Raw genomic sequence first — 115,343 nt, forward strand, 5'->3', positions numbered from 1 at the left:
ACTGGCGTTCGCCTTTCACACCACGCTATTGCAGCGGTTGATAGCTTTTTCACGGGCTAGCGGCATGCTTTGCATCGTTAAACCCCCTTTACTGATTGTCCGTCCGCCCGCTATCGACCCCTTTCCGGTTACGTGTGCTCTCCCGCATTGAACCACAGGTTGAGGACGTACATCGCCCATCCTGGGGAACGCGTCCGGCAGTACCGCTGACGATGCCGAAGCGGCGACGAATACCGTTCATGGCATGTCTGCCATCTGCACGCCACCGGCTTGTCACGCAGCAAGGACTATAAAGTACCTGACACAAGGTCCTTGTCGTGCCCGGTCGCAGGACCGTTTTTTGCGGCTCCTTTTCACATTGCCGGCGGCGTCGCGTGCTGTTCCCACCGAAGCATCAGCACCGGGCCCATAGTTCGAACGAAGTGGAGTTGCTCGTGTTGTCTGCGTTGTTTGCATGCTCAGGAACCGGTGCGTTGATGTCGTGCATCGCCGGTCTGTTTGGATCGGCGGCGCAGCGATCGGCCGGCTCGGCGTGGCTGCTGTTCGCCGGATGCGGCGTGCTGCAGGTCGCCCTCAGCTATCTGTTCTGTACCCCGCTCGAACGGTTCTGGCCACTGTTGCGCTGGCCGGTCCGGCAACCGATGGCGACCGACATCGTCTACACGTTCATCGTCCGGATCGTACTTTTTCCGCTCGCCGCTTACTTCGAGTACGGACTCGTGAAAGCGCTGGTCGAGCGCTGGCTGCTCGCGCATCAGTGGCCGGTGCCGTCTTTGCTCACACGCATCGCGGACGTCGCGGGGACGCCGCTCGCCGGCTTCCTGATCGGGTTCGTGATACTCGACTGTGCCGATTACTGGCGGCACCGGATCTCGCATCGTCTGGGCTGGTGGTATGGGCTGCATACGCTACATCATGCCGAGCTGCAGATGACGTTCTGGTCTGACGACCGCTCGCACCTGCTCGAGGACATCATCACGTACGTGTGGCTTTTCGTCGTCGCGATCGCGATCGGGATGCCGGCGCTGCAGTTTCCGTTCGTGATTCTCGGGTTTCGTTTCGTTGGCAGCTTTGCGCACGCGAATACGCGCGCCCGCTACGGATGGCTAGGCGAGAGACTGCTGATCTCGCCGCAATTCCACCGCGCGCATCACTGCCCTGAGATTGCGAGGCGCAAGAGCTGTAATTTCGGCACCGTGTTGCCGTGGTGGGACATGCTGTTCGGCACCGCGAATTTTACCCACGACGCGCGCGAGACCGGAGACCCGACCGCAGATCAGATCATCGCAACGGGCAACTGGTGGCAGCAGCATGTGGGCGGCGTGCGCCGGATGATCCAGCTCGCGCGCAGGCGACGCCCGGCCCATTGAGCGGGAGACCCCGCGGTGCGATGGGTCCGGCGGTCACCGACGACGCACGCAACGCGAGCGTGCACTCTTGCGACAACCCTGATTTCGTCCGGAGCATGCCAATGGCGATTTCCCCCGAAGCCGAGAAGTCGAAAGTGATATCCACCCCCTGGACCGCCCGGATCCTGAACGTCGAAGCGTCGAATTCCGCCGATCTGCCCGCGGGCTGGCGCGATGCGTATCGCAGCTACCGCGAAACGCTCGACCGGCCGGATTATCCGTGCTTCTTCGGCCAGGCGGCCGAGCGCCGTGGCGAGATGTTCTACGCATTCGACGGCGAGCGTCCCGACGTTGCACGTATGACAATGCGGCGCTTCGTCGAGCTCGGGCGCGATGCGGCGCTCGCGCGCCATAGTCTCGCCATGTTCTGCACGCCGGACCCTGCGCTCGTGTCGCACGCCGAATTCTTGCGGCGCTTCTGGTACATACTGCGGCAACTGCACGAGGCCGACGACATGCCGATGCGGCCCGCCGATCCGGACGACCCGTTGTGGGAGTTCTCGTTCGGCGGTCGCAAGATGTTCGTGGTCGGCACCGGTCCGACCTATCGCCGGCGGCGCAGCCGTGTGGTCGGCAACGGGATCGTGTTGCTGTTCCAGCCGCGCGAGCTGTTCACCGACCCGACGACCGGCAAGCCAATCAGCGCCGAAGTGCGCCGCCAGATACATGCCAGGATGCTGGCGTACGACGCGATGCCGGTGCATCCGGACATTGGCTTTTACGGCGATCCGCGCAATCGGGAATGGAAGCAGTATTGTTTGCCCGACGACAATACGCCGGTTACCGGGCGTTGCCCGTTCGCCAGCCGCTGATTGCGTGCCGCAAGATTGCCTTTTCCTGGCAAAACGGACGTTCGAATGTTCGCGGGAGGGGGAAGGCAAAGGCAGCTTTTGCACCGATAGCCGCCGGGGTAGCTTTTGGCAGCCATGGAATCGGGATCAGCCAGAAATTTCTGGCCTGTTTTCCGTACGAAAAGCATCCAGGTCCGAGATGGCCGCTACCTGATCGAAATAGCCGGATTTCGTCCACCGTGCCGACCTGAAGACGAATGCCATGCCCGCCCGGATGTGCTTGCCAGGCTCCCTGTTCCCGCCTGCTCGCAGGCGGAACGGTGGGTCGTATCGGTGGGCCAATGAATATGGAAATTGCCACGACATCCGATTTTCTTATGCGCCGGATTTATTTTTCTGCCTCGACTTGATACGACCATCGCTTCGAAAATTCAACCCGGACGATATGTCGGCCGATCACACCAGGCAAGCCAACGGTCGGCCACGGAACTTACCGGGGATTCAGGCATGGAAGCGAGACAGAACACAAACCACCGCGAGCAGGTCACTAGCGATAAACGCTGGCAATTCTGGGTGGATCGCGGCGGCACATTTACAGACATAGTCGCGCGCAAGCCGGACGGCCAGCTCGTCACACATAAACTGCTGTCGGAGAACCCGGGGCGCTATAAGGACGCCGTTGTGCAGGGTATCCGCGATCTGCTCGGCCTCGGCGACGATGAAGCGCTGCCCCAGGAGCGCATTGAAGTCGTGAAAATGGGCACCACGGTTGCGACCAACGCGCTGCTCGAGCGCAAGGGCGCACGCACGCTGCTCGCCATTACACGTGGCTTTGCCGATCAGTTACGCATCGGCTATCAGGACCGCCCTGACATCTTCGCGCGCCACATCGAATTGCCGACGCAGATGTACGAGCGCGTCGTAGAACTCGACGAACGCATCGATGCTCACGGCGACGTGCTAACGCCGCTCGACGAAGCGGCTGCGGGTGCCGCGCTGCAGGAGGCGTGCAAGGCGGGCGTCACGTCGATTGCAATCGTCCTGATGCACGGCTACCGTTACCCGCAGCATGAGTTACGCGTGGCTGAACTCGCACGCGAAGCGGGCTTCACGCAAATTTCGGTTAGCCATCAGGTCAGCCCGTTGATGAAGCTTGTCGGGCGCGGGGATACCACCGTGGTCGACGCCTACCTGTCGCCGGTGCTGCGGGACTATGTGGATCGTGTGTCGCAGCACACCGGTAACGTCCCGCTGATGTTCATGCAGTCGAGCGGCGGTCTGGCCGAGGCCGCGCGTTTTCGCGGCAAGGACGCGATCCTGTCCGGTCCGGCGGGAGGCATCGTCGGCGCAGTAAAGACCTGTGAGGCGGTCGGTGAACGCAAGGTGATCGGCTTCGACATGGGCGGCACGTCAACCGATGTCGCGCATTACGACGGCGCGTATGAGCGCATCTTTGAAACGCAGGTGGCGGGCGTGCGCGTTCGCGCGCCGATGATGGACATCCACACGGTGGCGGCGGGCGGTGGCTCGATCTGCAGTTTCGAGAACGGCCGCTTCAAGGTAGGGCCCGAATCGGCTGGCGCGTATCCGGGACCGGCGTGCTATCGCAACGGCGGCCCCTTGACGGTAACCGACTGCAACGTGATGCTCGGTCGCGTGCAGGCGGAGCATTTCCCCTACGTGTTCGGTCCGAACGGCGACCAGCCGCTCGATGCGGACGTGGTGTGCCGCAAGTTCACTGAACTCGCTCTGCAGGTGCGGCGTGAAACCGGCCGCGAGATGAGCGCGGAAGCGGTGGCAGAAGGCTTCTTGACAGTCGCCGTCGACAACATGGCGCAGGCGATCAAAACGATTTCTGTGGAGCGCGGCCACGACGTCTCGGGCTACGCGATCTGCGCATTCGGCGGCGCGGGGGGGCAGCATGCGTGCGCAGTGGCGGAGGCACTCGGGATGCGGCGCATTCTGCTGCATCCGTTCGCCGGCGTGCTCTCCGCTTTCGGCATGGGCCTCGCGGATTTGCGCGTGCTGCGCGAGCGCGCAGTCGAAGCGCCGCTCGACGCCGTATCCGTTGCGTCACTCGCGCAACCTTACGATGCGCTCGAACAGGACGCGCTCGGCGAAATTCTCGCGCAGCGTATTCCGCGCGAACGGGCTCATGTGACACGCGCCGCCCGCCTGAAGTATCAGAACACCGATTCGACGCTCGAGGTGCCGTTTGGCGATGCTTGCGTGATGCGCGACGCGTTCGAAACGCTGCATCGCAAGCGCTATGGCTTTGTGATGGCTAACAAGTCGCTGATCGTCGAATCGATCGTGGTCGAAGCGGTGGGTCTGACCGAATCGCCGACATTGCAACGCGCGGCACCGCGCGTCGCGAATACGGCGCCGGCGGATGCGCAAGTGACGATGTTCGTCGGCGGTCGCGCAAAACGCGTGCCGCTGCAGGTTCGTCGGGAGCTGGCGATGGGCTCGCGGATCGACGGCCCGGCACTGATTACCGAGGAGATTTCGACCATCGTGCTGCAACCGGGCTGGTCCGCCACCGTGCTGGAAGACGGCACGCTGCGTCTGGACCGTCTCGCGGATACGGCCACGGACGCTGCCCAACGGGCCGCACAAGCGATCACGACAGCGCGTCATCCCGTGCATCTGGAGATCTTCAACAACGTCTTCATGTCGATCGCGCAACAGATGGGCGTGACACTCGAAAAGACCTCGTACTCCGTCAACATGAAGGAGCGCCTCGACTTTTCATGCGCGATTTTCGATCCCGCGGGCGGCCTGATCGCGAATGCGCCGCACATTCCCGTACACCTCGGCTCGATGAGCGACAGCGTGCTGAGCGTGATCCGCGAGCACGGCGCGACGATGCAGCGCGGCGATGTGTACATGCTGAACGTGCCGTACAACGGCGGTACGCATTTGCCCGACATCACCGTCGTCATGCCGGTTTATGGCGACGACGGCGCGCTGTTGTTCTACGTCGCGGCGCGCGGCCATCATGGTGACGTCGGCGGTATCACACCCGGTTCCATGCCGCCGAACAGCACGAGTATCGAAGAAGAGGGGGTGCTGCTCGACAACGTCAAAATCGTCGAAGCCGGTACGTTTCTCGAGATGCCGGTACGGGCATTGTTTTCGGCCGGTGAATATCCGAGCCGCAACGTCGATCAGAACATTGCGGACCTGACCGCGCAGATTGCAGCGTGCGAATGCGGCGCGACTGAATTGCTGCGTACGGTATCGCGCTATGGGGCCGATGTGGTGCTCGCTTACATGGGCCATGTGCAGGACAACGCAGAAGAAGCGGTGCGCGCCGCGATCGCCGCACTCGGCGACGGCGAGTTCGCTTACGAAATGGACGACGGCGCGGTGATTCGCGTCAAGGTATCGATCGATCACGCGCGCCGTCAGGCCCGCGTGGACTTCACGGGCACGAGCGAACAGCGGGTGACCAACTTCAATGCGCCCCGCTCCGTCTGCAAGGCCGCAGTCCTGTATGTGTTCCGCACGCTGCTCACCGACGGCATTCCGATGAACGAGGGTGTGTTGCGCCCCATCGACATCGTCATACCGCACGGCTCGATGCTGAACCCGGTTTATCCGGCAGCGGTCGTCGCGGGCAACGTCGAGGTATCGCAGTCGATCACCGACGCGCTATACGGCGCGCTGAAGGTGATGGCCGGTTCGCAGGGCACGATGAACAACTTCACGTTTGGCGACGAAGCGCAGCAGTACTACGAGACCATCGCCGGCGGATCCGGTGCGGGGCGCACCCATCCGGGCACGTCGGCGGTGCAGACGCATATGACCAACTCGCGGATGACCGACCCTGAGGTGATCGAATGGCGTTTCCCGGTGATCGTCGAAGAGCACGCGATCCGCGCCGGGAGCGGTGGATCGGGCCGTCAGCCGGGCGGCGACGGCGCGGTGCGGCGCATCCGCTTTCGCCAGACGATGACCGCGAACATTCTGGCGAATCGCCGTCGCGTGGCGCCTTTCGGTCTTGCCGGCGGCGAGAACGGTCAGGTTGGGCGCAACTGGATCGTACGGGCGAACGGCAACGTCGAACTGTTCGGCGCGACGCATACGACCACCGTTCAACCCGGCGACGTGTTCGTCATCGAAACCCCCGGTGGAGGCGGATACGGTCGCGTGGAGTAAAAGCCTCGACGCACCATGCTGGCCGTCCCGCCACCTGCAGCGGGACGTTTTTCACCGCTCTCTGGAGATCTGTCCATGCAATCCGCAGTGAATCTATACCCGCTGTTCGGCGTCGTGGTGATTGTCGCCGGTTTTCTGCTGCGCTTTAATCCCATGCTGATCGTGACCGTCGCGGCTATCATTACCGGCCTCGCCGCGCACTTTCCGGTTGACCGGATCCTCATCGCCATCGGTAGCGGTTTCGTGAAGACACGCGTGATCCCGCTGATTATCCTGTTTCCGCTTGCCGTGATCGGGTTGCTTGAACGGCACGGGCTGCGTGAACGGGCCCAGACATGGATCGGCGGCATCCGTGCCGCGACCCCGGGACGTCTGCTAATTGCGTATCTTTTCGTTCGCGAGATCACGGCGGCGCTCGGCTTGACCGGGCTCGGCGGTCATCCGCAGATGGTCCGGCCGCTCGTTGCGCCTATGGCCGAGGGTGCGGCGCTGGCACGCTTCGGAAAGTTACGCGACCCCGCTCGTTTCCGGCTGCGAGCGTTCGCTGCCGCCACGGATAACGTCGGCCTGTTTTTCGGCGAGGACATTTTCGTCGCATTCGGCGCTATCGTGCTGATGGTGACGTTCCTGAAGGAAACAGGCATTGTCGTCGAGCCGATGCGCGTCGCGCTGTGGGGCATGCCGACCGCACTCGCCGCGTTCCTTGTGCACAGTTTCCGGCTGTACCGGCTCGACGGCTGGCTAGGTCGCCACGCGGCGGCAGATGAAGACGCGGCCAGCGCAAATGAGCCTTCGGTGGATGCGCCCGGCAACCCGCGCCGCGACGGCGTGGTCGGCGCGGGACAAGGAGAACAGGCATGATTCTCTCGCTCAACGTGCTTTTCTGGCTGCTCGGTATTCTGCTGGTTGTGATCGGCGGCCTGATTGTCGGCGATCGCGCGCATCCGAAGCGTTTCTTCGCCGGCGGCTTCTGGATTGTCTACGGGCTGATCTTTCTCGTGGGTGACAGGCTGCCGGCCGATGTGGTTGGCGTGCTCGTCGTCGCAATGGCGCTGGTGGCCGGTTTTGGCGGCGTCGTCGGCGCCAGACCCAGGCTGCGCTCCGACGACGAACGTCGTGCGAGCGCGCAGCGTCTCGGTAACCAGCTGTTCCTGCCGGCCCTGACCATTCCGTTCGTCACGGTGATCGGCACGCTCCTCACGCCGCATCTGGTATTTGGCGGCATTGCGTTGATCGATCCGAAGAACGCGACGCTGGTCTCCTTTGGCGTGGGCTGTGTTGTTGCATTGGTACTGGCTTGCCGGCTGACGCGCGACACGCTCGGCCAGGCGGTCAAGGAAGCGCGGCGCCTGGTCGATTCGTTGTCTTGGGCGGTCGTGCTGCCGCAAATGCTCGGCATGCTCGGGCTGGTGTTCGCCGATGCAGGTGTCGGCAAGGCGGTCGCGCATCTGACCACCTCCTATATCGATCTCGATTATCGCTTCGTCGCGGTGGTGGTTTACTGCGCCGGCATGGCACTTTTCACGATCATCATGGGTAACGGCTTTGCGGCCTTTCCGGTCATGACGGGCGGCGTCGGCGTGCCGGTGCTGATCGGCGTGTTTCATGGCAATCCGGCGCCGATGGTGGCAATCGGGATGTTTTCCGGCTACTGCGGCACCCTTCTCACGCCCATGGCCGCGAACTACAACATTGTGCCCGCGGCGCTGCTCGAACTGCCCGACAAGTATGGCGTGATCCGCGCGCAGGTGCCTACCGCGCTTGTCCTGCTGGTCATCAACATTTTTTTGTTGAACACTCTGATGTACATATAGATATAACGTGAGGCGCGACGGTGCAGCACGCGCAGGCCGGCTTGCGAGATGCAATGTCGGCCTTTTGGCCTTTTCGATTGACGACGGGGTGTAATGTGAATCTGAAATTCCTTGAGACCTTCATCTGGGTAGCGAAGCTGCGCAGTTTCAGCCTTGCAGCCGACAAGCTGCATTCGACCCAGGCGGCCATTTCGAGCCGCATTTCAGTGCTGGAGCAGGAACTCGGCGCCAAGCTGTTCACGCGCGAGCCAAAGGGCGTCGCGCTTACGCGTGCAGGCGAGCGTGTGCTGCAGCATGCGGAACAGGTCAACGAATCCATGACCCGGCTCTACGCATCGCTGCAGGACGAGAAATTCGCGTTTGGCACCATCCGTATCGGTGCCATGGACAGCGCGATTCACTCGTGGTTCGTCAATTTTGTGTCTGACGTGATGCACTATTACCCGAACCTCGACATCGAAGTGACGTCGGAAACGGCGCTGAATCTGAACGAGCAGCTCCGCCGCGGAATGCTCGACATGGTGATCCAGACAGACATGCTGCGCGACGAGACGATCCGCAGCATTGAGGTGCTCGAACTGTCTATGGGATGGGTAGCGGCGGCGAATTCTCCAATCGTTTCTCAGGAGGCGTACGACACGCCCACCGCTGCGTTGCGGGGCCTTGGCCGCGAACGCCTGATTACCTATTCACGCCATTCGCGTCCCCATCAGGACTTGCTGCGGTTGATGCAGTCGTACGGCATCGGCGAATCGCGCGTGAGCTGCGTGAACTCGGTGGCGGCGATGATCCAGTTGACGCAGGCGGGCTTCGGCGTTGCCGCGATGCCGCCCGCCCTGGTTCCCGAATTGCTGAACAGCGGCGTGCTACGTCAGCTCGAGGGACTCGAAGCGCCGCCGCCCTTGCCATTCGTCATTGCATGGCGTTCGGGCACAAACTGGACCGAACGGCTCGTCGAGGTGGCCGTCGAGACAGTGAGCAAATACGCCGCTCGACTGGGTCAAGACGCAGCCCGGCTGGTGGTCTGAGCCAGAACTGCGACGCCTTCAAGTCGTGCACCTCAGCGTATCAATTTTCGTTATACGGCCAATTTAATTTTCTTGTTCGACCTGCGAAACGCAGTGCATAAGAATCGCTCTTGCTCGGGGACATGACACACACGTCAGTGAGGCCATGGAGCACAGGGTGCGGTTCGGGTAGCGGGAGCCACCCACGCTGCAAAGAGGTAGCCGCGCGTTCGGTCTGTGATTGCGGCTCAGACAGTCCAATAAGGAATCCATATGAAAAAGCTCATATTCGGGGCGAGCGTCGCATTGATGTGCTCAGGTGCGTACGCGCAATCGAGTGTCACCTTGTATGGTTTGATCGACGAAGCCATACGTTTTCAGACCTCTGGCTCGGGCAATACGCTCGGCATGAACGAAGGAGCGATCAACGGCAACCGTTTCGGCCTGAAAGGCAAGGAAGATCTGGGTGGCGGCTCGTATGCGATCTTCCAGCTCGAATCCGGGTTTAACGTCGCTAACGGCAAGTTCGACCAGCAATCGCAACTATTCGGCCGCTTTGCGTGGGTGGGATTGCAAAACGACACCTACGGCACGCTGAAGGCTGGCCGCCAGTATGGTGGCATCTATAACTTCTACGCATTCAATTTTGATCCAATCGGCGGCGGCAACATCAACGCTACCGACTGGTCTCTCTTCCTTACCGGAATCCGCTTCGACAATACGGTCGAATACGACAATCGCTTCGGCCCGGTGGCGCTGCAGGTTCAGCACTCGTTCGGCGGACAGGCAGGCAGTGCCTCGAGCGGCAGCACCACGACGGCGTCGCTGATCTACAACTTCAATGGCGGCAAGGTGGGGGTTGACGGCGCCGAATCGAAAGACGGGACGGGTCACAAACTGCTGGTCGGCTCGGCGGGCGGCACGTACGCGTGGGGCCCGGTGGGCCTGTATCTATACGGGATCAATGCACGCCGCGATGCCGGCTTCTCGGTGGCGGCCACCAACAGCGGCCTGCCACTGTCGAATACGAACCTCATCAGCAACGCAACCACGGCGTTCGGTCCGCAAACGAAGGCTCGCGACGACATGTTCGTCCGTGCGGGCGTGACGTATCAGGCTGCCCCGCAATGGAAGTTGACCGCCTCGTATGCGTACGACCATGCGAACAATGTCGCACCAGGGCAGAACGGCACGATCCAGACGGTCTACGGCATCGTCGACTATCTGCTGAGCAAGCGGACTGACGTCTACCTCGAGGTGGACCACAGCCACCTGGCCGGCGCGTCGATCGACGATCCGAACGGTCCGCTGACATTCGGCGGGAAGGCGAACAACTTCGGCGCGGGCTTGAGTCTGCGCACGCTGTTCTAGTCGCCACGTGCTGGCGCTCGTGGGTTACGAGCGCCAGCGTGGGACGTCCCACCCAAGGCTTTGTGCTGACGGGCGCAGCACCCCGTCTTTTCCAATGTGTATATGCCCGTCGGGGCTCCGCAAGGTAGGCCACTGGAGCTAGCGCGACGAGGGAGGATGAATGAGTCAACTTCCTGCCAGTCTGCCGGATTCGATCTCCGGTCTGGCGCCGACGGTCGCTACCGCCCACGCCGCGTCTGCACGCACTCTGCGCACCAGCAACACGGCTAGACTCTGGCTTGCGGTGCGCACGGCACTCGCTCCGTCGACCCGCATGAGCGGGAGACGCATCCGCGGGCTGATCGAGGATTTACGCATGGCCAGCACGCGCATAGGCGTCGAAGCGGCACGGCTGGGTCAATGCATTGCGACGACGAGCGGCCTCGTGCGCGAACAGCGCGAACTGGCGAATGCGGCGGAAACGCGTAGCGTCACCGTGGCGCAAGCAGTTGCGGGCGCACGCAGGCATGTCGACACCGTCTGTCACGAGACGGCCAACAATCTGCTCGTCATTCAGGATGTGCATCGCGATCTGACCGGCGTGTCGACGCTCAACCACACGACCAGCGAACGCCTCGGCGACGTTGTGCAGGGCATCGGCACGCTGCAACGGCGCACCACCAGGATTCGCGACGTGGTGCAGTTGATCGAGGGCGTGTCGGCGCAGACCAAACTGCTTGCAATCAACGCGTCGATCGAAGCGGCGCGCGCGGGCGTAGCGGGGCGCGGCTTCGCAGTGGTTGCCGCCGAGGTCAAGCTGCTAGCCCAGCGCGTGCAGGACGCGAATCGGTCGATCTCCGACATCGCCAAACAGACGATGACGGACATTGATGTGTTGCGCGGCCAGATCGAGCATGTCCATACGGACAGCGGCAATTGCACACAGGTAATCGAGCGAAGCGTGCGGCATTTCGTGGAGGTGGTGAAGGCGCTGGAATCGACCGACCACAACATGGCGCTCGTCGGTCGTGCCTTCGAGGAGATTTATCACGCGAACATTGCGCTGTCCAGCCAGATCCGCGATATCAACTTACGCTCGGCTGGAGTGGTCGATGCGATGACCACCGCACAAACGAGCAGCGGCGTGCTGCGCGACGAGACGGAGAATCTGCACGGCATTGGGTCGACACTCCCGGTGCGTGGCAGCGCGCACGACAGCTTGCTGGCGGATGTCGAAGCGTTTCGCGACAGAGTGCAGCGCTATCTGGATGACGCCGCGCGCAGTGGACTAGACGTCTTCGACCAGTGCTACCGCGAGGTGCCTGGTACTTCGCCGCAGAAGTACACGACGTCTTACGACGAGGCGGTCGAGGCCGAGTTGCAGCGTTTGTTCGACGCGATGCTTGAGGCAAGGCCGGAACTGATCTTCGCCGTCGCGTACGACTCGAACTGTTATATGGCGGCTCATCACCGGCGCTTCTCGGCGCCGTTGACAGGCGATCCGCAAACCGATTTGCGCGCGAGCCGCCATAAACGCATTTTCGCGGACGATACCGGCAAACGGTCGGCGACGTTTCGTGGCCACCATCTGTTGCAAACTTATCTGCGCGATACCGGCGAGGTCGCCTGCGTGTTTTCGATGCCCATCACGATCGGTGGACGTCATTGGGGATGCGTACGGGTCGCGTTCGAGCCGCAGTTGCTGCTAGATGCCTAAGCGCAATCGGCCCGCCCACTTTCCGGCAGCGACGCCATTCTCCCGGCGGCGTCATGGATGATCAACTGCACGCGACCCGCAGCGGCCACCCGGCCAGCTCATCGGAACGGCCAGGCGTCAGCTATCAGCGAACCTTCGACACGTCCCCTCGCGCTCTAGCCATGAACGGAACAGCATGACCCGTTCATCGCCGAACTTCGCATCCGGAACGTAAGTGCAATAGCTGCGCGACGGCAGGCGAGGACCGGCGAACGGCGCGGCGAGCCGGCCAGCGGCGAGATCGGCCGATACCAGCGCAGTCGGCCCCATCGCGATGCCGATTCCGTCGATGGCAGCCTGCAAGGTCAGATAGAAGTGGTCGAAGGTCAACGTGGCAGCCGGCCTCAGGGCAGGAATCTGTGCGCTCGCCAGCCAGTCGGGCCAAAGCCGGGGAAGACTCGAAGTGTGCAGCAACGTGTGTTGCTGCAGGTCGCCTGGCGATCGAAGCGGCACTCGCTGCAAAAGCGCCGGACTACAGACCGGAAGCCTTTCCTCGGACAGGAAAGGCCGCATCGAGTAGCCATAGAACGTGTCCGGACCGCCCCGGATGACGATGTCATAGTCTTCTTTCAGACTTTCCAGCGGCCTGTTCGACGTCTCCACGTTGACGTCCACATCGGGATGGGCAGCGCGAAATTTCGCCAGTCTCGGCACCAGCCAGCGCAACGTGAAGGTCGCGGGCGCGTTCACGGACAGTGTCCGGGAGACCGTTTCGGCCACACCATATCTCGCGGTTGCCTGCGAGAGTCGCTCGAACAAGGGGCCGATTTCCTCCAGATAAACCTTCGCCGCCGGAGTCAGTGTCACGCGCCGGTTGTACCGGTCAAACAACGATGCGCCAAGCCACTCCTCGAGCAGGCGCACGTGCTGGCTCACCGCGCCGTGAGTCACGTGCAGTTCCGCGGCGGCTTCCTTGAAACTGCCGAGCCGGCCCGCAGCCTCGAAGGCCCGCAAGGCATTGAGCGGGGGCAATATCCGTTTCATTTGAAGAGTTTATCTAACGCGATTTGTCAATTTATCTGGTTTGTTCGCGCGCTTCAAGATAGATATCCTTCTTATTGCACCACGAATGAAATCTTCCGATCCCTTTCCGACCCGAACCGCATGCTCAGTTACACCGGCGGCACCGTGCTCTTCGCTGCGTTGCTCCACGCGAGCTGGAACGCGATGCTGCATGGCAACCGCGACCGGTTCCTGTCCATGACGTGGATGAGCATCGCCATCGCGGTGGTCGCCACGCTCGTCGTCCTGTCCACGCCCTGGCCGGCCAGCGCCGCGTGGCCTTGCATCGTCGCATCGGGGCTCGTGCATATCCTCTACAACGTAAGCCTCGTGCGCTCGTATCGCCGCAATAATCTGGCGCAGGCGTATCCGATCGCGCGGGGTTCATCGCCGCTGCTCGTCACGCTCGGCGCCGCCCTCTTCGCGCATGAGGCGATCGGCCCGTTGCACGCTCTCGGGATCGCCATGATCTCGGGCGGCATCATCGCGATCGCGCTGCAGGGGCGGCGCGTGTCGCGCGCGGGCGCGCTCACCGCGCTGACGACCGGCGCGACGATCGCGCTCTATACCGTGATCGACGGCATCGGCGTGAGGTTGTCCAACGGCCAGCCGCTCACCTACACCGCGTGGATGTTCCTGTTCTATTGGCTGATGCCGGTGCTGTTCGTCGCGGTGCGCGGGCTCGCGCCGCTATGGACGCCGGTACGTGCTGAGCCGCTGTCGGTCGGCTCGTCGCTCGTCGGCGGCCTGGTTTCGATCGCGGCGTATGGCATCGTGATCTGGGCGCTGCAGTCGGGCGCGATGGGCGCAGTCTCGGCGTTGCGCGAGACCAGCGTGGTGTTCGCGGTGCTGATCGGGCGGGTGTTTCTGCGGGAGGCGGTCAGTGGCACACGCTGGCTCGCCTGCATGGTCGTCGCGGCCGGAGCGGTCTGTCTGGGGCTTTGACAGATCAGACGCGCGTCGGACCTGGCGGGAAAAGCGGTGGAACGCCGGTCTCAGCCTGAATCATCATCTCACCACCACCTGGAGGTTCGTTAAATGGATACCGTCTCGCAGGCCCCGTTGATTCTGATAACGGGCGGAGGCCGTGGCATAGGCGCGGCGACTGCGCGGCTTGCTGCCGCACAAGGTTACGATGTAGCGATAAGCTTCGTCTCCAACGAGTCTGCCGCCCTTGCGGTGGCGGCCGATGTGGAGGCTGTCGGGCGCCGGGCTTTACCCATGCGCGCGGACAGCGCCGATCCGGAGCAGGTCGCTCAGCTATTCGCCGCGCTCGACCGGCAGTTCGGCCGGCTCGATGTGCTGGTGAATAACGCCGCGATCATTGCACAGCAGTCCCGGCTGGAGGATCTCGGATTCGAGCGGCTGCAGCGTATTTTCGCGGTCAACTCGATCGGCCCTATCCTCTGTGCGCAGCAGGCGGTGAAGCGGATGTCGCGTCGTCACAATGGTCGCGGGGGCGCCGTGATCAACATCTCATCGGCATCGGCCCAGCTCGGCAGTCCAAACGAATATGTCGACTATGCTGCCTCGAAGGGTGCTCTTGAGACATTCACTACCGGTTTTGCCAAAGAAGTCGCGCGGGATGGGATACGCGTCAACTGCATTCGCGCCGGGCACATCTACACCGACATGCATGCCAGTGGCGGCGAGCCGGGACGGGTGGATCGCGTCAAAGACTCGATCCCCATGGGAAGAGGCGGCCAACCTGAAGAGGTCGCGCGGGCGATCCTGTGGCTAGCGGGCGCCGAGGCGTCCTTCATCACCGGCACGTTCCTCGATGTCACTGGCGGCAAGTGAACAACACGGTGCGGCGATGGAGGCGATGCTCCGCGCGAACGGCCTTGGACCGTCGTCTTCCCCCGGCGGCCGAACAGGCGCAGGCCCGAAGTCTGACGATCGTGCTCCCGGCATATTCGGTTGAGCCGCTGGCGGTTCGTATGCTGTTGCGCGCTCAGGCTCCGCGGGCTGGTGCCGTTCGCGACTTCGTCGACCAAGCCGTGCCGCTTCTGCGAGGCCGTTTTGCAGAGGCTCGCGCGCACCGGCGTCCGCGCTTCGCAAAACGGTCGGCTCAACGCCACTGCTCGTTGCAGCGTGATCTTCACGGTGTTATAAAGCCGTGTCGGAAAAGGCAGACTTGGTTTGGTAAGCCCAAGTCCTTTCGGTAACGAAAGCTCTGGTCTTTGGCCTCGTGCATGAGATCCCCACGACGAACCTCGGACGCAAAGGCGTCCAGTCGTTCGTCCGTGCGGCTCTCAACTTGAGAAACGCTCCGTTCGAACCTTGACAATGGAGTCATTCATGCACAGCCATCATCAACATATCTACGACGTCGTCATTGCCGGAGCCGGTCCTGTCGGCCTGTTTCTCGCCTGCGAACTGCGCCTGCTGGACCTCTCGGTCCTGGTGCTGGAGCGAGCCGAAGATCCCCACTCGCCGTTGAAGCGCCTCCCTTTCGGAATGCGCGGCCTTTCGGCGGCCACCCTTGAAGCCTTCTACCGTCGCGGGTTGCTGGTCGAGCTGATCGCGGCGCAGCGTGCGAATGACGGCGCGGGCAAGACCGGCGCGGCCGCGCATTGGATGCATCAGCCGCGCCGGCCAGCCGGCCACTTCGCGGGCATCCAGTTCTATCACGACGACATCGACAGCTCGAAGTGGCCGTATCGCCTGCCCAGCCCGGCCGACACCAGCATGGCTGTCGAATTGGAGACGCTCGAAACCGTGCTCGCCCGCCGAGCCAGCGCGATGGGAGCAGAAATTCGGCGCGGCTTCAGTGTCGACGATTTTCTCGCGTCAGACGCCGACGTGACCGTTCGCGCAGGTGGAGAGACCTTTCGTGGACGCTGGCTTGTCGGGTGCGATGGCGGACGCAGTACGATACGCAACGCAGGTGGCTTCGAATTCTTCGGCACCGATCCTGAGTTCACAGGTTATTCCGCCGAAGTCGAGATGGCCGATCCGCAAGCGCTACGCGCCGGGCGGCACTACACCCCGACAGGCACGTACACCTACACGCGACCGGGCACGATCGCGATGGTCGAATTCGACGGCGGTGCTTTTCACCGGATTCAGCCAATCACGCTGGAACATGTGCAGGCCGTGTTGCGCCGCGTGTCCGGCATAGACCTCACCCTCACAGGGCTTCACCTTGCCACCACCTGGACGGATCGCGCCTGCCAGGCGACGGCGTATCGCAAAGGACGGGTGCTACTCGCGGGCGACGCCGCGCACATCCATTCGCCGCTGGGCGGTCAGGGGCTCAACCTCGGGCTCGGCGACGCGCTGAACCTCGGTTGGAAGCTGGCGTCCACGATCCGTGGCGACGCGCCGGCCGGCCTGCTCGACAGTTACCAGGTAGAGCGGCATCCGGTCGGAGCGCAGGTGCTCGACTGGTCGCGCGCGCAGGTCGCACTCATGCGACCTACCCAAAGCACCCGCGCGCTCGAAGCCATCGTCCGGGATCTCATCCAGACCCGCGATGGCGCGACGTATTTCGCCGGGCGCGTGTGGGGTATCTCGCTCCGCTACGAGCTTGGCGGCAGTCATCCGCTGGCAGGTCGCAGCGTTCCCGACTTCGAATTCGCCGACGGAACGAACTGCGGCAATCTGCTGCGCGAAGGGAAGGGCCTGTTGCTGGATTTCGATACGAACGCATCGCTGCAGTCGCTCGCGAACCACTGGCGAGATCGGGTCACCTATGCCGCGGGCGAGGTCAGGGATCGACTAGGCCTGCGCGCTGTACTGGTGCGTCCCGACGGGTTCGTCGCCTGGGCCAGTGAAGCCACTCCCGACAATGAAGAGGCGGCGCAGATCATATCGCGATGGTTCGGCGAGCCTGAGGACCGGGTTGGCTCCGCCTAGCTGCTCAGGAAGGTCTTTCGGGAAGTAGTTTTCTCCCGCTGCGTAGCCGTCCGGTTCGTCATGCGCGTAGCGGTAGCCCTTCTTGTAGCCGAAATCCTTCATGGGTTGCATGAGGCGCATTGCGCAAATACATGGGCACTGCACGCGTGCGGTCGGTGCGCACGAATGACAGCGCCTGATGCCACGCGACGCTGACCGCATTCGACTTCGGCGCTACCGCCACGTAGACAAGGGTTTGGCCGAGTGCGGCCGGTGGGCGTCGAGCGCGAGCCGGAGCGGTTTGCCCGCGCCACGAAGATGGCTTCGCGATGAGGGCCGGCGCGGGAAAATGGTCTGGGCCGACTGCGCCCGGCATTTCTGCGGTTCCTGAATTCTGCGCGGGAACGGGTAGCCCGCCGCCGACTTTCATCGGTCGGTTCGCGCGGGCGCTTTTCAGGGTTCCGCCGTATGCGGCATAGCGTTCCGTCGACGACTGCACTACTCTCATTGAAGGGTGGTACAGGGTGGCGATCTGCCGACAGGCGGTCGCGCGCAGTACGGCACCAAAGTGGAAAGGGCGGGAGCGAAGACAATGGCGCAAGCTCAGATAGCCGGGACTCTCGTGCAGGTTCTCGCACAAATACCGGACGCGGTCGTGCTCGTGGACGAGGACGGCGCAATCGGCTTCTTCAATCCGGCGGCCGAAGCGCTCTGGGGTTTGACTGCCGCGGCGGTTCTTGGCGCGGATGCCGGCATGCTCCTGCCGCGCGGAATCCAGCCAGCCGGCCACGGAGTGCAAACCGGCAACGTCGACGGCCCCGGCTTGGCTCTGCAGATCGAGCGCAACGATGGCGTGATGCGCCGGGGCCAGATGTCGATACACGGGTTCGAAGTGGCCGGCCGCAGATTTCGCGCGGCTTTCATCCGCGACATAACGGACCAGCACAGACAGTGCGAAGAATGGCAGCAGTTATTGCGCGTGGTGAATGGAAGCGACAACGCGATCATCGTGGCCAGTCTTGATGGGAGCATTTCGTTCATCAACAGCGGCGTCACCAGAATGCTGGGATACGCGGCTGCCGAAGTCCAGGGCCTGCGCCTTGTCGAACCGTTCGCCGGCGTGCACACGAACATGGCGGCGGTCGAACGCATCCAGTCCGCCGCGCGGGAGCCGTCGACGCCAGATCACCCGTTCCGCCAGGATCTGCTCGTGTACACGAAGGGCGGCAGACCGCTCTGGGTCAATGTGGGGATCACCGTCATTACGGACAACGCGGGCGCACCGGTCAACCTTCTCGCGGTGCTGACCGATATCACGCTGACCAGGATGCGCGAGGAGCTTCAGCAAAAGGTGCTAGATGCGATGGCGCGCGAGTTGCCCGCGACCGAGGTTGCCGGAATCTTGTGCCGGGAGGTGGAGCGCATCGCGCCTGAAGTCGTGGCGACGTTTCTGCGCGTGGACGACGGGCGGCTCTTCACGCTGGCCGCGCCACGCTTGCCCGTCACCGTAACCCGGGCGATGGATGGCGAGTCGATCGGGCCGTGCGCCGGCTCATGCGGTACCGCCGCCTGGCGGGGCACGCCGGTCGTGGTGACGGACATCGCCAGCGATCCGTTGTGGACCGGTTACCGCGATCTGGTGCTGCCGCTCGGACTCGCCGCGTGCTGGTCGTATCCGGTCAAGGGCGCCGATGGCTCGGTGCTTGGCACGTTCGCGTTCTATTACCGCGAAAATCACGGCCCGGTTGCATTCCATCAGAGTCTCGTGGACATGGGACTGAGTCTTTGCGCGCTTTTGCTCGAACGCGAGAAAGCACGCATGCGCATTCATCAGCTTGCGTTTCACGACACGCTGACCGGCCTGCCGAACCGCAATATGTTCGAGACCCAGGCGCAGCAGCTTCTGAACGACGCGCGCCGCACGGAACGCGAACTCGCGCTGGTGTTCATCGATCTCGACCATTTCAAGCGGGTCAATGACACCAGGGGGCACGCGACAGGCGACGAGGTGCTCTGCGAGACCGGCCGCCGCTTCAAGTCAGTGCTTCGGGACGGCGATCTGCTAGGCCGTCTCGCCGGCGATGAATTCGTCGCGATTCTGCCGCATTGCGGCGTGCATCAGGCGACGGGCATCGTCGAGCGTCTGCTTGCCGCGACTGCGCCGCCGGTGGTCGTGGCGGGTGCGCCAATCCACGCGAGCGCCAGCATCGGCATCGCGATGTATCCCGCGGACGGCGAGCACGTTCCGACACTGCTGCGCCAGGCCGACATTGCGATGTACCACGCCAAGGCCAGGGGCCGCGGCCACTTCTGTTTCTTTCGCGAGGAGATGAGCCGCAACATCCAGGAGCAGGCAATGCTGGAGGCCGACCTGCGCGTTGCGTTGAAACACGACCTGCTCGATCTTTGGTATCAGCCGCAGTTCGACGCCGCGAACGGCCATGTGCTTAGCGGCGTGGAGGCGCTGCTGCGCTGGAATCACGCGACGCTGGGCAGCGTGCCGCCGGTGCGCTTCGTCGTGCTGGCGGAAGAATGCGGATTGATCGGAGAGCTGGGCAAATGGGTGACGCAGCGGGCGTGCCGTCAACTCGCGGACTGGCGTGCCCGAGGCGTGGAGATTCCGCGGGTGTCGATCAACCTGTCCGCCAGCGACTTTCGCGACAGCACGCTGGCCGAGCGGGTTGCGCGGACCTTGCTCGCGCATGGTTTGCAACCGCACGACCTGACGCTCGAGATGACGGAGAGCGTCATGCTGGGCGACGAGCCGGGAGTTCTGTCGATGATCGACGAGCTGCACCGTCTGGGCATTCAATTGTCGCTGGACGATTTCGGCACGGGCTATTCGAGCCTCGGTTATCTTCACCGCTTGCCGCTCGACGAACTGAAACTCGACAGGAGCTTCGTGCGCGATCTCGATCACAGCGACTCGGCGCGCGCGCTGACCTCGACGGTACTGCGCATCGGCGAGAGCCTGAACATCAAGGTCGTCGCCGAGGGCGTGGAGACCGATACACAGCGACAGTTTCTGGTCGAGCATGGCTGCCCGGTGTTGCAAGGCTATCTGCTTGCGCGCCCGATGGCACCGCATCTGCTCGAAGAATGGCTGCGCGCGGCTCATGCGGGCTCGCGCATTTGACGGCGCGATGGAACCTGACCGCGGCGGCCAGTCTTTGACGTAGCTCACGCAGCACCGATTTAGATCGCCAGGGCGAGCCTGCACTTCGCCCCGCGCAACACCATTCTGCTTGCAACCGGATCCGGCGAAACGGGTGAGTTTATCCATAAAGCATAACTTGCCCGACTTTCCACACACGTCATCAATGACGGGCTCACTATGGACCCGCTGTCCGCTACGGCAGCTAACCCTATGGAGCTAAAAAATGAAAAGCGTCTTTGATCGGACTAAACAGAGGCATAGCCGGCCGGCGTTGCCGGCTTTCGTCACATCGCGCGTCGAGCGGTATTACCGTGAGCGTGTGCAGGAAACATGGGGCGGGGGGCATATCATGCGCGGCCGTATCGCGGGGCCCGATGCGCTGCACCTGTCGAGCAACGACTATCTCGCGATCGCCCGGCACCCGGACATTATCGGCAGCATGGCCGCGACGCTGCTTGAGAACGGCAACGGGTTGTTGATGTCGGGCATTTTCCTGCACGGCGATTGCCCTCAACTCCAGTTCGAAAACCGGCTTGCGACGTTCATGCAGGCGGAGGCGGGCGTGCTGTGCCAGTCGGGCTACGCGGCCAATACCGGGCTGATCCAGTCCATCGCGTCGGAGCAGACGCCGGTCTATATCGACATGATGGCGCACATGTCGTTGTGGGAAGGCGTTCGCAGTGCGGGCGCGGTGCCGGTCGCGTTCCGGCATAACGACGCCGCGCATCTCGAGCAGCAGATCGGACGCTATGGGCAAGGCATCGTGCTGGTGGACTCGGTGTACAGCACGACTGGCAGCGTATGCCGGCTCGTCTCGCTCGCGGACGTATGCGAACGGCACGCGTGCGTGTTCGTCGTCGACGAGTCGCATTCGCTCGGCACGCACGGTCCGCGTGGCGCAGGGCTCGTCGTCGAACTCGGACTGCAGTCCCGTGTCGCGTTTCGCACCGCCAGTCTCGCGAAGGCGTTTGCCGGCAGAGCTGGTTTCATTAGCTGTCCGGTCGATTTCCAGGAGTACTTCAAGTTCGAATCGAATCCGGCCATTTTCAGTTCCACGCTATTGCCGCATGAAATCAGCGGGCTCGATGCGACACTGTCGGTGATCGAATGCGCCGACCGGCGGCGCACGAGACTCGCGTCGAGCGCCGCATGGCTGAGGCAGCGGTTGACGGAACTCGGATACAACCTGAACGGCAGCAGGAGTCAGATCATCGCCCTCGAAGCCGGTACGGAGCAGCGCACGATCGTGTTGCGCGACGCATTGGAGTCGCGCGGCATTTTCGGCTCGGTGTTCTGTGCGCCCGCGACGGCACGAAATCGGGCGCTGATCCGCCTGTCGATCCACGCGGCGCTGAGCGACGCCCAGGTCGAAAAGATTGCCAGCGTCTGCCGTGACATCCGTAGCGAGGTCGAACTCGACAAGTGGCCGTCCACGCGACGTCTCGGCGATGAATTGTCGGCGCGCAGACGCCAACGCGAGACCGCCAGCGAAGAGACCGCTGTGACGGCTTGATACGCGCCCGGCATGGAGTTCGGCTTTCGCGAACTCCATGCCTTTACAGGTCGCGGTCGAGCCGTTCAAGGTAGCGGTCATAGCTGAGCACCTGGCTCAGATCCAGCCCCGGCGGGTTGGGAATGACCGCGTAGACGTAATTCTGCCGGCCGCTGAATTGCGTTGCCGGGTGCATGTAGTTTTCCCATGCCGTGCAATCGGCGGGGTAATGTCCTTCGGTTTGCCAGAAGTACGGCAAGCTCCGCCGACTATCCAGCGCCGCCAGAAACTCTGCCGGCGCTTCCTGTTCGACGGCTATTTCACGCAGGCCGCGCAAGGTTTCGTCGGTGTGGACGATCAGCAGATAGGATTTGCCCGCGCTGTCGAGCATGAGCAGCCCGCCCGGGCAGTACGACAGATAGTGCTCGACAATACCCAGCGAGGCCGCAAGTTCGGCCACCCGCGCAGCGAGCGCCTCGTCGCGCAGAAACGCGTACTCCGAGACCGCGAGGGTATCGAGTATCGACTGGCACACGTCGTCGAAATAGGCGTTCTGCAGGTCGCGCACCGCGCGATTCAGTGCCGGCACCGCCGACGCGTCCTGCTTGCGGATGAAGCGATGAATGATGCCTTCGTTGAAGCTCTGCACCGCGATGTGTTCGTCCGCCTTGCCGGTCAGCATGATCTTGCGCACGGCAGGGTCGGTCATGCGGCGGCAGAACTCGAGACCGTTCATGCCGGGCATGTCGTAATCGACGACCACGACCGACGTCGCCAGAAAACGCTGCGCGTTGTGAACCTGTTTGCGGACCGTGTTGACACTCAGCGCGATGACCTGGTGAGCGAGATCCTCGTCGGTGCGGTCGCGAAACGGCGCGAACAGCGGTTCGTCCGACGGCCCCGGCCGGGGACGGCTGTTCACGAATTCGAGCGCCTCGCCCGGCGAGCTGAAGAGGCGGAAGGCAAGCTGCGGGTCAAGCTGAAGGCACAGATTCGACAGGAAGGCCGCGCTGTCGTCGACGAACGTGACGGTGGTCGGAAAATAGAATGGTTTGATCGTGTGCATCGTTATGGCCGGGGAAAGGTCAGGACAAACTCGGTAAACATCCCTTCGACAGACTTGCAGTCGATGGCGCCGCCCACCCCGCGCATCACATCGCGACAGAAAGCGAGACCGATGCCGGTACCGATCGAGGCGTCGTCGATCCCTGCGGACGACGTATAGAAGCGGGTAAAGATGTGTGGAAGAACATCGGGCGCAATACCGGCGCCGGTATCGCGAAACAGAAGCTGGTTCGTGCGCGGGCCGCTCACGAGCCGGATCGAGATCAACGCGCTGTCGACGCTTGCCATTCCGCGCAACGCGTTTTTCAGCAGATTGAACAGAACGTGGACCATCAGCATCTCCGAGCCGTGGAAGGTAAAGTCCATGGCAAGGTCGGTGAGCACCCGTTCACGCTCGCCCTCGCGAAACGGATAGCGCTCGAGCGCGGTCCTGACCGACTGCGCAATCGAGCAAACGGCCGCACCATGAGTGTAGCCACCTGTGAAGCGCGCGTTCGCGAGCAGCATGTCGATGATCGCGTTCGAATGAATGGCCTCCTGCTCGATGCGGGAGAGCACGCCATCCATTGACTGAAGATGCACGAGGCGGATCTTCGGAACCGGCAAATCGCTCTGTTGCGCAATCGAGTAGGTTTCGAGCAGCGACGGAAGATAGTGGCCAAGACCCGAGGCGCCGGCGCGAATGGCCAGCAGCGGCGTGCGCAGCTCGTGCGCGATGCTGCTGGCGGTGGCGAGCATCGCGCGTTCCTGCTCGATTCTGATGCGGTCCATGTCGTAGTTCGCCACGACGCCGATGGCGACCGCGAACGAGAAAATCGCCAGATGGGCCGCATAGGCCGCATGGAGCACGACCGGGTCTGTTGTCAGCCAATAGGCGAGATACGCGACCCCAATGCCGGTAACGAAATTGAGGAGCAGCATGAACCAGTCCAGCAGCAGCACCATGACGAAGGCCGCAATCAATGCGCTTTCGATCCATACATTGGAGCCGTTATTTTTCAACAGCATGAACGTGAAGAAGAACGGCAACGAATAAAAGATCGTCGCATACCAGTAGTACGGCAGGAACTTCCTTGTGCGCGCCGGCCAGCGGTCCGAAAACAGGATCGGAATAAACAGCGCGGAGCCGACGAGCCGCAGCGGCAGGTTTTCGTATGGCTGTGGAAAGAGCGCGTGCCAGACGTAGAAATAGAGCGGGAAGCCGACGATAGCGACCATCGCGAACGGGCGCATTCTGCGCCGCATGTAGTGCAGGTTGCGCGCGGCGGGAACGAATGCCTGGGCAAGAAGTGGGCGTATCGCCATTAACTTGCGAATGCCCCACGGCGAGATTCCGGTTGTACTCATTTGTATGGGGCCAGAAATTGACCAGAAATTTCCGGAGCGGCTCTTCGACCAACGAACGCTCCCTGTTCGTATGCGCTGTTCGAGGCACTCCGGCATGCGTATGTACCACGCGATTCAGGCACTACGCCGCGACGATGACGGCCGGGTGAATGCGAATTCTGATCCACCGCATCGTCAATGTCACGGCAAATGAACGAATTCCGGATCAGGCAACAATAGACCGTGCGGTGCGACATTGAGTAATGAACGGTAAAGAGAACACTGATTATGCAAACTGGATCGAATGATGCATGCGGGAAATGATGCAAGCTCGCCGTAATAGAATTATGACCCGGGCAATCAATCCCGACAGTCATCTGATTCTAATTGAGTGATTCAGATTCGACATGCGGGAATAAATGAAGATAAACATATGACCGGCGATGCACCGCGCGGCGTCAACATTGGTCGGTGAAGGTCCTTCGCAAGCCTGCTCACCAGGGGCTTTATCTTTTCCACGGCAGTCCTGGGCGAAGTCATGCAACAATGCCATTTGGATACGACCAGCACCGGTCGTCACGCTGTGTGTTTTCCAACACGACAAGAATTCCAATGCGACGATGAAGGTTACCTAGTCCAGCCTGAACAAACCGTGGAGCCTTAAGCGTCGGGGCTTTCCGGCGGAAATCGTGTTGTTGGAATTGCACAGACCTGGCATATTGCTGCGTATAGCCTGCAAATTCTGACGAGGTTTAGATGGGTCCGAAGGCGCCTGTAACGGAGAAGGATTTGTTCCGGCATCCACTGCGCGAACAGATCAATCTCAAGCATCCACTGGTACGGCTGGCCGGGCTGATCAATTGGGAGCGGCTCAGTGCATCGATGAGCGCGAGTTTCGTTTCGGGTAAAGGCAGACCTGCGAGTTCGCCTCGACTGATCGCGGGTCTGCTGTATCTGCAGCACGCCTTCGACCTCTCGGACGAGGACGTTGTGTGGCAATGGGTTGAGAACCCGTACTGGCAGGTTTTTACGGGCGAGACGTACTTGCAGACCGAACCACCGATCGATCCGTCCAGCCTCACGCGATGGCGCAAACGGTTGGGAGAAGCCGGTGTCGAGGAGTTGCTCGCCGAGACGATCGACGCGGCGAAGCGTGCCGGAGTGATCAAGGCGTCAAGCGCGAAACGCGTAATCGTTGATACGACCGTGATGCCCAAGGCGATCGCACATCCGACTGACTCGCGACTGCTGGAGCGCTGTCGTGAACACCTCGTGAAGGCAGCTGCGCGGCACGGCCTGAAACTGCGGCAGAACTACAACCGCGAAGCACCACGCCTGGCCACCCAGATCAGCCGCTACGCGCACGCGAAGCAGTACCGGCGGATGAGGAAGGCAGTGCGCACCCTGCGCTCGCGTGTGGGCCGCGTCATGCGCGATGTCGAACGGCAACTCGATACGGTGGTTGATAACAGGCGAGCTGACCTGCAGGAACTGATTGCCCGCACGAAGCGAATCCTGACGCAGAAGACGAAGGACAAAAACAAGCTGTACGCGCTGCACGCGCCGGAAGTCGAGTGCCTGGCCAAGGGTAAGGCGCGCACGCCATACGAGTTTGGCGTCAAGGTGTCGATCACGACGACACACCGGGAAGGGCTGGTGGTGGGTGCCCGCTCGATGCCGGGCAATCCGTACGATGGACATACGCTGGAAGAAGCGCTGGAGCAGGCAGCGATTCTCAGCGATGTCAAACCTGAAATCGCGATCGTCGACCGTGGTTACCGGGGCGCTGAGCCAGACGGGGTGAAGGTCTACCATCCCGGCCTGCGACGCGGCATCACGCGCACGTTGCGCGCCATGATCCGGCGGCGCAGCGCGATTGAACCAGCGATCGGTCATATGAAGGCCGACGGCAAACTCGACCGGAACTGGCTCAAGGGCGCGCTCGGGGATGCGATCAACGCAGTGCTATGCGGTGCCGGCCACAACCTGCGCATGATCCTCAGAAAGCTGCGGCGTTTTTACGTCCTTGTACTTGCCGCATTGCTCAACCGCTCCGCGGCTTCCGCTTCGACACCGTGAACGGCGTCGTCACCGAAAACGAATTATTCAGACCCGACTACCTACGCGCTTCTCATTGCCGCCGTGGCTTTTGGCGCGAGTTCGAGCCGGGCGTTTGCCCAGGAGCTTGCGCTGTACACGGGGCCGTTGACCGGCGAGCACAGCCATTCATATTCCTGGTCGATCGACTATACAGAGGGATTCGGTCGTTACTTCGCCAGCAGTATCACGTGGCTCAACGAAGGGCATATCCCCGATCATCACCGCGATGGTCCGGTGGTTCAGCTATGGGGCCGGCTGCCGTTGATGGAGCGGCGTTTCGTCGTGGCGCTCGGCGTCGGGCCGTATCGCTACTTCGACACGGAAGCCGCCACGCAGGGGGCGGGCTATTCGAATACGCACGGCTGGGGCGTGGTCTATAGCGCGCGTGCCAGCTGGTATTCGTCGCAGCGCTGGACGGCCAATCTGCAACTCAATCACGTGCAGGTGACGAACGGCGCTTCGACCACCGCGGTGATGTTCGGTGTCGGCTATCAGCTGGACGCGCCCGGCACGCCGGGCGCGCGCGACTTTGCGCTGCCGCGCGCGAGCAAGGTCACGAACAACGAAATCACGCTGATGGCCGGCGCGACGATCCTGAACAGCCTCGAGTCGCAGACCTCGACGGCGCAGGCAATCGAATACCGGCGCGGACTGACGAACTATCTCGACGCGACGCTCGGCTATCTGCACGAAGGCAATGGCCTCTCCGCGCGGCGCGACGGCGCGACCGCCCAGCTCTGGCTGACGCGGGCTTTCCTCAACGATCATCTCGCGCTCGGTGTCGGCGTGGGTGCTTATGCGGCGATCCATCATGGCGATTCGAGCGACAACCGGGACACAGGCGACGGAATTCTGTCGGGACTCGTGTCGATATCGGCTTCGTATCGCATCACGCAGCACTGGTCGGCTCGTTTGACGTGGAATCGCGTGATGACGCGTTATAGCCGCGACACGGATGTGATTCTGGGCGGCGTAGGCTACCGGTTCTAGGAGCCGGCGCTTACGCGATCTTCGGTCCGGCATATCGGATGCGAATGCCGCAGATTGGGAACCGCGCACTCGCTCCAAAAAAAGCGCAGTGTCATGCAGCGGAGAAATATTCGGCGTTTCTCATTGCCGATTTCCGCGGCGTCATGAAGTTTCGGATCTCTCACGTTGAAATCCCCGCAAGACATGCATAAAGGATTGCGATTGCCAATAGCACGTGATCAGGATCTTCCGTTCAGCATGAAATCGCCCCGTATTAAGTGAAATTACCGATGTTTTTCTAGCCAGACTCCATTCCTGAATTACCTGTCTGGTTGCGAGACCTCATTGGCGTAAACCAAGATTCGGTCTACTTTAGATAGAAGGTATTCCTGGTCTGCTGGGGGCTTGTAGAGCGGGTTGGCAAGGCATCCGTTCAGCTTGAGACGTTGGTCGACTTTGTCGATGGGTGAGCTTCCTTTAAGGACTCGCTGTCGTCGTCGATTGTAGGCACGGTTGAAGCTTTTCAACAAGACTTCAAGATCTGCATGGCCGGCAATGTTGATGCCAAGGACTTCGCTTGCGACGCGGCCGTTGAAGCGCTCGACCATGCCATTAGTTTGTGGCGTATAGGGTTTGGTTACGCGACGGGTGACTTTGAGTTTCGCGCAGGCGCGCTCGAAGTCATCAGCGGTGAAACAGGATCCGCGATCCGTCAGCACATGGGTGATGCGGAAGGGAAAGGCCTTTCGCGCTTGTGCCAGGAAGGCGATTGCATTGGTTGTATTTTCGGCGTCGTAAACGGCGAGGTGCACAAAGCGAGAGCAGCGATCGATGGCGACATAGAGGTAGCGCTTGCGCACCTCGCCGTCAGCGGTGCGCAGCTTTGGCAAGTGTTTGACGTCGATATGGACGTAGCCGAGATCGTATTCCTTGAAGCGCCCCTGACCTTTCTCAGGAAGTGACGTCGGCTTTGGAGGGCGCCGGTTGAGGCCTTCAGATTTCAGCACGCGGTAGATGCTGTCGCGATTGAGATGCGGCAGGAAATGGCCCAGCACGAAGCCCAGGTCGTCAAGGGGGAAGCCCGTAGCACGCCGCACCGCACAGATGATGGCGCGTTCCTCCTCACTAGCACGCCATCGCAGGCGTTTGGGTCTGCTCGATCGGTCCTGGCATGCCTGCTCACCGCGCTTACGCCATTTGCGCACTGTCTCAGCGCTGATGCCGTAGCGCCTGGCGACGACGCTCGTTGGTTCCGTGGATCGTGCGATTTCTGCTCGTACCACAGGGGTCGTTCGAGCCTGGGGATGGATTTGCATCATGCCCGCACCTCATCAATCACAGGTTGAAAGCACCACGCGTACTCGGCTACAGCCCATGCTACCTGATCCCAATGACGTTCCGCAACCAGACAATTACCCAGCACGGAGAGTCGCTAATGGCGCCCAGGCGTAGTGTGTTCCGCGCAGAGGCGGGTGATATTCTTGCGGTTTGCTGCATTGATACATGCGGACGCTGTGAGAACGCGCTTTCTTTCAATTGCAGGGCGCCTGACCAGCAATACGTTGTTTCATGAAGCGGCGCGGTGCTGGGGGCTTCGGGCAAAAGGCGAAGACGCGGCAACAGCAACAGAAACGGGATCCAGGGTCATGAACGACAGGCAAGACATAGCGCCAGACAGCACAGCCGCGCGAGTCGCATTGTGGCGTGCTCTGCACGTCGAGCTCGACCCGCCGCCACACGTGATGGAGGACGAAATCGGCCTTCAACTGCTCGCTCCGGGCGAAGATTGGCGCCATCGCGGCGACATGGACCCGCGGTTCACGCGTCCCTTCCGGGCGTCCATCGTGGCGCGCGCGCGCTTCGTTGAAGACCTGGTCGTGGAGCAGGCCGGCCGCGGACTTACGCAGTATGTCATTCTCGGCGCCGGCCTTGACAGCTTCGCACAACGCAGGCCGGAGATCGCATCCCGTCTCCGGGTGTTCGAGATCGACCGTCCGGGTCCGCAGGCATGGAAGCGTCAGCGTCTGGTCGAGCTGGGTTTCGGCATGCCGGACTGGCTGCGTTTCGTGCCGGTCGATTTCGGGGCCGGACAGGGCTGGCGCGGCGGGCTCGCAACCGCTGGCTTCGACGACAGCAAGCCGGCCATCGTCGTTTCCACCGGCCTCAGCATGTATCTCACGCGGGATGCGAACGCGGCCACGCTGCGCGAGGTCGCGGCGCTTGCCCCGGGATCGACGCTTGCCATGACCTTCCTGCTCCCGCTGGAGAGGGCGGACCCCGAACTGCGTCCCGCGCTGGAAATGGCGGAGAAGGGCGCGCGAGCGGGCGGCACACCTTTCCTGAGCTTCTTCACGCCGGCGGAGTTGGTGGCGCTTGCCCACCAATCCGGCTTTGGAGAAGCACGGCACGTGTCGGCTGCCGATCTCACCCGGCGCTACTTCGCGGACAGGACAGATGGTCTGCGTCCGCCGAACAATGCGGAGGAGCTGCTGGTGGCGAAGACCTGACTGCCGGAACAGGCCGTACCTGCCCGAGCGGTCGTTCCCGGGCGGCCCGGTTGCTCATAGCTTGCGGAGATTGTTCTTCATCGGAAAGAATTTGAGGGCGGCAATCACCGGGCCTCGCGCGCCGCCAAAAGCAGCGATGTCACGGGTGCCGTCCCACGCGCGTGTCGCCTGTCCGCCGACCGCCTGCCGATAGCGCCCACCCGCCTGCCGATAGCGCCACCCGCCTGCCGCCGAACGAACGGTGCTCACGGGCAGCCTCATCGTCCGTCGTACTCGTCGTGGCGTCGCCACCAGATGCCCGATTCGTTGCGTCCTTTGGGCGCGCGGTCCAGCCACTGGTACATGCCCCACAGCGCGTCCACCCCGCGCGCGTAGGCGGAATAGGTGTGATAGACGACGCCTTCCTCCAGCGCGAACGCGCTCACGCCCGGCCGCTCGCGCGAGTAGGTGGCCGCATCGGTGCCGGACATGGCCGCGAATTCGACGACGGGCTGCGGTGCCGGTGTCGTGTCCATCGCATGGCCGCCGCGTTCGTAGTTGTATTCGATGTCGCCGTTGCGCTGTTGCTCGTCGGTGAAGGAGACATTGAAGTCGAAGTTGAAGTCGCCGACCGACGACGCCCAGGGAAACGTCCATCCCATCCGCCGCTTGTACGCCAGCAGTTTCGCGAGCGGCGCGCGCGACACCGCCCATAGCATGACGTCGTGGTTCGCCAGGTGGACGGCGAAACCGTCGAAGCCGTCCGCGATCGCCGAACACGACGGGCACCCCGCCTGAAAGTCCGGCCCGAACATGAAGTGATAGATGAGCAGTTGCGAGCGTCCCTTGAAGAGGCCGGCCAGCGACGCGTCGCCTTCATCGGTTTCGAACCGGTAGGTCTGGTCGACCTGAACCCACGGCAACGCCTGACGTTGCCGCGCCAGTTCGTCGCCGCGCCGGGTCCATTCCTTTTCTGCCTTGAGTAACTCGCGCCGCGCAGCCAGCCACTGTTCGCGCGTTCCGGTCAGGTGGGTCGTCATGCGTTCCTCCGTCGGTTGTACTGCGCCGCCCGGCGGTGGCCGAAGCGACGTCGTGTACGGGTTGATGGTCGTGCTAGATTAGTACCGGGCTTCGCACGGACGGGAGTGACAAGCGTGGCGGGATCTGGCTTACCCATGGACTCGCTGATCACGGCCGCGGCGCGTGCGCTCGCGGCGGGTGATCCGCTCGGCGCACTGGATCGCATCGCGCTGCGCGACGACGCGCCCGCGCTCGCGCTTCGCGGTATTGCGATGGCACAGCTCGGGGATCTCGTGCGCGCGAAGGCGCTCGTGCGAAGCGCGGCGCGCGCGTTCGGTGCAGACGGTGCTGTGGCCCGCGCGAGATGTATCGTCGCCGAGGCGGAGATCGCGCTCGCGTCGCGCGAGCTGGGCTGGCCCGCGAAGGCGCTCGACGCCGCGCGGGCGACGCTCGAAGCGCACGGCGACCGCCTGAACGCCGCGCATGCGCGGTATCTGGAGGTTCGGCGCCTCGCGCTGGTCAATCGTCTCCGCGAGGCCGAGCAAACGCTTGCCGGGCTCGCGCCCGCGCTGCTGCCGCCCGCGCTGAGGGCGGTCCATGAACTGGCTGTCGCGGAACTCGCATTGCGCCGCCTGCGGACGAAGGCGGCCCGCACGGCGCTCGCCCGGGCCGCGCGCGCCGCGCGCCGCGCGGGCATCCCGGCGCTGACGGCGGAGGTCGAGCACGCATCGCTCGTGCTGAGTACGCCGGCGGCGCGTCTGATTGCGCACGGCGAGGAAAGGCTCCTGCTGCTCGACGAGGTGGAGGCGTTGCTGGCGTCGAGGGGGCTCGTCGTGGATGCGTGCCGTCATGCCGTGCGTGACGCGGATACGGTGATTTCTCTCGCCAGCCGTCCGGTGCTGTTCGCGCTGGCCCGTGCACTGGGTGAAGCGTGGCCCGACGACGTGCCGCGAGACACCCTCGTCGCGCGGGCTTTCCGGGCCAGGCGCGCCGACGAATCGTATCGCGCGCGCTTGCGGGTCGAAATCGGGCGGCTTCGCGCTGAACTCGGAACGCTAGCGGGCGTAAGCGCGACGAGGCGCGGATTTGCGCTGACGCCGCGCGGGCCAGCCGAGGTTGTCGTGCTGGCGCCTCTCGTGGAAGGGGAGCATGCACAGGTGCTCGCCTTCCTTGCCGACGGCGAGTCGTGGTCGAGTTCCGCGCTCGCGCTGGTGCTCGGCGCGAGCCAGCGCACCGTGCAACGCGCACTCGACTCGCTGGCGACAGCGGGCAAGGTGCAGTCGTTCGGCCGCGGACGAGCGCGTCGTTGGATCACTCCCCCGGTACCGGGATTCGCGACGACCTTGTTACTCCCCACTTTCCTATCCGACGATTAGGATGGCGACATGAATCGATCAGCGGCCACAATCATCCGTGAATATGGACCCTTTCCGGGTGTCGATAAAGTGCATGGGGTCACCTACGACGGTCAGCAAGTCTGGATTGCGGGCGGAGACCGGCTGAACGCAATCGATCCGGCAAGCGGCGAGACGCTGCGTTCAATCGAGCTTGCCGCTGATGCGGGAACGGCCTTCGACGGCAAGCACCTGTTTCAGATCGGCGGCGGCCGCATCCAGAAGATCGATCCAAACACCGGCCGTGTGCTCGCCACGATTCCGGCGCCTGGCGGGGGCGGCGATTCAGGCCTCACATGGGCCGAAGGGACACTCTGGGTGGGGCAATATCCGGCGCGGAAGATCTATCAGATCGACCCGGAAACAGGCGCGATTCTTCGCACTATCGAGTCCAATCGCTTCGTCACCGGAGTGACCTGGGCTGACGGAGAACTATGGCACGGCACCTGGGAAGACGGCGCGAGCGAATTGAGGCGCGTCGATCCTCGAACGGGCGAAGTGCTGGAGAGCATCGGGATGCCGGTGGGAGCAGGCGTGTCGGGGCTCGAGTCCGATGGCGGTGATGGCTTCTTCTGCGGGGGCGGGGATAGCGGCAAGGTGAGAGCTGTCCGGCGGCCAACGGGAGAACATGCGCACAGCAGCGGCTCCGGAATTCCTGTCGATTCGGCGAGCGACTGATCGGCCTTGTCCAACGTCGAGCGTTGCCGTGCCGGCGGCGACGGACCCACCGCGTGCCGGTCATGTCCACGGCCGCCCCGGCCGGTTCGGAAAATCCCGACGGGCCGTTGAAGGGCATGCGTCAGCGCCGTGCAGCGGGATGTTCTTTGCCCGGAACGCGAATCGCGTTGCTGCCGGGAACAGGAAACCGAACGTGTCGTGGAACGGGCAGCCGAAGCCAACTAGCGTCCTATAGCGGCACGGATCGGTCAATAGAGAGCTGTGCCCTGTTGATCAATAGCAACGGCCGTCCGATACTCGGAGCATCGTCCCTTTGCTTACAGGATCATGGCCACGCGGACTATGGGAGCAGACCGATTCGCCGCCACTCTTTCCTGGCTCGAGCGCGGGGCCGTTCGTGGTGTCAGATGGGACCGTCGGATTCCGGCAGATCGCATCTCGCGAAATCCGGTGGCAGAGAAAGCCAAGGTGAGCGTCGCCGCGAACGGAGCGCCTTCCGCTCAGGAGCGCGCGGCAATCGGGCTCGTGCGTGAGCTTGCCGGAAGATACCGCGAAACGGCGGACGCAGCAAGCACGGGACCGAGGTGGCCCTGAAATGGCGCGCACCGATCTGGCCGTACTCGCAGGCGTGGCGATTCTCGCGCTGGCCTGTCTGGTCGTGTGCAGTATGTATGTGTACTGGAGCAGTGACAGATACCGTGACCGACAGCGGCGACTCGAGCCGCAAGCAACCGGTACTCCGACTCGGGCCCGGGCGACCGGGCGGAATGACGCACGGTTTTCGGGAGTTGGGGCGACCATGGGCACGCAACTGAGCCATCGCTGCAAAACCTCGCTGTATCGGGCCGTACTTGGCGGCGCGCGCCACGAAAGCATTGCGTTTCTGATGGCGGACAGCCGCGACGATGCGCGAACGCGCGCGATCAGCGCGGTGGCTGCTATCCATGGCATCGCGCCGCGTGATGTGCCACTCTGCAAACTGGCCTCATTCCGCGAGCTGATCGACATCGGCGTTAGCGAAGACGAGGAATTGCGCATATTTGAAATGGCCTGGAAGGGCATGGATGTCAGTGGATGGGCCGAACATCCGTTGTTCCTGACCGACGATCCTTCGTTGCTGGGCAAGTGGGCCGAACTATATGCGGATCTCGCCCGGCAGCTGGCTACGAGCGCGATCGACCGGGCGCGCGGCTGACAGCCCGCGCAGGGCGTCGGGATACATCACGACGGCGCGGATTCGGTGCGAATTCGGTGCGGCGTTGCGGGCGGAAATGCGTTCAACGGAAGGCGCGGTGACCAGACCGAAAATTAAAAAATGGCAGAGGCTTGGGCACGGGACTCCGTCACCTTCCCGGTGAAGCAATGTAACGAAATTACATGACGTTCCGATGCAATGTCACGCGGGTTTCAGCTCAGACCACACCGAGCAGTTCCTTCAATTGCGCAGTTCTCGAGCGGCTGACCGGTACCTGGGTTTGTTCCGCGTCGTCCATGACGAGATTGACGCTCTCGTCCAGTTTGACCAGTTCGACCGCGTACGGAAGGCTCACGATATGGCTGCGATGAACCCGCAGATAGACGCTGCTATCGAGGCGCAGTTCGAGGTCGGCCAGCGAAAGATTGGAGAGGTAGCGCTCGTCTTTCGTGACGATCGTCGTGTAGTGGCCGTCGCCCTGAAAGCGCACAATGTCCTTCAGATCGATCAGGATCACGCGGCTCTTCCGGTACACGGGGATCTTGAAGAGACGGCGCGGCGCCGGCACGCTGGCGCCTGCCGGCTGGCTGGACGGTTCGGTGGTCAGATCGGTCACGTCGTAAAAGATCATGCAGCTGCCGCAGGTGCCCGCCGCGCCAGTCATTTTCGACACCTTGATCATCAGGATGCGGTCCGGGATGTTGATCATCATCGCCACCGGCGGCGGCGATCTGACAGGGCAGCCACCCGCGTCCCTGGACTGCAGCAGAAAACGCAGCTTGTCGCGGCTTTTCTCCGGATGCAGTTGCACCACGTCGATCCCGAACAGATGATCCTGCGCCACGCCGAGCGATTGCTCGCCGGCCGGCCCGAGAATGTGCAGCGCGACGTCGTTGAATGCGCTTACGTGGCCCTGCGGGTCCAGCCAGACGATCCCCGGGTTGAACTGTTCGAGCTTGTGCTGGAACGTCTCTGCACGGCGCTCGGAAGCCGTCGCGGCGGCGGATTCTGACGATTTCATGCGAGGTCTCCTGGGCTCATGGGGCCGTCCACGCTGTCAGCCGATTTGTCTTTCGCTGCATAGTCTTCCTGTCGATTTTCGCGCAAATTTCCGGGTCATTCACGCAGGTAAACCCGCCATTCGGGAAATTGGCCAAAAGCCGTGGCCGGTCGTGAAATCGCCTTCCGATCCGTCTGACGACGCGCCGCGAGACGGAGTCCTCCGGCGAAGCCCCGCGTTTCATGTACGTTTTCCGCTAGTTGACGCACGTGAACTACCGTTCGGGAAATGGCATTGAATTGCTGCATTGCATTGTGAAATTCTCCGTCTCAGGGCGGCGATGCTGCCGCTCCCAGGCGAATGACGACCGCAACCGTTTTGGGGTCGACCGCTTTGCATGGGACCAGAGTAAGCGCTAAAGCGCTAACTCTGGTCGACACAGGAGGTCAGTGTGATTCCTCGTCCATTCGAATATCACGTTCCCCGCACATTGCCGGAAGCCCTCGCGCTGCTCGGCGAATATGGCGACGAAGCGAAGCTGCTGGCGGGCGGCCACAGTCTGCTGCCCATGATGAAGCTGCGGTTTGCCGAACCCGGTCATCTGATCGATCTGGGCAAGCTGGCGGAACTGAAGGGCATTCGCGAAGCCGATGACGAAATTCGCATTGGCGCGATGACGACCGAGAACGAATTGATCTGGTCAGAACTCCTGCAGACCAGGTGCCCGCTGATCGTCGAAGGCGCGCGGCAGATTTCCGATCCGCAGGTACGCTACCGGGGCACGCTGGGCGGCGACCTCTCGCACGGCGATCCGGGCAACGACCACCCGGCGCTGATGATGGCCCTCGGCGCATCGTTCGTGCTGGCAGGCGAGCAGGGCGAGCGTGTCGTGTCAGCCGCCAGCTTCTTCGTCAGCACCTACACGACGCTGCTCGAACCCGGCGAGATCATGACCGAAATTCGTATTCCGACCCCGCCGGCGGGCACCGGCTATTGCTACGCCAAGCTCAAGCGCAAAACCGGCGACTTCGCGACGGCGGCCGCCGCGGTGACGCTGCGCATCGGCACGGCAGCAGTCGGCGAAGTACGTATCGCTCTGACAAATGTCGCCGAGACGGCGATTCGGGCGACCGCTGCCGAGCAATACCTGCAGGGCAAGCCGCTGGATGAGCCCGCCATCGCCGAAGCCGCCCGGCTGGCGATGGCGGTCTGCGCGCCAGTCGCGGATCTGCGCGGCGACGTCGAATACAAGACGGCGATGGCGGGCGAAATGACCCGCCGCGCCCTGATTACCGCTTACGCGCGGGCGGCTCACTGAACGCGCACCGATCGCGCACCGATCACGATTGCCTGGAGACAGCGACATGAGCAGGAAAATCATGGTGTCTTTCAAACTGAACGGCAAGGAAACAGATGTAGTCGTCGAGCCACGCGAGCTGCTGATCCACACGTTGCGCGAAAAATGCCTGCACACCGGGCCGCATATCGGCTGCGAGACCTCCCATTGCGGGGCCTGCACGGTCGATTTCGATCATATGTCGGTCAAGTCTTGCACGATGCTGACGGTGCAGGCGGAGGGCGCCGAGGTGCTGACAGTGGAAGGTCTCGCGCAAGCCGGCGAACTGCATGCGCTGCAGGAAGGCTTCATGCAGGAGCACGGGCTGCAGTGCGGCTTCTGTACGCCCGGCATGCTGATGCGTGCCTACCGCCTGTTGCAGGAAAATCCCGACCCGGGCGAAGCGGACATCCGTTACTGGATGGCGGGCAATCTGTGCCGCTGCACGGGCTATCAGAATATCGTGAAGGCGGTGCAATACGCGGCGCGCAAGCTGCGGGGTGAAGCGGTTGAAACATCGCATCCGCTGATGACAGCGGACACTCACTGACGACCGGGAGAACGTGATGGGCCATCTCGACACCAATCTCGACCGTCTCGCCGCGCTGGAAGGCATGGGCTGCGCGCGCAAACGCCGTGAGGATCCGCGCTTCATTCAGGGTAAGGGCACCTACGTCGACGACGTGAAGATGCCCGGTATGCTGTTCGGCGTCATGGTGCGCAGTCCGTATGCGCATGCACGCGTGAAGAAGATCGACAAGTCGCGTGCGCTCGCGCATCCGGGCGTGCACGCGGTGCTGAGCGCCGCCGACCTGAAGCCGCTCAAGCTGCACTGGATGCCGACGCTGGCTGGTGACGTGCAAGCCGTGCTGGCCGATGAAAAAGTCTGCTTCCAGAATCAGGAAGTTGCTTTCGTCGTCGCCGACGACCGCTATGTGGCCGCCGATGCGGCCGAGCTGGTGGAAGTGGAATACGAGGAGCTGCCGCCCGTGGTCGATCCGCTAACGGCGCTCGCCGCGGATGCGCCGGTGATCCGCGAGGACATCCAGGACAAGCAGGCCGGTGCTCATGGTGCGCGCAAACACCCGAATCACATCTTCACCTGGCAGGTCGGCGACAAGGACAAGACCGACCGCGTGTTCGACAACGCGGAAGTCACGGTCAAGCAGGCGATGCTGTACCCGCGCGTGCATCCGTGCCCGCTCGAGACCTGCGGCTGCGTCGCGTCCTTCGACAAGGCGCGCGGCGATCTGACGGTCTATATCACCTCGCAGGCGCCGCACGTCGTGCGCACGGTGGTCGGCTTGCTGTCGGCGATTCCCGAGTCCAAAATCCGCATCATTTCGCCGGATATCGGCGGCGGCTTCGGCAACAAGGTCGGCGTGTATCCGGGTTATGTGACCTCGATTGTCGCGTCGATCGTGCTGGGGCGGCCAGTCAAGTGGATCGAATCGCGCGCCGAAAATCTGAGCAGCACGGCGTTCGCACGCGACTATCACATGACCGGCGAACTCGCGGCGGATCGCGGCGGCCGCATCAAGGCGCTGCGCGTGCATGTCACCGCGGATCACGGCGCGTTCGATGCATGCGCCGACCCCACCAGATGGCCCGCCGGCATGTTCCATGTCTGTACGGGGTCTTATGCGATCCCGAATGCGTTCGTGTCGGTCGACGGCGTCTATACCAACAAGTTTCCGGGCGGTGTTGCGTACCGATGCTCGTTCAGAGTGACAGAAGCGGTTTATCTGATCGAGCGGATGGTCGACGTGCTCGCGCAAAAGCTCGGTATCGACAAGGCCGAAATCCGTCTGCGCAATTTCATCCGCAAGGAGCAGTTTCCGTACGCGACGCCGCTCGGACTCGAATACGATTCGGGCGACTACGAACCGGCGCTGAACAAGGTACTCGCCGCCGTCGACTATCCGGCGCTGCGCGCCGAGCAGGCAGCGCGGCGCGCGGATCTCACTGCCGAATGGCTGCTGGGCATCGGCGTCGTGAACTTTACGGAGATCGTCGGCGCCGGGCCGTCGAAGATGTGCGACATCCTCGGCGTCGGCATGTTCGATTCGTGTGAAATTCGCGTGCATCCCGACGGTTCCGCGATCGCAAGAATGGGCACGATCACGCAAGGGCAGGGGCACCAGACCACCTACGCGCAGATCATCGCGTCGGAGGCCGGCATTCCCGCCTCGCTGATCACGGTAGAAGAAGGCGACACGTCCACCGCGCCATACGGGCTCGGCACCTACGGCTCGCGCTCGACCCCGGTGGCGGGCGCGGCGGTCGCGCGCGCGTCGCGCAAGATTCGCGAGAAGGCCCGGCAGATCGCCGCGCATCTGCTCGAAGCCAGTCCCAACGACGTCGAGTTCGACCTCGACCGCTTCGTGCTCAAAGGCTCGCCGGAACAGTTCAAGACCATCAAGGAAGTCGCGTGGGCGGCTTATAACAACGTCCCCGAGGGGCTGGAAATGGGGCTGGAGGCTGTCGATTACTACGACCCGCCCAACTTCACGTTTCCGTTCGGTGCGTACGTGTGCGTGCTGGAGGTGAACCGCTATACCGGCGAAACGCGGGTGCGCCGCTTCTACGCACTCGACGATTGCGGTACACGGATCAATCCGATGATCATCGAAGGGCAGATTCACGGCGGCTTGACCGAGGGTTTCGCGGTGGCGATGGGCCAGGAGCTGCCCTACGACGAGGCCGGCAATCTGCTGGGCGGCACGCTGCTGGATTACTTCGTGCCGACCTCGGCGGAAACACCGCATTGGGAGACCGATTTCACGGTGACACCGTCGCCGCATCATCCGATCGGCGCGAAGGGCGTGGCCGAATCGCCGCACGTGGGCTCGATTCCGTGCTTTACGGCGGCCATAGTCGATGCGTTCGCGCATCTGGGCGTCACGCATATGAACATGCCGCACAACGCGTATCGCGTCTGGCAGCAATGCCGCGTGCTTGGGCTCGCGCGGCAGTGACCGCGGTGACGGTGGCGATGACTATGGCTATGCCAGGGAGTGCGGCGCTCGATGCACGCAAACCGCTGCGCTGCCTGCCGCACATGCAAAGGGTGGTCCGATGAAAGTCGTACTCGAAAAGGTGTTTCCGCTGGCCGCCACGGCGGACAGCGCGTGGCAACTGATGCAGGACATCGAGGCGGTGGCCGGCTGCATGCCGGGCGCGAAGATTACCGAACGCGTCGACGCCACGCATTACAAAGGGACGATCACGGTGCGGCTCGGGCCGGCCACGATGTCGTTCAAGGGCGACATCGAAGTGCTGGATCTCGACAGGGCGTCGCGCAGGCTGCATCTGACCGGCAAGGGTGCAGATGCAAGCGGAACCTCGGCGGCCTCGATGGATCTGGTCGCCGCGGTGCGGGCAACCGGCGAGAGCTGCGAGTTGACCGGCAAGAGCGAAGTGACGATGAGCGGCAAGGCCGCTTCGCTCGGCGGCCGGCTGATGGGGCCGGTATCGGAGCAGATGCTCCGGCAGTTCGTGGCGAACTTCGCGGCACGGCTGCCGGCCGTTCAGGCGCAGCAGACCGCGCTGCCGGGGGGCGCAGCGCAGCCGCAGACGCAGCCGCCTGCAGCGACGCCCGACACCGCCGCGCCGCCTTCCGAACTGAACGGCCTCGCGCTCGCATGGGCCGTGGTGCGCGACTGGTTGCGCGGGATCTTCTCCCGCAAGACAGCTTGAGGACGCGCAGCGATCATGGCGACCGACCGCATGCACGATGTCATCAAGCTGCAGGAGCAGCTTGCGCGGCACGGCTTCATCGCCGGGCGCGGCTTTGCGGCGGCCCTGCTGCTGACGATGGAGATGCGTCGCCCGCTGCTGCTCGAAGGCGAGGCGGGGGTAGGCAAGACGGAAGTCGCCAAGGCGCTCGCGCGGCTGCTGGACACGCGTTTGATCCGGCTGCAATGCTATGAGGGCCTCGACGCGCATTCCGCGCTTTATGAATGGAATTACCAGCATCAACTGCTGGCGATCAAACTGTTCGAGCAGGATGACCGGCCGATTCCGGACAAGGAGCAGGACATCTTCTCCGAGCGCTATCTGCTCAAACGGCCCCTGCTCGAGGCAATCACCACGACACCGGCGCCGGTGTTGCTGATCGACGAAATCGACCGCACCGATGAAGCATTCGAAGCGTATCTGCTGGAACTGCTGTCCGACTTCCAGATGTCGATTCCGGAGCTGGGCGTGATCCGCCCCGCCGAGCGGCCGTTCGTGATTCTGACCTCCAACGGCACGCGCGAAATCTCCGATGCGTTGCGTCGCCGCTGTCTTTACCAGTACGTCGACTATCCGGGCTTCGAGAAGGAACTGCTGATCGTGCGCACGCAGATTCCCGACGTACCGGAGAAACTCGCGCGGCAGATGGTCGAATTCGTGCAGTCGGTCAGGCAAATGGATCTGCGCAAGAAGCCCGGACTTGCCGAAACGCTCGACTGGGTGGCCGCTTTGCTGCGCCTCGGCGTGAGCGCAATCGACGCGGACGGTGTCGAGCGGATCATCGATTCGCTTGCCGCGCTCGTCAAGACACGCGAAGACCAGGCGGGTCTGACGCGGCCGGTCGTCGAAAAACTGGTGGCGTCATGCTGACCGGCATTGACGGCGCCGCCGCGCCACGTCCCCAACCCTCGGGCCTCGAAGAGGCGCTGACGGCTCGCTATGCCGGCTTCGCAGGCTGGCTGCGCGCGAACGATTTTCAGGTGACGGGCAGCGACGTGGCCGCGTCGATGGAGGTGGCGCTGCGCATGGGCCAACTGGACAGCCAGGTGTTGCGCTGGAGCCTGCGCGCGTTGCTGTGTTCGCGCGCGCAGGAGTGGCGGCGCTTCGACGAACTGTTCGATGCGTATTTCTTCGCGCCGAACCGCCGTAAGCAGGTCGAAACGCGCGCTGGCGGCGCGGGCCGGATCGAGCCGGACCCCGCTGCCGGACAGCGCGACGGCAGCGAAGGCGCGCCGCTGTCGCCGGCGTCGGGCGGCGGCGCGGCGCCGCCCGACGGCAGCACGGCCGAGCAGGGCGCCTGCGGGGAAGCGTCGCTGGCGCAGGCGGATTTCCGCCACCTGAACCAGCCCGACGAACTGTTCGCCATCGACACCGCGATCCGGCGCTTCGCGCAACGCCTGCAAGGCATCCAGTTGCGCAGCGAACGGCGCGCGAACGCGGGGAGCGTGATCGACATGGCCTGGACGGTGCGCCGCAGCGTCTCGCGCGGCGGCCTGCCGCTCGAGCTCGGCTGGCGGCGCAAGCGGCGGCTGCGGCCGCGCATCGTCCTGCTGCTCGACGTGAGCCGCTCGATGAGCCTGTACAGCTTTTTCTATCTGCGGCTCGCGCGCGTGCTCAGCGCGCGAGTGTCCGACGTGCATTGCTTCATCTTCCACACGCGGCTGGTCGCCATCGAACAGGCGCTGCGCGACCCGGACCCGTGGCGCTCGCAGGAGCGCCTGCAATTGCTGTCGGCCGGATGGGCGGGCGGCACCCGTATCGGCGACAGTCTCGACGAGTTCAATCGGCAGCAGGCCACGCGGCTGCTCCATTCGCGCACGGCTGTCGTGGTGGTGAGCGATGGCTACGATGCGGGCGAACCCGAACGCCTGCAGCAGGCGCTCGCCACGATGCGGCGCCGGTGCCGGTGTGTCGTGTGGCTCAATCCGCTGGCGAGCCGTGCGGATTTCGCGCCGGCCAGCGCCGGCATGCAGGCAGCGCTTCCCTATATCGATCTGCTGGCCGGCGCGCGCGATCTCGCGAGTCTGGAGCGCGTGCTGCCGCAAGTGCTGTCGGTTCTGCAATGAGCGTCCTGCCATGAACGACGAAACCCTTCTGCAACTCGAACAGCGGCTGATTGAAGAGGCGCGGCCGTTCGCCGTCGTGACCGTGATTCGCGCGGCGCCGCCCACCTCGGCGTGGGTGGGCGCGCAAGCGCTGGTGGAAAGCGACGGCGCGTTGCATGGCTGGATCGGCGGCGGCTGCTCGCGGGCGATCGTGATCGAGGCTGCGCAACAGACCCTCCGCGCAGGCCTGCCGAAGCGTGTACGCATCAGCAACGAGCCTGGCCGGCCGGAAGCGGATGTCGAAGCGCACGCGATGCCCTGTGCGAGCAACGGCACGCTCGAACTATTCATTCAACCGACCTTGCCCGCACCGGCGGTGCTGGTACTGGGCTCGACACCCACTGCGCTGGAAGCCTGCGAGCTGGCGCAGCGCGTCGGCCTGCGTGTCAGCGCGGCGGCGAACGTCACGGCGCCGTTCGCTGCGCTTGGTTTGTCGCGGGTCGTGCAAGGTTTCGACGTGGCCGTGTTCGAGCAGATCAAACCGCGATTGATTCTGGTCGCCACTCAGGGCGACGGCGACGAAGACGCGCTCGAAGCCGCATTGCGCAGCCCGGCTGCGGCGGTGCTGCTGGTTGCGAGCCAGCGCAAGGCGGAGCGGTTGCGCGACGCGATGCGGGTGCGCGGCATCGCACCGGAGCGGCTCGCCGCACTGCATGCCCCTGCCGGTCCGCACATCCACGCGCACACGCCGCAGGAGATCGCACTGGGCGCGGTCGCCGGGCTCGTGACGCTGCGTCGCGAACTGGAGCAGGCGACGGCTGCCGACGCCGATGCGCGGCATCTCGTCAGCGGTGAAGCGGTAGCGGCGTTGCCGCCGTGTGAAGCGCCCAGCGCGCGTTACCTGAACCCCGTGTGCGGGATGGCGGTCGAGATCGCATCGGCAAAACATGTGCTCGACTACGGCGGGCAGCGTATCTATTTCTGCTGTGACTGTTGCAAGCTCGAGTTCGAGCGCAGGCCCGGCAAATATCTGGCGATCGCGCAGCGCAAGGCCCAACTGGAGAACACATGAGCGATACGGATGCATGGAAGGCCGCCGCGCCGCGCGAGGCACCGGTGTTTTCAGCGGTGGTGCTGGCCGCTGGCCTGTCGTCGAGGATGCCGGGCCAGCACAAGCTGCTGCTGCCGCTCGACACCCAGCCGGCGGTCAGGCGCACGGTGAGCGCGCTGGTTGGCGCGGGCCCGGCGGAAATCGTGGTGGTCACCGGCCACCAGGGGCGGGCCGTGATGGAGGCGCTCGACGGGCTGCCGGTTGCATTCCGGAGCAATCCCCGTTACGAGGAAGGACAGATGACTTCCGTCGCCGCCGGCGTGGCCGCGCTCACCGCGCCTTGCAACATGGTGATGGTGTGCCTTGCCGATCAGGTGCTCCTCGACGCCGCCGATTACCGCGAGTTGATCGACGCGTTCGCCGCGATGCCGCGAGGGTCGATCCTGGTGCCGTTCTTCAACGGGCAACGCGGCAACCCGGTGGTGTTTTCCGCGAGCTATGCCGCGGAGGTGGTCAGCGGTCACGTGAATCCGGGATGCCGCAAACTGATTGCGGAACATGCCGACGAAGTGTTTATTCACGAGGCCACGCACGACCGTTTCACGACCGATATGGATACGCCGGACGACTATGCGCGTATCCAGGCCCGGTTGAGCGATGCACGAATGTCAACGCCGCTGATCCCTCACGGCTAGCGCGCGCAGGCACGGCCGGCGATGCTTACGTGTTGGGCAGCGTGGCTTTGCCGCGGTGCTTGCGCGGCTTCGGCTCGACGCCTACGCGCGGGTCGCGCGCGAGCACGAGCGCGGTCATTCTTGCCACGACGACTTCAAAGGCCGGATCGTCTTGCGCCACATACAGCCATTTCCCAAGTACCGGATGCGGGCGCAAAGCGGGCATTTCAGCGATGAGTGCGGCATGGCGCTCTTGCGACGTGCACACCAGCAGCCCGTTCCACGGTTCACCGCGATCGGCGGCGACCAGACATAACAGCCCGTCGATATAGGCGGCATCGCAGCCGAACATCCGCTTGCAAAGGTAGGTCGAATCGCGCTCGAACGCGTCGAAGATCCAGAGGAGCGAATTGCGGACGGCGGAGGGCATCGGCGTAAAGTCCTTGGCTGGGCGAGAATAAGCTTACAGAAGTTCGCGTGGCATGGCAGCCCCCGTCGAAGCCGTGCTGGTGTGTCGCGGCTGTGTCGCGGCTCCGGCGGATTTACAAGGCTTTTGCTGCCACGCGCCGCTCACTCAAACCTGCCGGGAGCGGACTTCGAGCTCATCGAGGCGTTGCCATCGGTAGACGGCCGCCGATACCAGCCAGCTGACCACGAACACGCCGACGATCACATAACCAATCACGCCGAAGTTGTCGTTGAGGCTGCCGATCGCATTCCAGAAACGGCCGCTCAGTTGCAGTGTGTCGACCAGCAGACCCAGTCCTTCGATGCTGCCGACCAGCAACGCCACGACTACCGAAATGGCCGTGATCGTCATGTTGTAGTACAGCTTGCGGATCGGCTTGACGAACGCCCAGCCGTACGCGCCGAGCATCAGAATGCTGTCGGTCGTATCGATCAAGGTCATTGCCGCCATGAACAGCACGGGAAAAACCAGAATCGACCAGATCGGCATGCCTTGCGCGGCGCCTGCCGCCGAGATGCCGAGCACACCGACTTCCGTTGCGGTATCGAAGCCCAGTCCGAACAGAAAGCCCAGAAAGTACATATGCCAGCTTTTCGTAATCAGGCGGAACAGGGGCCGGAAAATCCGCGCGAAAAAGCCGCGATCGGCGAGCAGCATGTCGAGGTCTTCCTCCGCATAGGGTTCGCCGCGCCGGACGCGGCGAAATGCGCGGATCACCGAGCGGAGAATGACCAGGTTCATCAGCGCGATCGCGAACAGGAAGAAGCTCGATACCAGTGTGCCGATCAGGCCGCCGATCTCCCTGAAACCGGCCATTTTCGTCTGCAGCGCCATCGCCGTCGCGGCAATGCCCGCCGATGCCAGCACCACGATCGTCGAGTGACCGAGCGAGAACATCAGACCGACCGTGAAGGGGCGCTTACCGTCGTGCATCAGCTTGCGGGTGACATTGTCGATGGCAGCGATGTGGTCGGCGTCGACGGCGTGCCGCAAGCCGAACGAGTACGCGAGCAGGCTCGTGCCCATCAACAGCGGATAGGGGCGAAACGCCACGAATGCCCACACCCAGGCACCGACATTGAAGGCGATCAGCAGCAGGTAGAGCCCGCCGATTTTCCGACGGAGATGCGCTCGTTCGTCCCCAAACAGTGCCCTGACCGGATTGGCCATCGAAACTCCCAAATAGAGGCGGACATGTTCCAGCAGTAGCACTGCCCGACTTTGTGACGAGTACGGATAATACCTTTGCCAAAAATCATCATACGGAATTTCGATGCGATATCATCGACACGCACACCGTAGGAGCAGCCATGCAACGCATCACCATGACGATCGACGACGACCTTCTTGCCATCGTGGACGCGATGGTCGAGCAGCGAGGATATACGAGCCGCTCCGAGGCTTTCCGCGATCTGGTTCGCGAGAGTCAGGCGCGTGAACCGGCCGGCGCTGCCGGCGAACAATGCGTCGCGACGCTCACTTACGTGTACGACCATGCCACGCGTGATCTCGCGCGCCGCATCACGCAGGCGCATCACGAGCGCCACGATCTGGCGGTCGCGAGCATGCGAGTTCATCTGGATCACGACAGCCTGCTGGAGTCGTCGGTATTGCAAGGGCGTTCGCAAGAGGTGGCGGCCTTCGCGGATAGTATCGCCAGCCAGCGCGGAGTGCGCTTTGCGCGGCTGCATACGATTCCCGTGTCGATCGAACGTGCGCGGCATCATCATGGCGCCGCGTCCGGGCAGCACGATCATCTGCATGTTTGAACCGGACGCATCGCGCGCCCGGCCCTTGGGCCAGCCTTCCCTCATCCGTCCCTGGACCGCGGACAGCGATTCCGTCCCGCGCTACCGCGCATGGCCAACGGAAATCTGAACGGGCGCGTTCGGCGACGAAGAACTCCGACAGCGCTCACTCGCGGATGGCCCCGGCGCTTTTTCCAATGGTAAACTGCCGGGCGCTACCGTCACGTGATCCCATGACCACTCACGCCCGCAAACACCTGATTGCATGGCTTGGCATTCTTGCCATGTGCCTCATCGTGTTCGCGCCGGTCGTGAGTCAGTTGCTGGTTTCGGCGCGTGCGGGCAATCCCGACGCAATCCTGTGCTCCGCGACGCTACCTCCGGCAGACGCAGCCCTCCATGATCACGGCGGCACGCTCGCGGCTTGCGGTTATTGCGATCTGCTAGCCGATCAGCCGGGCGTGCCAACGCTGCCGGCGCCGCAAGCCGTGCTGATCGTGCTGGTGATGCTGCTGGCCTTGCCCGTGCCATGCACCCGCTTCACGCCGATTGGCGCGTTTCCATCCGGCCAGCCGCGCGCCCCACCTGCTTTCCGTCAAATCAGCCTGTAAAGAAACGCGACGCCCTGTCGGGGCGCCTCGCGACGCTGCTGCGTGCTCGCATGACGCGAGCCGTCACGATTTGAGGGGAAGTTTTCGACATGCACACTTTACGTCTGCGCGACGCGGCGTTGCCTGCGTCGACGCGTTATTCAGTCCGTACCCTGCTGCCCATCGTCGTTCTCGGCGCGATCCACGGCGCCGCTGCGGCGGCTGCCGGAGATTCCGCCCAGGCCGTTGCGGCTACCGGCAGCGCTGCGTCGGCGCCGGAGGCCGCTGCGGCGAGCGCCACGGATGCCGCTACCCTGACGCTGCCCGCCGTCCAGGTGAGCGGCCAGACGAGCGGCTCGCGCTCTTACGCGGAAAAGAACCTGCTGCCGCAAACCACCGAAAGCGTCACGGCCAGGCAGATCGCGGAGACGATCAACATGACGGATACCGAGGACGCGCTGAAGTATCTGCCGGACCTTCTCGTGCGCAAGCGCTATATCGGCGATACCCAGGCGCCGATGGCCACGCGCACCACGGGCATCAACGCGAGCGCGCGCAGCCTCGTCTATGCCGACGGGGTGCTGCTGACCCCGCTGATCAACAACAATAACCAGAACGGCTCGCCCCAGTGGTTCATGGTCGCGCCTCAGGAGATCGACCGCATTGACGTGATGTATGGCCCGTTTGCCGCCGGCTTGCCTGGCAACTCATATGGCGCCGTCACGCAGATCACGACGCGGATGCCGAAGCATTTCGAGGCTAGCGTCGATGTCACCGGCGCGATACAGCACTTCAGCCAGTACGGCACTCACACCGGCGAGCCGGCCGCGCAGTACAGCGCGACGCTCGGCGACCGCATCGGCAAGCTGTCATGGTGGTTCAGCGCGAATCATCTGAACAGCTTCTCGCAGCCGCTTACGTTCGGCACCGTCAGCCAGTCGAAGACTCCCGCGGGCGCGGGTCTGCCGGTCATCGGCGGCGGCTTTGCTGATACGAACCGGACCGGTGGCGCGATCCAGGTGATCGGCGCGGGTAACTTCATTCACACGATCCAGGACGACGCGACGCTCAAGCTCGCGTACGACTTTACGCCGACGCTGAGTGCGACGTATACGCTCGGCTACTGGCAAAACCGGTCGAAGGCACAGGCCGAAACATACCTGTACGACGCGAACGGCGCGCCGTACTACGGTGCGGGCAGCGGCCCGGTGAACCTCGGCGGCTTCGCCTATAGCGCCAGCACGCTTGCCGGCCAGTTCTCCAGCAACAACGTCGAGCAGGAGCATCTGATGCAAAGTATCGACGTCGGCACGCACACGCAGGGGCGGTTCGACTGGCAACTGATCGTGAGCAACATGGATTACCTGCAGGATCTGAGCCGCCTGTCGACGGGACTCTATCCGGCGGCGCTCACCGGCGGCGCGGGACGCACCACCGACATGAGCGGCACCGGCTGGAGCACGCTGGACCTGAAGGGAACATGGCGTCCCCAGGGCATGCAAGGCGCCAACATCGTCAGCTTCGGCGCGCACTATGACCAGTTCCGCCTCGAAAGTCCGACCTTCAACACCGCCGACTGGATTTCAGGCGGCAATGGTTCGCTCTACAGCAACTCGCTTGGCCGTACCGAAACCAGTGCGATCTGGGCACAGGACGTATGGCGGGTTGCGCCAGCGCTGACGGCGACGCTCGGCGGACGCTACGAATGGTGGCGCGCGTACGACGGGTTCAACTTCTCGACCGGCAGCAACGGCGCCGGCGTTTCGGTGACGCAGCCTGGCGTCGACAAGTCGGGTTTCTCGCCGAAGGCGTCGCTGAACCTCGCGCTCACCGACACATGGTCGGTCACGGGTTCGATCGGCCGTGCGTTGCGTTTTCCGACGGTCGGCGAGCTTTACCAGACCGTACAGACGGGCGCGACCTTCCTGCAGGCCAATCCGTTCCTGAAGCCCGAGGACGTATGGTCTGGCGAACTCGCGCTCGAACGGGACACGAATAGCGGCCACCTGCGGCTTTCCGTGTTCGACGAATACGTCTACGACGCGCTGATCTCGCAGACGGCGCTGGTCCCCGGTTTTGCGACGCCGGTCTCGTTCACGCAGAACGTGGGTAAAACGCGCGAGACCGGCGTGGAACTCGCCGGCCAGCAGGACGACGTAGTCGTGAAGGGTCTCTCGCTGTCCGGCAATCTGACCTATACGAATTCCGACATCCTTTCCGACGACGGCTTCCGCGCGACAAGTCCGGGCGACACCGCGGTCGGCAAGCGCGTGCCGTACATTCCCAGCTGGCGCGCGACGCTCGCGGCGACGTACCGGCCGGATGCGCATTGGGCGTACACGCTCGCCGCGCGTTACAGTTCGCGCCTCTTCGCCACGGTCGACAACAGCGACGCGAACCCCGCAACGTTCATGGGCTTTCAGCGTTTCTTCGTGATGGATGCGCGCGTGCATTACCAGTACGACCATCACTGGGGCGGCGCGCTCGGCGTGGACAATCTCAACAACCGCAAGTACTTCCTGTATCACCCGTTCCCGCAGCGCACGTTCTACGCGGAGTTGAAGTACGACTTCTGACTGCGTGGCGCCGGGCACGGTCGCGTTCGATGTGCCGGCAGGCGCTCTTCTCACTGAGCGGTCCCGCCGACAACCGGTTGGATAAACATCACGACAACCCGGAGTCGCCCGGTTCGGGCTTACCCCTCTTGCGTTCTCCGTGCCGCCTTCGCCGAGGCGTCGCGGCGGCCAGCGTGACCGACGACAATTCGACGATCTCCGACGTGATTTCGTCCTGTCGCAGGCGGCGGGACTCTCCGATCAATTCGTCGAGGGTGTCGTGAACGTTGGTACGTGCGGCGACCATCGCGCGCATGCGGGCCTCGTTCTCCGCGGCGAACGACAGCATGATCGCCTCGCAAAGCTGCGCGAAGATGTACTCTTCGGCGAGCTTTGCCAGCAGTATTTCCGGCGTCAGTGTGATGAGCGGCGGATTGGCCCGAAGCGCCTGTTTGAAGCGGGTGAAATCGAATGGCCACAAAGCGGTTTTGACCACCTCGATCGTCACCGACGGATTCGGTACCGCATGCAGCAGTGTCACGCGCGTCGCCTGTCCCGCGTTCAACCGCTCGTACAGCGCCGCAGTGATGCGGTCGGCCAGCGCGGGCACTTCATCGGCGTGTGCGACCATCGGCGCGGACCAGCCGATCGTCAGACCATGTTCGGCGGCGACTGCGATGCCGCGCGCACCGATCAGGAAGAATTCGGTCGAACGCGATGCAACGCGGCGCGCCGTGGCTTCGATAACGTGTTCGTTGAAGGTGCCGACGAAACCCTGCTCAGCGCACAGAACAATGACGACCTCGTTACCGGCGGCATGTCCTGGCGGCGCTTGCGGTTCGTCATGCTGTTCGAACATCAGCGCGTCGCCGATGGCGTTGCCGACCGTGCGGGCGCACGCGCGAATGGCTTCGATGCGGCTTTGCGCTTCGCGCGAACGGGCAGCAGCGATGCCGCGCATTGCGCTCACTACCGATTCGAGTTCATGGACACTCGAAATCCGGCCCTGAACTTCGCTGAGTTTATTGCTCATGGCGAGTCCGGCTGGGGCAACTCGGCTGCCGATGCCGCCGGTGGGTCCGGCGGAGCCGTTGCGCTGGCCGTCGCGCAATCCTGGGCGAGGGTCCGGACGGCCGCCACGAGCAGTGCTTGCGCCGTAGCGTCGAGGGTGCCGGTGTCTTCGAGCACGGCGCCGGCATTTCCACCATGCGCATCGAGATGCGCTGCAACGCGCGTTCGTATCGCCGGGAGGAGGTCGACCGGGAGCGCGTCGAATACGCCTTCGGCCAGCGCGCCAAGAAGCGCGACCTCGTCGACGGGACGCAGCGGCGTGAAGCGCGGTTGGGTAATCAGCGCGCGGATACGTTCGCCGCGCACGACCTGCGCCTTCACACGGGCCTCGGTCAGGCCACCGAAGCGCGAGAACATCTCCAGTTCCAGAAACTGAGAATAGTCCAGACGCAAGCGCCCCGACACGTTTCGCAACGCCGGCATCTGCGCCTTGCCGCCGACGCGGCTCACGCTCAAGCCAACATCGATTGCGGGCCGCTGGTTGGCGGCGAACAGGCCGGTATCCAGCACGATCTGCCCATCGGTAATCGAAATCAGGTTGGTCGGGATATACGCGGACAGGTTGCCCGCATCGGTTTCCGCGATCGGCAACGCCGTCAACGAACCGCCGCCGCGCTCCGGCGAGAGCTTCGCCGCGCGTTCAAGAAGGCGCGCATGCAGATAGAAGATATCGCCGGGATAAGCCTCGCGTCCCGGCGGCTCGCGGGTGAGCAACGCCAGTTCGCGATGAGTGGCCGCATGCCTCGTCAGATCGTCGATCACGACGAGCGCGTGCTGGCCACGGTCGCGGAAGTACTCGGCAATCGTCATCGCGCTGAAGGGGGCGATCCACTGGAGCCCCGCGGAGGCGGCCGACGAAGCGAACACGAAGACGCAGCGTTCGGGCGCGCCGTGCTCGCGCACCGCTGCGATCACGCGTTCGACCGCCGATGCGCGCTGGCCGATCGCCACGTAGACGCAGATCACGTCGCTGTTCTTCTGATTGACGATCGCATCGATCGCGATCGCGGTCTTGCCGGTCGCCCGGTCGCCGATAATCAGCTCGCGCTGCCCGCGCCCGATTGCGAACAACGCATCGATCAACAGGATCCCGGTGGCGAGCGGCTCGGCCACCAGATCGCGCTCGATGATGCTCGGAGCGGGCCTTTCGATCGGCATCCGCGCGTCCGCATGCACAGCGCCGCGACCGTCGAGCGGGCGGCCGAGCGGATCGACGACGCGGCCGGTCAGGCCCGGCCCGACGGGCACCTGGACGACCTGCCCGGTGCCGGTGACGATCGAACCGGCGGTAATCGCGTCGGCGTCGTCCAGCAATACCGCGCCGATGGTGTCGGCGTCGAGCGTCAGCGCGAAGCCGAACCGGTCGCCCTCGAAGCGCAGCAACTCGTTCAGGCGCACGTCGGGGAGGCCGGAAACGAGTGCGATGCCGTCGGCGACGTGCTCGACCCGGCCGACGGCTTCGGCGCGCGCGCCCGGCTGTGCTTTTGCAAGCGTTGCGCGGCTGCGTTCGAGCCAGGCATCCTCGCGGGAATCAGGCGTGGTCTGTGTCATGGGCGAGCAGTTCGGACTGGAGATAGGCGAGGTCGGCGCGGAAGCTGTTGCGCACGATCGCATGCGGTGCTTCGAGTTCGAGCCCCACCAGCAGGGCGGGCTCGACGGTGACGGGAAGCGGCAGGTCGCGGCCCAGCACGCGCGCCAGCGCTGCGTGGCATGCGGCCAGCTCATCGTCCTTCAGCGCGCGCGGTGCGAGCAGATGGACCGGTGCGTCAGGACTCAACTCCGCGCGCGTCGCCGCGGGCAGCTTCGCGAGCTCGGCAGCAAGACCCTCGATGAAGCCCGCGATACGCGTTTCCTGCGGCAGCCGGTCGATCAGCTTTGCCGCGATGCCAATGGCGAGCCGCGAAGCCCGGTTGGCGTCGGCCGCGGCAGCCGCTTGCCGCGCGGTTGCGAGGTCGGCCTGGGCCGCGAGGCGCAGGCGGTCCGCGTCCGCGCGAGCGGCGCTTTCAAGCGACGTTTTCAACGCGGCGGCTTCCGCCGATGCCGCTGCGAGCAGATCGCCACGTTGCTGCGCGATCTGCGCTGCCTGGTCCGCCGCCTGGCTTCGTTCGGCGAGCGCCGCCGCCCTGGCGTTCGCGGCATCGGCCATGAGCGCGGTGGCGGCCTGCTGGCGCGCGGCGATTATCTTTGCGACCGGCCGGAACAGATAACGCGCCAGCAGCCAGACGAGCACGAGCACGTTGACCGTTTGCAGTCCGAGCGTCCAGCCGTCGATATGCATGATCGCTCCGGCCTTACTTGACGAACGGGTTCGCGAACAGCACCAGCAGCGCGATCACGAGGCAGTAGATCGCCATGGTTTCAATCATCGCAAGGCCGACGAAGAGCGTGCGCGAGATGGTGCCGGCCGATTCGGGCTGGCGGGCGAGCGCATCCATCGCGGCGGCGACGGCGCGGCCTTCGCCCAGCGCCGGACCGATCGCGCCGAACGAGACGGCGATGGCGGCGGCCAGAATGCTGATCACCTGGATGAGGTTGGTCATGATGTTCCTTCTGCGGTGGGTTTTTTCGGGTTCGGACTATCGGCGAGCGCTGCTCCGATGAAGACCATCGCGAGCACCGTGAAGATATAAGCCTGGACGGCGCCGGTGAGCAGATCGAGCGCCATCAGCGGAATCGGCACCAGCAGCCCCGCGAGCGACAGCACGATGCCTACCACGAACACGCCGCTCATCACGTTGCCGAACAGCCGCACGGTGAGCGAGAAGGTGCGGGTGATCTGCTCGACCACGTTCAGCGGAATCATGATCCAGGTGGGTTCGGCGAAGGTGGCCAGATAGCGGAGCACGCCGCGCGTGCGAACGCCGTAGAAGACCGTCGCGCAGAAGACGACGAGCGCGAGCGCGGCATCCGTTTCCAGATGGGCAGTCGGCGGCTCGACACCGGGAATCAGCGACGAACAGTTGCTGATCAGGATAAACACGAACAGGGTGCCGATCAGTGACCGGTACCTGTGCGGCTCTGCCTGCATGGTGTCGAGAATCTGTGCGTCGATCGTGGTGACGAGCAGTTCGAGCACGGACTGAAACTTCGACGGGCTAAGCGACAGGCGGCGCGTAGCGAGCGCGGCGCCGCTCACGAGGACGGCCATGATCGCCCACGTCGTGACGACCGGCGCGGTGACCGGAACCGGACCAGCATGGAACAGCGGCGTGGTGAGAAGCGGAGAGTGGATCATGATGGTGCCGCCACACGGACCTGGCGCAGTACCACGGACCGCGCGATGCCTACCCCGAGCGCGCCGCATAGCAGTGTCCACGGGCCGAGCTTCGCCAGTACCAGAAGGACCACGAGCAGCAGGCCAAGGCGCGCGATCTGCATCGCCAACGCCTTGGCCGCCGAGCCGTTTGCCAGCAACCGGACGGTGCGGTGCAGCGTCGAGAAATGGACGAAGCCCGCCACGAGGCCGGTGATCAGCCCGGTCGGTATTTGCGCGATGAGTGTCAGGTGTTCAGTCATGATGCTTGCTCCTTGTTTGCCGGTGCATCCATTTCCACGCCGACCACAGGCCAAACGCGGCGCCGATCATCAACAGCGGCGCGGAAAAGAACACGCCTGTGCCGAAGTGCCGGTCGAGCCAGTGGCCAATGGCCAGGCCGAGCAGCGTCGGAATGACGATCGACCAGCCGAGAATGCCGATCTGCCCCAGACGGTTGCCGAGCGATGGCTCGGGTTCGTCGCGAGCCCGCCGCTCGCGTGTACGGGCCTGTCTTGCTGCATGCGCGAGGCGCTCGTTGTCATCGGGTTCGTCGGACCTGCTCACGCGTCACCCCGGCTCGGGCGCAGATAGCGCAATAACTGCCGGACCGCTTGCGCATGCAGCCGGGTCTGTTCGACGCGTGCGTTGCGGGCGGTGTCGAGCGTGCGTGCTCGCGCCGTTTCGATCTGCGCTTCGAGCGCCGCGAGCGAATCGCCGAGCATCCCGCTGCGGCATGCAATGGTGACGCTATGGCCCTCCGACACTCTCAGGACACCTTCTTCCACCGCGCAGAAACGCCTGATATTTTCCGTTCCGCGCCAGCGCAGCACGCACGGCGTCAGTACGGTCAGGAAGTCCGCGTGTCCCGGCAGGATGCCGAAGCTGCCGCTCCCGTCCTCCGCGCGCAGCGCGACGATGGCTTGCGCATTGACGAGCAGGCTCGCGGGCGTGGAGATCGTCAGGCGCAGCGTCGGGCTCATGGTTCTGCATGCTCGCTGACGGGCTTCGCGTTGCGCGTCGCCTGCTCCCGCTCGCGCGCCTCGTCCAGCGTCCCGACCATGTAGAGCGAGCTTTCCTGCCAGTCGTCGCAGTTGCCGTCGAGAATGGCCTTGCAGCCCGCGAGCGTATCGGCAACCGGCACCGAGCGGCCGGGCACGCCGGTAAACGCTTCGGTGACCGCGAATGGCTGGGTCAGGAAACGCTGCAGGCGGCGCGCGCGGCCGACGATGCGCCGGTCGTCCGCGCCCAGTTCTTCAACGCCCAATAGCGAAATCACGTCCTGCAACTCACGGTAGTGCTCGACCGCGCGCCTGACTTCGATGGCGATCCGCGCATGCTCGCCGCCGACGACGAGCGGATCGAGCAGCACGGACGACGACGCGATCGGGTCGATCGCGGGATACATTCCTTCGGCGGCCATCGAGCGGGACAGCACGACCATGCTGTCGACGTGCGCGGCGATCGCGGTCACGGCCGGATCGGTGAAATCGTCCGCTGGCACGTAGACCGCCTCGATGGCCGTCACCGATACGTCGCCCACCGACACGATGCGCTCCTGCAACCCGGCCACCTCGGTGGCGAGCGTCGGCTGATAGCCCACCCGCGACGGCAGCCGGCCGAGCAGGCCCGACACCTCCGCGCCGGCCTGAACGAAGCGGAACACGTTGTCCATCAGCAGCAGGACGTTCTGATGGCGTTCGTCGCGGAAATATTCGGCGACCGTCAGCGCGGTGAGCGGCACCCGCCATCGCGCGCCGGGCGGCTCGTTCATCTGGCCGTACACCAGCACCGTGCGGGGCAGCACGCCGGAGTGGCGCATGTCGGTGAGCATCTCGTGGCCTTCGCGGCAACGCTCGCCGACCCCGGCGAACACCGAAATGCCCTGGTAACGCTCGACCATCGCATGAATCAACTCCATCACCAGCACCGTCTTGCCGACGCCGGCCCCGCCGAACATCGCCGCCTTGCCGCCCTGCGCAAGCGGCGTGAGCAGGTCGATCACCTTGATGCCGGTGGCGAAAATCCGGGTCTCCGCGCCTTGCGACGCGAGCGGCGGAGGCTTGCGGTGAATCGGGCGGCGCGGCGTGCCGGGCGGCAGCGGCGTGCCGTTGTCGCCCGGCACGCCGGACACGTCGATCAGACGGCCCAGCATCGCTTCGCCCACCGGCACTTCGATGGGTCCGCCCGCGGCCCGCACGGGCGCGCCGCGCCGAAGCCCGTTGGTCGAGCGCAACGCGAGCGCCCGCACCGTGCCTTCATCCAGGTGCGCCTGCACTTCGGCGATGATCGGCTGGCCGTCGTCGGTCGTGATGACGAGCGCGTCCTCGATCATGGGCAGCGCGCCCGTGTCGAAGGCGACATCGATAACCGCGCCGCGCACGGCCGTCACGCGGCCCACGGGTTCATCCGCAGCGGCTTGTGCTGGTGGCGCGGTCATGGCGGGTTGCGCGGTGTCCATGCTTCAGGCCACCACGTGAAAGCCGGCGTCGGCGTACAGGGTCGAGCCGGTCAGCGTCATGCCGGCGTCGCTGGCGAGCACAGCCGCGATGCGGCCGATTTCGTCGATCGTGACAAGGTGTCTGGCCGGCGTGCGCGCGCGGACTTCGTCGAGGAGCACATCGAAATGATCGAGCCCGGACGCCGCGCGGGTTTTGACGGCACCGGCGGAAATGGCGTGAACATGAACCCGGCGAGGCGCGAGATCCACCGCCAGATAACGCACGCTCGATTCGAGCGCCGCCTTGACCGGACCCATCAGATTGTAGTGGTCGACCGCCCGCTCGGCACCGTAGAAACTCACGGTCATCAGGCTGCCGCCTTCGGCCATCAGCGGCAACGCGAGTCTCGTCATGCGGATGAACGAATGGCACGACACGTCCATCGCGAGCGCGAAACCCTCGGCGGAACAATCGACGAGGCTCGCGTGCAAATCGACGGCGGGTGCGAAGGCGATCGAGTGGAGCACGAAGTCGAGCTTGCCCCACTCCCGGCTGATGCGCGCGAAGACGGCTTCGAGCTGGCCCGGCACGGTCACGTCGCAGGGCATCACGAGGCTCGCCGGCAGCGTTTCGGCGACGGCGCGCACATAAGGCTCGGCTTTGTCGTTCAGATAGGTGACGGCGATCTCGGCGCCGATGGCGCGGAACATGCGCGCGCAACCGGCGGCGATGCTGTGCTCGTTGGCGATGCCGACGACCAGTCCGCGCTTGCCGGATAAATCGATGATGCCGTTCATGCCGTTGCTCCCTGGCTGTGAAGAATCGAGACGGTCTCATCCGCGATGACCTGCTCCTCGTCGGTCGCGATAACCAGTACGGCGACGCGGCTGGCCGACGAGCTGATGACAGCCGCATTGCGCGCGTTCGCTGCGTCATCGAGCTCCACGCCGAGCCACGCGAGTGCCTTGCATACCGCTGCCCGGATCGGCGGCTGGTGTTCGCCGATGCCGGCGGTGAATACGAGGCAGTCCAGCCCGCCGAGCGTGGTGGCGAGCCGCGCGGCTTCGCCCGCGATCCGCAAGACAAAGAGGTCGAGCGCCTCTTGTGCCTGCGGCTGCGTGCTTGCCGCAAGCTCGCGGCTGTCCGCGCTGATTCCCGAAACGCCGAGCAAGCCGGACTGTTCGTAGAGGATTTTTTCGAGCGCGTCCGGCGTCATGCCCGGCTGCCCGAGCAGGTGCAGGACCACGCCCGCGTCGAGCGCGCCACAGCGCGTGGCCATCGGAATGCCGTCGAGGGTCGAAAAGCCCATGCTGGTATCGCGGCTTGCGCCCGCGCTCATCGCGCACAGGCTGGCGCCGCTGCCCAGGTGCGCGGCAATCACCTTGCTGTGCGCAAGCAGCGGGAACCGGCGCGTGAGCGCGCCGGCAATGAACCGGTATGAGAGGCCGTGAAAGCCGTATCGCTTGACACCGCTGTCGAAGAAATGGCGCGGCAGCGCGAAGCGGCGCACAAGCTCCGTTTGCGTGCGATGAAAGGCCGTGTCGAACGATGCCGACTGCGCGAGATTGGGCCGCAGGTGGCGGATGGCGCGGATCAGCCGCACGCTCTGCGGTTGATGCAGCGGCGCCAGCGGTACAAGCTCGACGATGCTCGCGAGCGTGGCATCGGTGATCTCGGCGGGTCCGGCGAACCGGTCGCCGCCATGCACCACGCGATGCCCGACCGAGACCAGATCGGTAAGCGAAAAATGCGTCGCGAACCAGTTCAGCGTTTCGTCCAGCACCTCATGCAGGTGTTCGGTGACGACCGCCTTGAGCGCAATCTCGCGAGTCCCGCCGCCATCGACGAGATGCAGCGATAGCGGGGCGTGCCGGAAGTCGATCGAGCCCTGGCCGATACGTGTCGCGCGCTCGGCTGAGACGCTGAACAGACCGATCTTGACGGTCGACGAACCGGGATTGAAGGTCAGCAGGAGCGGGTCGTTCATGATGTCAGCGCCATGTCGTGAAGGGTGCGCCTCGCGACGATTCTCGCCAGCGCGACCGAGGCCAGCCTGACGCGCAGGCTATCCGCCCGGCTGGTCACGATGATCGGCAGCCGGGCGCCCAGCACGAGGCCAGCGGCGTCGGCGCCGCCGAAGTACATCAGTTGTTTCGCGAGCATGTTGCCCGCTTCGAGGTCCGGTGCCAGCAGGATGTCCGCCTGGCCCGCGACCGGCGAGACGATGCCCTTCGTTCTGGCCGCCGCGAGACTGATGGCGTTATCGAAGGCGAGCGGGCCGTCCACCAGCGCGCCGCGGATCTGGCCGCGTGCCGCCATCACGGTGAGCGCGGCCGCGTCGAGCGTGGTCGGCATGCGCGGATTGACGTTTTCCACCGCGGCGAGCACCGCCACTCGCGGCTGCTCGATGCCGAGCAGATGCAGCAGGTCGATCGTGTTCTGGCAGATATCGCGTTTCTGTTCGAGCGAGGGCGCGACGTTGACGGCGGCATCGGTGATGAACAAAGGTTTGGAATAGGCGGGCACATCCATCGCGTAGACGTGACTGATGCGCCGGCCGGTGCGCAGACCCGACGCCGCGCTCACGACGGCCGAGAGCAATTCTTCCGTCTCCAGGCTGCCTTTCATCAGCGCGCCGACCTTGCCCGCCGCACCCATTTCGACGGCGCGCGCGGCGGCCGCGTGGCTATGTTCGACCGCGACGATCGCCACCCCTTCGAGACTCACCTCCGCGAGTTCGGCCGCGGCCCGGAGCTTCGCTTCCGGTCCGATCAGAACGGGATCGATCATTCCCTTGTTGCGAGCCTCGATCGCAGCCTTGATCGCTTCCGCGGAGCAGGGGTGCACGATTGCCGTGCGCAACGCGGGCAACGTCTGCGCCTCGCGAATAAACGCGTCGTAGCGATCGTGCCGGCGCACCGACACATCCGGGCTTGCCATGCGCGGCCAGACGATGGCTTCTGCCGGCGCGAGCACCGTCGCGACGCCGGTCAATACCACTTCGTCCCGCTGGTTGGTGCAACGCGTATCGAGTATCACGATCCGCTTGTCCGCGCGTTTTTCCTTGACGGTGACAGTCGCGGTCACCACATCGCCCGGTACGACCGGATGCCGGAATTGCAGGTCCTGGTCGAGATAGATCGTGCCCGGTCCCGGCAATCGCGTGCCCAGCAGCGCGGAGACCAGTCCCGCGGTCCACATGCCCTGCACGACGACGTGGCCGAACATGTCGTGCGACGCGAACGCGGCATCGACGTGAGCGGGATTGACGTCGCCGGACATCGCGGCGAACAGCTGGATATCGTCGAGCCCGGCGGTGCGCACGAGCGAAGCCGACTCGCCGAGCACGAGTTCGTCGAAGGTGCGGTTGTGAAGGAGGTTGTCGTCCATGGGTCGCTCTCAATACTGAAGCACATAGGTGCCGGGCGCGTCGACGAGGCTCGCGCGTGGCTGACCCGCCAGCCCGAGGTGGGGCGGCGCGACCAGGTCCGCGGTGGAGCGCTCGGCGAGCCACGCGGTCCAGGCGGGCCACCACGAACCGTCGCGCGGCTCGGCGGCGGCGAGCCATTCGTCGGGACCGACGCGCAGATCCGCGGGCGCGGCGTATTCCATCCTGAACTGCCGGTTCGCATGCCCCGGCTCGCTGACGATGCCCGCGTTGTGGCCGCCGCTCGTCAGCACGAACGTGATTTCCGTGCTGGACAGATAGTGGATCTTGTAGACCGAGCGCCAGGGCGCAATGTGATCGCGATCGGTGCCGACCACGAACATCGGCGCGCGGAGGTTGCGCAACGAAATGGGCCGTCCGTCGACCCGGTAGCGGCTGGAGGCGAGATCGTTGTCGAGGAAGAGCTGGCGCAAATACTCCGAGTGCATCCGGTATGGCATGCGGGTCGAATCGGCGTTCCAGGCCATCAGGTCGAACATGGGCGCGCGATCGCCGAGCATGTAGTCGTGGATCATGTGCGACCAGATCAGATCGTTCGACTCCAGCATCTGGAACGCGCCCGACATCTGGCTGGCCTCGAGATAGCCCTTCGACCACATCATGCTTTCGATGAAGTAGACCTCACTGTCGTCGATGAAGAGCTGCAGCTCGCCGGGCTCGGTGAAATCCGTCTGGGCCGCGAGCAGCGACACCGATGCCAGCCGCTCGTCGCCGACGCCGGCCATCGCCGCCGCGGCGATCGACAGCAGCGTGCCGCCAAGGCAATAGCCGGTCGCGTGAACACGTTGATCCGGCACGATCGCGGCGATGGTATCGAGTGCGGCCATGACGCCGAGGGTCCGGTAGTCCTCCAGACTCAGATCGCGGTCTTCGGCGCCGACGTTGCGCCATGAAATGCAGAACACCGTGTAGCCCTGGCCGACCAGGAAGCGAATCAGTGAATTGTGCGGCGAGAGATCCAGGATGTAGTACTTCATGATCCATGCCGGCACGATCAGGATCGGTTCGGCCACGACCTTGTCGGTGGTGGGGATGTACTGGATGAGTTCGATCAGATGGTTCTGAAACACTACCTTGCCGGGCGTCACCGCGAGGGCGGCGCCGACCTTGAACTGATCGACCCCGGCGGGAGGCTGGCCGCTCGCCTGGCGCTGCACGTCCTCGAGCAGGTTGCGCGCGCCCTCGATAAGATTGCCGCCGAGCGCCGCCTGGGTTCGTTGTATGACCTCGGGATTGGTGAACGGAAAATTGGTCGGCGAAAACATGTCGAGCAACTGGCGCGCGCCGAAACCCACGACGTTTTCGTGGTGTTTCGTCGCGCCCGGTATGTCGCTCGTCGCGGCTTTCCACCATTGTTCGGTGAGCAGGAACGTCTGCTGCCAGAATCGATAAGGCTCGGTCTGCCAGACGGCGGCGCGAAAACGCTGGTCGCCGGGTGCCGGCTGCGCGAGCGGCGCGCTTTCCGCGTGAGCGCTCACGCCGCGAAAGACGTAATCCGCGATCTGGCGCGTGTTCGCAGCGGCCAGCGAGGTCAGCTCCAGCCGTTTTCCCGGCGCCGAAGCCAGGTGAATCAGCCAGTCGGCAACGGCCAGCGATAGCGCGGCGGGGGACAGGCCACCCGTGAAGCGCGCAATCGTGGCCTCCTTCCTGTAGTCGAGCGAGCGAAAGGGGTTGCTCGGAGCACGGTCGGCCGGTTGCTGTGCAAGCGCGGGCTGGCCGGTGGAAACAGTCTTGTAGCGAGCGTCCATGAGGATCCTTCAAGTCGTTCCAGGCGTGCGATGGGGTGGGCTATTCAACGCGAAAGTCTTCGTGGCTCTGCATGACCAGGACGAACTGGCATTCTTGCTGAAGGCTTTCAGCGACAACAGCGACAAGCCGAAGAGTTACAGCGCTTGTCGATTACTCACTAACTGGCTAATGAGAAAACTCTAGCGGACGCGGTTCGATAGCAATTGATCTGCATCAACGCGCCGGCCATCGGCTCTCCTGTACTGAAAGAACCGCTGCTTCACGGCGTGTTGTCCCACGACGCGCAGGCGAATGAACCCAGGCGAATGAACCCCATTGAGATCCCCGGCTGCGCCGTACTGGCGGTGGTTCGTCGTGAACGGTGCCATTTCTTCCGGATGGAACGGACCGGCAACAAGGGGAATGTCCTGCGCAATGAGGCAGTCCGTATCGCGCGGCCGCCGCTGCGCGTCGCTCGAAATGCAGACATACGGGGAATTTTTGTCCGCGAATGCTCTAGGACAATAATTTCCACCCGCTGTTTGGCCGCAATATTGGGGTGGCGCAGACAAATGCGGACCCATAAGCGGACCCCATAACTAGCGGAGGGCAGCGGTGATCGAGCAGTGGCGGGAAACCTTGCGCGCGGTACACGGCGTGGAATCGAAATACAAGCGGCTGGTCAAGGCGATCGCAGGCGACATTGAAAACGCGTCGTTGCCGGCCGGCGCGCGCCTGCCGCCGCAGCGCGACGTCGCCGCGGAACTGGCGATCAGCGTGCAGACGGTCACCAACGCCTACAAGGAACTGGAGCGGCAAGGGCTGATCCGCTGCGAGGTGGGACGCGGCAGCTTCGTGACGGCGCGCGTCACCGAAACCATGTCGAGCTATATGCTCGACACCGCCGAGCGCTCGGTGGTCGACTTTTCGATTGCCCGGATCATTCATACGGCGGAGCACGACGCGATGTGGCGCAAAGTGTGCGCGACGCTTTCCACGATCGACGACCAGCCGTGGATTCGCGCGTTCCGGCCCATCGCGGGCTTCGAGCACCACCGTCAGGCCGGTATCGCGTGGCTCGCGTCATTGGGGATGCCGGCTTCCGCGGATACGCTGCTCGTCACGAATGGCGCCGCGCACGGCATTTTTCTGGCGCTGGCCTCGACAGTGGGGCCGGGCGACACGGTGTTGTGCGAAGGCCTGACCGATCACGGCGTGATCGGCTCGGCCAACGTCCTGGGTTTTACGCTGAAGGGCCTTGAAATCGACGAATACGGCATTCATCCCGAACACTTCGAGGAGATGTGCGATAGCGAGCGCATCACGGCGCTCGTGTGCACGCCGACGCTGAACAATCCGACGGTCGCGCTGATGCCCGACTCGCGGCGCCGCGCGATTGCGAGAATCGCCGAGCGCTACGGCGTGTACGTGATCGAGGACGACGTCTACGGCCCCTTGCCGGCCAAAGCCGCGACGCCGATTTCCAGCCTGATTCCGGATCTGTCGTTCTATTGCACGAGTCTGACCAAGTCGGTCATGACCGGGTTGCGGATCGGCTATCTCGCCACGCCGCGGCGGCTTGCGCTACGCGCCGAAAGCGTGCTGCGGGTGAGCAGCTGGATGGCGACTTCGCCGATGGCCGAAGTCGCCACGCGCTGGATTGCCGATGGAACCGCCGCGCGGCTCGTGGAAATACAGCGCGAACGGCTGGGGCGGCGTCAGGTGCAATTGCAGAAAACGCTTGGCAAGTATGTGCTCGGCGCGCATCCGCAGGCGTTGTCCGCGTGGCTGCGGGTGCCCGATCACTGGCGCACGGACCGTCTGGTGAAGGAACTGCGCAATCGCGATATCGCGGTGACATCGCCCGATCCTTTTCTGGTGCGGGACGCGGACCGGCCGAATGCCGTGCGCGTTTGCGTGGGCGCCGAGGTTGGCGAAGAGACCTATCAGAGCGCGCTGGAAACGATGCTCGACGTATTCGAACAATATCCGCAAGTGCACGATTTCGCGTGACGTGGATCGGCTCTTGCGTGACCTGTCTGAAATGAACTAGGACAATGGAAATCGTTTTTTAGAACATTAGACTGGGCCGGACTGAGAACGATGCGGCCGCCTCTCACGTATCCCCCGGGTGCGTTTGTCGGGCGAACAGGCAGGGGCGGCAGCATCGGAATCGAACCTTTTCGAGCAGAGCCGAGTTCATGTCCGTTCCTTCGCTGGCCGATCTATCGTTAGCCGATGTCTACCGCGCACGCCGCCGTATCGAGGGGCGTGTGCGCCATGCGCCGCTCGTCGAATCGCAGAGCCTGTCGGCGCTCGCGGGCGTGCCGGTGTTTCTCAAACTCGAAACCGTGCAGCCGACTGGCAGCTTCAAGGTGCGCGGCGCGACAAACGCGCTCGGTCATCTCGCCGAACAGGGCTGCCGGAAAGTCGTGACCGCGTCGACGGGCAATCACGGGCGCGCGGTTGCGCATGCGGCCCGCACGCTCGGTATCGACGCGACGGTCTGCATGTCGGCGCTCGTGCCGGCCAATAAGGTCGACGCGGTGCGCGCGCTCGGCGCGCACGTGCGGATTGTCGGCAAAAGCCAGGACGAGGCCGAGCACGATGCGTTGAGACTGGTACGCGAAGAAGGCTTCGCTTATGTTCCGCCGTTCGACGATCCCCATGTGATCGCCGGTCAGGCGACGATCGGTCTGGAAATCGTCGAGGCGTTGCCGGATGTAGCCAACATCGTCGTGCCGCTATCGGGCGGCGGCCTGTTCGCGGGCGTCGCGTTCGCCGCCAGAAGCGCGAATCGCGCGATCGGCCTGACCGGCGTGACGATGGCGCGCGGTGCGGCGATGCATGCCAGTCTGGTGGCCGGCCAGCCGGTGCTGGTCGAAGAAGTGGCAACGCTCGCCGATTCGCTCGGCGGCGGCATCGGGCTGGAAAACCGCTACACGTATGCGCTCACGCGCGATCTGATCGACCAGACCGTGCTGCTCGATGAGGCCTCGATCGCGCGCGGCATCGCGCATGCGTACCGGCATGAACGGCTCGTCGTGGAAGGCGCGGCGGCGGTGGGCATTGCCGCGTTGCTCGATGGCGTGCTGCCCGCCGGACGTATCGGGCGCGGGCCGCTCGTGCTCATCGTGACCGGCGCCAACATCGATATGGACCTGCATCGGCGGATCGTCGATGCGGATTCCATGCAACCCGACTCGACGCAATCCGGTTTACATCCCATCTCATGACTTCCATCACGCTCCTCGGTGAAACCGAACTCCGCGCGCTCGTGCCGCTCGATCTTGCCGCGATCGATCAGGTGGAAGCGGCTTTTCTCGCGCTCGCGACCGAAGCCGTCGCGATGCCGCCGATCCTGCGTCTCGATCTGCCTGAGCACAACGGCGAAATCGACGTCAAGACCGCGTGGCTGCCACGCTTTGACAGCCTCGCGATCAAGGTCAGCCCCGGCTTCTTCGGCAATCCGTCGCTCGGCTTGCCGAGCCTGAACGGCTTGATGCTGGTGTTGTCGGCCAGGACCGGCCTGACCGAAGCAGTGCTGCTCGACAACGGTTATCTGACCGCGGTGCGCACCGCGGCCGCCGGCGCGGTCGCGGCGCGTTGGCTGGCGAAGCCGCACACGCCGCGAGTCGCGGTGCTGGGCGCGGGCGAGCAGGCACGCCTGCAATTGCAGGCGCTGACGCTGGTGCGGCGCATCGAGCACGTGCGCGTGTGGGCGCGCGACGCTGCCAGTGCGCGGCGTTTCGCACAGGAGATGAGTGTCTCTCTCGGCGTGCAATGCGATGCCGCGCGCGACGTCCAGCATGCGCTGGCCGACGCGGATGTCGCGATCACCGCCACGCCAAGCCGTTCGCCGCTGATCGAGGCCGCCGACCTGCATCCCGGTCTGCACATCACGGCGATGGGTTCGGACACGGAGCACAAGAACGAAATCGCGCCGGCGGCATTGGCGGCGGCGCGCTACATATGCGACCGCGCGCAGCAGACGCGCGTGCTGGGCGAACTGCATCACGCGCTGAATGCCGGTGCGGTGCGCGCGGACGCCGCGATAACGGAGCTGGGCCAGGTGATTGCGCGCCAGGCCGTCGGCCGCGCCGACGAAGCCGACGTGACGATCTGCGATCTGACCGGAACCGGTGCGCAGGACACCGCGATTGCGGCGCTCGCATTGCAGCGGGCGCGTGCCGCGGGTGCCGGCACGATTTTCCGCAATGACGTGAAACGCTGAACAGCGAAGCTGGTTGGAGCGACGCGACTGCAGCGGGACGCGAGCGTGCGTCCGGGCCGAAGCGTCATGTAAAACGCCGCGCAAGCGGTTCGTGAAGGAGCAGTGCAGATGCGCGCATCACCTATTCAGCCGACGGTCGATTTCAACGCCGACGGCGAACAACACGGCTTTCTGAAGCTGCCACATTCTCACGACACCTCCGCGTGGGGCGCGGAGATGATTCCGGTCACCGTGCTGCGCAACGGCGAAGGACCCACGGCGCTTCTTACCGGCGGCAATCACGGCGACGAATATGAAGGCCCGATTGCGTTGGCGAAGCTGGCCGGGTCGTTGAAGGCGCAAGACGTGAGAGGGCGCGTGATCATCGTGCCGTTCATGAATTACCCCGCGTTCCGCGCGGGCAGCCGCACCTCGCCGATCGATCGCGGCAATCTGAACCGCAGCTTTCCCGGCAAGCCGGACGGCACGGTCACCGAGAAAATCGCCGATTATTTTCAGCGCTATCTGCTGCCGCTTGCCGATTACGTGCTCGATCTGCACGCCGGCGGCCGCACCCTCGACTTCGTGCCGTTCGCCGCGATTCACCTGTTGCCGGACGCCGGCCAGCAGGCCCGCTGCGAAGCGGCGATGCGCGCCTTCGGCGCGCCGTATTCGATGCGGATGCTCGAACTCGATAGCGTGGGACTGTACGACACGGCGGTCGAGGAAGCGGGCAAGGTGTTCGTGTCGACGGAACTCGGCGGCGGCGGCACGGCGACGGTGCAAAGCGTGGCGGTGGCGGAGCGCGGCGTGCGCGGTTTCCTGCGGCATGCGGGCATCCTCGGCCAGGCCGCCGCTGCGCACGAGGCCGGTCGTGAAAGCGGGCGCGGCGCGCCGCGCACCACGACGCTGCTCGACATGCCCGACGGCACCTGCTTCACGACCAGCGAGCACGATGGTCTGCTGGAGTTGTGCAAGGACCTCGGCGAAATGGTCGAGAGCGGCGAAGTTATCGCGCGAATTTACGACGCTTCGCGCAGCGGCGTCGCGCCCGTCGAATATCGCGCGCGCCGCGGCGGCATGCTCGCGGCGCGGCATTTCCCGGGCCTCGTGCGGATCGGCGATACGGTGGCGGTGGTGGCCGAGGTCGTCGAACGCGGCATACCGGTGACCCTCTGAGACCGCCCGATGAAACTCGACCGCTACGATCTGGCGATCCTGCGCATCCTCGCTCGCGACGGACGCATGACCAAGTCGCGCCTGGCCGAGGAGATCAATCTGTCGATATCGCCGGCGTGGGAGCGCGTCAAGCGCCTCGAAGAGGCCGGCGTGATTCGCGGTTATCGCGCCGATATCGACTGGGTGGGCGCCTTCAAGGGCAGCCGCGTGGTGGTCGAAGTCACGCTGGCGCGTCATACCGCGCATGACATGCGGCGCTTCGAGGAGCGCATTGCCGCCGCCCCGCAGGTCGTGCAATGCCATGCAACCGGCGGCGGGGTCGACTATGTGATGCACGTGATGTCGCGCGACATCGACCACTATCAGCGGTTTATCGATTCGCTGCTGACCGACGAACTGGGGATCGAAAAGTACTTTACCTATGTGGTTACGAAGGTGGTGAAGAGCGGTGCGGAAGGTTTGCCGGACTGGGCGGAGGAACACATCGCCGACGGCGGTTGAAGCATTCGTCGCTCAGGCCGGAAAATTGCCGCGCGTCGCGGCGAATTCCAGAAAAAACCCCTGCTTTGCGACGCGTCAACAAAAAAATCGCAGCGCCGCGGCACGTACAGTGACAGACATACATCGCATACAGGAGGCGGTCATGTTGCTGGGTCATCCGGTTCTCTTCAAATCGTTGTGCTACGTCGATGGACGCTGGGTGCACAGCGCGAGCGCGGCGAGCGTCGCCGTGCACAATCCCGCCGATCAGCAGGTGCTTGGCCATGTGCCGATGCTCGACGCCGCGCAGATCACCGAAGCCGTCGGCGCCGCGCAGCGCGCGTTTTCCACGTGGCGCTGGCTGCCGGTCAGCCAGCGTTCGGCGCTGCTGTTGCGCTGGCACGAGTTGATCCTGCGCCATCAGCATGATCTGGCCGCGATTCTGTCGCTCGAACAGGGCAAGCCGCTCGCCGAAGCGCGCGGCGAGATCGCCTACGGCGCGAGTTTCGTCGAATGGTTCGCGCACGAGGTGCGTCGTTTGAACGGCCGGACGATTCCGACGCATATCGACGGCGCGCATCTCGGCACGATGATCGAGCCGGTTGGCGTCGCGGCGCTGATCACCCCGTGGAATTTTCCTTGCGCGATGATCACGCGCAAAGCGGCCGCCGCGCTCGCCGCCGGTTGCACGGTGGTGGTGAAGCCCGCGCACGAAACGCCGTTTTCCGCGCTCGCGCTCGCGCAACTGGCGGAAGAGGCGGGCTTTCCCGCCGGCGTGTTCAACGTCGTGCTCGGCGAGCCGCAAATGGCGATGGAAAGACTGGTCGGCGACAGCCGGGTGCGTTCGGTGAGCTTCACCGGCTCCACGCGCGTCGGCGCGCTGGTCATGCAGGCGGCGGCGCGCGCCGGTATCAAGAAGACGGCGCTGGAACTCGGCGGCAACGCGCCATTCATCGTGACGGGCGACGCCGACCTCGACCAGGCCGTGCGCGTGGCGGTCGCGGCGAAGTTTCAGACCTCGGGGCAGGATTGTTGCGCGGCGAATCGCATTTTCGTCGCGCGGCCGCTGTACGAAGCGTTCGTCGCCCAATACAGCGACGCCGTCAAGGCGCTGAAAGTCGGCGCTGCGTTCGAAGCGAACGTGGACGTCGGCCCGTTGATGCATCAAGCCGCGTTCGACAGCACGGCGCAACGCGTCGCGGACGCGAAGGCCAGGGGCGCGCGCATTACCGCCGGCGGCGGCGCGCACGAACGCGGCGGCTGGTTCTTCGAGCCGACCGTGGTCGCGGACGCCGCGCCCGGCATGCGCATCTACGACGAGGAAAATTTCGCGCCGATCTCCGCGGTGTCGCCTTTCGATTCGCTCGATGAGGTCGTCGAACGCGCGAACGATACCGAATATGGCCTCGCCGCTTATGTCTGCGCGCGGGACCTCAACACGGTGTTTCAACTGATCCGCCGTCTGGACTTCGCGATGGTGTCGGTGAACGGCGCGAAGTTCACTGGAGCGCCGATTCCATTCGGCGGCATCAAATCGTCGGGCCTCGGCCGCGAAGGCGGGGCCGAGGGCTTCGAGCCGTTTGTCGAAACCCGCTATTTCTGCCTCGGCCAACTCGGATTGCCGGTAACGGAGAGCCTCCCCGCTCACCGCCTGGCTGCTGCAACCGGCGCCGCCGCCACGGCCTGATCCGTACAACTCATTGATCGATCACACGAAGGAGCTTCCCATGACCCAACTCGACCAACTCTTCGACGCCGACCGCGCGCACTTCATGCATCCGTCGACGCACGCTCACGACCATGCGAGCGGCGCGCTGCCCGGACGCATCGTGACCGGCGCGCAAGGCATCCGCATCGAAGACCATCAGGGCAAGTCGTATATCGACGCGTTCGCCGGTCTGTACTGTGTGAATATCGGCTACGGCCGCACCGAGGTCGCCGAAGCGATCTACGAGCAGGCGAAGAAGCTGGCCTACTATCACACGTATGTGGGCCACTCGACGGATACGATTATCGAACTGTCGTCGCGCATCATCGAATGGGCGCCGCAGGGCATGAAGAAGGTGTACTACGGCATGTCCGGTTCGGATGCCAACGAAACGCAGATCAAGCTCGTCTGGTACTACAACAACGTGAAAGGCCGTCCGGACAAGAAGAAGATCATTTCGCGGCAGCGCGGCTATCACGGCTCGGGGATCGTCACCGGCAGTCTGACCGGCCTGGCGAGTTTTCATCAATACTTCGATCTGCCGATCGGGCGCGTCAAGCATACCGTGTGTCCGCATTGGTACCGGCACGCGCCTGCCGGTATGAACGAGGCGCAATTCGTTGCGTACTGCGTCGAGGAACTGGAAAAGCTGATCGCGCAGGAAGGCGCCGATACGATCGCCGCCTTCATCGCCGAACCGGTGATGGGCACCGGCGGCATCCTGCCGCCGCCGGCCGGTTACTGGCCGGCCATCCAGCAGGTGCTGAAGAAGCACGACATCCTGCTGATCTGCGATGAAGTGGTGTGCGGCTTCGGCCGGCTCGGCTCGAAGATGGGTGCGCAGCACTATGGCATCGCGCCGGATCTGATTACCGTGGCGAAAGGTTTGACGAGCGCGTACGCGCCGCTCTCGGGCGTGATCGTCAGCGAGGGTGTGTGGGATGTGATCGACAAGGCGTCGCAGGAATTCGGCGCGATGGGTCACGGCTGGACTTATTCCGGTCACCCGATCTGCGCCGCGGCGGCGCTCGCGAACCTCGATATTCTCGAACGCGAGAATCTGACGCAGAATGCGGCGCAAACCGGTGCGTATCTGCTCGAGCAACTTCACGCGGCATTCGACTCGCATCCGCTGGTCGGCGAAGTGCGTGGCGCGGGCATGCTGGCCGCGCTCGAATTCATGGCGGACAAAGACGGCCGTCAACCGTTCGATGCAGCGTTGAAGGTCGGTCCGCGCGTCTCGGCTGCCGCGTTGCAGCGCGGCTTGATCGCGCGCGCGATGCCGCATGGCGACATTCTCGGCTTCGCGCCACCGTTGATCACGTCGCGCAGCGAGGTCGACGAGATCGTGAAGCTGGCGCGCGAGGCGGTGGACGAAGTTGCTTCCGCGGTATTGTCGCCGGCGGCTTCTGCCTGATGCGCCGATGCGCTGGGGGATGCCGCGACGAGTCGCCGCAAAGTCGCCGCAAGTTGCGGCACCCACCAGCGCGCCGCTCGACCGTATGCGCGGCAATCGCCGGGAGCGCAGCCGGAGCCGCGTATATGCGCCGCTCCGGCTGCGATTCATTCCTGCGCGCCAGTCAGGTCCGGTCCGCCGTTCCGTTATAGTGCCGATCCGGAACCACGACGATATTGCCCACGAAGCGCTTCGCCATGAATTGCGTTTGCGCTTCATGAAACTTCGACAAGGGATAGGTGGCGGCGAGAACCGGCCTGATGGTGCCGGCCTGAATGTAATCCAGCACCCGTTTGAACGCGCCGCGCGTGCCTTGCGACGACCCGTTCAGCTGCAACTGCTTCAGGTACATGGTGCGCAGGTCCAGCTGAACCACCGGTCCGGCAATCGCGCCCGCGGTCGTGTAACGGCCCTCGGGCCGCAACACGTTCAGCAGCTTGCCGAACAGCGCGCCGCCGACGAGATCCGCCACCACATCGACCGGCCGGCCGCCGGTCATCCGTTCGACCGCCGCGGCGAAATCCTCGCTGTCGCGCAGCATCACGCCTTGCGCGCCGAGCTCGCGCACCGCCTCTTCCTTCCCCTTGCTGACCACCGCGTAAGGCACCGCGCCGCGTGCCCGGCACAATTGAACGATGGCCGAGCCGACGCCGCCGGAAGCACCGGTGATCAGCACCGTTTCGCCGCTTTTGACGGCGGCGCGCTCGATCATCTGTTCGCCGGTGTGATATGCGCACCAGAAAGTCGCGAGTTCGGCATCGGAGCAGGCCGAGTCGATCCGATGCGCGCTTTGCGCGGGCACTGCCGTGTATTCGGCGTAACCGCCGTCGCGGCCGTGGCCGATGTAGTCGATATCGGCAAGGCTGTCGTCGTCGCGGTTATAGATCGACGCATCGACGATCACCCGCTCGCCGACGCGCGCGTCGCTGACGCCGTGGCCGACCGCGATCACGCGCCCCACGATGTCCGCGCCCTGGATGCGCGGGAACGACAAGGTCGAGCGGCCGCGCCGCCAGGTGGACACGGCTTGCGGGTCGTCGTCCGTGCCATAGGCGCCCTCGCGGACCCATACGTCGGTATTGTTCAGCCCGCATGCGGTGACGTCGAGCAGCACCTCGCCCGCCCGGCAGACGGGAACTGGCACGTCGTCGCGATAGACGAGTTTATCGAGGCCGCCGTGCGCGGTCAGCACGACGGCCTTCATGGTTTCCGGAAGCATGTTTCTCCTTTTGCGGTCCCCTGGCGGGACGCGCGAGCGCCGCGCCACGGGGATACCCAGAGGTGACGGCCTTATGGCTTGATGAACAGCTTGCGCGGCGTGTTGCAGAACGTCTCGACGCCGTTTTCGGTGATCAGGATGCTTTCGGTGATTTCGAGGCCCCAGTCGTCGAGCCACAGGCCCGGCATGAAGTGGAACGTCATGCCGGGTTCGAGGACGGTTTTGTCGCCCGGGCGCAGGCTCATCGTGCGTTCGCCCCAATCCGGCGGATAGCTCGCGCCGATCGGATAGCCGCAGCGGCTGTTTTTCTCGATGCCGTATTTATGCAGCATTGCAAAAAACGCGTTGGCGATGTCCTCGCACGTGTTGCCCGGCTTCGCCGCGGCCAGACCGGCCTCGATGCCTTCCACCACGGCACGCTCGCCGTCGATGAAATGCTTCGGCGGTTGGCCGAGGTACACGGTGCGCGACTGCGGGCAGTGATAACGCTTGAAGCAGCCGGCGATTTCGAAGAACGTGCCGGCGTCTTTTGCAAACGGCGTGTCGTCCCACGTCAGATGCGGCGCGGCGGCATCGGCGCCGGTCGGCAACAGCGGCACGATCGCCGGGTAATCGCCGCCGTAACCGTCCACGCCGCTAATGCCGGTCGCGTAAATCCCGGCGACCAGATCGTTCTTGCGCATGCCGGGCTCGATCCGCTCGACGATATGCGCATGCATCCGTTCGACGATACGTGCGGCCACGCGCATATATTCGATCTCGCGCGGCGATTTGACGGCGCGCTGCCAGTTCACGAGCGCCGTGGCGTCGTGCCATTTCGCGTTGGGCAATTGAGCGACGAGCGAGCGATAGGCCGCGGCGCTGAAATAGTAGTTATCCATTTCGACGCCGATGCTCAAGCTGCCCCAACCGCGCGCCTCGATCACTTCGCGGGCAAGATAGTCCATCGGGTGACGCACGGCGGACTGCACGTAATGATCCGGATAGCCGACGATGTGATCGTGCTGCATGAACACCGTGCGCTTCGCGCCGTTGGCGTCCTGGCCCCGGCCGAACCACACCGGTTCGCCGTCGAGCGCGAGCAGTACGCACTGGTGCACGTAGAACGACCAGCCGTCGTAACCGGTGAGCCACCCCATGTTGGACGGATCGGACACGATCAGCAGTTCGATTCCTGCAGCCTGCATCGCCTTGCGCGTTTTGGCGATACGCGCGGCGTATTCGGCGCGTTCGAACGGCAGGCGTAACGTCGGCGCCGCGGTGCGCGGCTCCACTTGCGTTGTATCTGACATCTTCCCCTCTCTCTGAGCGTGACGTCGTTGCGGAAAGTGGCGCCTCATGTACGCGATGGGGCGCCTGTGGGCGTTTCTGGCCGCAGTCTAATGCGGCGAAAAAGCGGCTTTTAATGTGCTAGTTCAATCTTCGTTGCGGACCTGAAGCGGGGACGGGAAGCCGCGTGACCGTACGTGGCTGCAGCTCGCGTCACGGCTGCGCGGATAGGTGTTGACCCTGGTCCACAGGCTGGCCTGGTGCGGAAAGGCACCATAGTGCGGCATCGCGCGGCCCGGCTTTGGGCAGGAAAGAAGAATTGTTCTAGAGCAATCGGATCGCAAATATGGCTTTGTATCCTGATTTGCATAAGTGCCCGGCCGATACGGCCACACCGCATTCAATCAAGCCCCAAGTATGGCGAACGGGATCCGAATCGAGATGAAAACCGCGCGAGTCACCGACATGCTGAGCGTTTCAGATATCGCCCCGGCGACCCTGCCGCCGGAGCCGCCAGCGGCGTCGGGTACTACTGCCGGGCCACGCGCCGAGGCCCCGATGATTAAACCGTTGATCAGGATCGACCGCATCACGAAGCGCTACGGCCCGTTGACCGTGCTCGACGAACTCTCGCTCGACGTCATGCCGGGCGAGAAGCTCGCGCTGATCGGTCCCTCGGGGTCGGGCAAGACCACCATCCTGCGCATTCTGATGACGCTCGAATCGATCGATGGCGGTCATGTCGAAATAGATGGCGAGCAGCTGTTTCACATGCAGCAGGGCGGCCGCACGGTGCCCGCCAACGAGCGGCATCTGCAGATGATGCGTGGAAAGGTCGGCATGGTGTTCCAGCACTTCAACCTGTTTCCGCACAAGAGCGTGCTCGACAACGTCACGCTCGCGCCGATCCTGACCAAAGGCGAGAGCCGCGAAACGGCGGAAAAGCGCGCGCTGGAGCTACTCGACATGGTCGGCATGGCCGACAAGGCGAAGAGCCGGCCGGCGCAACTGTCCGGCGGGCAGAAACAGCGTGTCGCGATTGCCCGCGCGCTGGCTCTCGCACCCCGGATCATGCTTTTCGACGAAGTGACGTCGGCGCTCGACCCGGAGCTCGTCGAAGAAGTGCTGAACGTGATGCACCGGCTTGCCAGGGAAACCGATATGACGATGCTGCTCGTCACGCATGAAATGGGCTTCGCCCACGATTTCGCCGACCGCGTGCTGTTTTTCGACCGCGGCAGGATCGTGGAGGAAGGCAAGCCCGAAGACATCTTTAGCCATCCCGAGCATGAGCGCACCCAGGCGTTCCTGCGCAAGATCATCGCCGCAGGTCACCGGCTTTGAACCCTCCACGCCACCCATGCCGTTGCACATCACCACGCTTTAGGAGCCAGAAAATCATGAAATTGAAGGGGATTCTGATCACGGGGACGCTGTCGCTGCTGAGCTTGACCAGCCTTGCGGCCGTCGCGCAGGACAAGCTGGCCCAGCTCAGGGAGCAGGGCTTCGCGCGCATCGCGATTGCCAACGAACCGCCGTTCACGGCGGTCGGCGCCGACGGCAAGGTGACAGGCGCCGCGCCCGACGTCGCGCGGGCGGTCTTCAGGAAGCTCGGCGTCAACGATATCGTGGCGTCGATCTCCGAATATGGCGCGATGATTCCCGGCCTCGCGGTGGGACGGCATGACGCGATCGCCGCGGGCCTCTTCATGACGCCGCAGCGCTGCGCCGCCGTTGCCTATTCCCAGCCGGTGCTGTGCGCGGTGGAGGCCTTTGCCGTCAAGAAGGGCAATACCCGAAGCATCAAGACTTACGAGGAAATCGCGAAAGATCCCAAGGCCGTGATCGGCGTGGAAGGCGGCACCACCGAACAGAAACTCGCGACCGCCGCGCAGATTCCGGCCGAGCGGGTCGTGATCGTGCCGGACGGCCAGAGTGGCTTGAAAATGCTGCAGGACGGCCGCATCGACGCGTTTGCGCTGCCCCTGCTGTCGATCAGCGATCTGCTCGCGAAAGCGAAGGACGCCAATCTGGAATCGATCGCGCCGGTGCAGGGCACGCCCGTGCAATGCGACGGCGTTGCGTTCCGCAAGCAGGACACCGCGCTGCGCGATGCGTTCGACGTCGAGCTGAAGAAGATGAAGGAGTCGGGCGAGTTCGCGAAGATCGTCGAGCCGTACGGATTCTCGGCGAAGGCGGCGATATCCACGAGTCGCGACAAGCTGTGCGCCGCGACGAACTGAATTCAGGCGAGGCTGTTTGACGCGTTGTGCGGTAGCACGTCAAGCAGCCGGCCAGCAGCCCACGAGGTGCGTCTATGAACGACTGGTCCGGTTATCTGCTGCTGATTCTGAAGGGCGCGCAGACAACCGTCGAACTCACGGTGATGGGAGCGGCGCTTGCGCTCGTGATGGCGTTCGTGGCCGGGCTCGGACGGTTGTCCCGGTTCACCGCCGTGCGCGCGCTAGCCACGTCGTATATCGAGTTCTTTCGCGGCACCTCGGTATTCGTCCAGTTGTTCTGGGCGTATTTCGTCTTGCCGATGGTCGGGCTTACGCTCACGCCGTTGCAGGCCGGTGTGCTCGCACTCGGCCTGAACGTCGGCGCGTACGGCGCGGAGGTGGTGCGCGGCGCGGTCGTCGCGGTCGGCCAGGAGCAAAGGAGCGCATGCGTCGCGTTGAATCTGTCCAGTTATCAGCGCATGCGCCACGTGATCCTGCCGCAAGCGTTGCCGCTGATGCTGCCGACCTTCGGCAACAACGCGATCGAGCTGCTCAAGGGAACCGCCGTCGTGTCGCTGATCTCGCTGGGGGACATGACGTTCCAGGCGCAGGTCGTACGTTCGCAAACCGGCAATACGTTGATACCGTTCGCGACGATTCTCGCGCTGTACTTCGCGATGGCTTGCCTGATCGCGCTCGGCGTGCGCAAGCTCGAGCGCCGGATGAGCTTCGGTCTCGACAGGATGAGGAGATAACCGCATGGAATGGGACTGGAGCTTCGCGCGCGAGATTCTGCCGATCTTGCTGCAAGGCCTGAAGATCACCGTGCTTGCAACCTTGCTCGGTGCAATCGTGGCGGCCGTGGTCGGCATGGTGTTCGCGATTTTGCGCCTGTCGCCGAATCGCGCGGTGGCGAGCATCACGACGGCGGTGGTGAGCGTCATTCGGGGTACGCCGTTGCTCGTGCAACTGTATCTGGTGTTCTACGTGCTGCCTGACATCGGCGTGCGCATGCCCGCGCTGGCGGCTGGCGTGCTCGCGCTCGGCGTGCACTACGCGACCTATGCGGCGGAAGTCTACCGGGCCGGTATCGAAAACGTGCCGCGCGGGCAATGGGAAGCCGCCAAGGCGTGCAACCTGAGCCCGGCGCAGAGCTGGCAGCACGTCATCCTGCCCGAAGCGGTTCCGCCGATGCTGCCCGCGCTCGCGAACTATCTGATTTCGATGTTCAAGGAGACGCCGCTATTGTCCGCGATCACCGTGCTCGAACTGATGAACGAGGCAAAAATCGTTGCGAACACGGATTACCGCTACCTCGAACCCATGACGCTGGTCGGCGTGCTGTTTCTGTGTATCAGTCTGATCGCGGTGTTCGGCGTGAGACTGCTGGAAAGACGTTTTCCTCCTCTCGGACATTGAGCGATGCCGACCACCATCCAGCCGTCAGCCCGGCCGCCGCATCTTGACGAACGCGCGTTCGACAAGCGCATCGGCCTCGTGATCCTCGCAACCGATCACACCACCGAACCGGACTTCGCGGCGCTCGTAGCGGGTGAGCGTATCGGCATTTACGTGAATCGCGTGCCGTATGCGAACCCGGTGACGCCGGACAATCTGCGCGCGATGCAGCCTTCGCTGACGGCCGGCGCCGCGCTGATCCTGCCAGGCGAAACGCTCGACGTGGTGATGTATTCCTGCACGTCGGCGTCCGTCATGATCGGCGACGCCGAAATCGAGCAGGCCATTCATGCGGCCAAACCGCAGGCGCGAGTCGTCACGCCGACGGCCGCCGCAGCGGCCGCGCTGAACGCGCTCGGCGCGCGGCGCATCAGCGTGCTCACGCCATACACCGTCGAAACCAGCCAGCCGATGGCGGAGTACTTTGCCGCGCAAGGTTTCATCATCGACCGGTTCACGTGCATCGGCCTGACCGACGATCGCGAGATGGCGCGCATCTCGCACGACGATATCGTCGCGTTCGCGCGCGCCGCGATGGCGGAGGAGTCCGACGCGCTCTTTATTTCGTGCACGGCGGTGCGAGCGGCCGCGGTCGTCGCGCGAATCGAGGCGTCGATCGGCAAGGCCGTGGTCAGCAGCAACCTTGCGACCGCATGGATGTGCTTGCGTCTTTGCGGCGAGAGCGACGCCAGGCCCGCACTGGGACGACTGATGACGCTTGCGTTGCCGCCGGCTGTATGCTGAGCTGCTACGAGCGGCTTACCGGTAATGATTAAATCGATGCGGCTCCGGATAGAGCGCATCGCCCGAATTCAGGAGGAACAATGGACTACGCACAGTCATGGGACGCGGAGGCGATGCAGCGCCAGTCACCGAGCCTGTTGCGGCGCGCGATTGCCGCATCGGCATTGGGCAATGCCACGGAGTGGTTCGACTATGGAATCTATGCATACGGTCTGACCTATATATCGGCTGCGCTTTTTCCGGGCAGCACGGCGCAGGCCACGCTTTTCGCCTTGGCTACCTTTGCCATTTCGTTTCTGGTTCGTCCGCTTGGCGGATTGTTCTGGGGGCCGCTCGGTGACCGCCTGGGTCGCAAGCACGTGCTGGCGCTGACGATCATCCTGATGTCGGTGGCAACGCTGCTGGTCGGACTCGTGCCGAGCTACGCGCGCATCGGGTGGTGGGCGCCTGCGCTGTTGATCGTCTTGCGGATGATTCAGGGTTTTTCGACCGGCGGAGAGTATGGCGGCGCGGCGACCTTCATGGCCGAATACGCACCTGACAAGAAGCGCGGCTTCTGTGGCAGCTTTCTTGAATTCGCGACCCTCGCGGGGTTTTCGCTCGGTGCGTTTCTGATGCTCGGCTGCTCGGTGGTGCTGGGCAACGCCAGCATGCACGCATGGGGATGGCGTCTGCCGTTTCTGATTGCCGCGCCGCTCGGCCTGATCGGCTTCTATTTGCGTTCGAAACTGGAGGACACGCCTGTCTTTATCGAACTGGAACAATCGAGCCATAAGGAACAGCAGGGCCGCGTGTCGCTAAAAGCCTTGCTGACCGGATACTGGAAACCGCTGCTGCTGCTGGGCGGGCTGGTGGTGGCGTTAAACGTCGTCAATTACGTGCTGCTGGCTTACATGCCTACTTTCATGCAGAAGCAACTGGGCATGAGCGACAACATGTCGTTGCTGGTCCCGCTGATCGGCATGTTGACGATGATGGTGTTTCTGCCTTTCGCCGGGACGTTCTCGGACCGGATCGGCCGCAAGAATGTCTGGTGGTTCTCACTGATTGGCCTCTTTGTTGCGGCCATTCCGATGTTCGTTCTGATGAAGCATGGCATGGCCGGCGCGCTGATCGGCTTTTCCGTGCTGGGCTTGCTGTACGTGCCGCAGCTTGCAAGCATCTCGGCGATGTTCCCGGCGATGTTTCCCACCCAGGTGCGTTATGCCGGGATGGCGATTGCCTACAACGTTTCCACGTCGATCTTCGGCGGTACGGCCCCGATGGTGAATGAGTGGTTCATTGCCCGCACGGGTAATGCACTGGTGCCGGCATACTACATGATGGGTGCGTGTGTGATCGGCGCGCTGGCGCTGATCTTCGTCACCGAGACATCGGGCTGCTCGTTGCGCGGGCGGGAGATACCTGGGAAGAAGTAGGATGCCTCCGCGCAGTGGCGGTCGGGGATCTGTCCGGCAATCCGCCGGCAGTGCAGAGACGCGATCGAGTAAGGGCTGTGCCGGAGGTGGCTTCGGCCTGCAGCTGGGCGACGAAGCGCTCATTTGCAAGGAGCAGGGCTCTCCCGTGCAATCGCGTGAGGGTTGCTGATCGGGAAAGCCGGAGGTCTATCAGCGGCGTCCACGGAAATTGCGCTTCGTACCGCGTCTGGTCAATACACCCGATACAGCAACGAGCCGTTCGACATCGCCTCCTGAATCGTCGACAATCCGTTACAAGCGTCGGTGGCATGGACGAACGATGAGCGGACCCATCTTCGAGCGCCGGCTGTTTTTAACGTTCCAAGAACCGCCATGATGGGATACGTACTCGTTCTGCTCGTCGGAGTTGCGGCCGGCATGTTAAGCGGAATCGTCGGCACCGGATCGTCGATGATGCTCATGCCGGTTCTCGTGCTGTTCTTCGGACCGCAGCAAGCCGTGCCAATCATGGCGATCGGCGCGGTCATGGGTAATCTCGGCAAGGTGTTCGCCTGGTGGCGCGAGATCGATTGGAAAGCCTGCGGTGCTTATTGTGCGACCGCGATGCCGGGAGCCGCGTTGGGCGTTCACACCCTGCTGGCGCTTCCCGCGCATTTCGTTGATATCGCGCTCGGCGTATTCTTCGTTGCCATGATCCCGACGCGCCGCTGGCTAGCGCGCCGCGCGGTCAGATTCAACCTGTGGCATCTCGCATTGATAGGCGCTCCGGTGGGATTCCTCACGGCGATCGTCGTCTCCACGGGGCCGATCACGGTGCCGGTCTTTACGTCGTATGGCCTTGAGCGAGGCGCGTTTCTGGCAACCGAAGCGGCTGGATCGCTGGCGGTTTACGCAACCAAGATAGCAGCGTTCAAAGAACTCGGAGCGCTTCCGGCCAATGTCGTTGTCAAAGGTTTAACGGCAGGCGCCGCGTTGATGACCGGATCTTTCTTCGCCAGATCTGTCGTGATCCGGATGAAACCGTCCACGTTCAGACTGCTGGTCGACGGACTGATGCTGTCGTCTGGCGTTTCGTTGTTATGGGCGGCGACCGGGCAGTAGTTCGATCCGGGTACGCAACGCGTCAGGCGAGAGCGGCCGGCAGGAGCCGGTTTATTGAACGTAACGAATGGCCGTGACCTGGCGTGGAGCTTCCCGATAGCGGGATCTGCTGCGGAGCGCCCGGCCACGTGGGCCGTATTCCCAATTATTCGCCAACGTGATTCTCCGGCGTCTCGATGGCCAGATATCGCCCCGGTGTCGTGCCCAGGGAGTCCGGCCGCCCACGCTGCCCGTTGTTCCAGGCGGCGGTTATCCGACGCTGGCTGATGGTGAGCCGCTCCGTTTTGTTCAGAGCGGTGCGACCAGCGGTGCCGATCTCCCGCTGCCGGCCGCCGTGCTGCGCTCGGCGCCGGTCTGCCTGCTGGGCAGCGGTATTGGCAGTATCCCTTTACCGCCCGTCCGGCATGCGATGCAACAGGTGTTCAATGCGAGCGTGCGGGCAGGGCTGCGGATCGCAACAGAGGCGGTTGCGCTCGCGGACGTGGGCACGCATTGGGAACGCGTCGGTAGCCACCGTCGCACGGTTTTCGTTCCGGGTCCGCGGGGCGATGGATGCGTGCGCAATTAGCCGCGCCCCGGCGATCGCTGTCTGACAGTCCTACCCACGCGCGCGCGTCGATTCAAACAATGCCACCCAGTTTGCCGCCGGCCCGGTTCGCCAGTATGTACTGCAATTTCTCGAGCGAAAGCGGTTTCGTGAGGTGATAGTCAAAGCCGGCAGCCAGGGCCCGCGATTTGTCGGACTCCGCGGCGTAGCCCGTCAACGCGACCAGCGTGACGTCATCGAGCCGGCTGTCGGACCGTACCGCGGTGGCGACATCGAAGCCGTCCATGTCAGGCATGCCCACGTCGATGATGGCGACCTCGGGCAATGTCTGCCTGATGAGTTGGACTGCTTCGCGCCCGCTGGCGGACATCGTGACCTGATGGCCTTCGAGTTCAAGCAGCATCCCCAGCGATTGCAATGCGTCGGCATTGTCGTCCACGAGCAGCAGACGCACGGGTCGCAGCTCGCGAGGCTGTGCGGTATCGACGGTTGCCGGCGAGTCGTCGCGCGAGCGCAGTATCGGCAGACGCAGCGTGACCGAAGTGCCCCGGCCACTTCCATCGCTTTGCAGCGAAATCGTCCCGTCGTGAAGTTCCACCATCCGCTTGGCGACGGCGAGGCCGATCCCCAATCCGCCCTCGGCCCGCGCATTGCCGCGCGCGGACTGCGCGAAGAGCTCGAACACGTGCGGCTGGACCGAGCTGTCGATACCGATTCCGTTGTCCTTCACTTCAATGACAACCAGGTCTGGCTGCGCCGGTTCTTCGTCGGCCGCCACTTTCACGGTGAGCTCGATCGTTCCGCCGGTCGGCGTGTACTTCGCGGCATTGGACAGCAGGTTGCCCAGAACCTGGCTTAGCCTGACATGATCGGCCCGAACCGGAACCTGCTCGTCAAGGCCGGTCACCTTGAGCGAATGCCGCCGCGATTCGATGTGATGCCTCACTGCGGTGACGGCGTCGAACGCGATCTCGTTGAGTGAGGTGTTGCTGTGCTTGATGGCAAGCTTGCCGTGTTTGAGCCGCGCGGCGTCGAGGAGATCGTCGACGAGGGTTCGCAGATGCCTCATCTGCCGCTGCGCAATGGTCAGCACTTCAACCGCTTTTTCGTTGTCCGAGCACAGCTGCTTCGCTGCACCGACCGCGCTGTCGATCGGCGCCATCGGATTTCGCAACTCGTGCCCAAGCATCGCTATGAACTCGCTATGCCGGCGCTCGCTTCCCTCGCCGGTGTCCCGCGCATCGACCGTGGTCAGCGCGGCACCGGCGGACACCGCAAGATTTGCCAGCAGGCGCACGTCTTCGCGGTCGAACTGGCGCGCGGGCGTGTGCGACATCACCCATATCGCGCCGACGAAGCCGTTGTCGGTCGGAATAGGAACGACGAGTCCTTCGGTAATGTTCACGCCGGGAAACCGCAGGCTGGCAAAGTGATCTTGAGGCCGGACAAATAATTGCGGCGCCGCCGATTCCAACGCAACCCCGCACGGACAATCGCGCCAGGGTGTCGTCTTGCCCTGCAAGCCGACGCACAAGCCCGCCACCGCCAGCCAGCGAAACTGCTTATGCTGGTCGTCGCCTTCGACGAGACTGATGCCGGAACTGCCTGCATCGCAGAGCAGCAGTGCGGCGTCCGCGATTTCCTGTAAGAGCCGTTCACGCGACCCCAACTGCGCGCGGGCGATCCTCAGCAATACGCCGTTCTCTGCGGCATGGTCTGCCGGCCTGGCAGCACGCATGGCGAGTTCGTCCGTCTGCGCGGGTGGGTAATTGCTTTCCATGGCATCGAGTCAGGCTGAGAAAGGGTCGGGCGAGTTGCTGAAAAGGGCGCGGCCGCATGAAGCCGGCCAGCACGACGCGAACGAAGGGTGCCGCGCCGGCATCTATCCTGCATGAGCCTTGCTGGTTGATCGAAGCATGAAGGATTGTACGAGGCTTTCCGGAAAAACGGGCGTGCGGCCGCCGTCGGGCCGCGGGTTGCCGCCGCAACGGCGGCAAGCGGAAGCCACCGGCGCGTTGGCAAGAAGTGCAAAGCCGGTACCGCTTGCCAATGCGCAATTGCCCCGGATGCGGTCTGTAGCGGGCAACCGGCACCGAAAAAGGCATGCGTTCTCGCAGAATGATTGCAGCGCCATGCGGCACGAAATTTGCAGATGGCACCTGCACGCACTCTCTGGAGCCGGTCATGCCTACCAAACCCGTCGTTCCCGCGCCAACCGACGAACTCGACACCGTTCCGGATACATCAAGCCCCGCTTACGCAACCCATCATCCGCTCACCCGCGCGTTCGACCGGTTTGCAAGTCTCGTCACCCGCTGGGCGGGATCGCCAGCCGCCTTCTGTCTTGCCGTATTGACGGTGCTCGCCTGGGTCGTCACGGGGCCGATTTTTCACTATTCCGAGGGATGGCAACTGGTCATCAACACCGGTACCACCATCATTACCTTTCTGATGGTCTTCCTGATCCAGCAGAGTCAGAACAAGGACAGCGTCGCGCTGCATCTCAAGCTGAATGAACTGCTTTCCTCCCACAGGGCGGCAAGCAACCATCTGATCGGCATCGAGGACGCGTCGGAGGAAGAACTGCGGAGGCTGGCGGCCGCCTATCTGCGTCTATCGACCAAGCCCGATACCGGGACGGCCGCCGGCGGCTCCCTCACTCCTGAGCGGACGGGGCCACCGACGGATAGCTGACATCGACGCTGACGCAACGCCATGAAACACGGGTACATGAGTTGCTGGTCGCGCAATCAAAACCGTGCCCCAAGGGACGTGTCATGAGCTCAAATTCAAAGCAGTCCTCCGACTATCCGGCAGTCGAAGTCCGTAAAGGACAGGTGACAGAAAAGATGCCGCGCGAAGCGTTTCGCGAGCGTTTCATGGCGCGTTTCTACGACCCCGCGTTCCGGGCGGAAGACGACGCGCTCGGCCGCCTCGAGGCGATCGCGTGGGATGCCTATTGCAACGCGCGCAAATCGCCTGTCACCGCGAAAGCCGGGCCTGGATTCGCGGACCCCGACTACGATCTGTCAGTCGAATGGCGCGCGGCGAGTGAGCGGGTCAAGGCCGCCCAGATCCGGCAACAGGAGCGCGCGACGCCTTCGCGCGTGCTGATAGTCAACGCTTCGTCGCGAAACGACTACACGTGCCCTGGCGAAATGTCGAAGAGCTTCCGGCTCGGCAAACTCGCGCAGGAAACGTTGGAGCGCAAAGCCTGCGAGGTCGATTTCCTTGATCTGTCGCTTCTGAACTCCGAGCACGATCTGCATATTCACCCTTGCAAAGGCTGCGTTTCGACGGCGATGCCGCTGTGCCACTGGCCGTGCAGCTGCTATCCGAACCACTCGTTGGGTCTCGTGAACGACTGGATGAACGAGATCTACGAACGTTTTGCGGCGTGTCACGGCGTATTGTTCGTTACCCCGGTCTACTGGTATCAGGTAAGCAGCCCGCTCAAGCTCTTGATGGACCGTCTCGTCTGCGCGGACGGCGGCAATCCCGACCCCACCTCGACGCATGGCAAACAGGCCGATGAAGCGAAGCGGCTCGAACTCGCGGGATGGGATTATCCGAAGCATCTGGCGGGCAGAGCGTATGGCATCGTCGTGCATGGAGATGTGGCCGGTATAGAGGGCTCCCGCCGGGCGCTGACCGACTGGCTCAACTGGATGGGCTTCATCGAAGCCGGTGCGAAGTCGCGTCTGGACCGTTTTATCGGCTATTACGAACCCTATGCGACGAGTCACGCCACGCTCGATCGCGACGCTGACATGCAGAAAGAGGTCGTCAACGTTGCCGAGGCGGTCGCCCTCTGCGTCGCCCAGATCCGCAATGGACGCAAGGAGCCGGACGAGCATCTCGAACCCGCGCGCGCCAAGTGAGCGGCGCGGCGAGGCAACCGGTCGCGCGCGCGTTCAGGCGTGGCCGGCTCGCCATTCATCGGTTCAATCCAGCCAACACATGAAGAGGGCGATGCATGACAGACCAGGCAGATGGACCCCTTGCGCAGCGTCGCCGGTTAGGAGAATGGCTGCCACGTAACGAGGCGCATCTCGCGCGCTACCGGCTGGAACTTGCCGCTCGCGCACGCGAGCGTGGCGCCACCGCACCCCGGACCAGCGCGGTCGATGAACTGGCGCGCCTGATCAACGGCGATCCGGTGCTCCGGATGGATATGACGAGGGCGATCGCGCAGGCTCGGGAAGAAGGCTACGTGCTGGGCTATTCCTCGATTGACGAATTGATGTCGATCATCGACTACCTGATGACCTATGCGCCGCCGTTCAGCGAAACGAGCCTGATTCATTGTCCTTTGAACGCGGTGCTGGACTGGCCGATGTGCATGCCATCGGGTTCTGCGCTGTTTCGCGACCCGGCGCTCAACGCGCAACTCAAGCGCGTGCTGAATTGCTGGTGCGGCTTTCTCAGCGGCCCGCATTCCCGCGAACATCTGAACACGTCGCCGCCCGAAGGGTGGTTTTGTGCGGAAGCCGACCAGCGGATCGGGCTGTCGCAATTCATTTGCGATCCGGATGAACCTTATTGGGGCTTTGCGTCATGGAATGATTTCTTCACGCGCCAGTTTCGCGCTGGCGAGCGTCCGGTCGACGAGCCGGACAACCATAAGGTTGTCGTGAGCGCGTGCGAAGCCGCGCCGTACAACATCCAGCTCGGCGTGAAGCTCAACGACACGTTCTGGATCAAGTCGCAACCGTATTCGTTGCAGGATATCTTCACCTCGGCTCAACCTGAATTGGCGCGAGCTTTTGCGGGAGGGTCGATTTATCAGGCCTTTCTGAGTGCATTCAATTATCACCGCTGGCATGCACCGGTAAGCGGCGTCATTTCCAGCGCCTATGCCGTGGATGGCAGCTACTACTCGGACGCGGACTCGGAAGGAGAAGACCCGGGCGGCCTCAACGACTCGCAAGGCTACATCACGGCGGTGGCGGCGCGAGCAGTGATCGTGATCGAATGTGACGATCGCGCGATCGGTAAGGTCGGCTGTGTGTTCGTCGGCATGGCGGACGTATCGTCCTGCGTGATCGAAGCGCTGCCCGGCCAACGGGTCAACAAGGGCGATGAGCTCGGCTTTTTCCAGTACGGAGGCTCGACATGCTGCCTGGTGTTCGAACCTGATGTGATTCGAGGTTTCGTTCCGCAACCGCCGTTCGACGACAACCAGGAGCCGGTGAAAGTCAACGCGCGAATCGCAACGGCACGGTAGCGCGGCCCGCTGCGCCTCTTGCGTCGCGTGCTTTCGTTGAGGTATCCCCGCACGCCGCCGCACTTGCGGGTGCGGCGGCGGTCTCGGACTCAGGCCGCAGCACTCAGGCGGCGGGCTTGAGAACCACTTTTGTCCAGCCGTCGTCACGTTCGTCGAAGTGCTTGTAGCCGTCCGGCGCTTTATCGAGCGGCAGTTCGTGCGAGATGATCTGCGAGGGCCGCGCCTTGCCGGCTGCGATCAGATCCCGCAGCTTGCGGTTGTATGCCTTGACGTTGGCCTGGCCGGTCGCGATGTGCTGCCCTTTCATCCATAGCTGCCCGAAGTCGAGGGCGAGCTGGCCCTTCTTCGCAAGCTCATCCCCGGCCTTCGGGTCCTCGGCGACGAATACCCCGACCACGCCGATGCCGCCCGTCGGGCGCACCGCCTTGATGAGGTTGTTCATGGTCAGGTTCGGCACTTCATGGCCCTTGCAGCTGCACTGATAGCCGACGCATTCGCAGCCGCGGTCCGCGCCCTCGCCGCCGGTCATTTCGAGGATCCGCTCGGCCGATGAGCCGTCAGTATCGTCCACGGGAATCGCGCCGATTTTTTCCGCCAGCTTGAGCCGGTCCGGATGGCTGTCCACCACCATGATTTTGCTCGCACCCTTGATCGATGCGGACAACGCCGCCATCAGACCGACCGGTCCCGCGCCGTAGATCACCACGCTGTCGCCGGGTTCGACTCCGGCGAGAACCGTCGCGTGATAGCCGGTCGGAAAAATATCGGACAACATGACGTAGTCGTTTTCCTTTTCTTCCGCGTCGGGCGGCAGCACGAGACAATTGAAATCGCCGAACGGCACACGCAGATATTCGGCCTGTCCGCCGCTATAGGGGCCCATGCCGGCGAATCCGTAAGCCGCGCCCGCCATGCCGGGGTTCGTGGTCAGGCAGAAGCCGGTCAAGCCGCGCTCGCAATTCTTGCAAAAACCGCAGCCGATATTGAAAGGCAAACAGACCCGATCGCCGACCTTGATCCGTTCGACGCCTGCGCCGACTTCCACGACTACGCCGAGATTTTCGTGCCCGAGAATCCGGCCTGTTTCCATGTTCGTGCGGCCTTCATACATGTGCAGGTCCGAGCCGCAAATATTGGTGGTGGTGATCTTGACGAGCACGTCCGTGGGGCGCTCGATTTTCGCATCCGGCATTTCCTTCACGGTGACTTTGCGCGGACCTTCATATACCAATGCTTTCATGCTGATCTCCTGAATGCGATCGGGTCGTCGACATGACGGCCGTATGTGAAGTCGAGCAGCGCCCATGCCTGACAAACGCTTAACGACCCACCCGTCTGGCGACGCGCAATGTAATTCGTCGATGGGCGCCGCGCCGAGCCGCCGGTCCTGACACGTCCGCCAACCTGCATCGGCAACGGCGCTCGTTCGCACGGGATGCCTGATTGCCGTCGGCCGTGGGAACGTTGCTTGCTCCTCTCAGCCGATAGCAGTCATTGATGGGCGGCGTCCGCCATCACGTAACCGGACGTCGCGGCGCCGGCGCTTTCACGGAGGCAACCATGAGCACCATGCTCGCTTATCGCATTCACCGGTTCGGCGGCCCCGAGGTATTCAGATCGGAACGGATCGACGTGCCGGAGCCTGGCGCGGGTCAAGTACGCGTGCGCGTGCTGACGGCGAGCGCCAACCCGGTCGATATCAAGACGCGCGCGGGCGACTACCCGTTGATTCGCGAGGACAGCTTGCCCTATACGCTGGGCCGGGACTTTGCCGGTGTGGTTGAGCGCGTTGGGGCCGGTGTCGGAGAATGGAAGCAGGGCGATGAGGTATATGGTTTTGTCGGACAGGGACAGGGCGCCTATGCGGAATTTGTCGTCGTCGATGCGCAGGCGCTCGCGCGCCGCCCCGCAAAGGTGGACATGGCGGCGGCAGGCGCGGTGCCGCTGGCCGCGCTGACCGCATGGCAAGGACTATTCGAACAGGGCGACCTCGCGGGCGGGCAGCGCGTGCTGATTCATGCCGGCTCCGGCGGCGTCGGGCACTTTGCCGTGCAGTTCGCGAAGCATGAAGGCGCAGAGGTGTTCGTCACCGCGTCCGGTGACGGCCTGGCATTTGTCCGCTCGCTGGGTGCCGACCACGTGATCGATTACCGCACGCAGCGATTCGAAGAACTCGCACGCGACATGGACCTCGTTTTCGATCTTGTCGGCGGTGATACGCAAAAGCGTTCATGGGCGGTGGTTGCGCGCGGCGGCGCGCTGATCTCGACACTCGCCGAGCCGTCGCAGACCGAGGCGGCGAGTCATGGCGCACGCGCCGCGCGCTATACCGCGCGGCCTGATGGCTATCAGTTGAGCGAGATCGCCGCGCTGATCGACGACGGCAAGGTGCGTGTGAAAGTTGCCGAAACCTATCCGTTCGATGCCGCCGCGGACGCGCTCGCCAGACTCGAAAAAGGACACGTGCGCGGCAAGATTGTGATCGCGGTGGCGCCCGCCAGTACGAATTCCTGATCGATGCCAGCGCCGTACAACTCGCGGTATCCCGGGCGCGAGGCCCGATTTTTGCTCGCCCGCTGTCGCGTCGACGCGCTCGCGTGCGGCTGACGCGTTATTCACGGCAGCGAATGCAAGGGGGAGCCCAAAGTGTCCGCAGGGGAAACGACCGACATGCGAGGTCTGCGCACCGGAGCCGGTAGCTTCGCCCTGATACTCGCGCTTGCGGCGAGTCCCGTGCATGCCGGCCCGGCGGCCCCCCTCAATTACTTTCTCCACGCCGCCGGTCCGGCGGCCGCGCCGACCCAGCGGCTGGGCTGGGTGCTGAGCGCCATCGCGATACTCGTGACGCTCATCATTGCCGGGTTGCTGGTCGGCGCGATCGTCCGCCGGCGCCCAGCGCCGCCGACGCGGCCATTCAACGCCGAAGCTGGCGGCATGCACTGGATTTACATCGGCACGGGCGTGTCTTCGATTGTCTTGCTGGCGATACTCGTCTACGTCCTCATCACGCTCGAATCGGTTGCTTCGCCGGCCGCGCATCCGCAACTGACCCTCACCGTCACCGCCTACGACTGGTGGTGGAAAGTCGACTATGCGGACGACCCCGACCCGCTCCGCAATTTCAGCACGGCAAACGAGATTCACATTCCCGTCGGCCAGCCGGTAAAAATCCTGCTGAAAAGCGCGGACGTGGTTCACGCGTTCTGGGTGCCGCAACTGGCCGGAAAGACCCAAACGATTCCCGGACAAACCAACGAGCAGTGGATTCAGGCCGACCAGCCCGGCATTTTTCGCGGGCAATGCTCGCAATTTTGCGGCGCGCAGCACGCGCATATGGCCTTCGAAGTGGTTGCGCAGAGCCCGGCGGACTTCGCTGCGTGGCGCGCCGCGCAGGGGCGCACGGCGGGTGGCTCCGCGGGCGATGCCGCGGTCGCGGCGGGGCGGCATCTGTTCGCCGAGCGCTGCGCGGGCTGCCACACGATTCGCGGCAGCGACGCCGCTGGTCTGCAAGCGCCGGATCTGACGCATCTGCTGTCGCGCCGCACGCTCGCCGCCGGCGCGCTGACCAATACGCCGGAGCATCTGCTCGACTGGATCGAACACGCGCAGCGCATCAAACCGGAAGCGTTGATGCCGGATATCCCCCTGACAACCGGCGACGCCGCCGCGCTGTCAGCCTATCTGGCGACGCTGCATTGAAACCCCGCCGAGAACACGGAGCGCCCTCCATGGCCGAACATGCCGCTACCGCTGCGACGCCAGGCACGCCGCCGCGCGCCGCGCGAGACGCGCTGCCCGATGCGTCGCCGCTCGTTCGCACGCCGCGGCGCGGCCGCGTCGAAGCCGGCAGCGCCGAAGAAAAGCGTTTGCGCGAGATCTGGGAAGCGCCGCCGGGCTGGCGAGGCTGGCTCTCCACGGTCGATCACAAAACCATCGGCTTGCGCTATCTGGTTACCGCCTTCGTTTTCCTGCTGATGGGCGGCGTCGAAGCGCTGATCATGCGTATCCAACTCGCGCGCCCCAACGCAACCGTGCTTACGCCCGAGCAATACGACCAGCTGTTCACGATGCACGGCGTGACGATGATCTTTCTTTACGCACTGCCGGTGCTGTCGGGCTTTTCGAACTATCTTTGGCCGCTTGTGCTGGGTGCGCGCGACATGGCGTTCCCGCGTCTTAACGCGCTGTCGTACTGGGTCTTTCTGTTCGCGGGCATCTTCCTGTATGCGAGCTTTCCGGCGGGGCAGGCGCCGGATGCGGGCTGGTTCAATTACGCGCCGCTTTCCGGGCTCGAATACAACACCGGCCCGAACATCGATGTGTACGCGCTCGGCATGGTGCTGCTCGGCATTTCGACGACGGTCGGCTCGATGAACTTCGTCGTGACGCTGTTGCGCATGCGGGCGCCCGGCATGTCGCTCGACCGCATACCGGTTCTGGTGTGGGGCACGCTCACGGCGTCAGGCGGCAATCTGCTGGCGGTGCCCTCGGTAAGCCTCGCATTCTTTTTACTGTGGATGGACCGGCGCATCGGCACGCATTTCTTCGACGTGTTGAACAGCGGCCGCCCGCTGCTATGGCAACACCTGTTCTGGATCTTCGCGCATCCGTGGGTCTATGCGGTCGTGCTGCCGGCCATGGGCATCGTCTCCGACGCGTTGCCGGTATTTTGCCGGCGTCCGCTGGTGGGCTACGGGCCGGTCGCACTCTCCACCGTGGCGACGATGGTGATCGGTTTCGTCGTGTGGATTCACCACATGTTCGCGACCGGCATTCCGGCACTCGCGCTATCGTTCTTCGGCGCGGCGAGCATGGTGATCGCGATTCCGAGCGCGGTCGCGACGTTCGCGTGGATCGCGACCATCTGGACGGGCCGGCCGGTATTTCGCGTGCCGTTCCTGTTTTTCGCGGGATTCGTGCTGCTGTTCGTGGTGGGAGGCGTGTCCGGCGTGCTGACGGCGGCCGTTCCGTTCGACTGGCAACTCACCGATACTTACTTCGTGGTCGCGCACCTGCATTACGTGCTGCTCGGCATCAACGTGTTCCCCGTGATGGGTGGCATCTACTTCTGGTTTCCCAAATTCACGGGCCGGATGATGAGCGAGCGGCTTGGCAAGCTCGGCTTCTGGGTGCTGTTCATCGGCTTTAACGTCGCGTTCTTTCCGATGCATATCGCGGGACTGCTCGGCATGCCGCGCCGCATCTATACGTATCCTGCCGATATGGGCTGGAATACCGTGAATCTCGTCACCTCCCTCGGTTCCTTCCTGTTCGCGGCGGGCGTGCTGATCTTTCTGATCGATCTGCTGGTGAGCCTGAAACACGGCAAGCCCGCCGGGGACAATCCATGGGACGCGCCCACGCTCGAATGGTCGGTCAGCTCACCGCCGCCACCGTACAACTTCGCGGTCGTGCCGTCGCTGGCGAGCCGGCATCCGTTATGGGAGGGCCGCATTGACGAGCCCGATACCGCCTTTCACGCGCGCTCGCAACTCGACGAAGGCTATCTGCTCGCGCAGGGCCGCGAAGCGCTCGGCACGAGCGCGCTCGAAGCGCGCCCCGATGTGATCCTGAAGATGCCCGCCGATTCGTATGCGCCGTTCTGGCTGGCGGTGTTCGCCAGCCTCGTGTTCGCGGGTCTCGCGCTGAGCGCGTGGATTTTTGCGGGGGCGATGCTGGCTGGCTGCGCGGTATCGATCATCGTCTGGTTGTGGCCGGAACGCGCGCTGATCCAGCGCGAGCCCGCCACCGTACACGACGCGGGGGGCTGAGATGAGCGACGCCATCGATCTGAACCAGCCATCGGACGGCTCCACTGAACCCATGCTTGCCTTACCCGTGGGGAGCGCCGGCGAGCGCTCGGGCGGCTGGTGGGGCTGCCTCACGCTGATCGCCACCGAAGGCGCGCTGTTCGGCTATCTGATCTTTTCGTATCTGTATCTGGCCTCGCAAAGCCCGCAGCATTGGCCGCCTGAAGGGTTGCCGAAACTCGGCCTTGGCATTGCGAACACGATCATTCTGCTGTCGAGCAGCGGGTTCGTCTGGCTGTGCGAGCGCTGTGTGCGGCGCGGGCGCTTGCGGTGGGCCGTGGCGTCGATGGCGGTGGGCATCGTGCTCGGCTGCCTGTTCGTGGGCATCCAGCTGCTCGAATGGCGCGATCATCCGTATGGCTTGACCACCCATCTTTACGGCTCGCTGTACTTCACCATTACCGGGTTTCACATGGCGCACGTTGTGGTAGGCATCGTCGTGCTGCTGCTTCTGCTGCTATGGACCGCGCTGGGTTATTTCGACGCAAAACGTTGCGCCGCGTTGACGATCGGCGGCCTGTACTGGCATTTTGTCGACGTGGTGTGGCTGTTCATTTTCAGCACGCTGTATTTGACGCCTTACCTATTCCAGGGGTGGTCATGGCAGAGAGCGTGACATCGCCCGAAGCGCCGCATTCACCGCTGCGGTATGCGCTCGCCGGCCTGCTGCTCGCACCGCTTGCCTGGCTTGTACAGATGGTGATCGCCGAGACCCTGGCCGCCCAGAGCTGTTATCCGTTCGACGTGCCGCTGTCCGCACCGGCCATGCCGTGGATGCGTCCGGCGCTCGTCGGGGTCAGCGCGCTGTGTCTGGCGGCGGGCGCGAGCGGCGCCGTGATCGCGTGGCGCAATCTGCGCCGGATCGCGCGAATGGAGAAGAGCGCGTCCGGCAACGCGCGTCCTACGCGAACAGAACTCGCGGGCTTCCTGAGCCGGATCGCCGCGATGTGTAGCGCGCTATTCCTGTTCGCGCTGATTGCGACCGACGTCGCTTTGGCAATCGTCTCGCCATGCCGGTGGTGGTGACCATGCGCACATTCCGCGATTTCGTCATGCATCGATGGGCCAGCGTGGGTCGGCGAATGCCGCGTTACGCGGGCCCCGGCTTGCTGGTCGCGTTGGCGTTGGCGCTGGCCGGCGCGCGGGTTTTTGCGGCGAATCCGGTCAACGCGTCGGCTGACAACGGCAACGTGGCGAACAGTGCTCCCGCTGGCGCGGACGCCGCAGAGATCGCTCGCGGCGCCTATCTAGCCAAAGCCGCCGACTGCGCCGGCTGCCATACGGCGGCGCCGCGCGTGACGCGGCCCGGCGCCGCGCCCATGCTGTCGCCTCCGTTCGCCGGTGGCCTCGGGATGACCTCGCCGTTCGGCACCATCTATTCGTCGAACATCACGCCCGACCCGCAGGCCGGTATCGGCCGCTATAGCTACGACGATTTCGCGCGCGCATTGCGCGACGGCGTCGCGCCGGGCGGCAAGCGGCTCTATCCGGCGATGCCGTACCCATCGTTCGCCAGAATCACCGACGACGACATGCACGCGCTTTACGCGTACTTCATGCACGGCGTGCAGCCGGTTGCTACGCCCGCGCCCGAGACCAGGCTGCCGTTCCCGTTTAACCAGCGCTGGGTGCTGATGTTCTGGGACTGGGCCTTTGCGCCTCGCGGCGTGTTCAAACCGGAAGCGGGGCGCGACGCGCAATGGAATCGCGGCGCGTACCTCGTGCAATCGCTCGGACACTGTGGCGCATGCCATACACCTCGGGGTCCCGCCTACGAGGAGCGCGGCTACAGCGAGTCGAGCGCGGCCTATCTGACGGGCGGCACCAACGACCACTGGTTCGCGCCTAACCTGACCGGCGACCGTGGAGCGGGGCTCGGCCGCAGTTCCGCCGCCGACCTCGCCGCTTTCCTCAGGCGCGGCCACGGCGGCGGACTGATCACGTTCGGCAGCATGGTGCAGGTCGTCGAAGACAGCACGCAATATCTGAACGACGCCGACCTCGCCGCGATCGCCGTCTATCTGAAGAGTCTGCCGCCGCGCGCGGAAAGCGGGCGGTTCGACGGGCGTTCGCGCGCCGCGCAGCAGACTGCGCAGGCGCTGAAAACCGGCGATGTCGAGCGGCCCGGCGCGGGCATTTATGCGAGCTACTGCGCGCGTTGTCATCAGATGGACGGCGCGGGCGTGCCGCAAAAATATCCGCGCCTGGCGGGCAATCCGGCGGTGCTGTCGAGTTCGACCACCTCGCTCGTGCGTCTGCTGGTGGAAGGGGGCGGCAGCCCGCATACCCAGGATGGGCCCGAGTCCCGCAAGATGCCGTCTTTCGCCGCGCGATTGAATGACCGCGAAATGGCCCATGTGCTGACTTTCATTCGCAATACCTGGGGCAATGCGGCGGCGCCTGTTACTGCGAAAGATGTGTCGGGCGTACGCGCGGCATTGCACAAGTAGGCGGCGAACGCGCTTGCCCGGGCGGCGACCTTCGCGCTCGCTCATCTGCTCCCTGTCGGCCGCTCTCCTTTGCGGGAAAACGTGCTCGCTTGCCCGTGCGCCGCAGGTTCAGCCGTGCCTCCGGCAATGCATGCCGCCAGCGCGGCAGTGAACCGCAGACGCGGTGCCGCGGCCACCCGAACGGTGACGACGGAAACTCAGACCGTTTGCGCGGCGACGATTCTCACCGGAATCGCCTTCGCGGCGGGCACCTTGCTTTCCTTCGCGTGGTGCGACAGCGGAATCAGCGGATTGCATTCGGGGTAGTAGCCGGCCACACAGCCGGCGGGCAGGTCGAACTCCATGATGCGAAAGCCGTCGACCCGGCGCGGGATGCCGTCCGGCGAGACCGCCTCCAGCGACACCTCGGCGTCAGCCTCGAGGCCATGCCGCTCGATGTCGCGCCGGTTCATCAGTAGCACCATCCGCGTGCCCCGGACGCCGCGAAACCGGTCGTCCAATGTATAGATCGTCGTATTGAACTGACTGTCGCTGCGCAGCGTGAAGAGGCGCAAGTCGTCAGGCTGGCGTTCGGGCATGTCGGGATCTTCGTTGAGCGTTTGCGGCACCATGAACTCAGCCTTGCCGCTTTTCGTCTCCCACTTGCGCTCGCGTGCGGGCAGCGGACGATGAAAACCGCCCGGTGTCCACATCCGCGCGTTGAAGTCGTGGAAGATTTCCGGATAAGTCTCGGCGATGGCGTCGCGAACCAGCGCGTAGTCGTTGCTCCACGCGTCCCAGTCCACCGACGTCGAATCGAGCGCCGCCTTCGCTATCCCGGCGACGATCGCCGGCTCGGACAACAGCTGGTCGCTTGCCGGCTGCGCGACGCCGTGCGAGCCATGCATGCAGCCGGTGCTGTCTTCCATTGCGACCGCCTGCGCGTTGCCCATGCGTTCGTCGATTTCGATACGGCTCAGGCAAGGCAGCAGATAAGACACTTCGCCATGCACGAGGTGGCTGCGATTGAGTTTGGTCGCGATGCTGACAGTCAGACGCAGCTTGCGCCACGCGGGCTCGATCGCATAGCGATCGGGCACGGAGCGCACGAGGTTGCCGCCTAGCTGGAAGACGGCGCGCACCTTGCCGTCGATCACGCCTTTGCATGCGTCGACGGTCGCCATGCCTTCCTTGCGGGGCGGCGTGAAGTGGTACTGCTCGGCGAGCTTGTCGAGCGGCGCCAGTTCCGGCTTCTCCGTCACGCCGACCGTACGCTGTCCTTGCACGTTCGAATGTCCGCGAATCGGCGACGGCCCCGCCCCAGGCTTGCCGATATTGCCGCGCAGGAGCAGCAGATTGACGATCATGCGGACGTTCTGCACGCCCATCCGGTGCTGGGTGAGACCCATCCCATAGTGGATGATCACAGCCTTGGCGCGCATGTATTCGTCGGCGGCCGCCGTGAGCGCGGCGCGCGTCAGCCCGCAGATGCGCTCGAGCTCGTCCCAGCGGGCATTTCTTACATAGCGCGCGAAATCGTCAAAGCCGCTCGTATGTTCCGCGATGAACCCGGCGTCGACGATCCGTGCCGCGCCTGTGGCTTGCGCGCGGTCGTCCGCTTCGATCACGGCCTTGCAGATGCCGACTATCGCCGCCGAATCGCCACCTGCTTTGAGCTGATGGTATTGCGTGCTGATCTGCGTCGCGCCGGGCTTGAGCATTTGCGTGGGAGACTGCGGATTCACGAAGCTCACGAGGCCCGGCTCGCGGATCGGATTGAACGTGATGATCGGCACGCCGCGCTCTCTCGCTTCCTGCAGATCGTGCAGCATGCGCGGGCTGTTCGTGCCGACGTTCTGGCCGAAGAAGAACATCAGGTCGGTATGCTTGAAGTCCTCCAGCGTGATCGTGCCAACCCCGACACCAATCGCCTGCTTGAGCCCGACACTCGTGCTTTCGTGACACATGTTCGAGCTGTCCGGGAGGTTGTTCGTGCCGTACATGCGTGCAAAAAGCTGGTACATATACGCAGTTTCAAGCGATGCGCGGCCGGACGTGTAGAACACCGCTTCGTCGGGCTTGATCGCGCGCAGCTCGCGGCCGATCTCTGCGAACGCGTGTTCCCATGTGACCTCGACATATTTGTCGAGTGCCGCGTCCCACCGCATCGGCGCGCAGAGGCGGCCCGCGTCTTCCAGCGCCTGATCGTGCCATTGCTCCAGTTCAGCCAGCGTGTGCTGCTGAAAGAATTCGGGATTCACGCGGCGCGACGTGAGGTCCCAGGCGGTCGCTTTGGCGCCGCTCTCGCAGAACTCGAAGGTATGCGGATGGGCGGGCTTCGCCCACGAACAGCTGACGCACATGAAGCCGTCCGGCTTGTTTTGATGCACGAGCACACGGCTCGTTTCGACCGGCGCTTTTTCCTGGATCAATGCGCTCGCGACCGCCTTTAGCGATCCCCACCCTCCGCTGGCATGCTGATAGGCGTCTGAGTCTTTGTGTGCGGTGCTCATATGTGGCTCCTGAGACGAACTACCAGGCCACGCGCAATCCGCATTCCTTGCAAATTTCTTACTGGCGCCGGGATTTTCCCCTGCCGTCGAACTGAGGGCGGCGAGCGACGCGCGCGCCACGCGGGTTCATGCTTTTCCGCGCCAGGGCACGAGACGCCGTTCGAGCGCGCGCATGCCGAGGTCGAAGGTCCACGCAATCAGCCCGATCAGCACGATGCCCATTACTACGACATCGGTGCGCAGGAAGCTGGATGCATTGAGCACCATCTGCCCAAGCCCGGCCGTTGCCGCGACCATTTCGGCGGCGACCAGCGTGGTCCAGCCGAAGCCGATCGCGATCCGCAGGCCCGTCAGAATTTCGGGTAACGCGGCCGGCAGCACGACGTGCCGGACGACCTGCGCGAAGCTCGCGCCGAGCGAGTACGCGGCGTTGACCTGCTCCGCCGTCGCGCTGCGCACGCCGGCGCGCGCGGCCATCGCGATGGGGGCGAAGCACGCGAGATAGATCACGATCAGCTTCGCGGTTTCATCGATGCCGAACCAGATGACCACCAGCGGCAGATACGCGAGCGGCGGCAAGGGCCGGTAGAACTCGAGCGGCGGATCGAGCAGGCCCCGTGCAATCCGGCTCACGCCCATCAGGATGCCGACCGGAACCGCTGTCACGCTCGCGAGTGCGAACGCGCCGAACACGCGGATGGCGCTCCACATCAAGTGCTGGCAGAGAGGCAGGCCGCCCTGGATGCGTCCATTCCATGCGTCGACGAATGCTGACCATACAGCCTGCGGCGCAGGCAAGAACAGCGGGGGCACCCAGTGAAAGGAGGTTGCGGCCCACCATAACGCCGCAATCGCGACGACAGACGCAACGCTCAGTATTGCTGTCGGACCTTCTCCCGGCAGCCCGCGCCGAGGTTTGCGCCGCCCGGCCGCGCGCCGCCCGGCCGGGGACGACGGCAGTGAATCGATCGAACTCATGACAACGCCACTTCTCGCGCGGTGTGCGGTTCGCCGTGCAGACGCCGCACGAGCCGCTCGCGCCACTGGATGAATTCGGGTGAGGATTTCACCGCGCGGGCATCGCGCGAGGCGAGAAACTGGCGTGCGAAGGGCAGCTCATGGCTCTCGGCGATTCGACCCGGACCGGGTGTCATCAGCACCAGCCGCGTGGCGAGAAACAGCGCTTCTTCCACGCTATGAGTGATGAAGAAAATGGTCTTGCGGGTGCGGCCCCAGACATCGAGCACGAGCTCCTGCATCGTTTCGCGGGTGAGGGCGTCGAGGGCACCCATGGGCTCGTCCATGAGCAGGACCTGGGGATCGCTCGCCAGCGCGCGGGCGATGCCTACACGCTGCTGCATGCCGCCGGAAAGCGCGTACACACGGGCGTCGGCGTGTTGGTCGAGGCCCACGAGCGCCAGTGTTTCACGTGCGATTTCGCGCCGGCGTGCGCGACCGACGCCCTGGAAACGCAGACCGAGTGCGACGTTGTCGATCACGTTGAGCCAGGGCATCAGTGCGTATTTCTGGAAAACCACACCGCGTTCCGCGCCGGGGCCCGCGATCGGTTCTCCATTCAGTCGTGCGCAACCTGCGGTCGGATCGATGAAGCCGGCGAGACAATTGAGCAGTGTCGTCTTGCCGCATCCGGAAGCGCCCAGTGCGACGACGAACTCGCCGCTCTCTATCTGCAGATCGACGCCTTCGAGCGCGGCCGTCGACGCACCTTCATAGGTCACGCCGAGGCCGCGGATCTCGAGTGTGCTCATTTTGCCGCTTGCTGCACGAAGCGGGGATCGACGCCCGCCGAATAGTCAGGCAACACGTTCTGGATCGTGCCCTGCGACTTGAGGAACGCCGCCGTCGCGGCCAGAGACTTCGCGGCGCCGCTTTGCGCTCCGCCGCCAAGCCAGGTCGGCGACGCCTGTTCCGCAAGGGTCGGGAACGCGTAGAGTGCGAGGCTTGCGGGGACGTCGGCGGCATTCGCGCCCGATTCCTGCGCCACGCCCTCGACTTCCTTCGACCCCACCGTCCACGCGGCTTTGTGATCGCGATACTGGGCATCCGTGTCGGCCAGTACCTTGACGAGACCGACGAGAAACGCGCCGTTGTCCTGCGCAAATTTGCGATTCACCGCGAAGCCGTCGAAGGTCGCCTTGCCCGATTCCCGTGCGACTTCACCTGACGTGATCAGCACCTTGCCGTTCTTCTTCACCTTCGCGAGTACCGGGTCCCAGATGTAGGTCGCGTCGATGTCGCCGCGCTCCCACGCCGCCGCGACTTCTGGCGGGCGCAGGTTGAGGATCTTGACCGTCGACGGATCCACCCCGGCATCTTGCAGTGCGACGAGCGCATGGAAATGCGAAGTCGACACGAATGGCAAGCCGATCTTCCGGCCCTTGAGATCGGTCAGCTTCGTCACGCCGGAGCCGTTTCTTGCCACTAGCGCTTCGGCGTCGTTGATGTTGTCGAGAATCCAGAACAGCGAAATGTCCACGCCTTGCGACAGCCCTGCCGCGATGGGGCTTGAGCCGGCCTCGCCGAGCTGGATCGAGCCCGACGCGAGCGCGCGGATCACGTCGGCGCCGCCCGCGAGCTTGCGGTAGGTCACCTTGTAGCCGGTCGCTTTTTCGACTGCACCGCTCACCTGCGCGTAGCGCCATGGAACCACCATGTCCTGGTAGCCGATCACGACTTCGCGTGACTCGGCGTGCACCGCGCCGGCCATCAGGGTGAAGAGGGTGAGGCCGGCAGCGGCGGTTCGCAGCGAGGAGAGTAGTGGTTTCATCGGAGACCCCGTTTTGTGAATCGATATTGTTAGGCGTTCCACTATAAGTAATCCATCAGCCGATGGTTCGAACCATTCCTGCATTGCAAATGACATTGCTTGCGAACGCCGCCACCGTACTTCCAGGTGTATGAACGTATGACAAAAGACGAAGCGCGCACCACCGTCGACACAACTTCCGGTTGATCTCGCCGCTGCCGTGGACTACAAATCTTTATTTGCCAGCATCGCCAGCCTGTACGCAAGCCCAATTCCAGCCACCGTTTCGTGCTTCGCCGTGACGCGTGCATCAGTGCTTGCCACCCCTGCAGGAGCCGCCTTCGCCGGCGGACGACCGGGCCTCGCCGTGAGCCGCCGCCTTTGGGCTGCGGATCTGATTGCATGCCGTAGCGGTCAGTGGGCAGCACCCGTTGGCGTTAGCGAATCTCGCAACGTCCTGCAGCCTGAACCAGATAGACAAGGAGGGTCCCGTCATGGGTATGCGTCCAGATCCCACGTTCCACGCATCGCCGAAACTCGCGATGGATGCGCCAGCAGAGAATTACGCCTACACGTTGCTGCTCAGCCCCGATTTCTCGCAGCCTGACGCGCTTGCCGTCATCGACGTGAAGCCCGGCTCGCCGACCTACAGCAAGGTGGTTCACACGGTTCCAGTGCCGAACAAAGGGGACGAATTCCATCATTTCGGCTGGAACGCCTGCTCGTCGGCGTTATCGCCATTGACCGGCCACGCCTTCCTCGAACGACGCTATCTGATCATTCCGGGGATGCGCTCTTCGCGCATTTACATCGTGGACACCAAGCCTCATCCGACCCAGGCGCGGCTTCACAAGATCATCGAGCCCGAGGAAATCTTCCGTAAAACAGGCTACTCCCGTCCGCACACGGTTCATTGCGGGCCCGAAGGGATCTACGTCAGCACGCTAGGTGGCGGCGGAAAAGAGGGCACCGACGGGCCCCCGGGCATTTTCATCATGGACTGCGAGACGTTCGAGGTTCTCGGCCGGTGGGAGATAGACCGCGGTCCGCAGGAAAAACACTACGATTTCTGGTGGAACCTGCCACGTGATTACATGGTGTCGAGCGAGTGGGCCTTGCCGCCGCAGTTCGAGAACGGGATCGTCGCCGAGGATCTTCTGTCGAACCGGTACGGGCACCACATCCACTTCTGGGATCTGCGGGCGAGGCGCAACGTGCAGAGCATCGACCTCGGCGCGAACCACCAGATGGCACTCGAAGTGCGGCCCGCGCACGATCCCAGCCGCGAGTACGGGTTCATCGGCGTGGTGGTCGATACGACGAACCTGGAAGGGTCGATCTGGACCTGGTGGCGCGAAGGCGGACAGTTCCATATCGAGAAGACGGCGACCATTCCGCCCGAGCCCGCCGCTGCGGAACTACTGCCACCGCTGCTTCAGGGGTTCGGCGCGGTGCCGCCGCTCGTCACGGACATCGATCTGTCCATCGACGACAAATTCCTCTACGTCGCCTGCTGGGGAACCGGCGAGATGCGTCAGTACGACGTGACGGATCCGCGCAAGCCGAAGCTTGCAGGCTCGGTTCACATCGGCGGGATCGCGCGGCGCACGCCGCATCCGAACGGTGAGACTTTTGCGGGCGGCCCGCAGATGGTTGAGATCAGCCGCGATGGCAAGCGGGTCTATTGGACCAACTCCCTGTATTCGAGCTGGGACAACCAGTTCTATCCGAACGGCGTGCCCGCGGCGCAGGTCATGGCACGCGCCGAACCCGGCGGCGGCCTCACGCTGGCCGATGATTACTGGGTGGCCTTTCCCGATGGCTACCGGGCTCACCAGATCAGGCTGGAAGGAGGCGATTGCTCGACCGATTCGTTTTGCTACCCGTCGGTGGGCATTTGACCGGCGGCGGCTGGTCGCAGACCGGCCTTTGGCTGGCGGTCCTCGCAAGCGGTCTTTATCACGGCGTCAACCCGGCGATGGGATGGCCGCTCGCCGTTTCCAGCGGTTTGATGCAAAGACGCGTGCGGGCGCTGGTGGTCGCGCTTTTCTACCTCGCGGCGGGGCACGTGCTGGCAATGTTCGTCGTGATGTTGCCTTTTGCGATGCTGGCGATCCTGCTGGCGTGGCAGCGTGAGATCCAGCTCGGAGCAAGTGTGCTGGTGGCCGGCTTCGGGGCCTTTCTGCTGATCTGCCGGCGCCATCCGCGTGTACTCGCGCGGATCCCGCCGGGACGGCTTGCGCTCTGGTCTTTCGCTGTGGCCATTGCGCATGGCGCGGGGCTGATGCTCGTACCGGTTTATCTCGGGCTTTGCCGCGCCTACCGTATGGATCGGGCGCATCAGGCAGCGCAATCGCTGATCGACGCCGATCTTCGGATGGCGCTGTTCGTCTCCGCTGCCCACGCCACCGCGATGATAGCGGCCGGCGGACTATTGGCCTGGCTGGTCTACCGTTACCTGGGGCTGAAGTTCGTGTCACGGAGCTGGTTCAATCTGGACGCGATCTGGGCATCGAGCCTGATCCTGGTCGGCATGCTCTCGCTGGCAGTGAATGCCGCCGCGCCAGTCGGATGACGGAAATAGTAGTTGCGCTGCGCTTCACGGGACAGTGCGCGTAGTTGGTGTGGCGCTGCTCGCTGCCGCGTCAGCGCACTCAGCGACGTTTAACGACGTTCAGCGTCAATGGCAAAAAGAAATTCCTGGTTTTGACGGCGTTGCGGGCGGGCCGTCGCTACCTCCGATCGGCGCAAGCCATCGATACGGACCGCGATAACCCTTACTTCGCCGCAAGCGACGATTTGGCGCTGAGCAACACCCACCGGCCGTGATCGACCACCAGGTTCACACTTCTCACGCCGATCACGCGCCGCGTGGCCGGATCGAAGGTCGCCCGACCGAACACCACGCTGGGGACGTCGCGAAGCCTGGGCAGCGCATCGCGCACGCCGCGCCGGTCGAGGCCGCCCGCCCGCAACGCATAGGCGGCGATGATCGCCGCGTCGTACGCGAATGCATTGAACGCGTCCGGCTGCTGATGATATTTAGCCTCGAAGGTGCGAACGAAGTGCTGGACTTCGGGGCGCGGATCGTCCGGAAAAAAGCTCGTGTTGGTCGTCACGCCGTTGACCGCATCGCCGCCGAGTTCCATGAACTTCGGTGAATAGACGGAACTGGCTGCCACGATCGGGGTGTGCAAGCCGCTGCCCCGTGCCTGACGCACGATCTGCGCGCCGTCCGAGTAGTACGAGATCAGCACGAGGGCATCGGGATTCGCGTCGCGCAGGCGCAAAAGCGTGGCGCGAAAATCCTTGTCGGTGGGCTGGTAGCCCTCGCTCGCCACCACCTGGATGCCGCGCGAGGCAGCGGCCTTGACGAACACGTCCTTGCTCGCGCGGCCCCAGTCGGTGTTTTGATAGAGCACGGCGACGCGTTTGAAGCCCTGTTTCGCGGCCAGTTCAGCGAGCAGGGGCTGCGCGTCCGCCTGACTGACCGACGGGCTCCAGATGAAGTCGCCGCCCTTGGTGAAGTCCGGATGCGAGTTGGTAAAACCGAGTTGCACGAGCCCGGCGCGCTGATAGATCGGGGATGCCGCCATCGATGCCGGGCTGGAGAAGTCGCCCAGTTCGATCAGGATGCGCGGGTCGCCCACGAATTTCTGCGCGATCGTCACAGCCTGGCGCGGATCGCTTTGACTGTCCTCGAAAACATACTGCAGCGGCCGGCCGTGGATGCCGCCGTCGCGGTTGATCTGATCCAGGGCGAGATCGAAGCCCGCTTTCCACTGCGCGCCGTATTGTGCGTTGGGGCCGCTCAACGGACCGCTGACACCGAACAGCACAGGCTCGCCGCTGGCTGGCGCGGCGGCTGGCGCAATGCTCGCGATGCCGCCGAGCGCGAGTGCGACGGCCGTGCCCAGCAGCTTGCGGCGCAGGAATGAAGGACGCTGGCGAGACGGGACGGACATGGCGATAACCCTCGTGGAATGTCGGCTCAAAGTCTCCGGCGCGGGCGCGGCGTCGGCAACGAATGGATTCGCATATTGATATCTGCGCGTTCGTGGTCTGCGCCGGGAGCGTTCCGTTATTGCGGGAACACGGGCTCGCCCAGCGTCAGCATGAGCCGGTTGGCCCACGCGAAAATCGCAATTGCCTGGCTCAAATCGAGGATTTCGGCCGGCGTGAGACCCACGACGCGCAGCGCGTCGAGCGATCTGCGGTCGACCGCCTCGGGGTGCAAGGTCAGATCGATCGCATAGCGGACGATCGCGCGCTCCCGCTCGTTGGTGCCGGCGGTGGCGGGGTCCGCGAAGACCTGTTCGATGACGTCGCTGCGGCGCGTCAGCTGGGTGAAGCGCTGCGCGTGCACCGACGCGCAATAAACGCAGCCGTTGACGCGCGACACGACCGTGCTGGCAAGCTCGCGCTCCGCTCGTGACAGCCCGCCCGGCGCATACATGATGCTGTTGAATGCGCCCGAACGCTGGGCCAGGACTTCCGGCTCGTGCACGAGCAGCAGGTAGTAGTCCGACGTGCTGGCTTTCGGATGGCTCGCTTCGAGCACGGCAGTCTGTTCGGGCGACGCTTTATCGAGCGCGACCGTGTCGAGCCATGCCGTCCATTCGAGGGTGGCGGCGGTGAAGCCATGCGTCCTGTTCATGCGGGTTGCTCCAATGCCTGCAATGCTTGCAGCGCTGCCACGACGCGCACCTGATACGACACGAAGGCAATCAGTTGAGCCAGCGCGACGATGGCCCGCGTGGTGAGTCCGGCTGATTGCAGCGCGGCCAGCTCGGGCTTGCCGGTCGTGGCGGGCCGTGTGATCAGCGCGTGCGTGTGCGCGAGGATCGCGGCCAGTCGCGGACCGCCGACGGCTTCGATCGCGTCGGCGGCGGCGGGCAGGCCCTGCGTGGCGACCGCATCGAGCGCCGCGGCGCTCAGCGATGGAGCGCTGCTCGCGGCCAGCAAACGCTCGCGGTAAGACTGCGCGGCGGTGTGGGACGGCGTGAGCCATGCCGCGTACCACGCCGCATAAAGACGGTCGGGCAGCGTCAAACCGGCGAGCTCCGGTGCGAACAGCGCGTCGTGACTGCCCTGTGTATAGCGTGTGGCATCGGCTCGCGCGGCGCGCAGCGCGGCGACGCTGCCGTCGGCACTCAGGCCGGCCAGTTGCGACACCACATCATTGACGACGGCGGAACCGGGCGAAAACGTATCGGTGGACATGATCGGGACAGGTGATGGCTCAGGGTGGGATCAGAGAGACGTCCGGGCGGCGTCAGGGCCCGGCATCGGTTGCAATGGCATCGGCGTCGGTCCATTCGTCGCCGGCGAGTTCGGCGGTGTCGAACGCGAGCAGCGCCGCGTAGTGCCGCTCGCGGTCGGCGTCGAACAGCATCGCCGCGATGGCGCGCGCGAGCCGCTGTGCGCCGTCGCTGATCGCGGGAATGTCACCGGCAAGCTTGCCGTGTGTCAGGCTTGCCGAGTGATTAAAGCAATGAATCCGCGAAAGCGCGGCGCAGGTGTGCCGCTCGCGTGGCTGGAATGCGAAGTTGCGATCGAGGTCCGGCGAGGACGCCAGTTCCTCGTTCGGCAGATCCTCGGGATGCGTGTAACGGTCGCGCCAGCGCCGCACGTGCGGTGCGATCGCGGCGAACTCCTCGCGGGTATCGAGTTCCGAGTGAAAGCCCGTCGCGAAGATCAGGAAGTCCACCTCGTAGCGGCCCTTCGGCGTCTGGACCTGCAACGCATCGGCGTTGGCCGCGATGCCGTTCAGCGGGCTGCCGAGATGAAAGCGCGCCTGCTCATAGCGCGAGACGCGCAACACGCTGTCGCGCGGCGGCGGTGTTTGCGATTGCGCGGCGTAGTGCAGAAAGCGCCATTTCCATTCGTCAGGCAGATGCACAAAACCATGCACGAGTCCCGGACTGCCGATGCCGGTCAGCTTGTTGATTCGCGGCAATTCGGTGCGCCGCACGAACAGGTCGACGCTTGCGGCACCGGCTTCCAGCGCGCTAGCCGCATTGTCGAACGCGGACGCGCTCGCGCCGACCACGCCGACACGACGCCCGCGCAGCGACGCGAAATCGATGTCCTCCGACGAATGAGCGTAGCGATGCTTCGGCAAATCACGCGCCACCTCCGGAACGAACGGACCACCGAGGCCCTCGCGGCCTGTGGCGAGCACCACGTGGCGAGCCAGAACGCACTCGTTTCCGCCATGCAGGCCGGCCACGTCGAGTTCGATCAAGCCGTCGTCGCGTGGTTGAAGGCTGACGATTCTTGCATGATTGCGGACCGGCAGCTCAAGCACGCGCCGATACCAGCGCAGATAGTCCATCCACAGCGTACGGGGAATCTTGTAGAGGGCGTCCCATTGCTCGCGGCCGAATTGCGCCTCGTACCACGCGCGGAAAGTCAGCGCGGGCAGACGCAGGGCCGGGCCGGTCAGTTGCTTGGGCGAGCGCAAGGTCTGCATGCGGGCGTAGGTGATCCACGGTCCTTCGCGACCCTCGGGCGCCTGGTCGAAGACCTGCTGATTGTCGATGCCCAGCAGGCGCAATTCGGCGCTCGCGGTCAGTCCCGCCATGCCGCCGCCGATGATCGCGACGTCGAGCACGCGCCGCGCATCGACATGCCGTGCGGGCACCCACGCGGGCGCGGGAAGTTCGAGCCATGCGAGATCTTCGCGCAGACGTGCTTCGAGCGCGGCCAGACCGCCGGGTGCGGCGGCGGCCGCGAGTGTCGCGCCGGTCCGCTCAGCATGGGAAGTCATGCCGGCACTCCTTTGGTGTGAGTTCGAGAAGGGTTGGCGCGGCGTGTCATCAGCGCGTCGTGCTGTGCCGCGGCGTGCCGGACGGCATCAGGCAACAGATCGACGCAAACGTGCCCCAGTGCTTCGATCAGACGGCTTGCGCCGCTGGAGAGGGGCTTGCCGGGCAGCGTAACGACGCCGAACAGAAATGGAATGTGTGCATCGATCCGCCGCACCACAGTGCCGGCGATGCGCGTGCCGAAAGCGGTGGCGGGGTCGACGAGCGCTACGCCGAGTCTGGCGTGCGCCGCCATTACCGCATTCAACGATGCATTGGTTTCGAGCGCGATAACCGGTTGCAGCCCCGCGTCGGCAAACGCCGCGTCGATGCGGCGTCGCAGCCGGTAGCGATTGGCGACGGTCACGACCGGATGCGCCGCGATATCCTGCAAGGCCAGAACGCCGGGGCCCGCTAGCGGGTGATCGGCATGCAGCACGGCCACGCAGGGCGCTTCGACGATGTAATGGAGATCGAGCGTGGCGTGATCGAGCGGCAGCGTGGCCACTCCCACCTCGACGGTTCGGGCGAGCAATGCCTGCACGATATGTTCGGCGGACGCGCTGCGCAGTTGCACGTCGAGCGGCGCTTCATGCTGGGCGAGCGCCGCGATTGTTCGCGGCACCAGCGCGGCGGCGAGCGCCGGCGTGGCCGCAACGCGTAGCGGCGCGGGCGCGTCGAGCCCGATCGCGCGCGCGCTGGCGCGAATTGCATCGAGCCCGATCAGCGAGCGTTCCACTTCCTCATAGAGCAGAAAGGCGCGCTGTGTCGGCGTGACGCGCGGACCCTTCCGATCGAACAGCGCATAGCCGATTTCCTGTTCGAGCTCCTGAATCATGCGCGTGACGCCGGGCTGCGAGCGGCCCACGAGCCGGCCGGCGCCCGTCATGCTGCCCGCCGACATCACTGCCGAAAACGCCTCGAGATGATGCAACTCCATCCGCTATTCCGTTCGTCCCGTTCATGTCTGCGGTGAATTGTAGAGGCCGATGAATGCGGAATTCTTATAATAAATTCGCCTATGCAAATCAGCTCCGGCTCAATGGCCGATGCCGCGGTCGCCGGATTCAAGCCTGCGGGACGGCCCGTGCCGGTCGATAAAAGCCCTATGAAACAAGGTATTTAGCTCATGCACGGCGAGGCCGGGAGCATTGCGGCAAGCCGCCCATCCGGGCAATGCGTATAAGCTTTTCTGAACCGATGGAATAAGTTTCCACGCTTATCTTCGTTGGCCCGTTTCTTTGCCACATGGTTTCATCGTTGAACTCAATTTCAAGGTGTGAGACTGGCATGTCGATGGTGTTGAACAGAACGGAAATTCGCGCCCGCGCATGGCGCGGCGCGCTTCGCGCATTGGCGCTCGCCGCCGTCGGCGCGCTCGCGCAGATCAATCTGGCGCATGCGGCGGGCACGTCGTCAGATCCTTATTGGGTGGGCGTCACCGGTCCCCTGAGCGGACAGGACGCGCAATACGGCGAACAGTGGAAGCGCGGTTTCGATCTTGCACTGGAGCAGATCAACGGTAGCGGCGGCATCGACGGTCACCCCTTGAATTACGATTTCGAAGACAGCCGCAGCGATCCGCGCCAGGCCGTGCAGATCGCCCAGAAATTCGTCGACGACAAGCGGATTCTGCTCGAACTCGGGGACCTGTCGAGCGGCGCGTCGATGGCTGCCTCGCCGGTCTATCAACGCGGCGGGCTCGTGCAGTTCGGCTTCACCAACTCGCATCCGGACTTCACGAAGGGCGGCGACTATATGTGGAGCACCGCGATCAGCCAGGCGGAAGAGCAGCCGATGCTGGCGCACTACGCGACGACCGGTCTCGGCTTCAAAAAGATCGCCGTGCTTTATCTGAACACCGACTGGGGCCGCACCAGCAAGGATATCTTCGCGAAGGCCGCGACGTCGGACGGCGCTCAGGTCGTCGCGGCGGAAGGCTACCAGCCGAACGAGAAGGACTTTCGTGCAACGCTCACGCGCATTCGCAGCGCGAATCCGGATTCGATCGTGCTGATTTCGTACTACTCGGACGGCGCCCAGATCGTCCGGCAGGCGCGTGCCGCCGGTGTGCGCGAGCCGATCGCCGCGGTCGGTTCGGTGTATTCGCCGAAATTCCTGGAACTGGGCGGTGCCGCCGTGAACGGCGTCTATACGGAATCGAATTTCTTCCCGGGCGATCCGCGCCCCGAAGTGCAGAGCTTCGTCACGCGCTATCGCGCGAAATACGGCGGCGATCCGGACACTTTTGCGGCGCGCGCCTACGACGCGATGATTCTTGCCGGCGAAGTGATCCGCCGCTACGGCGCGAACCGCAGCGCGGTGCGCGACGGCTTCGCGAAGATCGACAACGTGCCGAGCGTGATTTTCGGCAAGTTCAAATTCGATCCGCAAACGCGGCGCGTCGCGGGCGCGAAGAATCGCGAACTCGTCGTGAAGGACGGCAAGTTCGCGCTGTGGAACGGCGCGCAGGCGACGCGCGCGCAATGACGGAATTCGCGTACAGCGCCGCTGTTTGGTACAGGATTGAACGGCTATGAGCGCCTGGTTCGACTACACGATCAACGGCTTGATCGTCGGCAATATCTATGCGCTGCTGGCGGTGGGACTCGCTCTCATTTTCGGCGTGTCGCATCTGATCAACTTCGCGCATGGTTCGGTGTACATGGTCGGCGGCTTTATCGGCTGGCTATGCCTGACCCGGCTCGGCTTGCCGCTGCCGGTCGCGTTGCTCGCGACGGTGGCAGGCTGTGCGTTGCTCGGCATGCTGATCGAACGGATCGGCTTGCGGCCGCTGCAAGGGGCGGCGCGCATCGCGCCGTTGCTGGCGACGATCGGCATCAGCTTCGTGCTCGATCAACTCGCGCAAATCGTTTTCGGGCCGGACCCGCGTCCGGTGCCGAGCACGTTGCCGGAGTGGTCGTTCACGATTGGCGGCGCGACGCTCGGCTCGCTCGATCTGCTGATCGCGGCGACCGGCATCGGCGCGGCGGCTGTGCTGTATGTGTTTCTGCGCTTCACGCGGCTCGGCTGGGCGGTGCGCGCCACCGCGCAGGACCGCGATGCCGCGCTGCAGATGGGCGTCAACGTGCACGCGGTGAACCGCGCGGTATTCGCCATTGCCTGCGGGCTGGGCGGTCTGAGCGGTCTGCTGGTCGGCATGTACTACAACAGCATCGATCCCGCGATGGGTTTCCAGGCGACGCTCAAGGGCGTGGTCGCCTTGCTGATCGGCGGTCTCGGCAACGTGCCGGGCGCAATCGCCGGCAGCCTGCTGCTGGGGCTCGTCGAGAGCTACGGGGTGGCGCTGTTCGGCACGAGCTACCGTGACCTGTTCGCGTTCGTACTGCTGTTGCTGTTTCTCGTGTGGCGGCCAAACGGACTGTTCAGTGCGAACCGGCGCCTGCCGCCCGAACCGCTGACGGGCACCTTCCTGTCGTACGGTCGTGCGCTGCGTGTGCCGCGTGGCGTGTTGATCGCTGCTGTCGTGAGCGCGTTCGCGTTGCCGCTGATCGCGCCGTCGCCGTATCTGCTGCAAACCCTGACGAACGGCTGGATCTACGGACTGCTCGCGTTGAGCCTGACGCTGGTGGCAGGCACCGTGGGACAGATTTCGCTGGGACATGCCGCGTTGCTGCTGATCGGCGCGTACGGGTCGGCATTGCTGTCGGTGAATCTCGGCTGGTCTCCGGCTGTGACGATTCCGCTTGCCGGCGCGATCACTGCGTTGATCGGCACGCTGCTGGTCTATCCGTCGTTCCGCCTGCGCGGCCACTACGTATCGATCGCGACGCTCGGCATTGGCGAGATCGTCGGCCTCGTCGTGCTGAACTGGGACAGCCTCACGCGCGGTCCGGTGGGCATCACCGGCATTCCACCGCTTGCGCTGTTCGGCTGGCAGGTCACGAGCGCGCGCGCGGTCTACTGGTTCGCGCTCGCCGTGCTCGTCGTTCTTGCCTTGCTGCAGGTGCGGCTGTTGCGCTCGCACCTCGGGCGCACATGGCGCGCGATTCGCGAGGACGACGTCGCCGCGCGCGCCTACGGCGTGCGGCCGAATCGCTACAAGGCGATCGCCTTCGCCTGCGGCGGTTTCGCGGCCGGGATCGGCGGTGGTATTGCAGCGCATCTGTATAGCTACATCAACTATCAGACCTTCGATTCGCAAGTGTCGATTCTCGCGTTGACGATGGTGATCCTCGGCGGCCTGGGGAGTGTAGCCGGCGCGGTGGTGGGCGCGGTGGCGCTCATCAGCCTGCCGGAACTGTTCCGCTTCGCGGCCGACTACCGGATGCTGATCTACGGCGTCGTGCTGCTCCTGCTGGTGCGCTTCCGGCCGCAGGGTCTGTTCGGCACGGCGTGAGGAGAACATCATGAACCCTGCATCGGTAAGCGGCCGGGACATCCTGTTCGACGTGCGGCGCGTGACGCGCCGCTTCGACGGCCTGACCGCGGTGGATGGCGTGAGCCTGTCAGTGGCGCGCGGCGAATGCGTGAGCGTGATCGGCCCGAACGGCGCGGGCAAGTCGACGCTGTTCAATCTGCTGACCGGCATGGATGTGCCGGACGAAGGCGAGATTCGCCTCGACGGTGAGGACGTGACCGGTACTTCGCCGGAACGCCTCGCCGCGCGCGGCGTAGCGCGCACGTTTCAGCACGGCCGCGTGTTCGGCAACCTGAGCGTGCTCGATAACGTGTTGATCGGCGCGCATTCCCGGCTTGCGCTGGCGCGTCCAGGCTGGCCCGTGCTCGGCGCGTTCTCGGAAGTGGTCCGCGCGCTGGTTCGGCCGTCCGCGCTTCGGCGCGAGGAAGCAGCCTTGCGTGCCGACGCCGAAGCGATCATCGCGCGATTCGGCACGCGTCTCACGCCGCGCATCGAGCAACCGGCGCATAGCCTCTCGTATGCGAACCGCCGGCGCGTCGAGATTGCGCGTGCGCTGGCGCTGCGGCCGCGCATGTTGCTGCTCGACGAACCCACCGCGGGAATGAACGAATCGGAGACCGCGGAAATGCTCGAGCTGATTCTCGACCTCAAGCGCGATGGACTGACGATTCTGCTGATCGAACATAAACTCGATCTGGTGATGCGCCTGTCCGACCGCGTGATCGTTCTCGACGACGGCAGGAAGATCGCAGCGGGTTTGCCTGACGCCGTGCGCAACGACCCGGCGGTCATCGACGCCTATCTCGGCCATCGTCATGTGGGCGCGCAAGCCGGACCGGCCGCACAAGCGGTCGCGGCGCGCAGCGACTCCACGGTGACAGGCGCGCAACACGCATGACCGCACATGATCCGCTGACGCGCGCTCAAACGAATTCCGCCACCATGACCGCACCGCTTCTCCAACTCGATAACATCGATACGTTCTACGGCCAGATCCAGGTGCATTTCGGCGTAAGCCTGGAAGTGCCGCGCGGCGAGATTGTCAGCCTGCTTGGCGGCAATGCAAGCGGCAAGTCGACTGCCATGAAGATCATTCTTGGCTTGCACCGGCCGCGCTCGGGCACGATCAGGTTCGACGGCCGGGCGATCAACGGTCTGCTCACACCGCAGATTGTCCGGCTCGGCATTGCATCCGTACCGGAAGCACGCCGCCTGTTCGGCGACATGACGGTGCGCGAGAACCTGTTGATGGGCGCGTTCACGCGCCGCGATCGCGAGGGCATCGCGCAAGATTACGAACGGATGCTGGCACTGTTTCCGCGCGTGAAGGAGCGGCTCGCGCAGCGTGCCGGCACCTTGTCGGGCGGTGAACAGCAGATGCTGGCGATGGCGCGTGCGTTGATGAGCCGGCCCGCGCTCGTCTGCATGGACGAGCCGACGATGGGTCTGTCGCCGCTCTACGTCGACAAGGTGCTTGACCTGATCCGCACCGTCAACCAGCAGGGCGTGACGTTCTTCATGGTCGAACAGAATGCGAGCCTGGCATTGCAGATCGCGCATCGCGGCTATGTGTTGCAAACGGGGCGCGTCGTGTTGTCCGGCGAGGCCGGCGCGTTGCTCGGCGACCAGCGGATTCGCGATGCGTATCTGGGCGGCGCGCTGGCTGCGGAGACGGCCTCCTGACGCAAACGGGGGGCGGTTTTATTCGCCGCATGTTTCTGAGTCGTCCGGATCCGTTGGCGCGCTGCTGTTTCGATGATTGGCGCGATAGCCATGAAGCCTGCTGGCGCGCACTTGCAGGCGCTAGCGCTGCTCATAGCCACAGCGTCGATAGATGAGACGTGCCGCATAATCCAGCAAAAACCCCAACGCGCCGATTACCAGAATCACGGCCGTCAGTTCCGAATACGCGAGCCGGTCGCGGGTGTCGAGAATCAGGTAGCCGAGTCCCGAACTGACGCCGAGCATTTCCGCCGGCACCAGCACGATCCACAGAATGCCGATCGCCAGCCGCACGCCAGTCAGCACATGCGCGGCGAGACCGGGCACGAAGATGTGCCACAGCATCTCGCCGCGAGTGGCGGCGAGGCTCTCGGCGAGTTGCAGCCAGCGCCGGTCTATCTGCGTGACGCCCGCCGCCGTGCTCATCACGAGCGGCCACACGGCCGCAAATGCGAGCAGAAAGTAGACCGCGCGATCGCCCACACCGAGCGACATGACGGCGATCGGCATCCACGATAGCGGCGAAATCATTCGCAGGAATTGCAGGGTCGGCGAGAGCGCGGTGTCGAACGCCTTGATGCGGCCGATCAGAAAGCCGAGCGGCACGCCGATCAGCAGCGCCCACGCGAGCCCGATCGCGATGCGCCGCAAGCTCGTCGCGATGTGCACGAGCAGGCGGTCCTCGGTGACAAGCGAGGGCAGCGCCGCGAGCGCGCGGCCTGGCGAGAACTGCGCGGCCAGACTGTCCGGGCGGGCGATCAGGTGGATGGCCAGCCACCAGATCGCGACGATGCCCGCCAGTCCCGTCAATCCGAGCAGCGTGCGGGCCAGCCAGCCGGAGACGATGCGCGGGCCGCCCGCTGCCGCGTTGCTGTCACGAGGCGTGGCGGCCGGGCGACCGGTTACGCTAGACAAGAATCGTCTCCGTTCGCGTGAAACTCTCGGCGAGGCCGAACGCCTTCATGCCGCCAGCGGACTCGATGCTCTTCTTCACGAAACGGTCGTCGACCAGATCGCGCGCCACGAAGGCGGGATCGAGTTGATGCAGGAACTGTGCATTCCCTTCGACCTGCGTCGCCTTCAGCCGCCTGACGAGTTCTTCCGTATAGGCTGGGTACGGATACGGCTGAAAATCGATCCGCTTCGCATGCCAGTCCGCATGCGTGATCGCGCGATCGGCCAGATAGCGGCCCTCGTCGCCGGGCGGCGGCGCTAGCACGTTCGTCAATACGTTGGCGGAATGGGGCGTGTAGTGGTTCCGGCCGCTCTTCGACAACAACTGAGCGGCTTCCTGCGGATGCGCGCGGGTCCAGACCTGGGCCTTGACCACCGCGTCGACGACCTTCTGCGACCACGCGGCCCGTTCGGTCAGATCGCGCTCATGCATGAACACGACGCAGCAGGCGTGATTCTTCCAGACGTCGCCGGTAAAGCGCAGCACCTTGCCGACTTTCAACTCCTCGGCCGCCGCGTTGAACGGTTCGGCGACGATGAACCCGGCGATCTGCCTCGAAGCGAGCGCGGGCGGCATGTCCGACGGCGACATCACGATCAGCCGCACTTCGTTCGCCTTGAGCTCGCCGTCCTTCTCCAGCACCGGCACGAGCCCCTGCGCACGTAACATGTGCTGCACCACGACGTTGTGAATCGAATACCAGAACGGCACGGCCACGGTTTTGCCGCCGAGCTCGCCGAGCTTGCCGATGTCCGGCGCAACCGTGAGCGCGGAGCCGTTCACATGATTCCACGCGACTACTTTCGCGGGTGCCTGGCTGCCGTAGCGTGCCCAGATCGTCATGGGCGCGAGCAGATGCACCACATTGACCTGACCCGACAGGAACGCTTCGACGAGCTGCGCCCAACTGCGCAGCAGGGTCGGTTTTTCGACGGCGAGCCCCGACGCGTCGAAATAGCCGTTGTTGTGTGCAACCAGCAAAGGTGCCGCGTCCGTGATCGGCAGATAGCCGATACGTACGGGCGCGTCAGGGTTCTCGGCGGCGCGCGCGTTCAATGCGGCGAGTAGCGGCGCGGCACCGGCTACGGTGAACATCGAGGCGAGTTTGAGCCACTCGCGGCGGGACATCGGAAGCTGACACATGCGGTATTGGCCTTCTTATGTGTGGGCGGAAAGCGGCGTGTGCGTCATCGAGTCCTGCAACGCCTGGAGAATCTGGATGCGCAACGCGCCGAGCTCCTGTACGCGGGTCTCGCGCGGCGGCGCAACGACAATGTCGAGTTGCAGGATCAGCGTGCCCTGAGCGCCGAGCACGACGACGCGATCGGAGACCAGCAGCGCTTCGTCGATATCGTGGGTCACGAGCACGGTGGCCGCATTTGTGTCACGCACGACGGTGACGAGCAGACGCTGCATGTCGGCGCGCGTCACTTCGTCGAGCGCGCCGAACGGTTCGTCCAGCAGCAGCGTGCGGGGTTGCCGCGCGAGGCAACGGGCGAGCGCTGTGCGTTGCGCCATCCCGCCGGACAGTTGCCGTGGCGTGTAATGGCGCGCGTGAGCGAGGCCCACTTCCTGCAACGCGGCGGTGACGCGCTCGCGCCGCTCGCCGCGCGACAGTGCCGGCTGACGCGCGAAGCCTAGCCCGAACGCGACATTCTTCTCGACCGGGAGCCACGGCAACAGGCATGGATCCTGGAATGCGAGCGCCACGTCGGGGCGCGGTCCGCGCAGGATCTCGCCGTCGATCTCGACATGTCCCGCGCCGGGTTGCTGCAAGCCCGCGATGATCCGCAGCAAGGTGGACTTGCCCGAGCCGCTCGGACCGAGAACGGACACTAGTTCGCCTGGCCGCACACGCAGGCTGATGCCGTCGAGCACGCTGCGTTGCGCGTAGCGGAGTCCGACACCGCATACCTCGATGCGCGGTGCGCCCGCAGCAGTCAGGTCGCTCATGCTGCTTGCGCTTGCCGATGCTGCGCCAGCTGGTTCTTCAACTGCACGATGCTTGGCGTGACGATCGGCACGAACGCGGCTTCGCGCGTGCGTCGGGCCGCGCCGCCGGGACCGCGCAGATAGCCGCGCCCGCCGGCGGCCTGGACTTCGAGCCGGACCGCCGCATCGACCAGCGCGGCGAGCCCGATCCGCACTTCGAACAGCGTCGCTGGCGCCGCCAGGAAGGTGCCGTGCCGGATACCGTCGAAGAGCCGCTGCGACAGGGCGTCGAGATCGTATGCGAGCCGGCTGGCTTCGCCGTCGACGGCGGCGCGCACTGCGGCGCTGCTCGCCGCGACCGCCGCCAGCGCGCGCCGCGCGAGGCCGATCGACATGCCGCATTGCAGGCCGAGAAAAGCCGGTCGCGCCTGAACCAGAAAAGCGCGCGCATCAGCCGTGATCTGCCAGCTTGCGTCGAGCACCGCGCCGTCGAGTTTCAGCGCGGCCGTATTGCTCGAACGCAGCGCGATCAGATCGAGATCGTCGCTGCGGATCACGCCCGGCGCATCGTGCGGAATGGCGAAAATCGAAGGCGGCGCGCCGTCGCTGTGATCGAACGCCG

General features: G+C 64.2%; 98 protein-coding genes and 1 pseudogene (1 of these 99 running past the window's edge). 59 read left to right on the plus strand and 40 right to left on the minus strand.

What is annotated here, in order from left to right; genetic code table 11:
• The first annotated feature begins 476 nt into the window (after positions 1–476).
• The 8 genes from BXE_RS36765 (at position 477) to BXE_RS36800 (ending at position 12,252) form a co-directional block, all read left to right on the plus strand.
• Entirely contained in the window at positions 477–1,370 is an 894-nt protein-coding gene (locus BXE_RS36765; protein WP_011493189.1) for a sterol desaturase family protein, read from the plus strand.
• A 101-nt stretch (positions 1,371–1,471) separates the two neighbouring features.
• Complete coding sequence (locus tag BXE_RS36770; RefSeq protein WP_011493190.1) at positions 1,472–2,221, plus strand: YqcI/YcgG family protein; 750 nt, start codon at positions 1,472–1,474, stop codon at positions 2,219–2,221.
• Positions 2,222–2,707: 486 nt separating this feature from the next.
• Positions 2,708–6,364, plus strand: a complete 3,657-nt coding sequence (locus BXE_RS36775; RefSeq protein WP_011493192.1) for a hydantoinase B/oxoprolinase family protein — start codon at positions 2,708–2,710, stop codon at positions 6,362–6,364.
• Positions 6,365–6,439: 75 nt separating this feature from the next.
• Complete coding sequence (locus BXE_RS36780; protein WP_011493193.1) at positions 6,440–7,225, plus strand: DUF969 domain-containing protein; 786 nt, start codon at positions 6,440–6,442, stop codon at positions 7,223–7,225.
• Positions 7,222–8,178: a DUF979 domain-containing protein gene (locus BXE_RS36785; protein ID WP_011493194.1), complete on the plus strand. Its 957-nt coding sequence runs from the start codon at positions 7,222–7,224 to the stop codon at positions 8,176–8,178. Before BXE_RS36780 ends, BXE_RS36785 begins: the two co-directional genes overlap by 4 nt.
• A gap of 95 nt (positions 8,179–8,273) precedes the next feature.
• A complete protein-coding gene (locus BXE_RS36790) occupies positions 8,274–9,206 on the plus strand; it encodes a LysR family transcriptional regulator (RefSeq protein WP_040123596.1) in 933 nt (310 codons plus the stop codon).
• Positions 9,207–9,458: 252 nt separating this feature from the next.
• Positions 9,459–10,556, plus strand: coding sequence for a porin (locus BXE_RS36795; protein WP_011493196.1), 1,098 nt, complete (start codon positions 9,459–9,461; stop codon positions 10,554–10,556).
• 160 nt (positions 10,557–10,716) lie between these two features.
• On the plus strand, positions 10,717–12,252 hold the full coding sequence (locus tag BXE_RS36800) for a methyl-accepting chemotaxis protein (RefSeq protein WP_011493197.1): 1,536 nt from the start codon (positions 10,717–10,719) through the stop codon (positions 12,250–12,252).
• Positions 12,253–12,369: 117 nt separating this feature from the next.
• On the opposite strand, the gene gcvA is transcribed toward BXE_RS36800, so the two are convergent.
• A complete protein-coding gene (gene gcvA, locus BXE_RS36805) occupies positions 12,370–13,275 on the minus strand; it encodes a transcriptional regulator GcvA (RefSeq protein ID WP_011493198.1) in 906 nt (301 codons plus the stop codon).
• Between the two features lie 120 nt (positions 13,276–13,395).
• Between gcvA and BXE_RS36810 the strand changes: the two genes are divergently transcribed.
• From BXE_RS36810 to BXE_RS36820, 3 genes are all read left to right on the plus strand, one after another.
• Complete coding sequence (locus tag BXE_RS36810; protein ID WP_011493199.1) at positions 13,396–14,238, plus strand: DMT family transporter; 843 nt, start codon at positions 13,396–13,398, stop codon at positions 14,236–14,238.
• Positions 14,239–14,331: 93 nt separating this feature from the next.
• Complete coding sequence (locus BXE_RS36815) at positions 14,332–15,093, plus strand: SDR family oxidoreductase (RefSeq protein WP_011493200.1); 762 nt, start codon at positions 14,332–14,334, stop codon at positions 15,091–15,093.
• Positions 15,094–15,594: 501 nt separating this feature from the next.
• On the plus strand, positions 15,595–17,154 hold the full coding sequence (locus tag BXE_RS36820) for an FAD-dependent monooxygenase (RefSeq protein WP_011493201.1): 1,560 nt from the start codon (positions 15,595–15,597) through the stop codon (positions 17,152–17,154).
• Here BXE_RS36820 and BXE_RS48340 read toward each other — a convergent pair.
• Positions 17,155–17,401 (minus strand): annotated as a pseudogene (locus BXE_RS48340) (recombination factor protein RarA); the annotation flags it as partial.
• Positions 17,402–17,725: 324 nt separating this feature from the next.
• Between BXE_RS48340 and BXE_RS36825 the strand changes: the two are divergent.
• Complete coding sequence (locus BXE_RS36825; RefSeq protein ID WP_011493202.1) at positions 17,726–20,269, plus strand: sensor domain-containing protein; 2,544 nt, start codon at positions 17,726–17,728, stop codon at positions 20,267–20,269.
• 244 nt (positions 20,270–20,513) lie between these two features.
• Positions 20,514–21,803 (plus strand): alpha-hydroxyketone-type quorum-sensing autoinducer synthase, encoded by a 1,290-nt coding sequence (gene cqsA, locus BXE_RS36830; RefSeq protein WP_011493203.1) that lies wholly within the window; start codon positions 20,514–20,516, stop codon positions 21,801–21,803.
• A gap of 43 nt (positions 21,804–21,846) precedes the next feature.
• On the opposite strand, the gene BXE_RS36835 is transcribed toward cqsA, so the two are convergent.
• Together BXE_RS36835 and BXE_RS36840 are read right to left on the minus strand one after the other, a co-directional pair.
• Positions 21,847–22,848 carry a response regulator gene (locus BXE_RS36835; protein WP_011493204.1) on the minus strand — a complete coding sequence of 334 codons (1,002 nt, stop codon included), beginning with the start codon at positions 22,846–22,848 and terminating at the stop codon, positions 21,847–21,849.
• Positions 22,849–22,850: 2 nt separating this feature from the next.
• Positions 22,851–24,194, minus strand: a complete 1,344-nt coding sequence (locus BXE_RS36840) for a sensor histidine kinase (protein ID WP_233518875.1) — start codon at positions 24,192–24,194, stop codon at positions 22,851–22,853.
• Between the two features lie 735 nt (positions 24,195–24,929).
• On the opposite strand from BXE_RS36840, the gene BXE_RS36845 reads away from it, so the two are divergent.
• Complete coding sequence (locus tag BXE_RS36845; protein WP_011493206.1) at positions 24,930–26,252, plus strand: IS5 family transposase; 1,323 nt, start codon at positions 24,930–24,932, stop codon at positions 26,250–26,252.
• Between the two features lie 63 nt (positions 26,253–26,315).
• Positions 26,316–27,263 carry a hypothetical protein gene (locus BXE_RS36850; protein ID WP_011493207.1) on the plus strand — a complete coding sequence of 316 codons (948 nt, stop codon included), beginning with the start codon at positions 26,316–26,318 and terminating at the stop codon, positions 27,261–27,263.
• Positions 27,264–27,562: 299 nt separating this feature from the next.
• On the opposite strand, the gene BXE_RS44900 is transcribed toward BXE_RS36850, so the two are convergent.
• A complete protein-coding gene (locus tag BXE_RS44900; RefSeq protein WP_011493208.1) occupies positions 27,563–28,561 on the minus strand; it encodes an IS481-like element ISBxe4 family transposase in 999 nt (332 codons plus the stop codon).
• 327 nt (positions 28,562–28,888) lie between these two features.
• Here BXE_RS44900 and BXE_RS36860 point away from each other — a divergent pair, with 327 nt between their 5' ends.
• A complete protein-coding gene (locus BXE_RS36860) occupies positions 28,889–29,749 on the plus strand; it encodes a class I SAM-dependent methyltransferase (protein ID WP_011493209.1) in 861 nt (286 codons plus the stop codon).
• A 54-nt stretch (positions 29,750–29,803) separates the two neighbouring features.
• Here BXE_RS36860 and BXE_RS36865 read toward each other — a convergent pair whose 3' ends face one another.
• Both BXE_RS36865 and BXE_RS36870 read right to left on the minus strand, forming a co-directional pair.
• Positions 29,804–29,998: a hypothetical protein gene (locus BXE_RS36865; protein WP_148223088.1), complete on the minus strand. Its 195-nt coding sequence runs from the start codon at positions 29,996–29,998 to the stop codon at positions 29,804–29,806.
• Positions 29,999–30,006: 8 nt separating this feature from the next.
• Positions 30,007–30,768: a DUF899 domain-containing protein gene (locus BXE_RS36870; RefSeq protein WP_011493210.1), complete on the minus strand. Its 762-nt coding sequence runs from the start codon at positions 30,766–30,768 to the stop codon at positions 30,007–30,009.
• A 135-nt stretch (positions 30,769–30,903) separates the two neighbouring features.
• Between BXE_RS36870 and BXE_RS36875 the strand changes: the two genes are divergently transcribed.
• The 3 genes from BXE_RS36875 (at position 30,904) to BXE_RS36885 (ending at position 34,015) form a co-directional block, all read left to right on the plus strand.
• The gene (locus tag BXE_RS36875) at positions 30,904–32,124 is read left to right on the plus strand and encodes a hypothetical protein (RefSeq protein ID WP_011493211.1); all 1,221 of its coding nucleotides are present in this window, start codon (positions 30,904–30,906) and stop codon (positions 32,122–32,124) included.
• A 9-nt stretch (positions 32,125–32,133) separates the two neighbouring features.
• On the plus strand, positions 32,134–32,820 hold the full coding sequence (locus tag BXE_RS36880) for a Vgb family protein (RefSeq protein WP_011493212.1): 687 nt from the start codon (positions 32,134–32,136) through the stop codon (positions 32,818–32,820).
• Between the two features lie 799 nt (positions 32,821–33,619).
• Positions 33,620–34,015 (plus strand): hypothetical protein, encoded by a 396-nt coding sequence (locus tag BXE_RS36885; RefSeq protein ID WP_233518874.1) that lies wholly within the window; start codon positions 33,620–33,622, stop codon positions 34,013–34,015.
• A gap of 217 nt (positions 34,016–34,232) precedes the next feature.
• Here the strand turns inward: BXE_RS36885 and rcoM are convergent, their stop codons facing one another.
• Positions 34,233–35,036, minus strand: a complete 804-nt coding sequence (rcoM, locus tag BXE_RS36890; protein WP_011493215.1) for a heme-containing CO-sensing transcriptional regulator RcoM — start codon at positions 35,034–35,036, stop codon at positions 34,233–34,235.
• A 430-nt stretch (positions 35,037–35,466) separates the two neighbouring features.
• Between rcoM and BXE_RS36895 the strand changes: the two genes are divergently transcribed.
• The 8 genes from BXE_RS36895 to BXE_RS36930 all read left to right on the plus strand — a co-directional run bounded on the left by BXE_RS36895 (position 35,467) and on the right by BXE_RS36930 (position 43,880).
• Entirely contained in the window at positions 35,467–36,333 is an 867-nt protein-coding gene (locus tag BXE_RS36895; RefSeq protein ID WP_011493216.1) for an FAD binding domain-containing protein, read from the plus strand.
• Positions 36,334–36,379: 46 nt separating this feature from the next.
• Positions 36,380–36,901: a (2Fe-2S)-binding protein gene (locus BXE_RS36900; RefSeq protein ID WP_011493217.1), complete on the plus strand. Its 522-nt coding sequence runs from the start codon at positions 36,380–36,382 to the stop codon at positions 36,899–36,901.
• A 16-nt stretch (positions 36,902–36,917) separates the two neighbouring features.
• On the plus strand, positions 36,918–39,329 hold the full coding sequence (locus tag BXE_RS36905; protein WP_011493218.1) for an aerobic carbon-monoxide dehydrogenase large subunit: 2,412 nt from the start codon (positions 36,918–36,920) through the stop codon (positions 39,327–39,329).
• Positions 39,330–39,429: 100 nt separating this feature from the next.
• A complete protein-coding gene (locus BXE_RS36910; RefSeq protein WP_011493219.1) occupies positions 39,430–40,050 on the plus strand; it encodes an SRPBCC family protein in 621 nt (206 codons plus the stop codon).
• A gap of 15 nt (positions 40,051–40,065) precedes the next feature.
• On the plus strand, positions 40,066–40,959 hold the full coding sequence (locus tag BXE_RS36915) for an AAA family ATPase (protein WP_011493220.1): 894 nt from the start codon (positions 40,066–40,068) through the stop codon (positions 40,957–40,959).
• Positions 40,953–42,155, plus strand: a complete 1,203-nt coding sequence (locus BXE_RS36920) for a vWA domain-containing protein (RefSeq protein WP_011493221.1) — start codon at positions 40,953–40,955, stop codon at positions 42,153–42,155. Before BXE_RS36915 ends, BXE_RS36920 begins: the two co-directional genes overlap by 7 nt.
• 10 nt (positions 42,156–42,165) lie before the next feature.
• Positions 42,166–43,206, plus strand: coding sequence for an XdhC family protein (locus BXE_RS36925; RefSeq protein WP_011493222.1), 1,041 nt, complete (start codon positions 42,166–42,168; stop codon positions 43,204–43,206).
• Positions 43,203–43,880 carry a nucleotidyltransferase family protein gene (locus BXE_RS36930; RefSeq protein ID WP_011493223.1) on the plus strand — a complete coding sequence of 226 codons (678 nt, stop codon included), beginning with the start codon at positions 43,203–43,205 and terminating at the stop codon, positions 43,878–43,880. Before BXE_RS36925 ends, BXE_RS36930 begins: the two co-directional genes overlap by 4 nt.
• A 25-nt stretch (positions 43,881–43,905) precedes the next feature.
• Here the strand turns inward: BXE_RS36930 and BXE_RS36935 are convergent, their stop codons facing one another.
• Both BXE_RS36935 and BXE_RS36940 read right to left on the minus strand, forming a co-directional pair.
• The gene (locus tag BXE_RS36935; RefSeq protein ID WP_011493224.1) at positions 43,906–44,289 is read right to left on the minus strand and encodes a hypothetical protein; all 384 of its coding nucleotides are present in this window, start codon (positions 44,287–44,289) and stop codon (positions 43,906–43,908) included.
• Positions 44,290–44,433: 144 nt separating this feature from the next.
• Positions 44,434–45,498, minus strand: coding sequence for a HoxN/HupN/NixA family nickel/cobalt transporter (locus tag BXE_RS36940; protein WP_011493225.1), 1,065 nt, complete (start codon positions 45,496–45,498; stop codon positions 44,434–44,436).
• A 140-nt stretch (positions 45,499–45,638) separates the two neighbouring features.
• Here BXE_RS36940 and nikR point away from each other — a divergent pair, with 140 nt between their 5' ends.
• The 3 genes from nikR to BXE_RS36955 all read left to right on the plus strand — a co-directional run bounded on the left by nikR (position 45,639) and on the right by BXE_RS36955 (position 49,242).
• Entirely contained in the window at positions 45,639–46,097 is a 459-nt protein-coding gene (gene nikR, locus BXE_RS36945) for a nickel-responsive transcriptional regulator NikR (RefSeq protein ID WP_011493226.1), read from the plus strand.
• Positions 46,098–46,309: 212 nt separating this feature from the next.
• A complete protein-coding gene (locus tag BXE_RS36950; protein ID WP_011493227.1) occupies positions 46,310–46,687 on the plus strand; it encodes a DUF2946 domain-containing protein in 378 nt (125 codons plus the stop codon).
• An 89-nt stretch (positions 46,688–46,776) separates the two neighbouring features.
• Positions 46,777–49,242, plus strand: a complete 2,466-nt coding sequence (locus BXE_RS36955) for a TonB-dependent receptor (protein WP_011493228.1) — start codon at positions 46,777–46,779, stop codon at positions 49,240–49,242.
• Positions 49,243–49,330: 88 nt separating this feature from the next.
• On the opposite strand, the gene BXE_RS36960 is transcribed toward BXE_RS36955, so the two are convergent.
• The 13 genes from BXE_RS36960 to BXE_RS37020 are packed head-to-tail and all read right to left on the minus strand — an operon-like array spanning position 49,331 to position 61,182.
• Positions 49,331–50,254 carry a F0F1 ATP synthase subunit gamma gene (locus BXE_RS36960; RefSeq protein WP_081435620.1) on the minus strand — a complete coding sequence of 308 codons (924 nt, stop codon included), beginning with the start codon at positions 50,252–50,254 and terminating at the stop codon, positions 49,331–49,333.
• Complete coding sequence (locus BXE_RS36965; protein WP_011493230.1) at positions 50,251–51,843, minus strand: F0F1 ATP synthase subunit alpha; 1,593 nt, start codon at positions 51,841–51,843, stop codon at positions 50,251–50,253. The genes BXE_RS36960 and BXE_RS36965 overlap by 4 nt, the downstream gene beginning before the upstream one ends.
• Positions 51,824–52,570: an ATP synthase F0 subunit B gene (locus BXE_RS36970; RefSeq protein WP_011493231.1), complete on the minus strand. Its 747-nt coding sequence runs from the start codon at positions 52,568–52,570 to the stop codon at positions 51,824–51,826. The genes BXE_RS36965 and BXE_RS36970 overlap by 20 nt, the downstream gene beginning before the upstream one ends.
• Positions 52,571–52,583: 13 nt before the next feature.
• Complete coding sequence (locus tag BXE_RS36975) at positions 52,584–52,832, minus strand: F0F1 ATP synthase subunit C (RefSeq protein ID WP_011493232.1); 249 nt, start codon at positions 52,830–52,832, stop codon at positions 52,584–52,586.
• Complete coding sequence (locus BXE_RS36980; RefSeq protein ID WP_011493233.1) at positions 52,829–53,527, minus strand: F0F1 ATP synthase subunit A; 699 nt, start codon at positions 53,525–53,527, stop codon at positions 52,829–52,831. The genes BXE_RS36975 and BXE_RS36980 overlap by 4 nt, the downstream gene beginning before the upstream one ends.
• Positions 53,524–53,808, minus strand: a complete 285-nt coding sequence (locus tag BXE_RS36985; protein ID WP_040123593.1) for an ATP synthase subunit I — start codon at positions 53,806–53,808, stop codon at positions 53,524–53,526. Before BXE_RS36985 ends, BXE_RS36980 begins: the two co-directional genes overlap by 4 nt.
• The gene (locus tag BXE_RS36990; protein WP_011493234.1) at positions 53,801–54,112 is read right to left on the minus strand and encodes an AtpZ/AtpI family protein; all 312 of its coding nucleotides are present in this window, start codon (positions 54,110–54,112) and stop codon (positions 53,801–53,803) included. The genes BXE_RS36985 and BXE_RS36990 overlap by 8 nt, the downstream gene beginning before the upstream one ends.
• Entirely contained in the window at positions 54,109–54,528 is a 420-nt protein-coding gene (locus tag BXE_RS36995; protein WP_011493235.1) for a F0F1 ATP synthase subunit epsilon, read from the minus strand. The genes BXE_RS36990 and BXE_RS36995 overlap by 4 nt, the downstream gene beginning before the upstream one ends.
• On the minus strand, positions 54,525–56,006 hold the full coding sequence (atpD, locus tag BXE_RS37000) for a F0F1 ATP synthase subunit beta (protein ID WP_011493236.1): 1,482 nt from the start codon (positions 56,004–56,006) through the stop codon (positions 54,525–54,527). The genes BXE_RS36995 and atpD overlap by 4 nt, the downstream gene beginning before the upstream one ends.
• A gap of 3 nt (positions 56,007–56,009) precedes the next feature.
• Complete coding sequence (fabI, locus tag BXE_RS37005) at positions 56,010–56,771, minus strand: enoyl-ACP reductase FabI (protein ID WP_193352982.1); 762 nt, start codon at positions 56,769–56,771, stop codon at positions 56,010–56,012.
• 8 nt (positions 56,772–56,779) lie between these two features.
• Positions 56,780–57,973 (minus strand): acetate/propionate family kinase, encoded by a 1,194-nt coding sequence (locus tag BXE_RS37010; RefSeq protein WP_011493238.1) that lies wholly within the window; start codon positions 57,971–57,973, stop codon positions 56,780–56,782.
• On the minus strand, positions 57,970–59,376 hold the full coding sequence (locus BXE_RS37015; RefSeq protein ID WP_011493239.1) for a bifunctional enoyl-CoA hydratase/phosphate acetyltransferase: 1,407 nt from the start codon (positions 59,374–59,376) through the stop codon (positions 57,970–57,972). The genes BXE_RS37010 and BXE_RS37015 overlap by 4 nt, the downstream gene beginning before the upstream one ends.
• A gap of 9 nt (positions 59,377–59,385) precedes the next feature.
• Positions 59,386–61,182: a PHA/PHB synthase family protein gene (locus BXE_RS37020; RefSeq protein ID WP_011493240.1), complete on the minus strand. Its 1,797-nt coding sequence runs from the start codon at positions 61,180–61,182 to the stop codon at positions 59,386–59,388.
• A gap of 595 nt (positions 61,183–61,777) precedes the next feature.
• Between BXE_RS37020 and BXE_RS37030 the strand changes: the two genes are divergently transcribed.
• The 7 genes from BXE_RS37030 (at position 61,778) to BXE_RS37060 (ending at position 70,159) form a co-directional block, all read left to right on the plus strand.
• Positions 61,778–63,175: a PLP-dependent aminotransferase family protein gene (locus BXE_RS37030; protein WP_011493242.1), complete on the plus strand. Its 1,398-nt coding sequence runs from the start codon at positions 61,778–61,780 to the stop codon at positions 63,173–63,175.
• A gap of 188 nt (positions 63,176–63,363) precedes the next feature.
• On the plus strand, positions 63,364–64,398 hold the full coding sequence (eutB, locus tag BXE_RS37035; RefSeq protein WP_011493243.1) for a hydroxyectoine utilization dehydratase EutB: 1,035 nt from the start codon (positions 63,364–63,366) through the stop codon (positions 64,396–64,398).
• Complete coding sequence (locus BXE_RS37040; RefSeq protein WP_011493244.1) at positions 64,395–65,396, plus strand: cyclodeaminase; 1,002 nt, start codon at positions 64,395–64,397, stop codon at positions 65,394–65,396. Before eutB ends, BXE_RS37040 begins: the two co-directional genes overlap by 4 nt.
• Before the next feature lie 108 nt (positions 65,397–65,504).
• Positions 65,505–66,554, plus strand: coding sequence for a N(2)-acetyl-L-2,4-diaminobutanoate deacetylase DoeB (gene doeB, locus BXE_RS37045; protein WP_011493245.1), 1,050 nt, complete (start codon positions 65,505–65,507; stop codon positions 66,552–66,554).
• Between the two features lie 9 nt (positions 66,555–66,563).
• Positions 66,564–67,055, plus strand: a complete 492-nt coding sequence (locus BXE_RS37050) for an Lrp/AsnC family transcriptional regulator (protein WP_011493246.1) — start codon at positions 66,564–66,566, stop codon at positions 67,053–67,055.
• Positions 67,056–67,197: 142 nt separating this feature from the next.
• The gene (locus BXE_RS37055) at positions 67,198–68,721 is read left to right on the plus strand and encodes an NAD-dependent succinate-semialdehyde dehydrogenase (protein WP_011493247.1); all 1,524 of its coding nucleotides are present in this window, start codon (positions 67,198–67,200) and stop codon (positions 68,719–68,721) included.
• 40 nt (positions 68,722–68,761) lie between these two features.
• The gene (locus tag BXE_RS37060) at positions 68,762–70,159 is read left to right on the plus strand and encodes an aspartate aminotransferase family protein (RefSeq protein ID WP_011493248.1); all 1,398 of its coding nucleotides are present in this window, start codon (positions 68,762–68,764) and stop codon (positions 70,157–70,159) included.
• A 163-nt stretch (positions 70,160–70,322) separates the two neighbouring features.
• Here the strand turns inward: BXE_RS37060 and BXE_RS37065 are convergent, their stop codons facing one another.
• Together BXE_RS37065 and doeA are read right to left on the minus strand one after the other, a co-directional pair.
• On the minus strand, positions 70,323–71,417 hold the full coding sequence (locus BXE_RS37065; protein WP_011493249.1) for an alcohol dehydrogenase family protein: 1,095 nt from the start codon (positions 71,415–71,417) through the stop codon (positions 70,323–70,325).
• A 71-nt stretch (positions 71,418–71,488) separates the two neighbouring features.
• Positions 71,489–72,709 carry an ectoine hydrolase DoeA gene (doeA, locus tag BXE_RS37070; RefSeq protein WP_011493250.1) on the minus strand — a complete coding sequence of 407 codons (1,221 nt, stop codon included), beginning with the start codon at positions 72,707–72,709 and terminating at the stop codon, positions 71,489–71,491.
• A 418-nt stretch (positions 72,710–73,127) separates the two neighbouring features.
• On the opposite strand from doeA, the gene ehuA reads away from it, so the two are divergent.
• The 7 genes from ehuA (at position 73,128) to BXE_RS37105 (ending at position 79,629) form a co-directional block, all read left to right on the plus strand.
• On the plus strand, positions 73,128–74,030 hold the full coding sequence (ehuA, locus tag BXE_RS37075; RefSeq protein WP_272942401.1) for an ectoine/hydroxyectoine ABC transporter ATP-binding protein EhuA: 903 nt from the start codon (positions 73,128–73,130) through the stop codon (positions 74,028–74,030).
• Between the two features lie 56 nt (positions 74,031–74,086).
• Entirely contained in the window at positions 74,087–74,929 is an 843-nt protein-coding gene (ehuB, locus tag BXE_RS37080; protein WP_011493252.1) for an ectoine/hydroxyectoine ABC transporter substrate-binding protein EhuB, read from the plus strand.
• A gap of 74 nt (positions 74,930–75,003) precedes the next feature.
• Positions 75,004–75,663: an ectoine/hydroxyectoine ABC transporter permease subunit EhuC gene (ehuC, locus tag BXE_RS37085; protein WP_011493253.1), complete on the plus strand. Its 660-nt coding sequence runs from the start codon at positions 75,004–75,006 to the stop codon at positions 75,661–75,663.
• A 4-nt stretch (positions 75,664–75,667) separates the two neighbouring features.
• Positions 75,668–76,327: an ectoine/hydroxyectoine ABC transporter permease subunit EhuD gene (ehuD, locus tag BXE_RS37090; RefSeq protein WP_011493254.1), complete on the plus strand. Its 660-nt coding sequence runs from the start codon at positions 75,668–75,670 to the stop codon at positions 76,325–76,327.
• Between the two features lie 3 nt (positions 76,328–76,330).
• A complete protein-coding gene (gene eutA, locus BXE_RS37095; protein ID WP_011493255.1) occupies positions 76,331–77,110 on the plus strand; it encodes an ectoine utilization protein EutA in 780 nt (259 codons plus the stop codon).
• Between the two features lie 80 nt (positions 77,111–77,190).
• Positions 77,191–78,528 carry an MFS transporter gene (locus tag BXE_RS37100; protein ID WP_011493256.1) on the plus strand — a complete coding sequence of 446 codons (1,338 nt, stop codon included), beginning with the start codon at positions 77,191–77,193 and terminating at the stop codon, positions 78,526–78,528.
• Between the two features lie 375 nt (positions 78,529–78,903).
• On the plus strand, positions 78,904–79,629 hold the full coding sequence (locus BXE_RS37105) for a sulfite exporter TauE/SafE family protein (RefSeq protein ID WP_040123797.1): 726 nt from the start codon (positions 78,904–78,906) through the stop codon (positions 79,627–79,629).
• 620 nt (positions 79,630–80,249) lie between these two features.
• Here BXE_RS37105 and BXE_RS37110 read toward each other — a convergent pair.
• Positions 80,250–81,956: a hybrid sensor histidine kinase/response regulator gene (locus tag BXE_RS37110; protein WP_011493258.1), complete on the minus strand. Its 1,707-nt coding sequence runs from the start codon at positions 81,954–81,956 to the stop codon at positions 80,250–80,252.
• Between the two features lie 404 nt (positions 81,957–82,360).
• Here BXE_RS37110 and BXE_RS37115 point away from each other — a divergent pair, with 404 nt between their 5' ends.
• From BXE_RS37115 to BXE_RS37125, 3 genes are all read left to right on the plus strand, one after another.
• Positions 82,361–82,870 (plus strand): low affinity iron permease family protein, encoded by a 510-nt coding sequence (locus BXE_RS37115; RefSeq protein WP_011493260.1) that lies wholly within the window; start codon positions 82,361–82,363, stop codon positions 82,868–82,870.
• A gap of 155 nt (positions 82,871–83,025) precedes the next feature.
• Positions 83,026–84,057 (plus strand): flavodoxin family protein, encoded by a 1,032-nt coding sequence (locus tag BXE_RS37120; protein WP_040123590.1) that lies wholly within the window; start codon positions 83,026–83,028, stop codon positions 84,055–84,057.
• Between the two features lie 95 nt (positions 84,058–84,152).
• Positions 84,153–85,403 (plus strand): phosphatidylserine decarboxylase family protein, encoded by a 1,251-nt coding sequence (locus tag BXE_RS37125; RefSeq protein WP_011493262.1) that lies wholly within the window; start codon positions 84,153–84,155, stop codon positions 85,401–85,403.
• Between the two features lie 103 nt (positions 85,404–85,506).
• On the opposite strand, the gene BXE_RS37130 is transcribed toward BXE_RS37125, so the two are convergent.
• Positions 85,507–86,643, minus strand: coding sequence for a glutathione-independent formaldehyde dehydrogenase (locus tag BXE_RS37130; RefSeq protein ID WP_011493263.1), 1,137 nt, complete (start codon positions 86,641–86,643; stop codon positions 85,507–85,509).
• A gap of 320 nt (positions 86,644–86,963) precedes the next feature.
• On the opposite strand from BXE_RS37130, the gene BXE_RS37135 reads away from it, so the two are divergent.
• From BXE_RS37135 to BXE_RS37160, 6 genes are all read left to right on the plus strand, one after another.
• Complete coding sequence (locus tag BXE_RS37135) at positions 86,964–87,917, plus strand: NADP-dependent oxidoreductase (protein ID WP_011493264.1); 954 nt, start codon at positions 86,964–86,966, stop codon at positions 87,915–87,917.
• 156 nt (positions 87,918–88,073) lie between these two features.
• Positions 88,074–89,102 (plus strand): cytochrome c oxidase subunit II, encoded by a 1,029-nt coding sequence (coxB, locus tag BXE_RS37140; protein ID WP_011493265.1) that lies wholly within the window; start codon positions 88,074–88,076, stop codon positions 89,100–89,102.
• A 29-nt stretch (positions 89,103–89,131) separates the two neighbouring features.
• Positions 89,132–91,174: a cytochrome c oxidase subunit I gene (gene ctaD, locus BXE_RS37145; protein ID WP_011493266.1), complete on the plus strand. Its 2,043-nt coding sequence runs from the start codon at positions 89,132–89,134 to the stop codon at positions 91,172–91,174.
• Between the two features lies 1 nt (position 91,175).
• Positions 91,176–91,829 carry a cytochrome c oxidase subunit 3 gene (locus BXE_RS37150; protein WP_011493267.1) on the plus strand — a complete coding sequence of 218 codons (654 nt, stop codon included), beginning with the start codon at positions 91,176–91,178 and terminating at the stop codon, positions 91,827–91,829.
• A complete protein-coding gene (locus tag BXE_RS37155) occupies positions 91,814–92,239 on the plus strand; it encodes a hypothetical protein (RefSeq protein ID WP_011493268.1) in 426 nt (141 codons plus the stop codon). The genes BXE_RS37150 and BXE_RS37155 overlap by 16 nt, the downstream gene beginning before the upstream one ends.
• Positions 92,240–92,241: 2 nt before the next feature.
• Positions 92,242–93,663 carry a c-type cytochrome gene (locus BXE_RS37160; protein ID WP_011493269.1) on the plus strand — a complete coding sequence of 474 codons (1,422 nt, stop codon included), beginning with the start codon at positions 92,242–92,244 and terminating at the stop codon, positions 93,661–93,663.
• A 197-nt stretch (positions 93,664–93,860) separates the two neighbouring features.
• On the opposite strand, the gene BXE_RS37165 is transcribed toward BXE_RS37160, so the two are convergent.
• From BXE_RS37165 to tauA, 4 genes are all read right to left on the minus strand, one after another.
• A complete protein-coding gene (locus tag BXE_RS37165; RefSeq protein WP_011493270.1) occupies positions 93,861–96,155 on the minus strand; it encodes an FdhF/YdeP family oxidoreductase in 2,295 nt (764 codons plus the stop codon).
• Positions 96,156–96,281: 126 nt separating this feature from the next.
• Positions 96,282–97,133, minus strand: coding sequence for an ABC transporter permease subunit (locus BXE_RS37170; protein WP_011493271.1), 852 nt, complete (start codon positions 97,131–97,133; stop codon positions 96,282–96,284).
• Entirely contained in the window at positions 97,130–97,924 is a 795-nt protein-coding gene (locus BXE_RS37175; RefSeq protein WP_011493272.1) for a taurine ABC transporter ATP-binding protein, read from the minus strand. Before BXE_RS37175 ends, BXE_RS37170 begins: the two co-directional genes overlap by 4 nt.
• Positions 97,921–98,943 (minus strand): taurine ABC transporter substrate-binding protein, encoded by a 1,023-nt coding sequence (gene tauA / locus BXE_RS37180; protein ID WP_011493273.1) that lies wholly within the window; start codon positions 98,941–98,943, stop codon positions 97,921–97,923. Before tauA ends, BXE_RS37175 begins: the two co-directional genes overlap by 4 nt.
• Before the next feature lie 473 nt (positions 98,944–99,416).
• Here tauA and BXE_RS37185 point away from each other — a divergent pair, with 473 nt between their 5' ends.
• Both BXE_RS37185 and BXE_RS37190 read left to right on the plus strand, forming a co-directional pair.
• Positions 99,417–100,823: a selenium-binding protein SBP56-related protein gene (locus tag BXE_RS37185; protein ID WP_011493274.1), complete on the plus strand. Its 1,407-nt coding sequence runs from the start codon at positions 99,417–99,419 to the stop codon at positions 100,821–100,823.
• Positions 100,820–101,497: a hypothetical protein gene (locus BXE_RS37190; protein WP_011493275.1), complete on the plus strand. Its 678-nt coding sequence runs from the start codon at positions 100,820–100,822 to the stop codon at positions 101,495–101,497. The genes BXE_RS37185 and BXE_RS37190 overlap by 4 nt, the downstream gene beginning before the upstream one ends.
• Before the next feature lie 202 nt (positions 101,498–101,699).
• On the opposite strand, the gene BXE_RS37195 is transcribed toward BXE_RS37190, so the two are convergent.
• From BXE_RS37195 to BXE_RS37215, 5 genes are all read right to left on the minus strand, one after another.
• Positions 101,700–102,887, minus strand: a complete 1,188-nt coding sequence (locus BXE_RS37195) for an ABC transporter substrate-binding protein (RefSeq protein WP_011493276.1) — start codon at positions 102,885–102,887, stop codon at positions 101,700–101,702.
• A gap of 116 nt (positions 102,888–103,003) precedes the next feature.
• Positions 103,004–103,579: a peroxidase-related enzyme gene (locus BXE_RS37200; protein ID WP_011493277.1), complete on the minus strand. Its 576-nt coding sequence runs from the start codon at positions 103,577–103,579 to the stop codon at positions 103,004–103,006.
• A complete protein-coding gene (locus BXE_RS37205; RefSeq protein WP_011493278.1) occupies positions 103,576–104,145 on the minus strand; it encodes a CMD domain protein in 570 nt (189 codons plus the stop codon). Before BXE_RS37205 ends, BXE_RS37200 begins: the two co-directional genes overlap by 4 nt.
• A 52-nt stretch (positions 104,146–104,197) precedes the next feature.
• Positions 104,198–105,694, minus strand: coding sequence for an NAD(P)-binding domain-containing protein (locus tag BXE_RS37210; protein ID WP_011493279.1), 1,497 nt, complete (start codon positions 105,692–105,694; stop codon positions 104,198–104,200).
• Positions 105,691–106,671, minus strand: coding sequence for a LysR family transcriptional regulator (locus BXE_RS37215; RefSeq protein WP_011493280.1), 981 nt, complete (start codon positions 106,669–106,671; stop codon positions 105,691–105,693). Before BXE_RS37215 ends, BXE_RS37210 begins: the two co-directional genes overlap by 4 nt.
• A 350-nt stretch (positions 106,672–107,021) precedes the next feature.
• Here BXE_RS37215 and BXE_RS37220 point away from each other — a divergent pair, with 350 nt between their 5' ends.
• From BXE_RS37220 to BXE_RS37235, 4 genes are read left to right on the plus strand one after another with little or no spacing between them, the layout of a single operon-like run.
• Positions 107,022–108,221: an ABC transporter substrate-binding protein gene (locus tag BXE_RS37220; protein ID WP_011493281.1), complete on the plus strand. Its 1,200-nt coding sequence runs from the start codon at positions 107,022–107,024 to the stop codon at positions 108,219–108,221.
• Positions 108,222–108,267: 46 nt separating this feature from the next.
• Complete coding sequence (locus BXE_RS37225; protein WP_011493282.1) at positions 108,268–110,091, plus strand: ABC transporter permease; 1,824 nt, start codon at positions 108,268–108,270, stop codon at positions 110,089–110,091.
• A 10-nt stretch (positions 110,092–110,101) separates the two neighbouring features.
• The gene (locus BXE_RS37230) at positions 110,102–111,010 is read left to right on the plus strand and encodes an ABC transporter ATP-binding protein (protein WP_011493283.1); all 909 of its coding nucleotides are present in this window, start codon (positions 110,102–110,104) and stop codon (positions 111,008–111,010) included.
• A gap of 44 nt (positions 111,011–111,054) precedes the next feature.
• Complete coding sequence (locus tag BXE_RS37235; protein WP_040123790.1) at positions 111,055–111,795, plus strand: ABC transporter ATP-binding protein; 741 nt, start codon at positions 111,055–111,057, stop codon at positions 111,793–111,795.
• Positions 111,796–111,915: 120 nt separating this feature from the next.
• Here the strand turns inward: BXE_RS37235 and BXE_RS37240 are convergent, their stop codons facing one another.
• The 4 genes in view from BXE_RS37240 to BXE_RS37255 are tightly spaced (at most 15 nt apart) and all read right to left on the minus strand, a layout consistent with a single transcriptional unit that may run on beyond the window.
• Positions 111,916–112,749, minus strand: coding sequence for an ABC transporter permease (locus BXE_RS37240; RefSeq protein ID WP_011493285.1), 834 nt, complete (start codon positions 112,747–112,749; stop codon positions 111,916–111,918).
• Complete coding sequence (locus tag BXE_RS37245; protein WP_011493286.1) at positions 112,742–113,932, minus strand: ABC transporter substrate-binding protein; 1,191 nt, start codon at positions 113,930–113,932, stop codon at positions 112,742–112,744. The genes BXE_RS37240 and BXE_RS37245 overlap by 8 nt, the downstream gene beginning before the upstream one ends.
• 15 nt (positions 113,933–113,947) lie before the next feature.
• Positions 113,948–114,742: an ABC transporter ATP-binding protein gene (locus BXE_RS37250; RefSeq protein ID WP_011493287.1), complete on the minus strand. Its 795-nt coding sequence runs from the start codon at positions 114,740–114,742 to the stop codon at positions 113,948–113,950.
• Positions 114,739–115,343 carry the 3' portion of an acyl-CoA dehydrogenase family protein gene (locus tag BXE_RS37255; RefSeq protein WP_011493288.1) on the minus strand. 499 nt of this gene lie beyond the right edge of the window, so 605 of the gene's 1,104 nt are visible here — the last part of the coding sequence; its start codon lies off the right edge, out of view; the stop codon is at positions 114,739–114,741. The genes BXE_RS37250 and BXE_RS37255 overlap by 4 nt, the downstream gene beginning before the upstream one ends.

This window comes from Paraburkholderia xenovorans LB400 (assembly GCF_000013645.1).
In the GTDB taxonomy this organism is placed as follows: Bacteria; Pseudomonadota; Gammaproteobacteria; order Burkholderiales; family Burkholderiaceae; genus Paraburkholderia; species Paraburkholderia xenovorans.

Coding starts and splice junctions, on each gene's coding strand:
- BXE_RS36940 (WP_011493225.1), bottom strand. CDS start 45,498: ATGGCCAATCCGGTCAGGGCACTGTTTGGGGACGAACGAGCGCATCTC.
- eutA (WP_011493255.1), top strand. CDS start 76,331: ATGCCGACCACCATCCAGCCGTCAGCCCGGCCGCCGCATCTTGACGAA.
- ehuD (WP_011493254.1), top strand. CDS start 75,668: ATGGAATGGGACTGGAGCTTCGCGCGCGAGATTCTGCCGATCTTGCTG.
- BXE_RS37020 (WP_011493240.1), bottom strand. CDS start 61,182: ATGGACGCTCGCTACAAGACTGTTTCCACCGGCCAGCCCGCGCTTGCA.
- BXE_RS37130 (WP_011493263.1), bottom strand. CDS start 86,643: ATGAAAGCATTGGTATATGAAGGTCCGCGCAAAGTCACCGTGAAGGAA.
- BXE_RS37120 (WP_040123590.1), top strand. CDS start 83,026: ATGCCGCGCGAAGCGTTTCGCGAGCGTTTCATGGCGCGTTTCTACGAC.
- BXE_RS36815 (WP_011493200.1), top strand. CDS start 14,332: ATGGATACCGTCTCGCAGGCCCCGTTGATTCTGATAACGGGCGGAGGC.
- gcvA (WP_011493198.1), bottom strand. CDS start 13,275: ATGAAACGGATATTGCCCCCGCTCAATGCCTTGCGGGCCTTCGAGGCT.
- BXE_RS36915 (WP_011493220.1), top strand. CDS start 40,066: ATGGCGACCGACCGCATGCACGATGTCATCAAGCTGCAGGAGCAGCTT.
- BXE_RS36820 (WP_011493201.1), top strand. CDS start 15,595: ATGCACAGCCATCATCAACATATCTACGACGTCGTCATTGCCGGAGCC.
- tauA (WP_011493273.1), bottom strand. CDS start 98,943: ATGAAACCACTACTCTCCTCGCTGCGAACCGCCGCTGCCGGCCTCACC.
- ehuC (WP_011493253.1), top strand. CDS start 75,004: ATGAACGACTGGTCCGGTTATCTGCTGCTGATTCTGAAGGGCGCGCAG.
- BXE_RS36980 (WP_011493233.1), bottom strand. CDS start 53,527: ATGATCCACTCTCCGCTTCTCACCACGCCGCTGTTCCATGCTGGTCCG.
- BXE_RS37100 (WP_011493256.1), top strand. CDS start 77,191: ATGGACTACGCACAGTCATGGGACGCGGAGGCGATGCAGCGCCAGTCA.
- BXE_RS36985 (WP_040123593.1), bottom strand. CDS start 53,808: ATGACTGAACACCTGACACTCATCGCGCAAATACCGACCGGGCTGATC.
- BXE_RS37220 (WP_011493281.1), top strand. CDS start 107,022: ATGTCGATGGTGTTGAACAGAACGGAAATTCGCGCCCGCGCATGGCGC.
- BXE_RS37215 (WP_011493280.1), bottom strand. CDS start 106,671: ATGGAGTTGCATCATCTCGAGGCGTTTTCGGCAGTGATGTCGGCGGGC.
- BXE_RS37225 (WP_011493282.1), top strand. CDS start 108,268: ATGAGCGCCTGGTTCGACTACACGATCAACGGCTTGATCGTCGGCAAT.
- cqsA (WP_011493203.1), top strand. CDS start 20,514: ATGAAAAGCGTCTTTGATCGGACTAAACAGAGGCATAGCCGGCCGGCG.
- BXE_RS37160 (WP_011493269.1), top strand. CDS start 92,242: ATGCGCACATTCCGCGATTTCGTCATGCATCGATGGGCCAGCGTGGGT.
- BXE_RS37175 (WP_011493272.1), bottom strand. CDS start 97,924: ATGAGCACACTCGAGATCCGCGGCCTCGGCGTGACCTATGAAGGTGCG.
- BXE_RS36925 (WP_011493222.1), top strand. CDS start 42,166: ATGAACGACGAAACCCTTCTGCAACTCGAACAGCGGCTGATTGAAGAG.
- BXE_RS36995 (WP_011493235.1), bottom strand. CDS start 54,528: ATGAGCCCGACGCTGCGCCTGACGATCTCCACGCCCGCGAGCCTGCTC.
- eutB (WP_011493243.1), top strand. CDS start 63,364: ATGTCCGTTCCTTCGCTGGCCGATCTATCGTTAGCCGATGTCTACCGC.
- BXE_RS37115 (WP_011493260.1), top strand. CDS start 82,361: ATGCCTACCAAACCCGTCGTTCCCGCGCCAACCGACGAACTCGACACC.
- BXE_RS36960 (WP_081435620.1), bottom strand. CDS start 50,254: ATGAGCAATAAACTCAGCGAAGTTCAGGGCCGGATTTCGAGTGTCCAT.
- BXE_RS36775 (WP_011493192.1), top strand. CDS start 2,708: ATGGAAGCGAGACAGAACACAAACCACCGCGAGCAGGTCACTAGCGAT.
- ctaD (WP_011493266.1), top strand. CDS start 89,132: ATGGCCGAACATGCCGCTACCGCTGCGACGCCAGGCACGCCGCCGCGC.
- BXE_RS37040 (WP_011493244.1), top strand. CDS start 64,395: ATGACTTCCATCACGCTCCTCGGTGAAACCGAACTCCGCGCGCTCGTG.
- BXE_RS36840 (WP_233518875.1), bottom strand. CDS start 24,194: ATGAGTACAACCGGAATCTCGCCGTGGGGCATTCGCAAGTTAATGGCG.
- BXE_RS36795 (WP_011493196.1), top strand. CDS start 9,459: ATGAAAAAGCTCATATTCGGGGCGAGCGTCGCATTGATGTGCTCAGGT.
- BXE_RS37105 (WP_040123797.1), top strand. CDS start 78,904: ATGGGATACGTACTCGTTCTGCTCGTCGGAGTTGCGGCCGGCATGTTA.
- BXE_RS44900 (WP_011493208.1), bottom strand. CDS start 28,561: ATGATGCAAATCCATCCCCAGGCTCGAACGACCCCTGTGGTACGAGCA.
- BXE_RS36870 (WP_011493210.1), bottom strand. CDS start 30,768: ATGACGACCCACCTGACCGGAACGCGCGAACAGTGGCTGGCTGCGCGG.
- BXE_RS36920 (WP_011493221.1), top strand. CDS start 40,953: ATGCTGACCGGCATTGACGGCGCCGCCGCGCCACGTCCCCAACCCTCG.
- coxB (WP_011493265.1), top strand. CDS start 88,074: ATGCGAGGTCTGCGCACCGGAGCCGGTAGCTTCGCCCTGATACTCGCG.
- BXE_RS37235 (WP_040123790.1), top strand. CDS start 111,055: ATGACCGCACCGCTTCTCCAACTCGATAACATCGATACGTTCTACGGC.
- doeB (WP_011493245.1), top strand. CDS start 65,505: ATGCGCGCATCACCTATTCAGCCGACGGTCGATTTCAACGCCGACGGC.
- BXE_RS37135 (WP_011493264.1), top strand. CDS start 86,964: ATGAGCACCATGCTCGCTTATCGCATTCACCGGTTCGGCGGCCCCGAG.
- BXE_RS37125 (WP_011493262.1), top strand. CDS start 84,153: ATGACAGACCAGGCAGATGGACCCCTTGCGCAGCGTCGCCGGTTAGGA.
- BXE_RS37155 (WP_011493268.1), top strand. CDS start 91,814: ATGGCAGAGAGCGTGACATCGCCCGAAGCGCCGCATTCACCGCTGCGG.
- BXE_RS36835 (WP_011493204.1), bottom strand. CDS start 22,848: ATGCACACGATCAAACCATTCTATTTTCCGACCACCGTCACGTTCGTC.
- BXE_RS37150 (WP_011493267.1), top strand. CDS start 91,176: ATGAGCGACGCCATCGATCTGAACCAGCCATCGGACGGCTCCACTGAA.
- BXE_RS36905 (WP_011493218.1), top strand. CDS start 36,918: ATGGGCCATCTCGACACCAATCTCGACCGTCTCGCCGCGCTGGAAGGC.
- doeA (WP_011493250.1), bottom strand. CDS start 72,709: ATGTCAGATACAACGCAAGTGGAGCCGCGCACCGCGGCGCCGACGTTA.
- BXE_RS36825 (WP_011493202.1), top strand. CDS start 17,726: ATGGCGCAAGCTCAGATAGCCGGGACTCTCGTGCAGGTTCTCGCACAA.
- ehuA (WP_272942401.1), top strand. CDS start 73,128: ATGAAAACCGCGCGAGTCACCGACATGCTGAGCGTTTCAGATATCGCC.
- BXE_RS36885 (WP_233518874.1), top strand. CDS start 33,620: ATGGGCACGCAACTGAGCCATCGCTGCAAAACCTCGCTGTATCGGGCC.
- BXE_RS37210 (WP_011493279.1), bottom strand. CDS start 105,694: ATGACTTCCCATGCTGAGCGGACCGGCGCGACACTCGCGGCCGCCGCC.
- BXE_RS36770 (WP_011493190.1), top strand. CDS start 1,472: ATGGCGATTTCCCCCGAAGCCGAGAAGTCGAAAGTGATATCCACCCCC.
- rcoM (WP_011493215.1), bottom strand. CDS start 35,036: ATGAAATCGTCAGAATCCGCCGCCGCGACGGCTTCCGAGCGCCGTGCA.
- ehuB (WP_011493252.1), top strand. CDS start 74,087: ATGAAATTGAAGGGGATTCTGATCACGGGGACGCTGTCGCTGCTGAGC.
- BXE_RS37055 (WP_011493247.1), top strand. CDS start 67,198: ATGTTGCTGGGTCATCCGGTTCTCTTCAAATCGTTGTGCTACGTCGAT.
- BXE_RS37230 (WP_011493283.1), top strand. CDS start 110,102: ATGAACCCTGCATCGGTAAGCGGCCGGGACATCCTGTTCGACGTGCGG.
- BXE_RS37205 (WP_011493278.1), bottom strand. CDS start 104,145: ATGTCCACCGATACGTTTTCGCCCGGTTCCGCCGTCGTCAATGATGTG.
- BXE_RS37065 (WP_011493249.1), bottom strand. CDS start 71,417: ATGCTTCCGGAAACCATGAAGGCCGTCGTGCTGACCGCGCACGGCGGC.
- BXE_RS37165 (WP_011493270.1), bottom strand. CDS start 96,155: ATGAGCACCGCACACAAAGACTCAGACGCCTATCAGCATGCCAGCGGA.
- BXE_RS36935 (WP_011493224.1), bottom strand. CDS start 44,289: ATGCCCTCCGCCGTCCGCAATTCGCTCCTCTGGATCTTCGACGCGTTC.
- BXE_RS36780 (WP_011493193.1), top strand. CDS start 6,440: ATGCAATCCGCAGTGAATCTATACCCGCTGTTCGGCGTCGTGGTGATT.
- BXE_RS36975 (WP_011493232.1), bottom strand. CDS start 52,832: ATGACCAACCTCATCCAGGTGATCAGCATTCTGGCCGCCGCCATCGCC.
- BXE_RS36765 (WP_011493189.1), top strand. CDS start 477: ATGTCGTGCATCGCCGGTCTGTTTGGATCGGCGGCGCAGCGATCGGCC.
- BXE_RS37170 (WP_011493271.1), bottom strand. CDS start 97,133: ATGAGTTCGATCGATTCACTGCCGTCGTCCCCGGCCGGGCGGCGCGCG.
- BXE_RS36880 (WP_011493212.1), top strand. CDS start 32,134: ATGAATCGATCAGCGGCCACAATCATCCGTGAATATGGACCCTTTCCG.
- BXE_RS36910 (WP_011493219.1), top strand. CDS start 39,430: ATGAAAGTCGTACTCGAAAAGGTGTTTCCGCTGGCCGCCACGGCGGAC.
- BXE_RS36860 (WP_011493209.1), top strand. CDS start 28,889: ATGAACGACAGGCAAGACATAGCGCCAGACAGCACAGCCGCGCGAGTC.
- nikR (WP_011493226.1), top strand. CDS start 45,639: ATGCAACGCATCACCATGACGATCGACGACGACCTTCTTGCCATCGTG.
- BXE_RS36845 (WP_011493206.1), top strand. CDS start 24,930: ATGGGTCCGAAGGCGCCTGTAACGGAGAAGGATTTGTTCCGGCATCCA.
- BXE_RS36810 (WP_011493199.1), top strand. CDS start 13,396: ATGCTCAGTTACACCGGCGGCACCGTGCTCTTCGCTGCGTTGCTCCAC.
- BXE_RS36900 (WP_011493217.1), top strand. CDS start 36,380: ATGAGCAGGAAAATCATGGTGTCTTTCAAACTGAACGGCAAGGAAACA.
- BXE_RS37010 (WP_011493238.1), bottom strand. CDS start 57,973: ATGAACGACCCGCTCCTGCTGACCTTCAATCCCGGTTCGTCGACCGTC.
- BXE_RS36785 (WP_011493194.1), top strand. CDS start 7,222: ATGATTCTCTCGCTCAACGTGCTTTTCTGGCTGCTCGGTATTCTGCTG.
- BXE_RS36875 (WP_011493211.1), top strand. CDS start 30,904: ATGGACTCGCTGATCACGGCCGCGGCGCGTGCGCTCGCGGCGGGTGAT.
- BXE_RS37195 (WP_011493276.1), bottom strand. CDS start 102,887: ATGTCCGTCCCGTCTCGCCAGCGTCCTTCATTCCTGCGCCGCAAGCTG.
- BXE_RS36950 (WP_011493227.1), top strand. CDS start 46,310: ATGACCACTCACGCCCGCAAACACCTGATTGCATGGCTTGGCATTCTT.
- BXE_RS37185 (WP_011493274.1), top strand. CDS start 99,417: ATGGGTATGCGTCCAGATCCCACGTTCCACGCATCGCCGAAACTCGCG.
- BXE_RS37050 (WP_011493246.1), top strand. CDS start 66,564: ATGAAACTCGACCGCTACGATCTGGCGATCCTGCGCATCCTCGCTCGC.
- BXE_RS37110 (WP_011493258.1), bottom strand. CDS start 81,956: ATGGAAAGCAATTACCCACCCGCGCAGACGGACGAACTCGCCATGCGT.
- BXE_RS36955 (WP_011493228.1), top strand. CDS start 46,777: ATGCACACTTTACGTCTGCGCGACGCGGCGTTGCCTGCGTCGACGCGT.
- BXE_RS37060 (WP_011493248.1), top strand. CDS start 68,762: ATGACCCAACTCGACCAACTCTTCGACGCCGACCGCGCGCACTTCATG.
- BXE_RS37245 (WP_011493286.1), bottom strand. CDS start 113,932: ATGTGTCAGCTTCCGATGTCCCGCCGCGAGTGGCTCAAACTCGCCTCG.
- BXE_RS36970 (WP_011493231.1), bottom strand. CDS start 52,570: ATGCATATCGACGGCTGGACGCTCGGACTGCAAACGGTCAACGTGCTC.
- BXE_RS37015 (WP_011493239.1), bottom strand. CDS start 59,376: ATGGACGACAACCTCCTTCACAACCGCACCTTCGACGAACTCGTGCTC.
- BXE_RS36800 (WP_011493197.1), top strand. CDS start 10,717: ATGAGTCAACTTCCTGCCAGTCTGCCGGATTCGATCTCCGGTCTGGCG.
- BXE_RS36965 (WP_011493230.1), bottom strand. CDS start 51,843: ATGACACAGACCACGCCTGATTCCCGCGAGGATGCCTGGCTCGAACGC.
- atpD (WP_011493236.1), bottom strand. CDS start 56,006: ATGGACACCGCGCAACCCGCCATGACCGCGCCACCAGCACAAGCCGCT.
- BXE_RS37250 (WP_011493287.1), bottom strand. CDS start 114,742: ATGAGCGACCTGACTGCTGCGGGCGCACCGCGCATCGAGGTATGCGGT.
- BXE_RS37200 (WP_011493277.1), bottom strand. CDS start 103,579: ATGAACAGGACGCATGGCTTCACCGCCGCCACCCTCGAATGGACGGCA.
- BXE_RS36930 (WP_011493223.1), top strand. CDS start 43,203: ATGAGCGATACGGATGCATGGAAGGCCGCCGCGCCGCGCGAGGCACCG.